This window comes from Streptomyces himalayensis subsp. himalayensis, assembly GCF_013778455.1.
Classification (GTDB): domain Bacteria; phylum Actinomycetota; class Actinomycetes; order Streptomycetales; family Streptomycetaceae; genus Streptomyces; species Streptomyces himalayensis.
Genome location: NZ_JACEHE010000001.1, coordinates 748,124 through 848,126, shown reverse-complemented (window position 1 = coordinate 848,126; position 100,003 = coordinate 748,124). Strand labels below are relative to the sequence as shown.

Annotated in this window: 93 protein-coding genes and 1 pseudogene; 32 read left to right on the top strand and 62 right to left on the bottom strand. The window is 68.5% G+C overall.

All coding sequences use genetic code 11. The features are described 5' to 3' along the window. Positions 1 to 280: 280 nt before the first annotated feature. The 3 genes from H1D24_RS03715 to thyX form a co-directional block, all read right to left on the bottom strand. Positions 281 to 1,966, bottom strand: coding sequence for a ribonuclease J (locus tag H1D24_RS03715; RefSeq protein ID WP_181655850.1), 1,686 nt, complete (start codon positions 1,964 to 1,966; stop codon positions 281 to 283). 132 nt (positions 1,967 to 2,098) lie between these two features. Next, positions 2,099 to 2,998, bottom strand: a complete 900-nt coding sequence (gene dapA / locus H1D24_RS03710; protein ID WP_181655849.1) for a 4-hydroxy-tetrahydrodipicolinate synthase — start codon at positions 2,996 to 2,998, stop codon at positions 2,099 to 2,101. Positions 2,999 to 3,223: 225 nt separating this feature from the next. Next, on the bottom strand, positions 3,224 to 3,964 hold the full coding sequence (gene thyX, locus H1D24_RS03705) for an FAD-dependent thymidylate synthase (protein ID WP_181655848.1): 741 nt from the start codon (positions 3,962 to 3,964) through the stop codon (positions 3,224 to 3,226). A gap of 202 nt (positions 3,965 to 4,166) precedes the next feature. On the opposite strand from thyX, the gene H1D24_RS03700 reads away from it, so the two are divergent. Both H1D24_RS03700 and H1D24_RS03695 read left to right on the top strand, forming a co-directional pair. Further along, a complete protein-coding gene (locus H1D24_RS03700; protein ID WP_181655847.1) occupies positions 4,167 to 4,406 on the top strand; it encodes a hypothetical protein in 240 nt (79 codons plus the stop codon). A 121-nt stretch (positions 4,407 to 4,527) separates the two neighbouring features. Continuing rightward, positions 4,528 to 5,082, top strand: coding sequence for an SCO5741 family PH domain-containing membrane protein (locus H1D24_RS03695; RefSeq protein WP_181655846.1), 555 nt, complete (start codon positions 4,528 to 4,530; stop codon positions 5,080 to 5,082). Positions 5,083 to 5,280: 198 nt separating this feature from the next. Here H1D24_RS03695 and H1D24_RS03690 read toward each other — a convergent pair whose 3' ends face one another. The 7 genes from H1D24_RS03690 to eccD all read right to left on the bottom strand — a co-directional run bounded on the left by H1D24_RS03690 (position 5,281) and on the right by eccD (position 13,200). Next, positions 5,281 to 5,733, bottom strand: a complete 453-nt coding sequence (locus tag H1D24_RS03690; RefSeq protein ID WP_181655845.1) for a tetratricopeptide repeat protein — start codon at positions 5,731 to 5,733, stop codon at positions 5,281 to 5,283. A gap of 33 nt (positions 5,734 to 5,766) precedes the next feature. Then, positions 5,767 to 6,519 carry a 4-hydroxy-tetrahydrodipicolinate reductase gene (gene dapB, locus H1D24_RS03685; protein WP_181655844.1) on the bottom strand — a complete coding sequence of 251 codons (753 nt, stop codon included), beginning with the start codon at positions 6,517 to 6,519 and terminating at the stop codon, positions 5,767 to 5,769. A 129-nt stretch (positions 6,520 to 6,648) separates the two neighbouring features. Continuing rightward, positions 6,649 to 8,028, bottom strand: a complete 1,380-nt coding sequence (locus H1D24_RS03680; RefSeq protein WP_181655843.1) for a M16 family metallopeptidase — start codon at positions 8,026 to 8,028, stop codon at positions 6,649 to 6,651. Further along, positions 8,025 to 10,244, bottom strand: a complete 2,220-nt coding sequence (locus H1D24_RS03675; RefSeq protein WP_181655842.1) for a polyribonucleotide nucleotidyltransferase — start codon at positions 10,242 to 10,244, stop codon at positions 8,025 to 8,027. The genes H1D24_RS03680 and H1D24_RS03675 overlap by 4 nt, the downstream gene beginning before the upstream one ends. A 316-nt stretch (positions 10,245 to 10,560) precedes the next feature. Next, complete coding sequence (gene rpsO, locus H1D24_RS03670; RefSeq protein ID WP_030753863.1) at positions 10,561 to 10,848, bottom strand: 30S ribosomal protein S15; 288 nt, start codon at positions 10,846 to 10,848, stop codon at positions 10,561 to 10,563. 200 nt (positions 10,849 to 11,048) lie between these two features. Continuing rightward, positions 11,049 to 11,402: a hypothetical protein gene (locus H1D24_RS03665; RefSeq protein ID WP_220136245.1), complete on the bottom strand. Its 354-nt coding sequence runs from the start codon at positions 11,400 to 11,402 to the stop codon at positions 11,049 to 11,051. A gap of 331 nt (positions 11,403 to 11,733) precedes the next feature. After that, the gene (gene eccD / locus H1D24_RS03660) at positions 11,734 to 13,200 is read right to left on the bottom strand and encodes a type VII secretion integral membrane protein EccD (RefSeq protein ID WP_181655841.1); all 1,467 of its coding nucleotides are present in this window, start codon (positions 13,198 to 13,200) and stop codon (positions 11,734 to 11,736) included. 258 nt (positions 13,201 to 13,458) lie between these two features. On the opposite strand from eccD, the gene eccCa reads away from it, so the two are divergent. The 3 genes from eccCa to H1D24_RS03645 all read left to right on the top strand — a co-directional run bounded on the left by eccCa (position 13,459) and on the right by H1D24_RS03645 (position 18,429). Then, the gene (eccCa, locus tag H1D24_RS03655) at positions 13,459 to 17,406 is read left to right on the top strand and encodes a type VII secretion protein EccCa (protein WP_181655840.1); all 3,948 of its coding nucleotides are present in this window, start codon (positions 13,459 to 13,461) and stop codon (positions 17,404 to 17,406) included. A gap of 106 nt (positions 17,407 to 17,512) precedes the next feature. Further along, positions 17,513 to 17,803 carry a DUF6317 family protein gene (locus tag H1D24_RS03650; RefSeq protein ID WP_181655839.1) on the top strand — a complete coding sequence of 97 codons (291 nt, stop codon included), beginning with the start codon at positions 17,513 to 17,515 and terminating at the stop codon, positions 17,801 to 17,803. Positions 17,804 to 17,826: 23 nt separating this feature from the next. Beyond that, positions 17,827 to 18,429, top strand: a complete 603-nt coding sequence (locus H1D24_RS03645; protein WP_181655838.1) for a hypothetical protein — start codon at positions 17,827 to 17,829, stop codon at positions 18,427 to 18,429. A 77-nt stretch (positions 18,430 to 18,506) separates the two neighbouring features. On the opposite strand, the gene H1D24_RS03640 is transcribed toward H1D24_RS03645, so the two are convergent. The 9 genes from H1D24_RS03640 to H1D24_RS03600 form a co-directional block, all read right to left on the bottom strand. Next, positions 18,507 to 19,394, bottom strand: a complete 888-nt coding sequence (locus H1D24_RS03640; RefSeq protein ID WP_181655837.1) for a hypothetical protein — start codon at positions 19,392 to 19,394, stop codon at positions 18,507 to 18,509. Between the two features lie 42 nt (positions 19,395 to 19,436). After that, positions 19,437 to 20,558 carry a hypothetical protein gene (locus tag H1D24_RS03635; RefSeq protein ID WP_181655836.1) on the bottom strand — a complete coding sequence of 374 codons (1,122 nt, stop codon included), beginning with the start codon at positions 20,556 to 20,558 and terminating at the stop codon, positions 19,437 to 19,439. A gap of 5 nt (positions 20,559 to 20,563) precedes the next feature. Next, the gene (locus H1D24_RS03630) at positions 20,564 to 21,841 is read right to left on the bottom strand and encodes a putative T7SS-secreted protein (RefSeq protein ID WP_181655835.1); all 1,278 of its coding nucleotides are present in this window, start codon (positions 21,839 to 21,841) and stop codon (positions 20,564 to 20,566) included. A 48-nt stretch (positions 21,842 to 21,889) separates the two neighbouring features. Then, positions 21,890 to 22,177: a WXG100 family type VII secretion target gene (locus H1D24_RS03625; RefSeq protein ID WP_181655834.1), complete on the bottom strand. Its 288-nt coding sequence runs from the start codon at positions 22,175 to 22,177 to the stop codon at positions 21,890 to 21,892. Positions 22,178 to 22,320: 143 nt separating this feature from the next. After that, positions 22,321 to 23,142, bottom strand: coding sequence for a hypothetical protein (locus H1D24_RS03620; RefSeq protein ID WP_258563771.1), 822 nt, complete (start codon positions 23,140 to 23,142; stop codon positions 22,321 to 22,323). Positions 23,143 to 24,128: 986 nt separating this feature from the next. Further along, the gene (locus H1D24_RS03615) at positions 24,129 to 24,731 is read right to left on the bottom strand and encodes a hypothetical protein (protein WP_258563770.1); all 603 of its coding nucleotides are present in this window, start codon (positions 24,729 to 24,731) and stop codon (positions 24,129 to 24,131) included. Between the two features lie 26 nt (positions 24,732 to 24,757). Then, on the bottom strand, positions 24,758 to 25,465 hold the full coding sequence (locus tag H1D24_RS03610) for a hypothetical protein (RefSeq protein ID WP_181655832.1): 708 nt from the start codon (positions 25,463 to 25,465) through the stop codon (positions 24,758 to 24,760). Then, on the bottom strand, positions 25,462 to 26,748 hold the full coding sequence (locus H1D24_RS03605) for a WXG100 family type VII secretion target (protein WP_181655831.1): 1,287 nt from the start codon (positions 26,746 to 26,748) through the stop codon (positions 25,462 to 25,464). Before H1D24_RS03605 ends, H1D24_RS03610 begins: the two co-directional genes overlap by 4 nt. After that, the gene (locus H1D24_RS03600; RefSeq protein ID WP_181655830.1) at positions 26,748 to 27,074 is read right to left on the bottom strand and encodes a DUF6317 family protein; all 327 of its coding nucleotides are present in this window, start codon (positions 27,072 to 27,074) and stop codon (positions 26,748 to 26,750) included. The genes H1D24_RS03605 and H1D24_RS03600 overlap by 1 nt, the downstream gene beginning before the upstream one ends. Positions 27,075 to 27,262: 188 nt before the next feature. On the opposite strand from H1D24_RS03600, the gene H1D24_RS03595 reads away from it, so the two are divergent. After that, positions 27,263 to 27,844: a hypothetical protein gene (locus H1D24_RS03595; protein WP_181655829.1), complete on the top strand. Its 582-nt coding sequence runs from the start codon at positions 27,263 to 27,265 to the stop codon at positions 27,842 to 27,844. Between the two features lie 109 nt (positions 27,845 to 27,953). On the opposite strand, the gene H1D24_RS03590 is transcribed toward H1D24_RS03595, so the two are convergent. Continuing rightward, the gene (locus H1D24_RS03590) at positions 27,954 to 28,343 is read right to left on the bottom strand and encodes a hypothetical protein (protein WP_181655828.1); all 390 of its coding nucleotides are present in this window, start codon (positions 28,341 to 28,343) and stop codon (positions 27,954 to 27,956) included. A 386-nt stretch (positions 28,344 to 28,729) separates the two neighbouring features. Between H1D24_RS03590 and H1D24_RS03585 the strand changes: the two genes are divergently transcribed. Genes H1D24_RS03585 through H1D24_RS03575 form a run of 3 tightly spaced genes read left to right on the top strand, consistent with a single transcriptional unit; the run spans position 28,730 to position 30,917 of the window. Further along, the gene (locus H1D24_RS03585; protein ID WP_181655827.1) at positions 28,730 to 29,032 is read left to right on the top strand and encodes a hypothetical protein; all 303 of its coding nucleotides are present in this window, start codon (positions 28,730 to 28,732) and stop codon (positions 29,030 to 29,032) included. Next, on the top strand, positions 28,978 to 30,279 hold the full coding sequence (locus H1D24_RS03580; protein ID WP_374064127.1) for a putative T7SS-secreted protein: 1,302 nt from the start codon (positions 28,978 to 28,980) through the stop codon (positions 30,277 to 30,279). The genes H1D24_RS03585 and H1D24_RS03580 overlap by 55 nt, the downstream gene beginning before the upstream one ends. A gap of 41 nt (positions 30,280 to 30,320) precedes the next feature. Further along, on the top strand, positions 30,321 to 30,917 hold the full coding sequence (locus tag H1D24_RS03575) for a hypothetical protein (RefSeq protein WP_181655922.1): 597 nt from the start codon (positions 30,321 to 30,323) through the stop codon (positions 30,915 to 30,917). Between the two features lie 159 nt (positions 30,918 to 31,076). Here H1D24_RS03575 and H1D24_RS03570 read toward each other — a convergent pair whose 3' ends face one another. From H1D24_RS03570 to H1D24_RS03560, 3 genes are read right to left on the bottom strand one after another with little or no spacing between them, the layout of a single operon-like run. Continuing rightward, on the bottom strand, positions 31,077 to 31,517 hold the full coding sequence (locus H1D24_RS03570) for a hypothetical protein (RefSeq protein ID WP_181655825.1): 441 nt from the start codon (positions 31,515 to 31,517) through the stop codon (positions 31,077 to 31,079). Then, positions 31,517 to 32,779 carry an amidase domain-containing protein gene (locus tag H1D24_RS03565; RefSeq protein WP_181655824.1) on the bottom strand — a complete coding sequence of 421 codons (1,263 nt, stop codon included), beginning with the start codon at positions 32,777 to 32,779 and terminating at the stop codon, positions 31,517 to 31,519. Before H1D24_RS03565 ends, H1D24_RS03570 begins: the two co-directional genes overlap by 1 nt. A gap of 2 nt (positions 32,780 to 32,781) precedes the next feature. After that, entirely contained in the window at positions 32,782 to 33,105 is a 324-nt protein-coding gene (locus tag H1D24_RS03560; RefSeq protein ID WP_181655823.1) for a type VII secretion target, read from the bottom strand. Between the two features lie 918 nt (positions 33,106 to 34,023). Here H1D24_RS03560 and H1D24_RS03555 point away from each other — a divergent pair. Beyond that, complete coding sequence (locus tag H1D24_RS03555) at positions 34,024 to 35,598, top strand: right-handed parallel beta-helix repeat-containing protein (protein WP_181655822.1); 1,575 nt, start codon at positions 34,024 to 34,026, stop codon at positions 35,596 to 35,598. Positions 35,599 to 35,916: 318 nt separating this feature from the next. Here H1D24_RS03555 and H1D24_RS03550 read toward each other — a convergent pair whose 3' ends face one another. Together H1D24_RS03550 and H1D24_RS03545 are read right to left on the bottom strand one after the other, a co-directional pair. Then, entirely contained in the window at positions 35,917 to 36,819 is a 903-nt protein-coding gene (locus H1D24_RS03550) for an alpha/beta hydrolase family protein (RefSeq protein ID WP_181655821.1), read from the bottom strand. 392 nt (positions 36,820 to 37,211) lie between these two features. Next, positions 37,212 to 37,565, bottom strand: a complete 354-nt coding sequence (locus tag H1D24_RS03545) for a DUF4333 domain-containing protein (protein WP_181655820.1) — start codon at positions 37,563 to 37,565, stop codon at positions 37,212 to 37,214. 241 nt (positions 37,566 to 37,806) lie between these two features. Between H1D24_RS03545 and H1D24_RS03540 the strand changes: the two genes are divergently transcribed. Both H1D24_RS03540 and H1D24_RS03535 read left to right on the top strand, forming a co-directional pair. Further along, positions 37,807 to 38,127: an SUKH-4 family immunity protein gene (locus H1D24_RS03540; protein ID WP_181655819.1), complete on the top strand. Its 321-nt coding sequence runs from the start codon at positions 37,807 to 37,809 to the stop codon at positions 38,125 to 38,127. A 370-nt stretch (positions 38,128 to 38,497) separates the two neighbouring features. After that, positions 38,498 to 39,004, top strand: coding sequence for a hypothetical protein (locus H1D24_RS03535; RefSeq protein ID WP_258563768.1), 507 nt, complete (start codon positions 38,498 to 38,500; stop codon positions 39,002 to 39,004). 138 nt (positions 39,005 to 39,142) lie between these two features. On the opposite strand, the gene H1D24_RS03530 is transcribed toward H1D24_RS03535, so the two are convergent. Continuing rightward, a complete protein-coding gene (locus H1D24_RS03530; protein ID WP_181655817.1) occupies positions 39,143 to 40,129 on the bottom strand; it encodes an NAD-dependent epimerase/dehydratase family protein in 987 nt (328 codons plus the stop codon). Between the two features lie 414 nt (positions 40,130 to 40,543). On the opposite strand from H1D24_RS03530, the pseudogene H1D24_RS03525 reads away from it, so the two are divergent. Further along, positions 40,544 to 41,285 (top strand): annotated as a pseudogene (locus H1D24_RS03525) (class I SAM-dependent methyltransferase). 148 nt (positions 41,286 to 41,433) lie between these two features. Here H1D24_RS03525 and H1D24_RS03520 read toward each other — a convergent pair. The 5 genes from H1D24_RS03520 to H1D24_RS03500 form a co-directional block, all read right to left on the bottom strand. Further along, positions 41,434 to 42,759: a PPC domain-containing protein gene (locus tag H1D24_RS03520; protein WP_181655816.1), complete on the bottom strand. Its 1,326-nt coding sequence runs from the start codon at positions 42,757 to 42,759 to the stop codon at positions 41,434 to 41,436. 17 nt (positions 42,760 to 42,776) lie between these two features. After that, positions 42,777 to 43,073, bottom strand: a complete 297-nt coding sequence (locus H1D24_RS03515; RefSeq protein WP_181655815.1) for a hypothetical protein — start codon at positions 43,071 to 43,073, stop codon at positions 42,777 to 42,779. A gap of 341 nt (positions 43,074 to 43,414) precedes the next feature. Continuing rightward, on the bottom strand, positions 43,415 to 44,860 hold the full coding sequence (locus tag H1D24_RS03510) for a hypothetical protein (protein ID WP_309484186.1): 1,446 nt from the start codon (positions 44,858 to 44,860) through the stop codon (positions 43,415 to 43,417). 897 nt (positions 44,861 to 45,757) lie between these two features. Next, positions 45,758 to 46,435 carry a hypothetical protein gene (locus H1D24_RS03505; RefSeq protein WP_181655814.1) on the bottom strand — a complete coding sequence of 226 codons (678 nt, stop codon included), beginning with the start codon at positions 46,433 to 46,435 and terminating at the stop codon, positions 45,758 to 45,760. Continuing rightward, positions 46,432 to 47,139, bottom strand: coding sequence for a hypothetical protein (locus tag H1D24_RS03500; protein ID WP_258563767.1), 708 nt, complete (start codon positions 47,137 to 47,139; stop codon positions 46,432 to 46,434). The genes H1D24_RS03505 and H1D24_RS03500 overlap by 4 nt, the downstream gene beginning before the upstream one ends. Before the next feature lie 999 nt (positions 47,140 to 48,138). Here H1D24_RS03500 and H1D24_RS03495 point away from each other — a divergent pair. The 4 genes from H1D24_RS03495 (at position 48,139) to H1D24_RS03485 (ending at position 50,488) form a co-directional block, all read left to right on the top strand. After that, entirely contained in the window at positions 48,139 to 48,762 is a 624-nt protein-coding gene (locus H1D24_RS03495) for a hypothetical protein (RefSeq protein WP_181655813.1), read from the top strand. A 53-nt stretch (positions 48,763 to 48,815) separates the two neighbouring features. Then, complete coding sequence (locus H1D24_RS42065) at positions 48,816 to 48,950, top strand: hypothetical protein (RefSeq protein ID WP_258563765.1); 135 nt, start codon at positions 48,816 to 48,818, stop codon at positions 48,948 to 48,950. Between the two features lie 60 nt (positions 48,951 to 49,010). Beyond that, positions 49,011 to 49,523 carry a hypothetical protein gene (locus H1D24_RS03490; protein ID WP_181655812.1) on the top strand — a complete coding sequence of 171 codons (513 nt, stop codon included), beginning with the start codon at positions 49,011 to 49,013 and terminating at the stop codon, positions 49,521 to 49,523. Positions 49,524 to 50,023: 500 nt separating this feature from the next. Continuing rightward, the gene (locus H1D24_RS03485) at positions 50,024 to 50,488 is read left to right on the top strand and encodes a hypothetical protein (RefSeq protein ID WP_181655811.1); all 465 of its coding nucleotides are present in this window, start codon (positions 50,024 to 50,026) and stop codon (positions 50,486 to 50,488) included. Between the two features lie 208 nt (positions 50,489 to 50,696). Here the strand turns inward: H1D24_RS03485 and H1D24_RS03480 are convergent, their stop codons facing one another. The 5 genes from H1D24_RS03480 to H1D24_RS03460 all read right to left on the bottom strand — a co-directional run bounded on the left by H1D24_RS03480 (position 50,697) and on the right by H1D24_RS03460 (position 57,180). Next, positions 50,697 to 51,779, bottom strand: coding sequence for a hypothetical protein (locus H1D24_RS03480; RefSeq protein ID WP_181655810.1), 1,083 nt, complete (start codon positions 51,777 to 51,779; stop codon positions 50,697 to 50,699). 29 nt (positions 51,780 to 51,808) lie between these two features. After that, positions 51,809 to 52,954, bottom strand: a complete 1,146-nt coding sequence (locus H1D24_RS03475) for a hypothetical protein (protein ID WP_181655809.1) — start codon at positions 52,952 to 52,954, stop codon at positions 51,809 to 51,811. Positions 52,955 to 53,285: 331 nt separating this feature from the next. Then, on the bottom strand, positions 53,286 to 54,350 hold the full coding sequence (locus tag H1D24_RS03470) for a hypothetical protein (protein WP_181655808.1): 1,065 nt from the start codon (positions 54,348 to 54,350) through the stop codon (positions 53,286 to 53,288). Between the two features lie 90 nt (positions 54,351 to 54,440). Next, on the bottom strand, positions 54,441 to 56,690 hold the full coding sequence (locus tag H1D24_RS03465) for a hypothetical protein (RefSeq protein ID WP_181655807.1): 2,250 nt from the start codon (positions 56,688 to 56,690) through the stop codon (positions 54,441 to 54,443). A 97-nt stretch (positions 56,691 to 56,787) separates the two neighbouring features. Further along, entirely contained in the window at positions 56,788 to 57,180 is a 393-nt protein-coding gene (locus H1D24_RS03460) for a hypothetical protein (RefSeq protein ID WP_258563764.1), read from the bottom strand. 172 nt (positions 57,181 to 57,352) lie between these two features. On the opposite strand from H1D24_RS03460, the gene H1D24_RS03455 reads away from it, so the two are divergent. Next, a complete protein-coding gene (locus H1D24_RS03455) occupies positions 57,353 to 57,496 on the top strand; it encodes a hypothetical protein (RefSeq protein WP_181655805.1) in 144 nt (47 codons plus the stop codon). Between the two features lie 275 nt (positions 57,497 to 57,771). On the opposite strand, the gene H1D24_RS03450 is transcribed toward H1D24_RS03455, so the two are convergent. Further along, positions 57,772 to 58,167, bottom strand: a complete 396-nt coding sequence (locus H1D24_RS03450; RefSeq protein ID WP_181655921.1) for a hypothetical protein — start codon at positions 58,165 to 58,167, stop codon at positions 57,772 to 57,774. Beyond that, positions 58,167 to 58,517 carry a hypothetical protein gene (locus H1D24_RS03445; RefSeq protein WP_181655804.1) on the bottom strand — a complete coding sequence of 117 codons (351 nt, stop codon included), beginning with the start codon at positions 58,515 to 58,517 and terminating at the stop codon, positions 58,167 to 58,169. The genes H1D24_RS03450 and H1D24_RS03445 overlap by 1 nt, the downstream gene beginning before the upstream one ends. Before the next feature lie 153 nt (positions 58,518 to 58,670). Here H1D24_RS03445 and H1D24_RS03440 point away from each other — a divergent pair, with 153 nt between their 5' ends. Together H1D24_RS03440 and H1D24_RS03435 are read left to right on the top strand one after the other, a co-directional pair. Next, entirely contained in the window at positions 58,671 to 59,009 is a 339-nt protein-coding gene (locus H1D24_RS03440; RefSeq protein WP_181655803.1) for a GntR family transcriptional regulator, read from the top strand. A 1-nt stretch (position 59,010) separates the two neighbouring features. Beyond that, positions 59,011 to 59,286 carry a hypothetical protein gene (locus H1D24_RS03435; protein ID WP_181655802.1) on the top strand — a complete coding sequence of 92 codons (276 nt, stop codon included), beginning with the start codon at positions 59,011 to 59,013 and terminating at the stop codon, positions 59,284 to 59,286. A gap of 54 nt (positions 59,287 to 59,340) precedes the next feature. Here the strand turns inward: H1D24_RS03435 and H1D24_RS42060 are convergent, their stop codons facing one another. The 9 genes from H1D24_RS42060 to eccB all read right to left on the bottom strand — a co-directional run bounded on the left by H1D24_RS42060 (position 59,341) and on the right by eccB (position 68,038). Then, positions 59,341 to 59,634 carry a hypothetical protein gene (locus H1D24_RS42060; RefSeq protein WP_258563763.1) on the bottom strand — a complete coding sequence of 98 codons (294 nt, stop codon included), beginning with the start codon at positions 59,632 to 59,634 and terminating at the stop codon, positions 59,341 to 59,343. A 46-nt stretch (positions 59,635 to 59,680) separates the two neighbouring features. After that, positions 59,681 to 60,661, bottom strand: a complete 981-nt coding sequence (locus H1D24_RS03430) for a S8 family serine peptidase (protein ID WP_258563762.1) — start codon at positions 60,659 to 60,661, stop codon at positions 59,681 to 59,683. 94 nt (positions 60,662 to 60,755) lie between these two features. Continuing rightward, entirely contained in the window at positions 60,756 to 62,075 is a 1,320-nt protein-coding gene (locus H1D24_RS03425) for a S8 family serine peptidase (protein WP_181655801.1), read from the bottom strand. 88 nt (positions 62,076 to 62,163) lie between these two features. Further along, on the bottom strand, positions 62,164 to 63,567 hold the full coding sequence (locus tag H1D24_RS03420) for a hypothetical protein (protein WP_181655800.1): 1,404 nt from the start codon (positions 63,565 to 63,567) through the stop codon (positions 62,164 to 62,166). 38 nt (positions 63,568 to 63,605) lie between these two features. After that, the gene (locus tag H1D24_RS03415) at positions 63,606 to 63,920 is read right to left on the bottom strand and encodes a DUF2563 family protein (RefSeq protein WP_181655799.1); all 315 of its coding nucleotides are present in this window, start codon (positions 63,918 to 63,920) and stop codon (positions 63,606 to 63,608) included. Continuing rightward, positions 63,913 to 65,268, bottom strand: a complete 1,356-nt coding sequence (mycP, locus tag H1D24_RS03410; RefSeq protein ID WP_309484185.1) for a type VII secretion-associated serine protease mycosin — start codon at positions 65,266 to 65,268, stop codon at positions 63,913 to 63,915. The genes H1D24_RS03415 and mycP overlap by 8 nt, the downstream gene beginning before the upstream one ends. Before the next feature lie 185 nt (positions 65,269 to 65,453). After that, positions 65,454 to 65,747, bottom strand: a complete 294-nt coding sequence (locus H1D24_RS03405; protein ID WP_181655798.1) for a WXG100 family type VII secretion target — start codon at positions 65,745 to 65,747, stop codon at positions 65,454 to 65,456. Positions 65,748 to 65,830: 83 nt separating this feature from the next. Next, positions 65,831 to 66,151, bottom strand: coding sequence for a WXG100 family type VII secretion target (locus tag H1D24_RS03400; RefSeq protein ID WP_181655797.1), 321 nt, complete (start codon positions 66,149 to 66,151; stop codon positions 65,831 to 65,833). Positions 66,152 to 66,475: 324 nt separating this feature from the next. Continuing rightward, on the bottom strand, positions 66,476 to 68,038 hold the full coding sequence (eccB, locus tag H1D24_RS03395) for a type VII secretion protein EccB (RefSeq protein ID WP_181655796.1): 1,563 nt from the start codon (positions 68,036 to 68,038) through the stop codon (positions 66,476 to 66,478). A gap of 210 nt (positions 68,039 to 68,248) precedes the next feature. Here eccB and eccE point away from each other — a divergent pair, with 210 nt between their 5' ends. From eccE to H1D24_RS03350, 9 genes are all read left to right on the top strand, one after another. Beyond that, entirely contained in the window at positions 68,249 to 69,577 is a 1,329-nt protein-coding gene (gene eccE, locus H1D24_RS03390; RefSeq protein WP_181655795.1) for a type VII secretion protein EccE, read from the top strand. Then, positions 69,577 to 70,404, top strand: a complete 828-nt coding sequence (locus tag H1D24_RS03385) for a hypothetical protein (protein ID WP_181655794.1) — start codon at positions 69,577 to 69,579, stop codon at positions 70,402 to 70,404. The genes eccE and H1D24_RS03385 overlap by 1 nt, the downstream gene beginning before the upstream one ends. Before the next feature lie 175 nt (positions 70,405 to 70,579). Continuing rightward, a complete protein-coding gene (locus H1D24_RS03380; RefSeq protein WP_181655793.1) occupies positions 70,580 to 70,897 on the top strand; it encodes a DUF397 domain-containing protein in 318 nt (105 codons plus the stop codon). Between the two features lie 433 nt (positions 70,898 to 71,330). Then, positions 71,331 to 74,285: an SCO5717 family growth-regulating ATPase gene (locus tag H1D24_RS03375; RefSeq protein ID WP_309484184.1), complete on the top strand. Its 2,955-nt coding sequence runs from the start codon at positions 71,331 to 71,333 to the stop codon at positions 74,283 to 74,285. Positions 74,286 to 74,670: 385 nt separating this feature from the next. Then, a complete protein-coding gene (locus H1D24_RS03370) occupies positions 74,671 to 76,551 on the top strand; it encodes an ABC transporter substrate-binding protein (RefSeq protein ID WP_181655791.1) in 1,881 nt (626 codons plus the stop codon). Between the two features lie 109 nt (positions 76,552 to 76,660). Continuing rightward, positions 76,661 to 77,740, top strand: coding sequence for an ABC transporter permease (locus tag H1D24_RS03365; protein ID WP_181655790.1), 1,080 nt, complete (start codon positions 76,661 to 76,663; stop codon positions 77,738 to 77,740). Continuing rightward, positions 77,737 to 78,726, top strand: coding sequence for an ABC transporter permease (locus H1D24_RS03360; RefSeq protein ID WP_181655789.1), 990 nt, complete (start codon positions 77,737 to 77,739; stop codon positions 78,724 to 78,726). The genes H1D24_RS03365 and H1D24_RS03360 overlap by 4 nt, the downstream gene beginning before the upstream one ends. Positions 78,727 to 78,794: 68 nt before the next feature. After that, on the top strand, positions 78,795 to 79,832 hold the full coding sequence (locus H1D24_RS03355; RefSeq protein WP_374064126.1) for an ABC transporter ATP-binding protein: 1,038 nt from the start codon (positions 78,795 to 78,797) through the stop codon (positions 79,830 to 79,832). Beyond that, on the top strand, positions 79,829 to 80,884 hold the full coding sequence (locus H1D24_RS03350) for an ABC transporter ATP-binding protein (protein WP_181655787.1): 1,056 nt from the start codon (positions 79,829 to 79,831) through the stop codon (positions 80,882 to 80,884). Before H1D24_RS03355 ends, H1D24_RS03350 begins: the two co-directional genes overlap by 4 nt. 30 nt (positions 80,885 to 80,914) lie before the next feature. On the opposite strand, the gene H1D24_RS03345 is transcribed toward H1D24_RS03350, so the two are convergent. The 8 genes from H1D24_RS03345 to rimP form a co-directional block, all read right to left on the bottom strand. Continuing rightward, a complete protein-coding gene (locus tag H1D24_RS03345) occupies positions 80,915 to 81,883 on the bottom strand; it encodes a bifunctional riboflavin kinase/FAD synthetase (RefSeq protein WP_181655786.1) in 969 nt (322 codons plus the stop codon). 204 nt (positions 81,884 to 82,087) lie between these two features. Beyond that, positions 82,088 to 82,993 (bottom strand): tRNA pseudouridine(55) synthase TruB, encoded by a 906-nt coding sequence (gene truB / locus H1D24_RS03340; protein WP_181655785.1) that lies wholly within the window; start codon positions 82,991 to 82,993, stop codon positions 82,088 to 82,090. Further along, positions 82,990 to 83,442: a 30S ribosome-binding factor RbfA gene (gene rbfA / locus H1D24_RS03335; RefSeq protein WP_181655784.1), complete on the bottom strand. Its 453-nt coding sequence runs from the start codon at positions 83,440 to 83,442 to the stop codon at positions 82,990 to 82,992. Before rbfA ends, truB begins: the two co-directional genes overlap by 4 nt. A 126-nt stretch (positions 83,443 to 83,568) precedes the next feature. After that, positions 83,569 to 83,862, bottom strand: a complete 294-nt coding sequence (locus H1D24_RS03330; RefSeq protein WP_181655783.1) for a DUF503 domain-containing protein — start codon at positions 83,860 to 83,862, stop codon at positions 83,569 to 83,571. Positions 83,863 to 84,039: 177 nt separating this feature from the next. Beyond that, positions 84,040 to 87,090: a translation initiation factor IF-2 gene (gene infB / locus H1D24_RS43470; protein WP_181655782.1), complete on the bottom strand. Its 3,051-nt coding sequence runs from the start codon at positions 87,088 to 87,090 to the stop codon at positions 84,040 to 84,042. Between the two features lie 162 nt (positions 87,091 to 87,252). After that, positions 87,253 to 87,528, bottom strand: a complete 276-nt coding sequence (locus H1D24_RS03320; RefSeq protein ID WP_181655781.1) for a YlxR family protein — start codon at positions 87,526 to 87,528, stop codon at positions 87,253 to 87,255. A gap of 116 nt (positions 87,529 to 87,644) precedes the next feature. Further along, the gene (gene nusA, locus H1D24_RS03315) at positions 87,645 to 88,637 is read right to left on the bottom strand and encodes a transcription termination factor NusA (protein ID WP_181655780.1); all 993 of its coding nucleotides are present in this window, start codon (positions 88,635 to 88,637) and stop codon (positions 87,645 to 87,647) included. Between the two features lie 2 nt (positions 88,638 to 88,639). Next, entirely contained in the window at positions 88,640 to 89,164 is a 525-nt protein-coding gene (rimP, locus tag H1D24_RS03310) for a ribosome maturation factor RimP (RefSeq protein WP_181655779.1), read from the bottom strand. A gap of 302 nt (positions 89,165 to 89,466) precedes the next feature. Between rimP and H1D24_RS03305 the strand changes: the two genes are divergently transcribed. The 3 genes from H1D24_RS03305 to H1D24_RS03295 all read left to right on the top strand — a co-directional run bounded on the left by H1D24_RS03305 (position 89,467) and on the right by H1D24_RS03295 (position 91,682). Beyond that, the gene (locus tag H1D24_RS03305) at positions 89,467 to 90,105 is read left to right on the top strand and encodes a hypothetical protein (protein WP_181655778.1); all 639 of its coding nucleotides are present in this window, start codon (positions 89,467 to 89,469) and stop codon (positions 90,103 to 90,105) included. Next, on the top strand, positions 90,105 to 90,605 hold the full coding sequence (locus H1D24_RS03300; protein ID WP_181655777.1) for a ferritin-like domain-containing protein: 501 nt from the start codon (positions 90,105 to 90,107) through the stop codon (positions 90,603 to 90,605). Before H1D24_RS03305 ends, H1D24_RS03300 begins: the two co-directional genes overlap by 1 nt. A gap of 120 nt (positions 90,606 to 90,725) precedes the next feature. After that, the gene (locus tag H1D24_RS03295; RefSeq protein WP_181655776.1) at positions 90,726 to 91,682 is read left to right on the top strand and encodes an aminoglycoside phosphotransferase family protein; all 957 of its coding nucleotides are present in this window, start codon (positions 90,726 to 90,728) and stop codon (positions 91,680 to 91,682) included. A 43-nt stretch (positions 91,683 to 91,725) separates the two neighbouring features. On the opposite strand, the gene H1D24_RS03290 is transcribed toward H1D24_RS03295, so the two are convergent. The 7 genes from H1D24_RS03290 to dxr all read right to left on the bottom strand — a co-directional run bounded on the left by H1D24_RS03290 (position 91,726) and on the right by dxr (position 99,989). Next, a complete protein-coding gene (locus H1D24_RS03290) occupies positions 91,726 to 92,550 on the bottom strand; it encodes a nucleotidyltransferase domain-containing protein (protein WP_309484183.1) in 825 nt (274 codons plus the stop codon). 137 nt (positions 92,551 to 92,687) lie between these two features. Continuing rightward, positions 92,688 to 94,382 (bottom strand): proline--tRNA ligase, encoded by a 1,695-nt coding sequence (locus tag H1D24_RS03285; protein ID WP_181655775.1) that lies wholly within the window; start codon positions 94,380 to 94,382, stop codon positions 92,688 to 92,690. 72 nt (positions 94,383 to 94,454) lie between these two features. Next, positions 94,455 to 95,021: a GNAT family N-acetyltransferase gene (locus H1D24_RS03280; protein ID WP_181655774.1), complete on the bottom strand. Its 567-nt coding sequence runs from the start codon at positions 95,019 to 95,021 to the stop codon at positions 94,455 to 94,457. 51 nt (positions 95,022 to 95,072) lie between these two features. Beyond that, entirely contained in the window at positions 95,073 to 95,921 is an 849-nt protein-coding gene (locus tag H1D24_RS03275; protein ID WP_181655773.1) for a GNAT family N-acetyltransferase, read from the bottom strand. Positions 95,922 to 96,087: 166 nt separating this feature from the next. Continuing rightward, a complete protein-coding gene (ispG, locus tag H1D24_RS03270) occupies positions 96,088 to 97,245 on the bottom strand; it encodes a flavodoxin-dependent (E)-4-hydroxy-3-methylbut-2-enyl-diphosphate synthase (RefSeq protein ID WP_181655772.1) in 1,158 nt (385 codons plus the stop codon). Between the two features lie 165 nt (positions 97,246 to 97,410). Then, the gene (locus H1D24_RS03265) at positions 97,411 to 98,715 is read right to left on the bottom strand and encodes a M50 family metallopeptidase (RefSeq protein WP_181655771.1); all 1,305 of its coding nucleotides are present in this window, start codon (positions 98,713 to 98,715) and stop codon (positions 97,411 to 97,413) included. Then, the gene (gene dxr / locus H1D24_RS03260; protein ID WP_181655770.1) at positions 98,712 to 99,989 is read right to left on the bottom strand and encodes a 1-deoxy-D-xylulose-5-phosphate reductoisomerase; all 1,278 of its coding nucleotides are present in this window, start codon (positions 99,987 to 99,989) and stop codon (positions 98,712 to 98,714) included. Before dxr ends, H1D24_RS03265 begins: the two co-directional genes overlap by 4 nt. Between the last annotated feature and the right edge of the window lie 14 nt (positions 99,990 to 100,003).

The window sequence follows — 100,003 nt, the reverse complement described above, 5'->3', positions numbered from 1 at the left end:
GTTTCCAACCTTACCAGATCCGTTTTCCGTTCCGTTCCCGGTCGGAATTCATTTCCGGTGGCCGTTGGAGGGCCTTTTGCCCATCGGTTGCCTTGCGGCTTCCCTTTCGGCGGACCCGACTTTATCAGAGGTTCTGAGTCGGTTTTTCCGCCCCGTCCGGGATGCCCCTTGGCTCACAAGTGTGCCGGGTGCCCGTCTGGGCGGAGCCGTAAACGTACTGGAGCGGGGCGCCTCGATGCAAATCGAGGCGCCCCGCCCCTGGACGACGTCCGACGGACCGTCAGACGTCCACAACCACAGGGAGAATCATCGGGCGTCGGCGGTAGTTGTCCGAGACCCACTTGCCCAGCGTGCGGCGGATGAGCTGCTGCAGCTGGTGGGGCTCGACGACGCCGTCCTGAGCCGAACGCTCCAGGGATTCCCGGATCTTCGGGATGACGTCGTCGAAGGCCGAGTCCTCGATGCCGGATCCACGGGCATGGATGTGCGGGCCTCCGGTGACCTTGCCGGCGGTGGAGTCCACCACGACGAAGACCGAGATGATGCCCTCTTCGCCGAGGATGCGGCGATCCTTGAGCGAGGTCTCGGTGACATCGCCGACCGAGAGGCCGTCCACGTACACGTAACCGGCCTGGACCTTGCCGGAGATCTTCGCCTTGCCCTCGACGAGGTCGACGACGACGCCGTCCTCGGCGATGACGATGCGGTCGTGCGGGACGCCTGTGAGGGCGCCGAGCTCGGCGTTGGCGCGCAGATGGCGCCATTCACCATGCACCGGCATCAGGTTCTTGGGCCGGCAGATGTTGTAGAAGTACAGGAGCTCACCTGCCGAGGCATGGCCGGAAACGTGCACCTTGGCATTGCCCTTGTGGACGACGTTGGCGCCCCAACGGGTCAGCCCGTTGATGACGCGGTACACCGCGTTCTCGTTGCCCGGGATGAGCGACGACGCGAGGATCACCGTGTCGCCCTGGACGATGCGGATCTGGTGGTCGCGGTTGGCCATGCGGGAAAGGGCCGCCATCGGCTCGCCCTGGGAGCCCGTGCAGACCAGCACGACCTCTCCGTCCGGGAGGTCGTCGAGCGTCCTGACGTCGACGACGAGGCCCGGTGGGACCCGCAGATAGCCGAGGTCCCGGGCGATGCCCATGTTGCGGACCATCGAGCGGCCGACGAAGGCGACCCTGCGGCCGTACTCGTGGGCGGCGTCCAGGATCTGCTGGATGCGGTGGACGTGGCTGGCGAAGCTCGCGACGATGATGCGCTTGCGGGCTCCGGCGAAGACCTGGCGCAGGACGTTGGAGATGTCGCGCTCGTGCGGCGTGAAGCCCGGGACCTCGGCGTTTGTCGAGTCCGAGAGGAGAAGGTCGATGCCCTCCTCGCTCAGCCGCGCGAAGGCGTGCAGGTCCGTGAGGCGGTTGTCCAGCGGGAGCTGGTCCATCTTGAAGTCGCCCGTGTGGACGACCATGCCCGCGGGCGTGCGGATCGCGACGGCCAGCGCGTCCGGGATGGAGTGGTTGACCGCGACGAACTCGCAGTCGAAGGGTCCGATGCGCTCGCGGTTGCCCTCGGCGACCTCGAGCGTGTAGGGGCGGATGCGGTGCTCCTGGAGCTTGGCCTCGATCAGGGCGAGGGTCAGCTTGGAGCCGATCAGCGGGATGTCCGGCTTCTCGCGGAGCAGGAACGGCACGCCGCCGATGTGGTCCTCGTGGCCGTGCGTGAGGACGATGCCGTCGATGTCGTCGAGGCGGTCCCTGATGGACGTGAAGTCCGGGAGGATCAGGTCGATTCCGGGCTGCTCCTCCTCGGGGAAGAGCACTCCGCAGTCGACGATCAGCAGGCGGCCGCCGTACTCGAAGACGGTCATGTTCCGGCCGATCTCGCCGAGGCCGCCCAGCGGGGTGACGCGAAGGCCCCCTTCCGGCAGCTTCGGCGGGGTGCCGAGTTCAGGATGCGGATGACTCAAAAGACTCTCCTGCCCATGCGCGCGACGTGCCGATCGGGCACGTGGCGCGCATGACGTTCGTGCTGGTGCGTGTATGGATGGTGAGCAGGTCTCTGACCTGCGGTTCTGCGTATTCAGTTGTGAAGTCTGTGGTTAGAGCTCTACCCCGCCGGCCGCGAGATCGATCTTGAGCTGAGCGGTTTCCTCGGGCGACAGTTCGACGAGCGGCAGGCGCAGCGGCCCGGCGGGCAGACCTTGGAGCGCCAGCGCGGCCTTGGTCGTGATGACACCCTGCGTACGGAACATGCCGGTGAAGACCGGGAGCAGCTTCTGGTGGATCTCGGTGGCCTTCTGGACGTCGCCGTTCGTGTGGGCGTCGAGCATGGCGCGCAGATCGGGCGTGACGACGTGGCCGACGACCGAGACGAAGCCGATGGCGCCCACGGACAGCAGCGGCAGGTTGAGCATGTCGTCGCCGGAGTACCAGGCGAGGCCCGAGTGGGCGATGGCCCAGCTGGCTCGGCCGAGGTCTCCCTTGGCGTCCTTGTTGGCGACGATGCGCGGGTGCTCCGCCAGACGCACGATCGTCTCGGTGTTGATCGGCACGCCGCTGCGCCCGGGGATGTCGTAGAGCATCACGGGCAGCTCGGTGGCGTCGGCGATCGCGGTGAAGTGCCGGTAGAGGCCTTCCTGCGGCGGCTTGTTGTAGTACGGCGTGACCGTCAGCAGGCCGTGGGCGCCGGCCTTCTCGGCGGCGCGGGCCAGCTCGATGCTGTGGTGGGTGTCGTTCGTGCCGACGCCGGCCACGACGTGGGCTCGGTCGCCGACGGCCTCCAGCACCGCTCGTACCAGCTCGGTTTTCTCCGCATCGCTGGTGGTCGGGGACTCGCCGGTGGTGCCGTTGACGACCAGGCCGTCGTTGCCTGCGTCCACCAGGTGGGCGGCGAGCCGCTGCGCGCCGTCGAGGTCGAGTGCGCCGTCCGCCGTGAAGGGCGTGACCATGGCGGTGAGGACCCGCCCGAAGGGGGTCTGCGGAGTAGAGGTCAAAGCCATGGGTAACACGCTACTCGCTGCTCAGTGCGGGGTCCCCCCTCGGGGCATGCGACAAGTCGCGACATATGTGGAGCCCGGCACTGCCTGCTCGGGGGTTCAAGCAGTGCCGGGTCCGTTTGATCAGGCTAGATGAACTTCGCCAAATGCCGCAATACGGACATGTCGCTCGGCTGATGCGCACATCTGTACCGCCGTCCCCTGAGCAGCCAGGAGCCCCTGTGGCCGCTAGGGAGCCACGCGTCCGTTGGCATTGAAGGCCGCGTGCGTGAGCGGCATCAGCTCCGCCCACAGCTTCTCCATCTTCTCCCCCACCATCTCGATCTCCCGCTGCGGGAAGGACGGGACCTTCGCCAGCTCGTGCTGGGTACGCAGACCGAGGAAGTGCATCAGCGAGCGCGCATTGCACGTGGCGTACATCGACGAGAACAGGCCGACCGGGAGGACCGCGCGGGCCACCTCGCGCGCCACGCCCGCCGCGAGCATCTCCTGGTACGCCTCGTACGCCTCGCGGTACGAGTCCTCCATGACGCGGCCGACGAGCTCCTGCTGCGCCTGGGTGCCCTCGACGAACACGTACTTGCCGGGGCGGCCCTCCTGGACCAGCTTGCGGGACTCGTCGGGGACGTAGAAGACGGGCTGCAGCTCCCTGTACCGGCCGGATTCCTCGTTGTACGACCAGCCCACGCGGTGGCGCATGAACTCGCGGAAGACGAAGATCGGGGCGCTGATGAAGAACGTCATCGAGTTGTGCTCGAAGGGGCTGCCGTGCCGGTCCCGCATCAGGTAGTTGATCAGGCCCTTGGAGCGCTCCGGGTCCTTCTTCAGCTCGTCCAGGGACTGCTCCCCTGCGGTGGAGACGCGGGCGGCCCACAGCACGTCGGAGTCGCTCGCCGCGTGCTTCACCAGCTCGACGGTGACGTCGCTGCGGAAGCTGGGCTTGGGGTCGTCTGCGGGGGTGTCGGTCACGGCTCGGGGGGTCCTTCCATCACTTCTCTCGGGCGGCGCCCACTCTACGACCCGGCACTGACAGCCGACCCGTTCCGGGCGTGCCACGACATTCGGCGTCGAACGTCGGCGAATTCAGCAAAAAAGGGCACCATGGGAGATCGTCGAGCGTCTGTGTAGGTAGCAGCGTTCCGTTCGATTCATCCGAGGAGAAGCACCACCCATGTTCCGTCGGCGCGAGCCCGTCCCGTTCGCCTTCATCGCCGAAGCCGACAAGTTCCGCAGCAACGTCACTCCCCCTCCCCGTGAGCGCGCCAGCGCCGGCCAGATCGCCGGCCGGACGCTCATCGGGCTCACCGTGGTCGCCGGCCTCGTGGGCTCCCTGCTCTTCGGGGTCCCCGCGCTGTCCGCCGACCAGTCACCTGCGCATACGCAGCAGTCCGAGGCGTCCGACAGCCGCTGACGCTCCTGACTGCCCGAACGGCCTGGTACGTACCCTCTCGGGCCCCCAAGGGTGGTAGGCGGGGGCGCGGCTCGGTAGCCTCCTCGGGCACAGCCCGTGCGTGATCGAGTGAGGAACAGTCGTGCCCCTGCCCTTCCTGACCGCAGACCGCGCGTTCGACGAGGCAGCCGGAGATGTCGCGCTGCCCTTCGACGACCGCGACCGGTGGCGGCGCCCCTACCGGCCCGGGCCGTGGCGCGTGGGTGCCGCCGCGCTTCTGCTGCTGCTCGCGTCGTACGTCCTCGTCGCCGCCGTGATCATCACGTTCGCCGGCAAGCCTTCGGGCGGCGCCGCGTGTGGAGCTCTGGCCGCGCTTGTCATCGTGAGCGCGCTGCGGCTGCTGCGGGTGGGCGCCTGGGTGAGCGCGAAAGGGCTGCGCCACGTGCGCTTCTTCCTGACCCGGACGGTGCCCTGGGCGCAGGTGGCGGCCGCGCGGACGGTTCAGCAGCCGGTGCGCTGGCTGGGCCTGCCGCGGACCGTGCAGGGCCAGGCCCTCGTCCTCGTACGCAAGGACCGGCCGGGCGAGCAGGAGCCGCTGCTCACCACCCACGACGCCGATTTCCTGGCACGCATCGAGGCGTTCGACCGGGCGGCCGACTCCGTCGAGGCCTGGGCGTACGAGTACCAGCGCCGCTAAGCGCTCGGCGGGAAGTGTCGCCACAGCAGCGTCTTCGTCTGCGAGTGCGTCGTGGCTGGTCGCGCAGTTCCCCGCGCCCCTTCAGGGCGCACCCGAACCGCACCGCACTTCCCCGGACCTGCTCAGGCCACCGGAAGAAACCCCCTAGGGCTGGAGCTGTCCGCTGGTGTCGCCGGGTCTGGAGCCGTCTGCAGGCGGTCAGGCCCGGACCTGCTTGCCCTCGCGTAGGGCGATCGCCCGCTGCATCGCCTTGCGGGCGCGCGGGGTGTCGCGGGCGTCGTGGTAGGCGACCGCGAGGCGGAACCAGCAGCGCCAGTCGTCCGGTGAGTCCTCGGTCTCGGCCTTGCGCTTGAGGAACACGGCGTCGGCCGAGTCGCGGTCGATGCGGCCGCCTGGCGTACGGGCCAGCTCGTCCACGGGCAGCCCTCCCTCGGCGTCGAGCTCGGCTGCGAGCCGGTTGGCCCGCTGCACGAACTGCGTGTTCTTCCAGAGGAACCACAGGCCGATGACGGGCAGGATCAGTACCGCGACACCGAAGGTGACGGTGAGCGGGGTGCCTTGCTCTATCAGCAGCAGCCCACGGCTGCCGACCAGGACGAAGTAGACGACCAGGACTGCAGCCGTGACGACGTAAGTGATCTTTGCGCGCATCTCTTCAGCTCTAGCGTCGGATCGGCTCGTGCGTCAGCCGAGGTCCAGGAAGTTTTCCAGACCGAAGGTCAGGCCGGGAGTGGACACCACGCGGCGGACGCCCAGCAGGATGCCCGGCATGAAGCTGCTGTGGTGCAGCGAGTCGTGGCGGATGGTGAGCGTCTCGCCCTCGCCGCCCAGCAGCACCTCCTGGTGGGCGAGGAGGCCGCGCAGCCGGACCGCGTGCACGGGGACGCCGTCGACGTTCGCGCCGCGGGCGCCGTCGAGCGCGGTGACCGTGGCGTCGGGCTGCGGGGCGCTGCCCGCCTGCTCGCGGGCGGCGGCGATGAGCTGTGCGGTGCGCGTGGCGGTGCCGCTCGGGGCGTCGGCCTTGTTGGGGTGGTGCAGCTCGACGACCTCGACGGACTCGAACAGCGGCGCGGCGATCTGCGCGAACTTCATGGTCAGGACGGCGCCGATGGAGAAGTTCGGCGCGATCAGCACACCGGTCCCCGGCGACGCCTCCAGCCAGGTGTTCAGCTGCGCGAGGCGCTCGTCGGTCCAGCCCGTCGTACCGACGACGGCGTGGATGCCGTGGCGTACGCAGAAGTCGAGGTTGTCCATCACCGACGCGGGTGTGGTCAGCTCGACGGCGACCTGGGCGCCGGTCTCGGCCAGCGTCTCGAGCTTGTCGCCGCGGCCCAGGGCCCCGACCAGTTCCATGTCCTCGGCGGCCTCGACGGCCTTGACCGCCTCGGAGCCGATGCGCCCCTTGGCGCCGAGTACCGCCACGCGCAGTTTGCTCATCCCTTGTTCCTTACGTTCCGACGGGAGTGGGGAGACCGCCCGTACGGCGATCAGGCGATCAGGGGACCGCCACCACGGCGGTCCCGGGCCGTCGCACACCGCGCGGCCCGGAAACCGCCCTCAGAGCGGTCAGGAGACCGCTTCCTGCAGACGCGCGGCCTGCTTGTCCTTCAGCGGGCCGATGACCGACAGGGACGGCCGCTGCCCCAGGATGTCGCGGGCCACCTCGCGGACGTCGTCGGGGGTGACCGCCGCTATGTTCGCCAGCATGTCGTCGACCGACATCTGCTCGCCCCAGCACAGCTCGCTCTTGCCGATACGGTTCATGAGCGCGCCGGTGTCCTCGAGACCGAGGACGGTGGAGCCGGAGAGCTGGCCGACGGCGCGGCCGATCTCGTCGTCGGACAGGCCGTGTGCGGCGACGTGCTCGAGCTCGTCGCGGCAGATCTTGAGTACGTCGTGGACCTGGCCCGGCCGGCATCCCGCGTAGACGCCGAAGAGGCCGCAGTCGGCGAAGCCCGAGGTGTACGAGTACACGCTGTAGGCCAGGCCGCGCTTCTCCCGGACCTCCTGGAAGAGGCGGGACGACATGCCGCCGCCGAGCGCCGTGTTCAGCACGCCCATGGCCCAGCGGCGCTCGTCGGTGCGGGCGAGGCCCGGCATGCCGAGGACCACGTGTGCCTGCTCGGTCTTGCGGTCGAGCAGGTCGACGCGGCCGGCGGCGCGGATGGCGCGTCGGCCCTCGCGCGGGCCGAGGGGTTCGGCCGCGGTCCCCGAGAGGGCTCCGGCCTTCTCGAAGGCGTTGCGGACCTGGCGTACGACCTTGGCGTGGTCGACGTTGCCCGCGGCCGTCACGACGAGGTGCGTCGGGTCGTAGTGGCGCTTGTAGAAGCGGCGGATGCGGTCCGCGGTCAGGGCGTTGACCGTGTCGACAGTGCCGAGGACCGGGCGCCCGAGGGGTGAGTCGCCGAGCATGGTGTGCGCGAACAGGTCGTGCACGCAGTCGCCCGGGTCGTCCTCGGTCATCGCGATCTCTTCCAGGATGACGCCGCGCTCGGCGTCGACGTCCTCCTGCTCGATGAGCGAGCCGGTCAGCATGTCGCAGACGACGTCGATGGCGAGGGGCAGGTCGGTGTCGAGCACACGCGCGTAGTAGCACGTGTACTCCTTCGCCGTGAAGGCGTTCATCTCGCCGCCGACCGCGTCGATGGCGGCGGAGATGTCGAGGGCGCTCCTGCGGTGCGTGCCCTTGAAGAGGAGGTGCTCGAGGTAGTGCGTGGCGCCGTTCAGCGTCGGGGTCTCGTCGCGGGAGCCGACGTGCGCCCAGATGCCGAATGTCGCGGAACGTACGGAGGGCAGGGTCTCGGTGACGACGCGGAGGCCGCCCGGCAGGGTCGTACGGCGGACCGTGCCGATGCCGTCCTTGCCCTTGAGGAGGGTTTGGGTACGGGCGACGGCCCGCGCCTCCGAAGAGGTGCGGGCCGTCGCCTTGGAGCTACGGGACGTCACTGGTCGGCGTCGTCCTTCTTGTCCTCGGAACCTTCCTCGCCCTCGATCACGGGGATGAGGGAGAGCTTGCCGCGGGAGTCGATCTCGGCGATCTCGACCTGGACCTTGTGGCCCACGCCCAGGACGTCCTCGACGTTCTCCACGCGCTTGCCGCCGGCGAGCTTGCGGATCTGCGAGATGTGCAGCAGGCCGTCCTTGCCCGGGAGCAGCGACACGAACGCACCGAAGGTCGTCGTCTTCACGACGGTGCCCAGGTAGCGCTCGCCGACCTCCGGCATCGTCGGGTTGGCGATGCTGTTGATCGTGGTGCGGGCGGCCTCGGCGGACGGGCCGTCGACGGCGCCGATGTAGATGGTGCCGTCGTCCTCGATGGTGATGTCCGCGCCGGTGTCCTCCTGGATCTGGTTGATCATCTTGCCCTTGGGGCCGATGACCTCGCCGATCTTGTCCACGGGGATCTTGACGGTGATGATCCGCGGGGCGTTCGGGGACATCTCGTCCGGGCGGTCGATCGCCTCCATCATCACGTCGAGGATGTGGAGACGGGCGTCGCGGGCCTGCTTGAGGGCCGCGGCCAGGACGGAGGCCGGGATGCCGTCCAGCTTGGTGTCGAGCTGGAGGGCGGTCACGAACTGCTTCGTGCCGGCGACCTTGAAGTCCATGTCACCGAAGGCGTCCTCCGCACCGAGGATGTCGGTGAGGGTGACGTAGTGCGTCTCGCCGTCGATCTCCTGGGAGATCAGACCCATGGCGATACCGGCGACCGGGGCCTTCAGGGGGACACCGGCGTTCAGCAGCGACATGGTGGAGGCGCAGACCGAACCCATGGACGTCGAGCCGTTGGAGCCGAGGGCCTCGGACACCTGACGGATCGCGTACGGGAACTCCTCGCGCGTGGGCAGCACCGGCACGAGCGCGCGCTCGGCGAGAGCACCGTGGCCGATCTCGCGGCGCTTCGGCGAGCCGACGCGGCCGGTCTCACCGGTGGAGTACGGCGGGAAGTTGTAGTTGTGCATGTAGCGCTTGCGGGTCACCGGCGACAGCGTGTCGAGCTGCTGCTCCATACGGAGCATGTTCAGCGTGGTGACGCCCAGGATCTGGGTCTCGCCACGCTCGAACAGAGCCGAACCGTGGACCCGCGGGATCGCCTCGACCTCGGCGGCGAGCGTACGGATGTCCGTGACGCCGCGGCCGTCGATGCGCTTCTTCTCCTTGATGACGCGCTCACGGACCAGGGTCTTGGTCAGCGAGCGGTACGCGGCGGAGATCTCCTTCTCGCGGCCCTCGAACTGCGGGAGCAGCTTCTCGGCGGCCAGGCCCTTGACGCGGTCCAGCTCGGACTCGCGCTGCTGCTTGCCCGCGATGGTGAGCGCCTGTGCCAGCTCGTCCTTGACTGCGGCGGTGAGCGCCTCCAGGACGTCGTCCTGGTAGTCGAGGAAGATCGGGAACTCGGCGGTCGGCTTCGCGGCCTTGGCGGCCAGGTCGGCCTGGGCCTTGCACAGGACCTTGATGAACGGCTTCGCGGCGTCCAGACCGGCGGCGACGACCTCCTCGGTCGGAGCCTCGGCGCCACCCTCGACGAGCTTGATCGTCTTCTCGGTCGCCTCGGCCTCGACCATCATGATCGCGACGTCGCCGTCCTCCAGGGCGCGGCCCGCGACGACCATGTCGAAGACGGCGTCCTCGAGCTCGGTGTGCGTCGGGAAGGCCACCCACTGACCACGGATCAGCGCGACGCGGACGCCGCCGATCGGGCCGGAGAAGGGCAGACCGGCCAGCTGCGTGGACGCGGACGCGGCGTTGATCGCGACGACGTCGTACAGGTGGTCGGGGTTGAGCGCCATGATCGTCGCGACGACCTGGATCTCGTTGCGCAGGCCCTTCTTGAAGGACGGGCGCAGCGGGCGGTCGATCAGACGACAGGTGAGGATGGCGTCCTCGGAGGGACGGCCCTCACGGCGGAAGAAGCTGCCGGGGATCTTGCCGGCGGCGTACATCCGCTCCTCGACGTCCACCGTCAGGGGGAAGAAGTCGAGCTGGTCCTTGGGGTTCTTGGAAGCTGTGGTGGCCGACAGCACCATGGTGTCGTCGTCCAGGTACGCCACGGCGGAGCCGGCGGCCTGCTTGGCCAGGCGGCCCGTCTCGAAGCGGATGGTACGGGTGCCGAAAGTGCCGTTGTCGATGACGGCTTCGGCGTAGTGGGTCTCGTTCTCCACCAGCGGAATCTCCTCGTTTTCGTCCCCGAGCCCGTGTGGCGGGGGACGGCGGCGGAGAAGCGCCTTGTGTGCTGGCCGGTCTTCGATCGAAGCACCCGGGGTTGCTGTGTCCCGGGGGCCACTACCGAGGACCGGCGGCGGCGAGGGGCGCTCCTCCTCGTTCTGTGTTGCGTGCACGTACGCACTGCGTCGCGTACGTCCTGTGTGCGGATGCGTATTGCCCTGTGCCAGCCAGCCTACAAAGTCACAGTGACACTCCGCACGTACAGCAAAAGGAGCGGCCCCCTGTAGCGGGAACCGCTCCCTTCACGGCGTCTTACTTGGCGCCCGCCGCACCGCGGCGGATGCCGAGGCGGTCGACCAGCGCACGGAAGCGCTGGATGTCCTTCTTGGCCAGGTACTGCAGCAGGCGGCGGCGCTGGCCGACCAGGATCAGCAGACCACGACGGGAGTGGTGGTCGTGCTTGTGGGTCTTCAGGTGCTCGGTCAGGTCGGAGATCCGGCGCGACAGAAGCGCGACCTGGACCTCGGGGGAGCCGGTGTCACCCTCTTTGGTGCCGAACTCGGTCATGATCTGCTTCTTCGTAGCGGCGTCGAGCGACACGCGTACTCCTCGTAGTCTTTTCGTGGCCACCGAGTGCCCCTGGTCCACATCTCAGGGGAGCTTCCGTTACTCGGGAGGCGGGGTCCGCTGGGCGCTGCCTCCAGACATTCCGGAGGCGCGTACACAAACGGCCGTCACCCACAGTACCAGCCCGGCAGCATCGCTCCGGACCAGGTGCGTCAGGGAGGTGCGGTCCGGCCTCAGAGGCTGCCCAGGAGCTGGTCCGCGGCGGCGACGGCGACGAGCCCGACCGCCAGCAGCCATGTGCCGAGGCGGGTCCGGCCGCGGCGGCTGAGCTCGATGACCACGCCGCACAGGACGAGGCCCGCGCCATAGACGCCGACGGTCAGGAGCGAGGGGTGTGCGCTGAGCCGTAAGACGAGGACGACGGCGACCACGGCCATGATCGTCCCGGCCGCGGCCATGCGTATGCGGCGCGCCTCCCGGGGGCTCCATGGCCGGCGCTGCTCATCGGGTTCCTCGGACTCTTCGGTCCGCCCCTTGAGGCCGATCATCTGCTCGCCGCCGACTTCGTCTGGATCGGTTGAGGTCATGGACGGAGCCTAGAGGTGGGGCCGTCAGCCTAGAGGTGGGGCCGTCGGGCGCGCCTACAGCGGGCCATGCATCCGGGACATCGCCGACACCGACACGGCTGTGCGCCTGCACGCCGTGGCCGACGTGGCCCTCCGAGGCAGGGCAAGGCGTCGCCCGCCGCGGACGCCTGGCCGAGAAGGCGGGGCCAGCCGTGGGCGGCAGGCGTGGAGCCTCTGACCGCGGCAGACCCCTACCCCGACGACTCCGGCCTACGGCACAGCGGCCTGCGCATGACACAGCGGCTGCCACCCGGGCGGGTGGCAGCCGCTGTGTGCTGCTGGTGCCGAACGGCTATCCGCTGGTCATGCCACGGGCGGCCGCGTACAGGTCGAGCACCGCCAGGCAGAGCGGGACGAGCGACAGCAGGGCCGCGCCTTCGGCGAGGTCGAGCATGCGGCCCCAGAACGGGGTCACACCCTTCCTCGGCACGATCAGGGCGATGGCCACGAGGAGTGTGGCGCCCAGGGCGACGGCGGCGGACAGCCAGATGGTGCGGATGTCCAGCGGGGCGCCGTTTCCGTTGTAGGTGAGCTCCTTGATGATGTCGGCCGGCGGGTTGAGGGCGAGGCCGAGCACGAGCAGGGAGATCGTGGCGATGCCCGAGATGATCAGGGTCACGACCTGGGCGGTGTAGAGGAAGAGCCGGGCCCGCATCAGCGTGGCGAGGCCGGCCGCCAGCGACAGCAGCTGGGCCCAGCCGCTGGTGGAGAAGCCGAGCACCACACCGGCGGAGGCGACACCGCCGGCCGCGCAGCCGCCGACGAGGCCGAGCAGCAGTTCGTGCCCGCGGCGCGCCTGGTCGGTGATGAGCCGGAAGTCGACCGGCTCCTGCTCCTGCTGGTCGTCGCCGCGGCCACGCTTGGAGACCTGGTCGGGCGAGCGGAATCCGATGGGGAGCTTGGCGAAGCGGGCGGACCAGCCGGGGAGGAAGCCGATGAAGGCGACCATGACCACGGCGGTGACAGCGGCCGCGTGGCGCGGCTCGGCCTCGGTGACGATCGCGGCGAAGGTGGCGAGTACGCCGACGCCGGCGGTGAACGAGGCGGCGACGAAGGGCGCGTCGTTCCGCGGCAGCATCATGACGAGCAGCACGGAGGCGACGAGGACGACGGCGCAGCCCGTGAGGAACTGCAGCCGTCCGGGGCCTTCGCCCGCGGGGACGCCCACGATGCCCGAGCCGCCCACCAGCAGGTGCGGCAGCGACGCCAGGCCCAGGCCCACCGCCGCGTGGTCGTCGTCGTAGACCCGGGCGCGTATGGCGGCCAGCGCCGCGAGGATGATGCCGGTGGCACCGGCGATGACGCCCGGCAGGCCGTGCATGTCGTGGGCGATCGGCTCCGAGAACCACAGCACCAGCGCCATCATCGTCAGCAGCAGCGCGCCGGCGCCCAGGCCGACGCTGCGCATCATGCCGTCGTTCCAGCTGCGGCGGTCGGTCTCGACGGCGGCGGCCACGGCGTCCACGACGTCGTCGAAGACGGCGGGCGGCAGCGAGTCCGCGAACGGCCGCATGAGCAGCAGTTCGCCGTCGCGAATCTGCTGTTCGACGAGCGAGCGACCGTCGTCGAGGACGGTGCCGTCCCTGCGCACCAGGTTGTACCCGGTGGGCGCTGCTTCCTCCGGGGTCTGTCCCGACAGCCGCAGGATCTCCGGGTACACGTCAGAGAGAGGCACATCCTCCGGGAGTGCCACATCGATCCGGCTGTTCGGTGCCGCCACCGTGACTCTGCAGAATCCGGTTGCTGAAACCGTGCTCACCTGACGGTTCCCCCTCGTCCAGTACTGAGTTGTCGGACGCGGCACGCAGGGCGATCCCCGTTCCGCGCTTCGTGTGGAGCGTCACCCTACCGTCCCACCCCTTGTCTCCACGTCCCCACCCACCCCAGTGCTCCCGTAGAACAGTAGGATCAACGCCCGACTCATGGGCCGTGCAGGCCCGGCGAGTTGACGTGCGTACGGGGGCCGTCGCCACGGGCGCGGTTCGAGATTGCGATTGCGTGAAGGACTGGTGCATCGGTGAGCGTCGTCATCGTCAAGCGCCCGCCGCGGGTGTTCCCGCCGGAGGTGCCGAGTGAGGAGGTCAAGCTCGAGTCCCCTCCCGAACTGCCTCGCAACGAGGACGACAGCCTGCTGTTGAACCTGCTGCCCATGCTCGGCATGGGTTCGTCGGCGGCGTTCTTCTTCATGCCGGGTGCCCAGGGGGCCGGCGGCTTCATGAAGATCATGGGTGTGCTCATGCTGGCGTCCACGCTGGCCATGGTGGTCGCCCAGATCGTGCGGGCCCGGAGGGGGCCGTCCGGCCAGATGGCCGAATCCCGTCGCGACTACCTCAAGTACCTGGCGCAGAAGCGGCGTGAGGTCCGTCGCACCGCGCACAAGCAGCGCGACGCCCAGCACTACCTCCACCCGGCGCCGGAGCAGCTGTGGGCGCTGGTCGCCGAGGGTTCGCGGCTGTGGGAACGGCGGTCCACGGACGTGGACTTCGTCCAGGTGCGGATCGGTCTGGGGCCGCAGCAGCTGGCGACCCCGCTGGTCGCGCCGGAGACCGCGCCGGTGGACGAGTTGGAGCCGCTGACCGCGCACGCGATGCAGCAGTTCATCGCCGGCCACGGCACGCTGAACGCTCTTCCGCTGGCGATCGGGCTGCGCTCCTTCTACCACGTGACGGTCTCCGGTGACGCGGAGACGGTCTACGGCCAGACCCGTGCGATGCTCGGTCAGCTGACCTCGCTGCACTCGCCCGAGGACCTGCTGGTCGCGGTCGTGGCCGCGCCCGGTGCGGCGGTGGAGTGGGAGTGGACCAAGTGGCTGCCGCACACGCAGCACAAGGAGTTCGACGGTGCCGGTACGCGCCGGCTGATGTGCTCCGACCTCGGCGAGCTCGAGGAGATGATCGCCCATCAGCTCGAGGGCCGGTCACGGTGGAGCCGGGAGGGCCAGCCGGTGCTGGACCAGCCGCACGTGGTCATCGTGCTGGACGGCGGTGGCGTGCCGGCGGACTCGGTCCTCGCCTCGGCGGAGGGCCTGCAGGGCGTGACCATCCTCGAGGTGGTGCCCGGTGAGCTCGACGAGCTGCGCGGCTCGCTGTCGGTGCGGGTGTGGCCCGACGCCATGGAGCTGGAGGCGGGCACGGGTGTGTTCACCGGCCTCCCCGATGTGCTGTCGCAGGCGCAGGCGGAGTCGCTGGCGCGCCAGTTGGCGCCGCTGCGGCTGGGTGCGGCGGACGCGGACGAGCCGCTGCTGGCGAACCTGGACTTCACCGACCTGATGCAGATCGGTGACGCGGCGAGCGTGGACGTCTCGCGTACCTGGCGGCCGCGCACGCTGCACGAGCGGCTGCGCGTCCCGATCGGTCTCGGCGAGAACGGCGAGCCGGTCATGCTGGACATCAAGGAGGCCTCACAGGAGGGCATGGGCCCGCACGGTCTGTGCGTCGGCGCCACCGGTTCCGGTAAGTCGGAGCTGCTGCGCACCCTGGTGCTGGGCCTGGCGGTGACCCACTCGTCCGAGACGCTCAACTTCGTCCTCGCGGACTTCAAGGGTGGTGCGACCTTCACCGGCATGAGCACCATGCCGCATGTCTCGGCCGTGATCACCAACCTGGCCGACGAGCTCACCCTCGTGGACCGCATGCGCGACTCCATCACCGGTGAGCTGACGCGCCGCCAGGAGCTGCTGCGGCAGGCCGGCAACTACGCCAACATCACCGACTACGAGAAGGCGCGTGCGGCGGGCGCCCCGCTCGACCCGCTGCCGTCGCTCGTCCTGATCATCGACGAGTTCAGCGAGCTGCTGGCCGCGAAGCCCGACTTCATCGAGATGTTCATCCAGATCGGCCGTATCGGCCGTTCGCTGGGTGTGCACATGCTGCTCGCCTCCCAGCGACTGGAAGAGGGCAAGCTGCGCGGCCTGGACACCTTCCTGTCGTACCGGATCGGTCTGCGGACCTTCTCGGCGGCGGAGTCCCGTACGGCGATCGGTGTGCCCGACGCCTACCATCTGCCGAACGTTCCCGGCGCGGGCATCCTGAAGTACGGCACCGACACGATGGTGCAGTTCAAGGCCGCGTACGTGTCGGGCACCTACCGGCCGAACGGGCCGGTGGCCGAGGGCGGCGGCCGGATCGACCGCTCGCCGGTGCTGTTCACCGCATCGCCGGTGCCGGTGCGGATCCTCTCCGAGCCGGAGCCGGAGACCCGTCCCGACCAGATCGACGACGCGCTCGCCGACACCGTGCTTGACGTCATCGTCAGCCGCCTGGACGGCCAGGGTCCGCCGGCCCACCAGGTGTGGCTGCCGCCACTGGACGAGCCGTTCAGCCTCGACCAGCTGCTGCCCGCGCTCAACATCACCGCGGACCGCGGTCTGCACGCCGAGGGCTACCACGCCCAGAGCAAGCTCGCCGTTCCGGTCGGCCTGGTCGACAAGCCCTTCGAGCAGCGCCGCGACGTGATGTACGCGGATCTGTCCGGTTCGGCCGGTCACGCGCTGATCGTGGGCGGCCCGCAGTCCGGCAAGTCGACGCTCGTACGCACGATGGTCGCGTCCTTCGCGCTCACGCACACGCCTGCGGAAGTGCAGTTCTACGCCCTCGACTTCGGCGGCGGCGGCATGCTCGCCATGGAGGGTCTGGCCCATGTGGGCGGTGTGGCCTCCCGGCTGGACCAGGAGAAGATCCGCCGTACGGTGGCGGAGGTGCACGGCATCCTGGGCGCCCGCGAGGAGTTCTTCCGCGCCAAGAGCCTCGACTCGATGGCCACGTTCCGCAACCGCCGGGCGCAGGGGCACTACCCCGACCAGCAGTGGGGCGACGTCTTCCTGATCATCGACGGCTGGGGGACGTTCAAGAACGACTACGAGATGCTCGACCAGGTCATCGCGGACATCGCGACCCGTGGTCTCGGTTTCGGCGTCCACCTGATCATCACGGCGACCCGGTACACCGAGATGCGGCCGGCGCTGCGCGACCAGATCCTCAACCGTCTCGAGCTGCGTCTCGGTGACGCGATGGAGTCCGAGTTCGACCGCAAGCGGGCCGAGAACGTGCCGATGGGCAAGCCCGGCCGCGGTCTGTCCCCGGACAAGCTGGACTACCTGGCCGCCACTCCCCGTATCGACGGGGCCTCGACGGTGGAGGATCTGGCCGACGGCATGGCGAACTTCGTCAATGCCGTCAACAACGCCTGGCAGGGGCCGGCGGCGCCCAAGGTGCGGATGCTGCCGACGATGCTGTCCGCGTCCGAACTGCCGGCGGGCGGCGACTTCACCAACCGCGGCATCGCGATCGGTGTCGACGAGCTCACGCTGTCGCCGGTCTTCGTGGACTTCGAGACGGACCCGCTGTTCGTCATCTACGGCGAGACCGAGTCCGGTAAGTCCTCGCTGCTGCGGCTCATCGCCAAGCAGGTCTCCGAGCGGTACCAGTCCAACAAGGCGCTGTTCGTCGTATCCGACTTCCGGCGCGCACTGCTCGGCCAGGTGCCCGAGAGCCACATGTACAAGTACTGCGCCTCGGGTCCGCAGCTGCAGGAGGTCATGGAGTCGCTGGCCGGCTCGATGAGCCGGCGTATGCCCGGCCCGGACGTGACTCCGGAGCAGCTGCGCAACCGCAACTGGTACACCGAGCCCGACGCGTTCATCTTCATCGACGACTACGACCTTGTGGCCACGTCGATGGGCAACCCGTTGTCGGTGCTCATGGAGTACCTGCCGTTCGCCCGTGACCTGGGTCTGCGCATCATCCTGGCCCGCACCACCTCGGGTGCGTCGCGCTCGTCCTTCGAGCCGGTGCTCACCCGGATCAAGGAGCTGGGCGCGCAGGGCATCGTGCTCTCCGGCGACCCGTCGGAGGGCCCGGTGTTCAACAACATCAAGGCCGCTCCGATGCCGCCGGGACGCGGCCAGTTCATCTCGCGCCGGACCAGCGGGCAGCTGGTGCAGACGGGATACCTGCCGGAGAGCTGAGTTTTCTCCGGACGTGGGGGGTGGGCCGGACTGCCGGCCCACCCCCCACGTTCGAAGGCGGGACGATGTGCCCGCCCGCACAGGCAACACCTGAACGGGAGGATGCGTGGGCGACCGATTCAGTGTCGACACGGGCGAATTGGGGCGGTTCAACAAGACGCTGAACGAGGCCAAGGCGGCGCTCGACGAAGTACGCAAATCGATGCAGGACGTATCCGCTGGGGGCATCGGCACCAAGGACCTGGACGCCGCCTGCAACGACTTCCAGGAGCACTGGAAGTACGGCTCGGAGCAGATCGCCGGGCAGACGGGCAAACTCGCGGAAGCCGTGGGGAAGAGCAAGGCCAATTACGAAGAGACCGAAGTCGCCGCGTCAGTCCGCGCCGTCTTCGGTTGACCGTGGTAATGGAGTCGATAGACATGGTCATTCCCTTGGCAAAGACCGCCTACGAGGATCCGGCAACGCGGTGGGCGTGGCGCCGCACTGCCATCTTTCGAGTGTGCTCCTCCCTCCTCTCGCTGGCGTCCTTCGTCGCCTGGCTGTACGCAGTGGTCATGACGCCGGTATGGACTCTCTGGATCCTCTTCCCGGCGCTGATCGTGCTGATCGGGATCGCCCTGCGGACACTCGTGAACGTACTGGGTCTTGCCAGCCTGCGCCGCATTCTGAAGGTCTACCCCTGGCAGGCATACCCTGACGCGGCCACCATCGCCAAGAACGGCACGACACGCTTCACCATTCCGGACCCCGACAGGCCGGAGAAGCAGATCAGCCTCAAATGGGGCGACTGGCTGGGAAGCGGCGTTACTTTCTGGGTTCGCGAGGGGAAGAAGGGGAATGTCGGCGAGATCTGGTTCGCCGGAGATCCCCGTTTCCTCGGTGTCATCGCCGTTTCAGGGCCACGCCGTCTGATTTCGGTGGCTCAGCCGGAGGCGGTCAACGACCAGATGTCGGCCCGCAAGCGCGGGGTCAGCCCCGAGGCGCGGGAGCGGGCCAAGGCGGCGGGGGCGCGGGTCGGCTGAGTGCCTGAGCAGCGGATACGGCGGTGGCGGTACCCGGTCGGGTACCGCCACCGCCGTCGTCGTCTTCGTAGTGCCCGTCAGAGACGTAAGTCGAGAAGCTTGCGGAGCTGCGGGGAGAGCTCCGGGACGGCCGCGCCGGCGGCCTGGGCCTCGGTCAGCTGGTCGACGTAGCGTCGGGCCTCGGCGGACAGGGCCATCTGCCGCTTGCCGAGCCGGTGCCCGGCCACCCACGTCCAGATGCCGAGGACGACGAGCAGCGCGGCTGCGTACGCCACGGGCATGTCCTTGACCACGGCGTAGAAGACACCGATGGCTCCGGCGAGGATGAGGGCCCCGCCCGCCTCGTCGTGCCAGCCGCCCCGATCGGCGATCCGCTCGTACTCCGCGACCGCCGCAGGCTTGGCGGGCAGCGGCGGTGCGGTCCCGGCACCGTCGGCGGACCACGGCTGTCTGGGGGCGGTGCGACCGGGCGGTGCGGTGTACGTCGGCAGGGGGGCTGCCTCCACTCCTCCACCGCCCCGGCCGGTCAGCCAGCCGGGGACGAAGGTCACGGGCACGCCGTGTGCGAGAGCCGCCGCAAGGACGTGCCGGTAGCCCTTGAGGAAGGGGTGGTTGAGCTTCTGCTTGCCCTTGCGGTGAAGCCGTACGAAGGCGGCGACCGCCAGGACGAGCAGGACGGCCGGAGGCACGAAGCCGAGCGCGATGTTCTCGGGCCTGCTGGACGCGGCCCAAACGAGCCAGGAGAGACCGACGGCGCTCGTGAGGGACGCGGCCCAGGCCAGTTCCCCGCGCGAGGTCCGGCGCAGGGACGCCTCGTGTTCGGCCAGCGTCCGCCTGACCGCCTCGTCGTCGAAGTAGTCGTAGCCGTAGGTTCTGCCGAACTCCCGTACGGCGCCGACGAGTCGAGGGTCCGCCGAGAGCGCGTGTGCGCCGACCGGAAGGAGATCACTGGGGTTGTTGTCCATGATGCGGCCGCCTCCTCTGGTCGGCCTGTCCTCTGGTCGGCCCTATCCGAAGACGGAGTCGCCCGTTCCGCGCACGGTCCGCGTACAGGGTGCGATGACCTCGACGACGAGCCGCTGCCGGCTGGCGATCAGCGTGACGTTGACGCGGTGTCCGGAGCCGCCGTCCGCGGCCAGGGACACGCTCTGGCCCGGCGTCCCCGACAGCTTGAGCCAGCCTTGGCCCTGGAAGGTCTCGTCGAGCCGCCCGACGGCGATGGCCAGCAGCGCGCCCTCGACGTCGTCGATCTGCCAGTGGTGGCGTGCCGTGCACACCGACCGCAGGCCCTTGGACCAGCAGTCGGCACAGGTGACCGCGGACACCGCGTTACCCTCGTCCATCCGGCCGCGAACGGCGAGGCTGTCCAGGACCCGACTGGAGTGCACATAGAGCTCTTGGACCAGGGCCGGGTCTGGCACCACCTCCGGGACCGGCTGTGCCTGGGACAGCGCGGCGGCCATCTGGGCCTCCTCCTCCGTGGCCCAGTCCAGCGTCCGGACGATCGTCGCGAAGAGCTCCGAGTAGAAGTCCCAGTCCTCCATACAGGGCGTGGAGAGTTCGAACACCAGCATGTCGGCGTCGTTCGGCAGCGGGACGTACACCTGGATCTGACCACGCGGCACCTCCAGGGGCTGCCCGGTGGGGGACGCCTCGGGAGCGAGAGTGAAGGGGGCATCGCCGATCCGTACGACGGCCCTGGCCTCGCCCTTGCCGCAGGGCAGGGCGCTGATCCGGACGTCGTCGTCGGGGTAGGCCCGCTGCAGGCCGGTGAACGCCTCCGACAGTACGTCCTCGGCGGTGATGTTCTGCAGCGGCGTGCGGTAGACCGCGACACTGGCAGTGCTGGGGCGTCCGTCCATGTCCATGGCGCAGAAGCCGGCGTACACGGCGCCGGCGTCCCGCAACTCCCCGACGATGGCGGCGTAGGTGACGAACATTCGCACTCGCTCGTCGTCCGTGCCGCTCGCCAGGACCTTCTTGACCGTTTCGTAGAGCTGCTCGGCCGCCTCGTCGGCGTCGTCCGTGTCCACGGGCAGTTCGTGGAAGAACGGCGGTATGACCCACCCGACGTGGAGCCGGGACTTCTCCATCTCGGAGTCGGGGGTGGCGGTGGTGGGTTCGGTCATCTCGCTCAGGCCGCCAGGGTGTGGTGGAACTTGTCACCCGTGGCCGCCGGGTACGGCATTGTCTGGACGGGCGGCTCGCTGCTGTCCATGAGCCTGTCCTCAGGGCTGCCGGGAGCGACCGGCGCCGGCTGGGTCTGAACCGGCGGCTCGCCGTTGCCGCCGTCGTTCCCGCCCCAGATGAGGTTGCCGACGCCGAAGCCGGTGGAGAAGCCCTTGACGCCGGTGGTGATGAGCGCAGGGTCAACCGACTTGCCGAACATCCCCAGCCCCTTGTTGATCATCTTCGTGCTGAAGGGATTCGTGATCTGGTTGACCATGGTCTTGGCACCCGGAGCGATTCCGGCTGCGAACTTCCCTCCGGCACGGACCGCCTTGACTCCGGAGATCAGCCCCTTGGCAACACCACCGACGCCGGGAATGACACCGAGCGCATCGAGGCCGACCTTCCACGGCGGAGCCCCGCCCATCCAGTGGCCCGCCATGGCCGCACCGGCGAAGACCACGGAGCCCGCGCCCAGAATCGCCGAGGCGACCTGACCACCGACCGGGATGACGTTGACCACGATCGCGGCAGCGGCCAGCGCGCTGGAGATGGTGGAGAACAGGTCCGCGTTGTCGATCAGGAAGTTCTTGAAGCCGTCCCAGGCACCCTTCAGCCCGTCCGTGATCTTGTCCCAGATACCGAGGTCCGGCGGCCGGTTCTTGGCGGCCTCGCGGATGGCATTCTCGGCTCTTTCGGCCTGCTCTTCCCAGTACTTGCGGAGCGCCTCGCCGTTCTCGATGAGCCTCTCGAGTTCCCCTGCGGCTTCCTTGGCCGCCGTCTCGGCAGAGTTGGCCTCCTCTGTCAGGGCCTTGGCCTCCTGCTCGGTGAGCTCACGGACCATCGCCTGGTTGATCTTGGAGTTGACCCGGTCGACCGCGTCGTTCTTCTGGTCGAGCCGCTTGCGGGCTTCGACCGCCAGCTCCTCGAGAGTCTTGGCCTGTCGCTGCATGGTCTCGAGCTCGCTGTGCCAGGTCCTGAGCGCCTTCGAGCAGGCGGTCATCGACTCGTGGCCCTGCTGCAGATACTTGGGCAGCTCGCCGATCTTGTCGTGGAACTTCTGGGCGGCCTCGCCCTCCCACGCTCCGTCCGTCTTGCCGATGCTCAGCAGCATCTCGCGCAGCTCGTCGAGCTCGTCGCCGACCGTCTTGACGTCGTACGCCAGTGACTCGACCGTGTGCAGGTCACCCTTGGCCGGATTGAACGTCAGACCAGGCCAGTTGGGATCGTCGAACATGCCCATCGTCTTCTCCCCGTAGTACTCGGATTGTCGGAGCGGCGGTAGCCAGGGCTACTTCTGGCTGAAGCCCTTCTGCAGGTCCTGCTCGGTCGACTGGTACGACTCGAGTGTCTTCTTGAGCCCCTCGTGCAGCTGCTTGGAGGCGTCGGCGATCCGCTTGATGCCATCTCCCCAGTCGTCCTGGAAGCCGTCGCAGGCGTTGTCGAGCCCGTCCGTGCCCAGACCCTTGGGGCCCACCTTGTTCAGCCGCTCCTGGGCGCCGCGCATGCGGTCGTCCACCTGATCCAGCCTGTTGAGCATGGTCTTCATGCGATCGACATCGATCCTGAAGTCCGCCATCCCCGTGCGCCTCCCCGTAGCCGTGATCGAATCACCGCCGTTCAGGCTATATGAGCCCCAACTGACCAGCTACGCGGCATGGTTCGCTGTCACAAACTTGTGGCATGGACACGCACAAAGCGCCATGGGCGCGCTCAGCAGGCTCAACCGCGGTCCCACACGTGCAGCACGGCCTGAGCGTAGGCCAGCCGTTGGTCCAGCCGCGGTGATGCGAGGCGGTAGACGCCGCCGATCCGGTAATCGATGGCGACCTCCGGATCACCGGCAGCGCGCCACTGCGTACGGGACGGGGGCTCCAGCTCCCAGGCCGCTTCCTTCTTCGCCTCGTCCTTCTCGCCGATCAACAGCAGAACCAGCCCCTGGGCAGCCATGATCGCCCATGCCACGAAATACAGCGGGGAAAGCAGAACCATCGCCGTCCAGCCCTTGCCGGTCCCCACAGTCCCGGTCAGCGACTGCCCCACAGGGGCGCCGCCCGCCTGCACGGTCCAGCGGACGCGGCGCGGCCACGGCAGCAGCCGTCCCCTGCTCCGCGTGATCCGGCCCAACGCGGCGCCGTCGCCTCCGTACACGTCGTACACGCCGCCGCCGGCAGGCTGGACTGAGCACAGCAGCTCGCCGTTCGGGCCGGTCACGGTGAACGGCGGCCGTGCTGTCCGCCCGCGCTTCGGCGCGTCATGCGGCACGTGGACGTACGCGAGCCGGTTGCCATCCGCGCCCGGGTCCGCCTGCCAGATGGCGGTCTGCTTTCCGGCCGGCATCCGGTCATACTTGTGCAGCGCTCTGTTATTGATCTTGATGGTGGAAGCCGGCGCCTGGGCGGGAGCGTCCCCGTGCGCCGGGGCGGTGGCGTCCCCGTGGCGCCCGGGGGCCGGAGACTGCGCCTGGTGCTGCACCTGCCACGCCTGCTGAGACTGCTGCGACTGCTGATCCTGCGAGGCCCATTCCCGGCCGTTGTTGTGCATGACCGCCCAAACTGTCGATGGCGTTGACAATGACGATCGACAGGATCTCAGAGGTCGGTTTACGTCGTCGCGGGGTTCTTGAACCTGCACGTCCACGCCAGTCGGGCTCATGGTGGGTGAACAGGTCGCGCAGGGTCGTGAGGGGATTGATGCCGTGCTTGCGTACGGCGGTGGCCAGCCGGGGCTGCTGGCGGCAACAGAGCCCAGGAAAGTTCAGCTCACACCCTCGGACGCAGATGAGTCACGAGACGTCCCCCTGACCGGACCCGGGAGTCGGTCGAACGGGCGCGGACGGTGGTACCCGCCGGAGAGGTGCTTCGGGGCGAGCACCGGGTCGCACTGGCGGCGCGGGCGCCGAAGCCCGGTTACTGCCGTCGCCCGCGCGGCCTGCGATCGGAGAGCCGAACACTGTGGAGCTGGTGCATGCTCCCGGCGTACGGGGCCGCAAACCTGTTTTCCATCACCTGGAACCCGTTCGAGGCCTTCTTCGAGCCCGTCTTCTGGCGTGAGGACAAGAAGCCGGGCAAGCCGTTCCACGGCGGCTGGAACAGCATGGCCGGCCACCCAGGCGCGCGCCATCATGTCCCGGACGAGGAAAGGCGCCGACGTGGTGATGCAGGTCACCGGCCACCGCCTACAGCTCGCGTACGCGTCCTGCGCGGGCTCTCTCACGGCGCGCGGCCTGGTCGAGGTCGGGTGGGGCACGGACCTTCGTAACGGGGTGTGGATCCGTGACCGAAGCGACGTGGTGGGCGGCAACCACGAGATCGGCTTCGTCGATGGTTCGTGGTGCTCGGTGCAGTTCATGGGTCAGGCTGGCGCCGGATGCCGGAGGCGTTCCCGGTCCGACTTAGCCGCCGCGTCCCGGATCCGTCCCCGCGATGAGTCGAGATACGACACAGCGGGCCTCTCACGAGACCGGTCTGGGCCCGCGCGGCATTCTTCCAGAGCGACGAGGGCCACGCGGCGTGCCCAGGCCCGTCCAACTATCGATAACTGACAGGCCGCTTGATGCCGGCACGCTTGGCCTGCTTGATGCGAACCCCTCCGGCGTTGTCGCGCGCCTCGGCAGCCAGCGCCCATTCACTGGGCTGCATGAAGAGCAGCTCACCGGTGCCCGGCACGATGGCCGCACCTCCGAACGGATCGTCACCGGCGAACCAGACACCGTCGACCATGCCCTTGGGCCACCCTGCGCGCCCGAGAGGATCCTTCGCGAGCATCGTCACTGACTGGTCAGCCTGCTTACCGAAGCGCAGGTACAGCCTCCGGCTCTCCAGCTTCACCTTCTCAAGCGACCCACGAAATTCCAACGGGTACGTACGGAAGACCCGCGAGCAGTTCCAGATCACGGACGTGCGCGCGTAGAAGAGGACCGAAGTGAACACGAATCCGAGGAGTCCCACGATGGCAATCGGCAGCAGGTATCCGCGATATTCCATCGGCCACATGTACATCTGAAGAAACATGGCCGCACAGGGAAGGCCGTATTTCGCGAATCGCTTCAGCGCGATGCCGTAGTGATACTTCAGCGCTCCCCTGAAGTCAGTGCCGTCCGTCGCATAAAGCACCGGAGTGATGTCTGACATGGCGTTTCCTCCGTGCTCACTCGTTTTCATCCGAATGGACTCCTTTCCTCCGGTCCTGAGCCGGGCGCCGTGAACGGCCCGCGTCTGCTGGTCGCTTCGGTCGGAGCCTCCGGGTCAGTGAAAGTGACTGTGTGGGCGATGCCCACCAGCACTCCACGGTAGTCGTCAGCGAGCTCCACCGACGGTGTCACCAACTGCACAGTGATGACCGACGAAGAGCGCGTGTCCGGGATAGCCACTGTTCCCTGCCAGACAGTTCCCTCCAGGGGCTCCTCCTGACCCTCGGGGGGAGCGCTCGGCGCCACCGTGCGCCGTTCCGACTCGATCAGGAACCCCGTGCCAACGGGTAGTTTCACCGGCACAACGCCGTTATCAGGGCCCGTCCCGGCGCCCGCTAGCATCTGGGTGAGTGCAGCCTTGGGGTTTCCCTCCGGCGTGGAAAGCGTGGAAACCGTAAGGACGGACAGCGAAGGGCTCCCGTTGTCGTCGGGGTGCATTCCGAGTGCGCAACCCTGAACCTGCTGCTTCTGCAGCATGGTCACGACGATGGCGTACAGACGGAACACCTGCTCGGCGCGGTCGCGGAGTTCACGGGGAAGTTCATTGATTTGCCGCGCGACCTCCTGGAGTCCCTCAGCTGACGGCTGGAGGTCCAACTTCAGGTAACCGTACGGGAGTCCGTACCAGAACTTCGGCTTGAGCTCGGGCGGCCCGTTGTCCAGAAAGCCGTTCACAGTCGAATCCCCGTTACCATGTCACCCAGATCATCCATGATTTGGATGACGCCACTCTTCAGCCCCGTCGAGGCAGCGCCTATCTTCGTCGCTTCGGCGGCATCATGCCCGGGGCCATCCTTCGGAAGGACGCCGAGGGTCTCCAGTGACGATGCCATGTTCCCGACTATGTTGACACCTTGGATGGAGTACTGAAGCATCCCGACCCTGGGATCCGTCGCCGCATCAAGCGCCTTGAATTGGAAGGCGGGCACGATTTCACTGCCGAACTTGGCGAACTTCGACCCAAGCGACATCGCCTCTCCGCCTTCTCGGGCAAGCGCCGCCGCCATCCCCATTTCGCTTCCCGCTTTGGCGAGGGCGCCGACCCCAGGCACCATGCCCAGACCGTCACCGACCATGGAACCCACGGCGAATGCCTGTTCCTTCAACCCGTACTCACCCGTCAGGGCGTCCCTGAAGTCCTCGCTCGAGAGGTTCTTGGCCATGGCGAGCGCGCTGGCGCCGACAGCGATCGCCGCAAAGATCGGCGCGGCCGGCGTTGGCAGGAGCGCCAGCAGACCGGCGATCGCCCCAATGGTGCCGGCGTGCTCCCATATCTGCTTGCCGACCCATGCAATGACGTCACCGATGGCCTGAACGGTCTTGCTGAGCCAGCCGGGCTCCTTCGGAGCCAGCTTGTCGTCGGCCTCGTCCAGCTTGCCGGCGATGAACTCGGACCGCTGGGTGTGCTCCCCCTCCAGCTCACGCGCCTTTTGGATGACGTCGTTGTAGGCGGTGGTGGCGTTGTTGAGGCTGGTAGTGGCTTCGTTCAGGGCGCCCTCGGCGGCTCGCAGACGCGCCGTCGCGGCGTCGGCCTCCTCCTGGCTGGGATACTGCTTCCCGCCAAGCTTGAGGTCCGGATTCTTACTCGCCTCGTCATGACGCTGCTGGGCCTTGTCGGCCGCAGCTTTCTTCTCTCGCGCGGCGTCGTCGTACTTCTTGGCCAGGTCACGGTGCGACGCCAGATCGCCGTCCCATTGACCGAGCCACGTGGCGGCCTTCCCCAGCGACCTCCCAGCGTTCCTCATGTACTCCTTGAGGTCGCCATCGAGAGATTCCCGGAAAGCGGACGCCGCGTCCCCCTCCCAGCTGGAGCTGGCAGCGAGCAGACTCTCGATCTGACGGTGGCAGTTGTCCAGCGTCTCCGCCGCCGACTTCACCTTCTGATGCAGCGCGGAAACCTCTTCGGGTACGCCGGGTACGGGATTCCAGCCGAGGCTGGGATACGGATTAGCAGCCATCAACGGTTCCCCCCTGCATTCGTGGCCGCGGTCTCCTCCATTTTTTTGAGGGCCTGCGACAGCTCGGCTTCAAACTTCTTGTAGCTCAGCATGGTTGTTTCCACGCCCTCGCCGACCGCTTTGATCAGCTCCTTCAACTCCTCGGTCCCGTGCCGCCATCTGTCCTGAAACGTGTCACAGGCCTCGTCCAGGCACGCCGTTCCGATCTGGTCGGCACGGACATGCGAGAGCGCTTTGCGCGCGCCCTCCAGCTCCTCTACCGATCGCTTCAACGTGTCACCAAATGACTTCAAATGATCAAGATCGACCTTGAATTCCTGCCCCACAAACGACCCCCTTCTCAATTGCGGCGAAGCGATCAAAAGGCATCCAGGGGGACAGAACAGACACCCCCGTGGCGCTGACGCAGCGACAGACTAGGGTATGAGAAAGGCCAGATCGAAAATCGCGCCTGGGTGGGCAATCCCGGCTGTGCGCTACGAAATGTGGACGTGTTGTGAATCCGGAGGGCGGCATGCGGGGAGCACCAGCGGAAGGGCGGGAGAGCCGAGTCCCCCTGAGCAAGGTGGCCTTCGACCATCCAGGGACTCGGGCTGCCTGGGTCAACGCCCGCCGCAGGGTGATCGCGCGCCTGACGCTCTGGACCATCCTCTGGGTGACGTCGTCCCTCGCGCCCAGTCTGCTCCAGGAGTTCGATGTCATCTCCATGTCCGACACCGGGGAAGGCGTTCTCGGCTTGATCGTGAGCCTGACGTTTTTCGCCTACCTCGTCATCCTTTACCTCGACGTCAGCGCGCTGCGCTCCATCAAGCGCATCCGGCGCATTCTCGAGGCGGCCCCGTGGCACCCGATCCCGGCTGCGCGCAAGCACCCCCTCCTCAAGGACGCGAGCGGCGTGCCCGTTCAGCTGCAGCTCGGCCCTGCGGGCGAGGCCGACGAGTTGAGGGGCGTTATGTCGGCCCGCGGTTCGGTCCACCGGCGCCGCTGGCCGGAAGCCATGGAGCAGGGCGCCTGGTACGCCGGGGACGTCGAAGGACACGGAGTCCTCGCCCTCCCGGGCGGCACCCGGCTCATGGAGGTGCGGCCCCGCCCGTAACGCGGTGCGTCGGCGTTCACGCGAGCAGGAAGCATTGACGAAGAGCGCCGCACCCCGACCGACCGTCGTGCGGCGAGCGCCGCCCGGGCGCGCAACCGAGGAGTGGCCGTCAGCCGGCCTGCCGGCGGCGTTCCTCCACCTTGATCCAGGCGAACAAGACGGCGAAGATGACACCGACCAGCAGGAAGACGCCGAGGACGAGCATCACAACCCACACGCCTTTGACGTTGTGCGAGTTTCCGTCCGTATCTCCGTAGCTGCCGCCCTTACGGGGGCCTTTGCCGGCCTCCAGCCTGCTGAGGCCACCGCCGCTGAAGTCACTGTGACCGCTGCTGTAACCGCCGTGGCCGCTGCCGTAACCGCCGTGGCTGCTGCTGTGCCCGCCACGCCCTGCTGAGACGTGCGACGCGGAGCCGCCCGACGGCGCCGCGTACGCAGCAGTGGTCGGCGCCACTCCGAGTAGGGCACCAAGCAGCAGAATTACGGTTGCCAAACGCATGAAGTAGGCCCCTTTGATTGACGGCACGACGATATCCGCGCCCTGAGAACGGCATCGCAGGTTGGGGAATACAGCGGGCAAGTGCCACGTCTCCGACCAATTCCCGAGCTGTGCGGCGAAGTCGAAAGTCGCATTGATTCGAACTCGAGTGCACTCGTTTGCCCGTTCGACACCGTCGGTCCACCTACCCTGTTCGGCCACATGGCGAACGGGCGGTGCCGTGCTGTCGACCTGGGCAACTCGCGAACCTACAGGGCGAGTTATGGACGTCACAACTCGAGACACTCACCCCGCCTGACTGATCGTCAGTGGTGATACTGTCCGCCGACGGCAGGACCAACTTGCCTGACTTTTCGTGCAGTTGTTCAGGGGGCGGTGATCCGAGCATGGATGGCTTTCGCGCCGATCCGGAAGTTCTCAATAGTGGCGCTTCGAGCATTCTCAAATGTTTGAACCCGGCAGCAGATATAGACCTCGAAGCGCTGAGCAAGGATTCGGGAGCCGTCGGCCACTCGGGCCTCTCCGAGGAATTCGCCCGGTTCTCCACGACGTGGCAGATCGCCTATCTCATCCTCCGCAGTCGTGCGAACTCCGCGGTGGAGATGCTCAACGCCATGGCCGACAACTACGCACGATCGGATACCGATACGGGGCAACTGCTGAGTCCGCATCGCGTGGGCCTGATGTAAAGGACGGGGGGACAGACATGGCGGCACAGCTGGGCACGACCACAGACCCCAAGGAGCTCATCCCTGGCGCAGCGGAGTCCCTGGAGGAGATATCCCGGTCGCTCAGGAAACAGTCCGGCACATTCGAGGACGTCGGGACGGGACTGGGCCGCGTACGCGTACCCGGCTGGACCGGAAAGGCCAGCGACGCCTTTTGGGACAAGTTCTCCGGTGAGAAGCGCAACTGGTTGCGCGCCTCTGATGCGATGTCGGGCGCGGCCTCGGTGATCAGCGGCTACGCCGGGGCGCTGAGCAACGCGCAGCAGCAGGCAAGGGAGGCGATCGCCCTGTGGGACAGCGGCGATCGCAGCCAGGCCGAGGAGATTCTGACGGCCGCCCGGCAGCAGGTGCAGCACGAGGGCGAAGCGGCGAAGAAGAGGCTGGCCGAGCTGGCCGGCTCGGGTTCCGATGCACCGGATTGGCTGGCAAAGGCAAGCGATCTGGCCGAGCAGAAATCCGCATCGGGGCAGACCGCCCTCAGCCGCACTCACCATGCATCCGATCCTCTGAGCGATCAGAGGAAGTGGAACGTGGGTCAGAGATCCGAGGAGCCCGCTTCCACGCCCAGGAGCCAAGCCTGGACCATGAAGCTGGCCGAGGCGACCGACGAAGCGAAGCTGTGGGAGGCCGGGGCCAAGGGCAGGACCATGGTGGGGAGTGCCCTCCTCTCCGGGAGCGCCGAGATCAAAGCGCTCGGCTTGGAAGGCACAGTGGGGACGTCCCTCAGCAACGGCACATTCGAGGCCAAAGCGAGCGGTTCTGCCTACCTTGCAAAGGGGTCCGCACAGGGCAGTCTCGAGTACGGCATCATCGGCGCCAAGGGGCAGGCCTCGGGATTCGTCGGTGCTGAAGGGTCGGCAAAGGCCTCCGTGGGCAAGGACGGCTTACACATCGGCGGTGAGGCGTTTGCGGGCGCCAAAGCGACCGTGAGCGCCGGCGTCGACGTCGGCGGTATCGGGGCCGGTGTCACCGCCGAGGGGTGGGCGGGGGCCGGTGCCGCAGCCGCCGTGGATGCCGGTATGAAGGACGGCAAGTTCGTCGTCGGCGGAGAACTTGGCCTCGGACTCGGCCTCGGAGCCAAGGTCTCCACGCAGATCGAGATCGATCCGGACAAGGTAGTCGATACGGCCGGCGATGCGGCGGACGCTGTCGGTGACGGCCTCGACGCGATCGGCGACGGGGTGAAATCGCTCAACCCCTTCGGCTGACACCAGCCTCGAATTCCGCACACTGAGGGAGTTGATCCACCATGGCGACCACACTGCCGGTGAAAGTCGAGTTTTCACTGCCCGAGGGATGGCAGTCGGCGCCCCCCGATGAGGTGGGAGCCCCAGGAGTGGCTTTCGTTGCGCTCCACCCCGATTCGCGGGACGGGTTCACCGCGAATATCACGATCGCCGGCAAGCTCCGCGGCGAAGGCGACACGGCCACGGGCGAAGGCGACACGGCCACGGGCGAAGGTGACCTGGCCACGGGCGAAGGGGACTTGGCCACGGGCGAAGGTGACCTGGCCACGTATGCAGGTGACTTGGTTGCGATCGCCGACGAGTCGGTCCAGCGGCTGAGTGAGGCGGCGACGGTGCGCGTCGCCAAGCGGACTCACGTAGGGACACTGGAGGCGCCGGGATTCACCCAGACCCTCCGTATCTCCACCACGCTGCGCGGGTGGCCCTTGGATCTGGTGCAGAGCCAGGTGTATTTGGTCATGCAGGATGTGCACGATCCGGCCAAGCGCGCAGTGATCGAGCTCGCACTGACGGCCAGACCGAGCCAGCTTGACGCGGTCGCGGACGACTTCAAGGAGTTCGTCCGGTCTTTTCGCCCGGCGGAGCCTGCTGCAGCGTAGGTTGCTGCGCCACGGTGCCTCGGCGCTCGTAAATGAGCCCCTCGCGAACGTGACTCCGCGAGGGGCTCAACCACGAACACATGCACATGCATATGGCACTCAGGCCGCGCGCCAGGCCTGCGCCGGTGCCCGGCGTGCCGGCACATCCCCTCCTGGCGCTCAGTGATCTGCAGCAGCCCGGTCGTGGACCAGTGTCAGGCCGGAGCAGTCGTGGCCCCCCGAGGGGTCCGGTTCGTAGACCCAGTAGAGGGCAGCGAGCTGCACCAGGAGCAGTACGGGGACGAGGCACACGGCGGCCATGGCCACGCGCCCCTGCCACACCGCCCCCGGCCGCTGCCCCCGCCGGTGCGCGCCGCGGCGCAGGGCCAGCAGGAGCAGCAGGGCTGCCAGGCCGCACACCGGGCCGGCCCAGGCGGTGACGTACATCCGCGTGGACGGGCCCAGGTACCGGCAGTCCTGGAAGGTGTCGCCCTCGAAGGCGAAGTGGGCCGCCAGCAGCCCCGCCGAGGCGACCACCAGCGCCGGCACCAGCAGGGACCAGCGGCGCCACGAGGAGGCGGGGGCAGCGGCGGCCGTCGTGGGGTGCGTGTGTGTGCTCATCAGTACCAGTCCGGGTTGGGGCGGACGATCCGTACGTTCTGCTGTCCTTCGTGCTTCTCGGTCGCGGGGAGCCGGCCTTCCAGGCTCACGTTCTGGTACGAGTCGCTGTGCTGGGTGTACTTGATCTCGCCGTCCGGCATCACCGCGGTGACGATCGCCGCGTGGTGCGTGTTGCCCTTCTCGATCGAGTCGTTGGGCCCTGCCTGCTCGTAGTAGATGATGTCGCCCGGCTTCACGTCGGAGCGCGGGACCTCGGTGCCGCCGTGCCTGAGCATGAAGTTCTGCTGGTTCTCGGCGGCGGCCCAGGTGTCGGAATAGGCGAGCCGTTTGTCGACCGAGTCGACACCGGTGCGGTTTCCGATCATCCAGGTGTCGTCGCCGGCGGTGCCCTCCCAGAAGCTGGTCTTCTCCTTCATTCCCGCGTGCAGCAGGGCGTTGGAGACGAAGTTGGTGCAGTTGTTGCCGAAGTCGGTCGGGTCGTCCTTGTTCCAGTTGGCGAGGGCGTACTCGACCATCTTCACCCGGTCGTACTTGCCGTTGCCGCGCAGTTCCTGCCGCACATCGGCCGGTATGCCGTCCAGGTTGGCGATCGTGACCGGCTGGGCCAGCATCATGTCCTTGCGCTGCTGGGGAGTCAGGCCGTTCCACCACTGGCGGACCGTGGTCGGGTCCTCGCCCACCGGGATGTCGCCGGCGAGCATCTTCATCTGGACATGCGAGGCGTGCGTCTGGAGATCGCCCAGCGCCTTGCTGGGATCGGTGACGCCCGTCTGGCCGGCGAGCTTGGCGAACTCGGCCGCGGCCAGCTTGTCGGCGGTCGTGACCTGTTCCACGGCCTGGTCGATGAGGTCCTGCACCTCGGCGCGGTACGGGCCCATCTCCTCGGCCTCCATGCGGTTGCGCGGGGGCGGGCCGGTGATCGTCCCGTCGACTCCGATCTCCAGGCCGTAGCGGCCCGCGAGGTCCACCGCCGCCCGCATGGTGCTGTGCGCGGTCTCGATGGTCGTCGTCATGCCGTCGGCGACCATGTTGACGGCGAGGAGGATGTCGTACGCCGCCTCCAGCTGGTTGGCGAGCAGCTCGAACTCGGCGGCCGCGGTGGCACCGACCTCGTCGGTCCAGTTGTCGGCCAGCGGCTTGGCGCCGTACTCGCGCAGGTCCTTCGCAGCGTCCAGGGAGTACTTGGCGAGTGCGTGCCATTCGTCGGCGGCATCCGCCCACTTCTTCGGCAGGGCGTTGTTGATCCCCTGGTACGAGACCATGGTCAGGCCCTCCCCAGGTCGTTGAGCCCGGCGCGCAGCCGCGACTCGGCCTCGGCGTCCGCGCGGTCGTACCCGTCGGCGGACTCCCGCAGTTTCTCGCTGAGCTCGCCCATCTTCTTGGCGAGGGAGACCATGTGCTCCTCCCACTTCAGGGCACAGACCTTGAGCTGGACCGGGCTCTCCCAGCCGTTCCCGTAGTGAGAGCCGTACACCTCGTCGCTGGTGTCGAGGGAATGGCCGAGGCGCTTCATGACCGTCTGGGACAGGGACTCGGTGTCATCAGCCGCGGCGCGTACCCGCGCGGCGTTGATATCGATGTCTCCCATGGGCAACTCCCCCGATGTGCTTGGCCGTTGATGGAATCGGCGAACTCGTTCGAGTACCTCGCGCATCCTACGGACCCTCCGGCGAATCCGATCTCCTGGGCCCACGCGGGCCCTTGGCCGTCGATCACACGATGCACGGTCATGCAATGCCCCGGCAGCATCACCAGGAGCGCCCGCCGGACAGGGAGACGCAGAGGCCGGCGGTCCAGGTCTCACCGCCGTCAACTTTCCACAGTTCTCCTCTGAACCTGCACACTCACGCGCCACTTCCGTGCGGGGTGGCTGCTCCGGCCCGGCCTGCTCCGGTACGGGCGCCTTGGACAGAACGTCGCCACCGAGAACGTCGCCACCGCGACCTTCAGTCGTTCATGTTCGTGAATAGGAATCAAGTACACGTCTATTGACGCGTTCACGGCAAGGCCCTTAGCGTCCGAAGAAAGCGCTTTCCCCACCCGGATGCGGACTCCGGCCATCCCCCGTTCATGCCGTCGAACGAGCCGCATGGGTCACAGCCGGAACCGCCACAGAAAGGGGTCAGCTCCATGCGTCTGCACTCTTGGCTCCGGGCCCGATCACCCCCGCGCTCTCACCGCTGGAGGAACGCGCGGGAAGAGCGGCCCGACGCGGAACCCGCTCGCCGCGCCGACGACAGTGCTGCGTGCGGAACCCGCTCGCCGCGCCGACGACAGTCCCGTGAGCACCGCGCTGCCCGGTGCGGTGTGTGCTGCCCCGTCCGGCACGGCATCACGGGCCGCGCGGGTGGACCCGAACGTCAGGAACCGGCGCCGGCCGCGCGGGTGAACCCGAACATCACGAACCGGCGCCGGCCGCCAACCCACCGCGCAGTTACCCGACCGCCCCTTGCACCGAACCCCTGAAACCCCTGGTCAGGCAAGCCAACCAACCTGGAGACAAACGATGCAACCGAGACCCGTCACCGCGTGCGTCGGCCTGCTGGCCGGCGCGCTCGTCGCGCTGTCCGGCACCACGGCACAGGCCGCGTCCACCCGTTACGAGGCCGAGAACTCCCCTGCGGTCTGCACCGGCACCATCGACTCCGACTGGGCCGGCTACTCCGGAAGCGGATTCTGCAACGGAACCAACGCGGTCGGCGCCTACGCACAGTTAACAGTGAACGCCGCCACCTCGGGCACGGCGACCCTGAGCGTCCGCTTCGCCAACGGAACCACCACCGCGCGCCCTGCCGGCCTGATCGTCAACGGGTCCACGGTGCAGACGCCGTCCTTCGAGGCCACGGGCACCTGGTCGACCTGGACCACCAAGACCCTGACCGTGTCACTGAACGCGGGCAGCAACACCATCCGGCTCGACCCGACCACCTCCGCCGGCCTGCCCAATATCGACTACCTGGACGTCGAGACGGGCGACACCACCCCGCCGCCGTCGAGCACCGCGCTGTACGTGGCGCCGAACGGCACGGACAGCGCGGCCGGAACGCAGTCGGCCCCGACGACGCTCACCTCGGCGATCAGCCGCATCACGCCCGGCGGGACGATCTACATGCGCGGTGGAACCTACAACCACTCGCAGACGGTCACCATCCCGGCGGGCAACAACGGCACCTCGAGCGACCGCACGGAACTGGCCGCCTACCCGGGTGAGACCCCGGTGCTGAACTTCTCGGCCCAGAGCGAGTCCTCGTCGAACCGCGGGCTTGCCGTCAACGGTTCGTACTGGCACGTCAAGGGCATCGTCGTCGAACGTGCCGGGGACAACGGGATCTTCGTCGGCGGCAGCAACAACGTCTTCGAGCGCACGGTGACGCGCTTCAACCGTGACACGGGGCTGCAGTTGTCGCGGATGGCCTCCACCACCCCCAGCGACCAGTGGCCGTCCAACAACCTCATCCTGAGCGCGGTATCGCACGACAACGCCGACTCCGACGGCGAGGACGCCGACGGCTTCGCCGCGAAGCTCACCTCCGGACCCGGGAACGTCTTCCGCTACGCCGTCTCCCACAACAACATCGACGACGGCTGGGACCTCTACACCTACGCCGACGAGGACCCCATCGGCGCGGTGACCATCGAGGACTCCCTCGCCTACGAGAACGGCACCCTCAGCGACGGCTCCCAGGCCGGAAACGGCGACCGCAACGGCTACAAGCTCGGCGGCGAGGACGTCCCGATCAACCATGTCGTCCGGCGCAGCATCGCCTACGACAACGGCAAGCACGGGTTCACCTACAACAGCAACCCCGGCACGATGACGATCTCGAACAACGTCAGCATCGACAACACCGAACGCAACTTCAACTTCGACGCGGGCACCTCGGTGTTCCGCAACAACACCTCGTGCCGCAGCGGCAGCGGCACGAACGACAGGATCATCGGCGACGCCGACAGTACGAACCAGTTCTGGTCCGGCACGAACGGCTCCCGGTGCTCCTCGTATGCCGGTGCCCTCGGCTGGTCCTTCGCCGCGGACGGCCGCCTGGTAGTGACCTTCGGCGGCAGTCAGGTGACGCCGTAACCGACCCCGTCGCCCGGCGTGTCGCCCTGGCCGGCACTCCAGCACCCGACCTTGCCGCCGAGCCTGCCGGGCGGCGAGATCGGCGAGATCGGCGAGGTCAACGATGACCCTGGTCGCCCATCCGGTTCGTCCGGATGGCCGACCAGGCCGGCCAGGCCGCAGCGGCGCCCATCAAACGGCAGCTTTCGGGCTCACGGAGACCGCAGATTATGGGCGCCGGCCGTGCCCTCCGACCGTCAGGTCACCCCGGGGCACCCGTAGTGCTCAGCGACGGCGTAGCCGGGAGGTCGGTCACTGGAGCATCGGACTCTGATTCCGTCAGCCGAGGAGTTCCGGGCGGTTCAACCAGTCGAGCAGTGCCTTTTCGTAGTTGGGGCTGATGCCGGTCGTGTCTCCTGTGCGGATGGTGGGAACGTGGTCGCAACCGGGCAGTCGTATGACCTCTGGCGCGAGCCTGCCGGACTTCGCGCTGGCTTCGCGCCAGATCCCGATGCTCTCGTCGATCGACAGCCACTGGTCGGTCTCGCCGTGGAAGGTGAGCACCGGACAGCGAACTGCTTCGTATGAAGAGGTGAGGTCGGCGTCCATGTCGACCCACAGCTCGCCTGGAGGGGCGTTGAACACGTCGTCGCTGAAGTCGTAGCCGAGGAGCGGCCACCACGGTTGGCTCGCGGCCTTGGCGAACTCCTCACGCATGGTTTCCGCATCGCTCTGCCCGCGCAGGTAGGCCGCCATGGCGTCCTGGAACCGGCTGAGTTCGTCGAGGCAGTCGGCAAAGCCGTTGATCCGCAGCTGCTGCGCCAGGCCGTAGCGCATCTGCGCTCCGGGGCTGACCCCGGAGGGCGAAACCAGCGTCAGGAATGCCACCTCGTCGGGCCAGGTCGCGGCGGCCAGTGGCGCGACCCAACCGCCCTGGCTGAAGCCCCAAAGGCCGATCGCCGCATCGCCGATATGCCGGCGCAGCACGGAGATGGCGGCCCGCGCATCAGCGGCCTGATCGACGAACGGAACATCGACACCTAGGGGGGACGGACGCCGGTCGTATCGCAGCACCGCGATCCCGTGTGCGGGCAGGACCTCCGCAAGATGCTCGTACAGGACGAAGTCACGGTTGCCGCAGTGCGACCCGTGCAGCGGAATGAGTCCGCCTCGCGCAGGGCCGTCCGGCAGCGTCAAGGTGGCGGGAAGTTCTGCTCCATGGGCATCGATCACTAATTCCATCGCGGAATAGTGACATCGAAGCGCCACAGCAACCAGTGGCACGGAACCACGACTGCTCTCGCCAGCCGGCTGCCCTCAACGGGGCCGGTCAGCTGACCCCTACGTAACCCCTGCGGCCGCGGACGGCAATTCATCTGCAGGGAACGCCGTCGAGTCGCGCCTTCGGCCATGCCGCTTGAATCACCAGACAGGTCCGTGCGGCGATCCGCCGGCCCCTGGGGCCCCGCGCGGCGTCCGACCTTTGCGCACCGAGGGCACACATACCGCGATGACGAACGCAAGGAGCACGCTCAGCGCGGTGAGGCCAGTCGTGCCGTACAGGTCGGGTCTGTAGCACTGCCCCACCCCGCAGCCGGTCAGCGCCAGGACCATGCCCGCGCCGCCGACGGTGATCAGTTCGGGGCCGGGGAAGCCGTGTCGTCGGCCTTGATGTCGAAGTTGATCTGGTCTCCCTCGACAGAGGACACAGTGACCGTCACACCCAAGGTGCTGCCGTCGTCCGCGGTGAGCGTGCAACGGGTGGTGGTGCCGGCCTTGCCGACGAGGTCCTCGGGACAGGTGATGTCCGGCGTCGGCTGACCCGTTGTGGCGGCGAGCTTTTCGGCGACCGTGGTGGCCAACTTGTCAGCAGACATTTTTGGCTCGGACCTTCCCACTTCGACTGTGGCCGAGCAGCCGACGAGCAGCACGCCGGCGGCTACGGCCGAGAGGATCGAGGTTGCTGCGGACAACCGAGTCATGGTCATGGTGAGCTCCGGCCCGAGTGATCAAGGTAAGAAGACCCGGGGAGCTTACTGGGCAGGGCTGCTCCAGGCAGATGGACTTGACTCCCTGGCATGATCCGGAGTAAGCAGCGGAACCGCCGGTGAGCCCTTCGGCCACGGCCCCGAGGGGATCTGCAAGACATCGAACTGCCTGTGGTCGTGAGGGTTGTTGATGGAGTCCAGAGGCTGATCTTGACGACACCGAATCAAGGAGGCTGATCTCATGGCCCCAGACAGCCTCACGCCACCCACGACACCTGAGCAGGCGCTGGCCATCGTCCGCAGCCGCTACGCACAGCCCAACCTGCCGGACGGCACACCTGCCCCCATGCACGTCCACGAATTCGATATCGGCTACCTGGTGTACGCGGCTTCCCCGCCCACCACCGATGCGTCAGGTCGGCCCCGACCCGCAGCGCCGGGCGGCAGCAAGGTCATAGTCGCCAAGGACACCGGCGAGACCGTCACAGTCCCCAACCATCCGGTGGAGACGGCCATCGCCCTCTATCGCAGACAGCACCAGTCACGTCGCCCCACCCCGTAGACCAACGCGGCAGGGGAAGCAGGGCATGGGCCCGGTCACGGCGGTGGCGGCGCTGGAGGAGCAGCCGGCCGCTATCGACACCTCTGTGCTGGGGAACCAAGTGGCCCTGGGACAACCAACTGGCCCTGGGACAGCAGATACTGGATCGACCACCATCGCCCGATCACCCGCTCCGGGCCGATCAGTTCGCGCTGACCTCGCTGATAACTTTGCTCCGCCTGCCAGTTCGCTCCGTGGGGGATCAATGAGCCAGCCTCCGCCGCAGCCGCCACAGCACAACCCCTACAACCCGTACAGCCAGCCAGCCCCGCCCCAGCAGCAACCGGGGTTCGGCCCACCGCCTGTACCTGGTCAGCCCCCGATCCAACCGATGCAGGCCGGACCACCGTACGAGGCACCCTCCTTCAGGCAACAGACGAATGCGGGCAACCCGGTCGGTGCGGTCCTCCTCGGGTTGTTCGCCTCGGTTGTCGTCTCGCTGATCTACAGCGGTCTCATCCTGGCCACGTACAAGGACCAGTCGCAGACCACCGCCCACACCCTCTACGTGGCCCACGCTCTCCTCAACGGAGTGGTCGTCGGTGCCTTGGTCGGCCTGGTGGGTCGCCGCAGCAACGGCGCACGGATCGGCGCGGCCGTCATCGCCGCGCTCGGCGCCTTCTTCGGCTACACCAACGCCATTCCGCTCATCATCGCCGAGAGCGAAACGCCCCGTGCCGTTGCGGACATGGTGCAGTGGGACACCTTCCTCCCTGCCGAGCTCTGGTGGGGCAGCCAGAGCGGCACCACGTGGATCTCCCTGCTCGGCCTGGTGGTCGCCGCAGCCTCTGCCTGGGGCCTCGCCTACGCCGTCGGCAACAGGGGCCGGGGAGCCTGACTCCTCCTCGGGCGCTGGGCTACCCGGTGGCCGGGCCGCGAGGACCGCCCGGAGGGGGGCGTCGCGGAGCAGGGCGAAGAGTACGCCCGATGTGCCACGGCGCGCCGGACAGGCGCGAACAAGAGGAGTCCCAAGCCGTCATCCGAGAGCCTCGAGCAACTCGCGCTCGCGCCGGACGCTGAGGCCGGCGCGTCTTGCCCGCTCCAGGCCCTGCTGGCGTTCCCAGAGCAGCGTGTCGGCCAGCAGCTCCGCCGTGGGCCGATGACGCAGCCCTGCGGCGCGCGCCGCAGACCCGTTCCGGGCCGACCACCCTTCCCAGCCCGTCTCGACCAGCCACATCGGCAGCGACTCGGGCCCCATGTACTCGGCCACGCCGTTCGCGAGCAGCCATGCCGAGTCGGCGGTGACCACCGGGCCGATGTGCCCGCCGATGGCGCGGGACAGCTCGATCCACTCTCCGAACGGAACGACCGGGCCGACAGCGTCGTAGGTGCCGGTGCTCCCGCTCTCCGCGGCGTCGAGCAGCCAGACGGTGAGGTCCCGCACGTCGACTGCCTGTGTCGGCATGGCCGGTGCGTCGGGAACCAGCATGGGCCCTAGCGGATCGCGTGCGGCACGAGCCACCCAGTAGCCGGAGCGGCCGCTGTGATCGCCCGGTCCTCCGATGAGACCGGCGCGCGCGATGAGGAGGCGCTCGCCCACGGCGGCCGTCGACGCCTGCTCGCAGGCGACCTTCGCCTCGCCGTACAACGCGCGGTCGACCTCGCTACGGTCGGTCGGAGCAAGGAGGGCCGCGGACTCGTCCGCGTCCGGCACGGCATGGGAGGCGTAGGCGCTGACGGAGGAGACATAGGCCCAGTGCCTGGCCCTGCCGCCCAGTGCGTCGAGCGCCTCACGAACGAAGCCGGGCTGCCATGACACCTCGACGACCGCATCCCATGCGCGGTCGAGCAGCGGTTCGTACGCCGAAGGATCGCGCCGGTCGGCGGCCACCAGCGTCGCTCCGTCCGCGACTTCTCCGCTTTCGCCGCGAGCGAGGCATGTCACCCGATGGCCACGCTCGATCGCCTGCCGCGACAGTTCCCGGCCCACCCACGCTGTTCCGCCCAGAACCAAGATCTCCATCCCGACACCCAAGCACCGCGAACACCGAATGCCCGGGCGGGTTCGCCGACAGCGGACCCGATGTCGTCACCTGATCGCCGCGGCCGGCACCCACAGCAAATCCCGGAGATGCCAAGCCGGTTGCCGCCGGCTGTCCGCGTCGTTCCTTCGACAAGCCAACGTCTCATCAGGCGTGTTCGGTGTCCCACCGCCCTGCTGCCGCACCCGCTGCTGCGGAATCAGCGGCCCGGCAAGCTCCCACAAGCCATCCGGAACAATCCAACTCCACGTACCCCGCCCCCATGAACAGCCCACCGAGCGATCACCACGGAGGACACCGGCTTAGACGATCCCTTACAGCGTGGATGCCGGCATCGATGGCGGGCGGCAAAACGGGGCAGCGGCTGAGCGTCGGCTCCATATAGCTTCGCCTGCATGGCTGACGAGTGCTTCGGACATCCACGGCTCGCCGCGATCTATGACCCGCTCGATGCTGACCGCAGCGATCTCGATGCGTACGTCCGCATGACGGAGGAGTTCGGGGCGCGTCAGGTGCTGGATATCGGCTGCGGGACAGGTGTGTTCGCGCTCCTGCTGGCTGATCGCGGGATCGAGGTCGTCGGTGCCGATCCCGCCCAGGCGTCCATCGACGTGGCCCGAGGCAAGCCGGGCAGCGCGCGGGTGCGCTGGATATGCGGTGATGCGGCAGCACTTCCGCCGCTGCGGGTCGACCTTGCGACCATGACGGCGAATGTAGCCCAGGCCATCGTCGACCCGCAGGCCTGGCAGAGGACCCTGCAGGGGGCCTACGAAGCACTGCGGCCCGGGGGACATCTGGTGTTCGAGACCCGGGATCCGGCCAGGCGCGCTTGGGAGGCGTGGAACCGCGAGGCTTCGTACGTCGTGACGGAGATCCCGGGCGTCGGCGGAGTCGAGAGCTGGGTCCAGTTGATCGAGGTGAGTGGGCCGCTGGTGACGTTCCGCTGGACCTACGTGTTCGCCGCGGACGGGCAGGTGCTGACGTCGGATTCGACGTTGCGTTTCCGCGAGCGGGAGGAAAGTCGAGACGCAGCTGGTCGCGCAAGGGTATGTGGTGGAAAACGTACGCGATGCGCCCGATCGGCCAGGGCGGGAGTTCGTCTTCGTCGCACGGCGCCCTGAGGTCAGCCGGGTTTGAGGTCGGGTGCGGCGCCGGCGACGCACCCGCCGAGGAGAGGGACGCCGCCTGGGCTGGAGGCCCAGACCACATCGTGCGGCTGTACGAGCCGGCCCGGGCCGTCCGGTACCAACACGCAGTTCAGGCACCGCCGCGGCTCCCCGCACACTCAGCCAGACGGTTTGCGATGCGGAGACAACACATAGGAACCGGCGTCGTCTCCGTCGCCGGAGATGGTCAAGGTGTACTCGCCTTTGGTATCGAACGTGAATGGGCCGATCGTCGGCCCGAAAAGCACCCCGTCATCGACAACCGTCTCCTTCGGCCCGCGCAGGCTCCACCTCAGGCCCAGTCCGCTCTCGGGTTCCACATCGAAGCGGATCTCCTCCCCCTCGTCCACGTGGAAGGCGTACGAGTCCTGGCTGCGCGGCGCTTCGATGTCCCCCTCGATCGGGCTTTGCATCGGCGTTGTGTGGCGCTCGATCGGCGACGCCCACAGCTTGAAACCGTACGTTCCAGGCGAGCCGCCGACGGGCCCGCCACCGATCCGCAAGGTGTACTGACCCGTCTCCGGCAGAGTCACGGCGTTGCTGCCGGAGAAACAGCTGTACACGTACCCGTCGAAGTTGGGCACCGGCTTACCGCCAGGGCGCAACAACTGCAGTTGCACGCTGTAGGAGTTGTCGCAGTCCAGTCGCTGGATGTAGATGCGCTGATCCGTCTTCGCGGAGAAGGTGTAGGTGTCGACCGCACCCGATTCCTCGATCGTGCCCGCCCCTTTCCCGGGAGTGTCCTGCCCGATGGTGTCGCCCAGCGCTACAGAGAACTTCTGGTGCGGTGGTTCCGGGTTGCGTTTCTCATCCGGGAACAGGGACGTCGTCAACCAGATGACGGTGACCAGAATGGCGAGCAGCAGCACCCCCAACAGGATCCCGTAGGGGGAAAGGGAGATCCGGGCGCGGTCGGGTGCTTCGCGACCGCTCAGTTCCTCGATCGATCTGACGTCGGCCAGATGCCCCACGACGCGTACCCCGGTGAAGACGCCGTCCAGCAGCACCTGCAGCTCGACGAAATCGCCGGGATTGAGCAGCAGAGGAGAGACCTTGAGCTCGCCACCCTCTGACAAGGTGACGGAGGGCGGGTTGGCGCCCTGCCCCGGACCGATGGTGGCTCCCACCACGGACACGACGTGGGCGCCACCTTCCAGGGAGACGCGCAGGTCGTTCTGGAAGTCCCCCGGCTGGACCGCCGCACTGCCAGGATTGCTGATCTGAAGAACGACAAGCCGGGCGTCGTCCAGGCGGCGATCACCGTAGCGAATGGTCAGCAGCTCCAGAGAGCCGGCACCCTGCGAGACCAGGGGGGTATGGGCCACCACGCGATAGCCGAGGCGCTTGGTCGTCTCCCGTCGGTGGATGACGAACGCGACGCGGGCGCCGACGGCGATACCGATTGCGGAGAGGACGACACCGAGCCAACCGAAGAACAACTCCACGGACGCGCAGCCCCCCTTCAGTCGCGGTCGCTGCTCTGGGACTGCTTGAGCACCCATCCGAGCAGGCCGGCAATGAGGAGCGCCTGTCCGAGCATGGGCAGCAGGGTCGAGACGCCCATGATCCGGGTCCAGGTGTCGGTCTGCTCCTGCAGTTGACTGAAGTCGATGTTCAGCGGGTCCTCGAAGCTGGACATGGGCACGCTGGTGTCGAGCTGGGCGAAGACCACCCCATGCAGCAGCAGGCACAGGGAGCCGAGAGCGATGAGGAGCAGGCTCCTGCGATTACGGCGTACGGCTGCGGCGATCCAGTCCATGAGTGCTCCCCGTGGTCAAAGGTCATCAGAGATGCGTGGCGTGTACCGGCCGACCATGATTACGGAAAGACAGCGAGGTGTCCCGGGTTTTCACCCCCCAACTTCCTCTTTTGTCGGGCTAGTTATGCGTGTGGAACTCGGATGGTTCCCCGTCGGCCGCGCTGTGGCGCCGCCTCCTGTCAACGCCGGCTCCCGGTAGGTCGGGGACGCGGGCGGCCTTGATCTGCGCTTGTCGGCGTGAACCGAGCGAGATCAAGCACTGGGCTGGGGCCGCTTGTTACGGGAACGAGCGAGCGGGCCTCTGACCGGTAGCCCGGTGAGAGGCCCGCTCGCGGGCGTGTTCACCCCGCCTGATCGCCGCCGCCGCCGCTCGCCATCCCCCGCATGATGTGGCCGACGATCGGGGCCAGCAGACCGACCGCGACCGTCCACGGCCGCCAGGCACCGCCATCCGGAACGAACAGCAGGGCGGCCAGGCAGCCCAGCGCCACCGCCCACCCCGCGACCACCGGCACGGATGCCGTCACGAGCCAGCCCGCCCCAAGATCCAGCGTCCGGACCCGCCGCTCGGGGTCCGGATGCGCGGGAACGGTGAGCCCGGCCTCCGCGACCTGCTCAGCCACCTGTACCGGGACCGCGCCGGGCAGCTGCCAGCCGTCATCACCCACCAGCTCGGCGAGGACGTCCCGGCCCCGGCGCTGCCGGGGAGACCACAGCAGCCAGCCGTGCGCACCGGACAGTGCGTCCCCGGCGGGTTCACTGGCCATCTGGGAGTGGAAGGGGATCTCCCGGCCGCGGCCGTCCAGCACAAGGCCCTTCAGCCTCCTGGTGTTCTCCTTGCGCTTGCGCTCATCGGCAGCCGCCGCACTGCCGGGAGGCGGCGCGTCGGTGTGCTCCCCGGCTCCGGTGACGGTGACCCGCAGCGCCTCCCAGTCGGGGCCGACGGTGCGGGCGGGACGCCGCATGCTGTTGATCTTCCACCAGCCAGCGAGCAGGGCGAGGGTCACCAAGGCCCACAGCCCGCCGATTCCCCACGCGTCGCCGACCTCCACGGCCCGGCCGGCGAGTTGGCGCTCCACATCCTGGCGCCGATCGTCTCCGATGGCCCCCAGCTCGGGTCGCTCCGGGACATACGCCACGTACAGCTCACTGCCGACCCCCTGGCGCCGATTGGTGTACGCCTCGAACGTCGCTGGAACGCCGTCCCGCCCGGTGGGCGAGGGAAGCAGGACGGTGTAGTCGGCCGTGGCGGCGGCGCGGGGGCTGCTGCCCTCCGCGACCTCGTTCTCGATCTTCACGATCGGACGCTCCACGATCACGGCACCCGCCTCGGCCAGCACGGCACTCGTGCCCGAACCCCGCCCGTCGGCGGCGCCGAGGGTCGCCCAGAGGGCCAACAGCGTGGGAACGGCGACCAGCACGCCCGCGTAGCGGGCCGACAGCCAGCGCGTGCCGCCCAGCCGCAACGGCACCGTGCCCTCGCCACGGCCCGAGGTAACCGAAGCGACCTCCACGGCCCGCCGGTAGGTCTCCCGGCGGGACCGACCGCCCCCGCCCACCACCGCCACGCCCAAGATCACCACGCAGGCGGCGAGCAGGACCAGCGAGCACCACAGGACCGCGGCACGCACCGGCGTGGCCCCCAGCAAGAGCCACGCGGCAGTCAGCGCCACGAGGGCGAGCGGGGCGGCCACGGTGACGAACCTCCCAGAGCGTGGGAGGTGACGGATACCGGTCACCGCGCCGGCGACGTTCCTGTCCTTGTCCATGGTCCACTCACTGCTCACCCGAACGCTCCATACCTCTGTGGGTCGGGCCGATCCCGCAGGGCCTTGGCATCCTCACTCGCATCCTTCCGTGCATCGGCGGCCGCGCCGGGCCTGTCCTCTTCCTTCTCCGCATTGGGGTCGCCGTTGACCGCCGCGTCGATGTCCTTGGAGATGTTGCCACCCGTGCCAAGCCCGAAGCTGATAGGGCGTTGGTGGCCACATAGCCCACGAGCCTGTGCGCCTCAGAGAAGACCCGCCCGTCCGTGGCTCGGTGGACGGCCGCGCTTCCGGCACCGCCGGTGACCCCTCCGGCCACGGCTCGGAGTGCCATCTGAGAGGCATCGAACTGGTCCCGTTTGTGAAGGTTATTGAGCAGCCAGCGAGCGCCGGCGAAAAGCGGACCGACGAGGATGAGCAACAAGGCACGATCTGTTCCGCCGCGTGGTGATGGAATACGCGTCGCGGACAACAGGCTGGCGGCCGACGCGGGTTGGTTGGGCGACGCCCTCGCCGCGGCGAGGGCGTCGCGGTAAAGCGGTTGTCCGCAGACGGACACCTGACGATCACCACCGATGTCTGGTGGTGCACTGCATAGTTCGGGCATCGCCGCGGCCCGCACACTCAGCCAGACGGCTTGCGAGGCGGAGACAGCACATAGGAACCGGCGTCGTCTCCGTCGCCGGAGAACGGTCAAGGTGGACTCGCCTTTGGAAGTACACCAGCGGCCGATTCACCGGCGGCAAGGGACTGATCAGGATCCGTGAGTCCTCGCGTCCAACAACGGGGGCATCTCGACCTCTCCGGTGGTCTCCCTCCGGCAGGGCGGTGACGGAGAAGCATACTTCGCCCTTGATGATAGGACAGGCAAGGTGCGATGGCTGTTCTCGATCACGATGACGGCTCAGCGATCGCCACTCATGAGACCGGGCCGGAGCCGCCAGGGCTGTTGGCAAGTGCTTCTGCCAGCGTCCCCCAGCCGCTAACCGGGAAAAGGATTCGCACCCATGATCCGTCATCGAATCCGATCTCATGAGTGCCGTGTTTTACGTCCTTTCGGTTCCGGCACCAGGAAATACGCCCACGAGGAACCCCCCATCCGTATTGGACCGCTGGCCCCGTCTTTCGCCCGTCCGGAGATTTCTGGACGTGCACCACGTGCAGACCGTGGTCCCCCAGAACGAGGACCGACACGACACCGCTTCCTTCGCGAGGTTGCAGCGAACAGGCCATCTGCCCCGCGACACTCCCCCAGTCACCGGACATCGCCTGCCCCTTGCCGCTGCCCCGGTCGTCAAACGCATCCACCGCCGCATTCACCGGGTTCAGGCGATCCAGAACCCGCTCGGCATTGTCCGCATGGGACAGCCAACGATCAGTCGTCGACCTGGCCCCTGGGAACACGTCCGGCCTGAGGCGGCTCGGGGGCGCCGGCACGCCCTCACCGATCACCACGACATGCGAATCCTCGAGTCGTTCCCCGGCAGGAAGAGCCGACCCGGCCCGTTCCCGGGCCTCACGAGCGACGGCATGATGGTCGGGACCTGAGACCCAGGTCTTGAAGCCCGACCAGGAAAGCACCTCCGAGAACTTCACCCAAATACTTCTTTCACTGTCTTCCCCGCGAAGTCTCCGCTTTTCATTCTCTCGTCGAAACTTTGAGGCTTTGGGCGCTCCGCGTATTCGGACTTCTCTTCAGCCAAGGCTGGCGAACCCTCTAGAACCGAACCTGTGACAGCACCTGCGGGATCGACTCCGAGCACGCCCTTGGCGATAGCCTTCCCTTGGCGCCACGCCATGTACTGAGCAAGGTCGGCGGCCTCAGGCATCTCGCCGCGGCGAACACTGCCCAGGATCCGCCATTTCGCCCCCTTCCACTCCTTGATCTTCGCGCGATCGAGGCTGCGAAGATAACGGCGGAGTCTGGACAGCCTTGCCAGAGCCCTGGTCTGCCTGGCGAGATCGGCCAACTTGTCGGCCAGCTTGGCGGCAATCCTCGTGGCCTTTGCGGCTCGGTACGCCACATTCGCTGCTCCTGCCAGAGGACCGATGGCAGCCGCGGCTCCGGCGGTGAGCAGGGACAAAATCGCAGTTGTCGCGGCAGTCACCATGAGCGCTTCCACAATCTCTACGAGAAGATCGGTCATGGCCTGCTCGGCTATTTCGCACGCCGACGCCGCCACTTCCAGCAACTCCGCGATTGTGACCATGTCGTCGGCTTCGCCCAGGAGAGCCTGCTCGAACTCTGTCATTGTCTGGCTGAAGCCCTCGGCAGCGTCGCTTTCCCAAGCGCGCTCCACAGCCGCTGTCGGATCTGACGAATACGATCGGCCGCATCTTCGGCAGCGTCGGCGTAGCGTCGCAACGCTTCGGTCTGGACGTTCGTTCCTTGTCCCATGAATCCCCCGAAACCGGACGAATATCGACTGAGTACAGGTGCCGATGACGGCCGGGCTACCGCCCACCGGAGAGTCGCGTTCCTCTCACACCGCCCGTCGAAAGTGATCGACAACCGAACTCCGCTCGCACGCGCAGTACGACCGTAGCAAACACTTGGCAATTGCATCAGCGTCGTCCCAACCGGGTAGGCGTGACGACACTTCAGCTCGGCAGCAACTCGTGGGGCAAGCAGGCAAGATCGACGACTGCCGCCAGTCCCAGTCGGCGGGGTCGCGATCAGCAGGCTCTTTGCGCAGTTGCATGCGCTCGCGCCCGCGAAGTCCAACTCGAACGCTCATCGTGTGATTGCCTCACTCACAAGTTCGGGAACGTGGCGGATGCGCCCGGCCGTGCCCCGTGTTGCGGCTCGGACATGACGGAGGTCCAGTGGCGGGCCGGCGCTGGGGAGTGACGGGCGGGATCAGTGGAACCCTGGGGCTCTCGGTCCGTCCCGGACCGTGCTGCCACTTGGACCGAAGGGCCGGGGCTGCGTAATGAACTCCAGGTTCGCGGAGTCCATTACGCTCACCTGGCATTCACCTGTGCCGGTGCACTCAATGCCGACACGGTAGGTGCGCAGGACCATGCACGAGAAGCCCCCAGCGTGTTGGCTCCCAGTGGCGCCGGTGTCTTCACCCCGCGTCCTCCTCACCGCGGCCGGGGAAGAGATCGAGCACGTCCGGCATGGACGGGAAGTGGGGAGCGCAGTCGGGGCAGGCGTACACAGGCGCCGTCGGGCCTGACTCCTCGGCGGGCGCTGGGCTACCCGTTGGCCCAGTCCGCGAGGGCCGCCCGGAGGGCGTCGTCATTCGGGTGACCTGCAGCAGGATCGACGGAACAGGACAAACGGGAGGGGGCGTATGACAAAGGCCAGGACCGACGCCGTACTCCGGGAGGTGGCGATGACAGCGCTCGAGGGAGACCGCGTAGTCCACCTACAGCCCGTGGTGCGCCACTCCCGGGTGCCCAAGCCGCCGAAACGGCGACGGCCGCGCTCCCGCATCCTCCCGCACGGCGGGCGCCGCCCCCAACCCTCCGCCGGAGTACGGATGCGGGCGTGGCTGACCGGCTTCCTCGCGTGGCTCACCGCCCCACTGGATTTCCTCGGCGACCTGCTCCTGATGCCCTTCCGGGGGCTCTTGTGGCTCTGCCGGAGCAAGGAGAAGCGCCGGCGGGAGAAGAGACTGGGCGGCGGATGGGACAGTGCGGCCGGGGGCCTCGGGATCGCTGTGTACGTCTGGGGGGACCGCGTGCTGGCCGTCGGAGAGCGGCGGGTCAGCCTCCTGTACGTCGGTGAGCACGAGGCGGAGATTGCCTGGTCCGCCCCCCGGGAGCAGTTGGCCGGTGTGGAGCTGGCCGTCTGGGACACCCACAACGAGCAGCAGGCCACGCTGAGGTGGCACTTCAGGGACGGGTCCTGGTGCGACGTGATGGCACAGGGCGCCGGGTGGAAGTCCCTGGTCGACGCCTTGCCCGTACGCTGAGTTGGGCGGCGGCCGACCTCCGTAAGAAGCCGCATCCTGGTTGCCCCACCCATATGCTCGCCGATCCGCGCAAGCGGGCGGTGATCCGCCTGGTCCTGAGTGCCAGCGCGTCCCAACATGCCTATGTCCTGGGCGACTTCCAGGACTTCGTACGCACGGCCCGCCCGGACACCGGCGCGGCTTCGTAGCGCGTCCCGCCGAAGCGGCCGATCTTGCACCGTCAATCCGACCCCTCATAGGTTGATTTCATGGGCTTCTTCGACAAGCTGACCGGAACCAAGCACCCCGCCGACGGTGTCGCGCCGCGCCCGGTCGAGGAGGTGCGGGCAGCCCTGCTCGGCGTCAACCGGCCCGAGGTGCCGTACGTCATCCGCGACGCCGCCGCGGAGGACGCCGACCTGGTGGCGGAGTGGCGGATGGCGGAGCCCGCGTGGCAGGCCATCTTCGTCGAGTCGCAGCTGACCCGGGCGGTCCGGATCCGGATGCGCCTGGTCCCGGAGAACCATGAGGTACGCGCCCTCGAGGAATCGTGGGAGGTCACCCGGGTCGGGAATCCGCCGGAGCTCAAGATCTCAGGGGCGTACTCGCGCGGGCCCGACAGGACCGTCTCCCGTCACTACACGGTCAGACGCGAGGAAAGCGGCAGCCTCGAAGCGACGGAGACTTTCCGCTTCAACGGCGCGGACCTGCGCAACCCCCTGCAGAACGCCGTCCTCAAGTTGGGCTGGACCTGGCGCGGAGTGGTCTCCGGCAATCTGTGAGGCCGGCGGGGACCACACCCGCTTGCCTGCGCGAGGTTCATTGGCCGAGGGTGGAGAACCCGGAGCTTCGCGGCATGGGGCTGCTTCTATTGATTCGGTCAAGGAAGAAGTCGACGACCAACTGGCGGGAAACCGCAACCCAGCACGTCCGCTCGTGAGGGGCTGGGCATCGCCAATCCGTCAAGCATCGACACACTGGAAGACGGGCCCCGGGTGCCGGAGGAGCGTTACGAGTATCATCAGCGCCCCGATCCACAGCGTCTCGACGAGCGCACGGACACGCAGCCTTCGCACGCAGGCAAGACAGTGAGGGAAGTTTTCGGGTGAGCGGCACGGACCGGAACCGGGAGTCCGTCGAACGGGCGAGGGCGGTGGTACCCGCCGGAGAGGTACTGCGAGGTGAGCACCGGGTCGCACTGGCGGCTCGCGCACCGAAGCCCGGCTATTTCCGCCGCCCACGCGGCCTCCGATCAGAACGCCGAACGCTCTGGAGCTGGTGCATGCTCCCAGTGCACGGGGTCGCGAACCTCATTTCCATCACCTGGAACCCGTTCGAGGCGTTCTTCGAGGCCGTCTTCTGGCGTGAGACCAAGAAGCCGGGCAAGCCGTTCCACGGCGGCTGGAACAGCATGGCCGGCCACTTGGCGCGCGCCATCACGCCCCGGACCGAGAACGGCGCGTATGTGGTCATGCAGGTCACCAGCCACCACCTCCAGCTCGCGTACGTGTCCTGCGCGGGTTCCCTCACAGGCGGGCGCGGTGCGGTCGAGGCCGGGTGGGCCACGGACCTTCGCAACGTGACCTGGATCCGTGACCGAAGCGACGTGGTGGGCGGCAACCACGAGATCGGCTTCGTCGATGGTTCGTGGTGCTCGGTCCGGTTCATGGGTCAAGGCTGGCGTCGTATGCCGGAGGCGTTCCCGGTCCGGCTGAGCCACCTCGACGCGGTTCCCTACCCGGGATGAGGACGAGATGTTGAGTCGGCCCGGGGCACGGGCTTGGCGTTTCCGCCGGCCCGTTTCCCCCCAGGCCGTGCTCCGAGTGACGTAGGCCGCCGGTCCGACTCGGTCCAGGTGAACGTAGAGCGGAAGTCTGTTCGGCAAGTCAGCAGCTGCACGAGTTCTGGTTCGCTTCCCGCGCGGCCAGAACCACAGCGGCGCCGGGAAAGCATCGTCAAGGCGTCACCGGAGCAGAACAGCCGTGGGCTTTTGCCGAGCGCTCGGCGAAAGCCCTGAGTGCGGCGCGTTCGTAAGCGAGACCCGGATCGCTCACGGTGTTCTTGCGACCGCCGTCCTGCCCGGCGGCGACCTGCAGTGTGAACAGGGCACGGCCGTCGGAGCACTTGGCCGTCGTCCAGCTGACCCGGCCGCCGCCATCGCGATGGTGGGCGGGGATGTCAGGCGACGGCAGGTCCTCCGCTCCGTAATCGTGCTCCTGGTAGTCGACAAACGCCTCTTCCGCGTAAGGACCGAACTCGGCTTCCAGTACGTAGCGCGTACTGAGGTCTGCGTCAGCCAGCCGGCAGATCTCGTACGGCGCTCCCCCGCGGTCGGTCTCGGTGGCGATGGACACACCCGGTGCGGTGGGAATGCCGGAGCACGTCCCGCCCGCCGTGCCGAGCGGTTCGTACTCGTCCTCGTTCACCGGCAGGCCGAGACTGCGTACGGGCCTTCCGAGCTCGGCTCCGCAGTGCCGGGTCTTCGACACCTTCGCCGCGGTGGAAGTGGCGATCCTGGCGAACTCCGGCCTGTTCGCCGGGTTGTCGATCGTCTTGTCGAGCGTGGTCTCGACGGTGACGGACAGGCCCTTCACGCTGCTGGCCTCGGCGCACTCGAGGACCAGACTCACGGTCACGTCCTCGTCCGCACTGAAGGAGTCGCTCAAGTCGCTCGAGTACTTCGGTTTCGCCCCGAAGAGCCCCGCCCATCCATGGCCAACCGGTACGGAGAGCTCCGCTCCGGGCGGACCCGTGTAGAGGGAGTCCAGGCTCTGACCGGCGTAGGAGGTGTCGAGGATACGGACTTCAGCGGTGCCGCCACCGTCGACGTGCACCTCGCAGCCCACCAGGCCCCTGTCAGCGCGCTCTTCGTTCTCGTCGTTCTCGACCTCGACCGATCCCGGACCGAGGACGTCGCGCACCACGTTCCGGTCGAGGAGGCCGTTGCAGGCGCTGTCGAGCGCCGACTCGTCCCTCCAGCGCTGGAAGTCTCCGTGCAGTTCCAGATATCCGACGACGGCAACGGCCGTAGCCGTCAAGGCGGTTACCGCCCAAAGAATGATCCGCCTCACCGCCATCCCTCCACCTCTCCGAGGATCTCGGTGTCATGGCACCGCTGCTGCCGGGGCCAGCCGCCGGGGTGGGTGAGGTAGCTGTCCATGAGCTTGCGGGCGTTACGGGAGTACCGGGTCCGCTCCGCTTCGGTGAGCGTGCGCTCGTAGTCATCCTGCTCGTCGTAGTCATAGAAGTCGATGTTCATGCCCACGGTGACACGGTGGTAGGTGCTGCCTGCGGTACATGTCGACCTGGCCCACAGGGCGAGCTCGACCCGATGATCGCCGTCCGGGATGTTCGTCGTACGCCGTTCTGCCGAGAAGTCGAAGACGTCGCCTGTGGTGTCGTACTGGTCGACGGCGGACCGGCTGAGCGGTCCGGCCCAACTCGCCGCGGAGACATCGGCGACCGCGCCGTCCTCCAGCACCGGATCGATCTCCGTCGGGCTTTCGGGGTCTACGGCCATGGCGGTGCACACACTGAGCAGCCGGGAGTCCTGCAGGTCACCGCTGGCGGCCCAACTCCCGGGCAAGCCCGCGCGTTCGGCGAGCCCACGGCACTTCCTCATGCCCAGGCCCGGCTCGTCCACTCGCACGGTCTCGCCGTCGATGCTGTCCGGGTCCGCGACTGTGTACTCCTCGTAGGTGTCGATGACCCGCGTGGGCCTGGCCAGCGGGGTGCCACCGCAGTCCTGCTTCGCAGTGATCCCGTTGGCGACCTGGACGGCGGTGCGGAAGTCCGCGAGGTACTCGGCTCGCTTCCCCTTGCCGGGAACGGGCAGATCGACATCCGCGGTGACATACATCGCGGACACCTCGCGTACCTGGCCGTCGAGCCCGCCGGCACATTCGGCGACGATCCACGGCCGCCCGTCCTCATCGACCCTGCCGGTGAGCCCGGGCGCCTCGTACCCGTCGGTGTAACCGCCGGGCATGATGTCCTCGGCCTTCACCGTCATCGGCATCGGGGAGACAAGAGGAACGGCACGCACCCGCACCGACCCGTGCCCCGGCCACGTCACGGCACAGTTCACCAGGGAACGGCTCTCCTCGTCGGGCTCCAGCACGGTGCCGTACTGGCTCACTTCGCCCTCGACGTCGTCGGGTACGAGGCTGCTGAGTTCCTCGTACGGCAGCAACCCGGTGCAGGCACGCTTCAACTGCGCCCGATTCGCTGCCGCATGGCCGCCGCCCGAATCGCCAGTGCCGCGGAAGACAACAACTGCCCCGCTGAGGAGCAACACGAGCGGCAGGCCTATGACCAGCGGTTTGCGCGACCGCCGTGGCATTCGGCACACGAAGCAATCCCCCAGTAATGCCGGTGGTTTCAAGTCACCAACGGTTTCGAAAGGTAGGACTCATGAGCGCCGAAGCTGCCACGAGCACCCTGCCGCCGAAAAGCAGATCAGCGGGCCCCAGTCCATGCGGTCGATGGCTGTCGGGATACGCACCGGCACCCGCCCCCGCGATTTCCCTACGACTCCTGGCTCGCTAGGGAAGTGCGGCCGGGCTGTCGCATCCGTGGCGGGCGGCCGACTGCTCGGCGAAGCGCTGTAGATCCGCCCGCTCGCTCTTGGTGAGGGGGCGCGATGTGAACTCGCGGTCACTCGTCTCGACTGGCGAAGCATGGTAGTAGCCGATACCCAGGGCACCCTGACATGTGGCTGACGTCCAGGCCGTGGAGCTGTCGACACCCGCGGGGGTGTCGTGACCGCCATATTTGCCGTTGACGATCGCGTCAGAAGCATCGCTGAAGGGGCCGTATTTGGCGGTCAGTTGCAGACTGCCGGTTAGTAGACATTCTTCCACCGGTGAAGCCTCGGCAGCGGTTTCCCGCACCGTCGACGCGGAGGTCATCCCCTTGCAGGTCCCCGTGGCATCGTCGGCCGCCACGGTCCTGGCGTCGGCATCTGGAGCGGTGAGCTTGCTCGCGTCTCCCGGTTCCGTAACGCAGCCGGTCTTTTCTGCCGCGCGCTGTGCTGTCCCGGTGACCACACGGGCAAGCTTCAGGCGTACGTCCTCCGTGACCTCGGCGTCGTAGGGCGAACCGGCCGTTACGAATATTCCACTGCCGTCTTTCGATTCCCAGTTCTTACAACTGAGAAGCACCGACGCGGTGGCTTGGTCAAGCTTTTCGGTGACTATGAAACCCTGCCAACCCGCGTTCAAAGGTACGGGAAAGGACTCCTGGTCGCGCTGGAAGGTATAGGAAGCGTATGGATTGTGGACGCCGACCGTGGTTTCGATGGATATCTCAACGCCGTCGACGATACACCTTGTCGCCAGACCGGGCGGCTCCGTCACATCGTCCGAAACATCAAATTGCCAACTGGAGACGTCAAACCCTAGACCGAGCAGGTAGAGTCGCGACTTTCCTGCAAGGTCAAGCACCGAGTCGACCGGAAGCATTCCACTGCACGCCCGTCCGGTGTTTGCGGCAGGGTACTGCAGCTGAAATCCGTAAGCCCCGGCCCCCAGCACGGCGAGCGTCACGGCGGATCCGATCAGCCGGCGCTTCACGTTCCCTCGGAGCAGAGCCCGATAGTCCCACTTCATTATCCGCAATCCCTGTCTGCGTTACGAAAAGACCGAACCTGGATGCACCGCCGCCTGAAAGTCGGGCCGCCCCAGACTCCGTGATCAGCCCTACCTTGCCCTCTTGTCCTGGCCGTAGCCGTCCAAGTTGCTCTCGGCAGAATGGAAACCCAGCTCGACCTCGTTGGCCAAGATATTCTGGTAGTCGGCAACACCGCCCAGCCCCTGCGCTTCCGCAGAATTTCGGTAGGCATCCTGCAGGACCGCCGCAGTGGAGTACTTTGCGTCCTCCCAATCCGCGCCACTTGAATACACTGCGTTGCCCATAGTGTCCCGCTCAGAGCCCTTGACGATCTGGTTGATGAGATCCCCCGTGACCGTGGTGGCAAGGCCGCCGACTCCGGCACCGACAGCCGGCGTGGCGATGAAGGAAGTGCCGACGCCAATGCCAGTTCCCACGATCCCTGACGCATAGCTGCCAGCACGTCCCATGGCGTCGTTGTACGCCTTGTCGGCTTCCACAGCATCGCCGATCTCCGACTCCCGCCTGCCGATCGCGATGCTTCCCTGGACCTCCCCGGAAGTCCTGGCAATTTCTCGCAGCGCGGTGTCCGTGGAACCTTTGAAGGCATCAGGGTTCTGAAGGTGATAGTCGATGAGGTTGGATGTGTAGGCGCTTTCGCCGAGGTTGATCGCCGCATAGCCATCCGGGTCCTGCCCGACGGTCATGAGGAAGCGAGAAACGTCCTGCTCCCCAAAGAGCGCCGCAGTGCCCGCGATCGGATAGATCCGATCCTTATTTCCTTGCCCGTCGCCGTTGTCGGATTGGTCCATCGTCAGAGACTGGTGAATGTCCGGCATGTACTCGCCGGCCATCCGCCCGAGGCTGTCCTGCATCCCGTCACGGGCCAGCTCCTCGTCCAGCGAAACGGCCTTGACGATCTCCTCCATGAGACCGGCCTGCTTCGCGTTGTGGGCCGGGGTGTCCGCCGAGGGGCTGGTGTCGTACGCGTGGCCGGTAGTGGCGGATTCCAGGGCGTGGCCGAGGTTGTTGTAGCCACTGGGGTTCTTGGAGTCGCCCGTGTAGGCGCCTCCTTCGGGCCAGTGCCGGTCCTTCATCAGGTAGTCGAGGTGGTCGACCTTTTCGCCGTTGACCGTGGACTCTGAGGTGAAGAACTCGGTGGAGGCTGCCGGGTTGTGGCCCAGGGCGTCCATGAAGCCCGTCATGGGGTCGAGCGCGCCGATGTTGGTCGACCCCAGAGTGCGCCCGCCGCCCCAGTAGGCGTCGGGGTTCTGGCCCGCGTTGGCACCGTTCTTCTCGGCGGTGATGAGAGCGCCGCCGTAGTCCTGGAGGAATTCCTTGTCCCATTTACCCTCGCTCATCAGGCTGCTGGTGAGCTGGTAGCCGTTGAGGCCATAGGGGGTCTCGGTGGGATTGGCGTTGAACTCGCGCTGGCCCGCCGCGAGCAGCTCGTTCTGGAACTTGGTGATCTCCCGGTCGGATTTTCCACCCTTAAGGTGGTCGTCCGACGTGGTCGCCGTGCCGATGGTGGTGCCCAGGTTCGCCTTGAGTTCCTTGAGCTGGGCCAGTTGCTCCTTGGAAAGCGTGGTCCCGGCCGGCGGGGTCATGAGCTCGTTGTACTTGCTCAGCACATTCTCCGCACCGGTCTTGACCGCGAAGTCGCGGGAGAACTCCGGGTCGCCCTTGTTGGCGGAGAGGAGCAGGTTGAGCTTGGTGATCTCTGCGTCGGTGAGACGCCCCTTCTTCCTCATCAGGTCGGATGCCTGGTCGGCTTCGACGGCGTCGAGACTGGTGTAGACGCTGGTGTTGAAGGACTGGCTGTCGCCGTTGGCGTCGCGTTCCAGGGCGGCGCTGGCGGCTTCGTCGGCGGCGGTGGCCAGTTCGAGGATCCGCTCCAGACGGGATACCAGCGAGTCCAGCTTCTCCTTGCGCTCGGTGGCGAAGCCCGGCGTTCCGGAGGCAGTTGGGCTGTCCTGCCGCGGGTCGACGTCCTCGACCCTGCCGTTCTCGGATACGTGGAACTTGTCGTTGCGGGCCTCGTCGAGGAGGGCGCGGAGCTGCTTCTGGCAGGTGCCGAACTCGCTGTGGGCATCCTGCAGCAGCTTGCCTATACGGCCTGCCTCGGTGGCGGCGTTCTCGTACTCCGTGCGGGCCTTGGCCATGGTGGCAAAGGCCGCTTCGGCCGCGTCACCCTCCCAGTGGCCCTTGAGGTGGTTGATGACACGCTGCTCGAACTCGCGCTGCAGCGCCTCGTACTTGCCCGGCAGCGCCTTCCAGGAAGCGGCGGCATCAGCCAGCGGGCCGAGGTCGGCCTTGTCGAGGTAGGGGATGGACACCACGTGCGACAGCTCCTATCCGTCCCGTGGACGGGGATGAGGTTGGTTCTGGCCCGGCCTTGCGGTCTGTCCCGGGCAGTGTTCCGGCCCAGGGCCCGGCTTATCCGAAGGGAGAGTTGATCGCGCGCTGACGCGCCTGCTCCTCCTGCTCGGTGCGGGTGTAGTGGCCGGTGGTTGTGTGGAGCTTGTCGCTGATGTCCTGCAGCATGCGCTTGAGATTCATGACCTGGGAGCCCCAACGGACGTCCATGGTCATCAGGGAGCCGGCGGTGGCCCAGGAGCCCGCCTCGGGAAGGCCCGGAGCGGTGTGCTTGTTCAGGCCCATGACGGCGCTCATGGTGTCCTCGTCGGCGGCGTTGTCGACGTTCTCGGTGTCACCGCGCAGTTCGACCAGAGCATTGGCGGCCTCGTCCAGCCGCTGGGTGTCGACTTTGGCCGTCCCGCCGGCGCCCCCACCGCCGCCGCCTTCCGCGGGTAGGGAGTTCAACCGCATCTGAGCGGTTCCGCTGTGCTGTGGCGCATCGAAGGGAGTGCTCATCCCTTTGTCCCATCCCCGTTGACAACAGTGGCTGGCATGCCCGCCTCGCGCACTTGCCTACGGGGGTGTTCGTCTCATCCGTACGGCGTGACGGTGCTCCCGCCGACCGAGCGCCGCGCTCGGCCACGTGAGCAAGGACATGCCAATCACGGCAGAAGATACCGGATCTTCCCCCGGGTGGCCCACCACTCAGCGGCTGCTCGACGAGCTGATGCGCCCGGTGGTGGTACCGCTGGCCGAGCAACTCGAATTCGCACCTGTCGCTGCCTGACCGTGCCATGGCTATCGCGGCATCAGACGGATGGGCAGCGGAGTTGAAGAGTGACGGACGGAATCAGTGGAACCCCGGGGCTCGCCGTCTCTCCCAGATGGCGCGGCCCCACTCGGGCCGAAGGCCCCAGGCCACGTCATGAACTCCAGGTCCGCGGAGTCCATGACGCTCACCTGGCGTTCGCCGGTGCCGGTGCCCTCAACGCCGACGCGGTAGATGCGCAGGGCCATGCACGGGACGCCCCCAGCGTGTTGGCTTCCGTTGGGTCCCGGCCTTCACCGCTCGCCCTCCTCGCTGCGGGATGGGAAGAGGTCGAGTACGTCCGGCAGAGGCGGGAAGTGGGGAGCGCAGCCGGGGCAGGCGTACACGTTCCAGCCGGGGCCGCTCGCCTGGTGCACCTCGGAGACGAGGACCGGAGCGTCCGTGAGCACGTCGCAGCGCACACACATCCGCAGAGGCCGACGTGCGGCAGGTCGACTGCTGCGGGCGCACTGCTGGCAGAGCTGTTGGTGCCGGCCGGTGGCGGCGTCGGTGACGGTCGCGTGGGGGCCGTGGGGTGAGCCGCACCCGTCGCACGGGCCGCCTAGGTCGTACGTGTCCCTCGGGTCGCACTTGTCGCCGGGGGCTGCCCATTCGCGGTCGGTGATGCTGCGGTGCGGGACGTCGTGCATCAGGCGGCCACTCCCACCCCGACGCGCACCCCGTGGATCACGTCCGGGCCGACGTCGAACCCATCGAGCGCCAGCAGCAGCGCCAGCCGCCTCTCCCGCAGCTGCTCCCGCTCCTCGTGGGCGACGAGATAGGGACGGACCAGGGCCGTTTCGTGGCCGTTCAGCGGCTCGTCGATCCCGTACGGGCTCCTCGGCCTCGGCGACCTGGGCCAGGCCGGAGGCGCCGGAGGGATCGGAGGGGCGAGCAACGGCGGCACGGCGGTCGCCCGGTCGGCGCGGTGACGGCCCTGCGGACGTGGGCCGAACACCACCTTCCATAGGTCGGTGAGGGCACGGATAAGGTCTGTCATGTCATCGCTCCCTATAAGCGGTGGCCACGCCCCCGGGCCGTTGCAGCGGTCGCGGGGGTCCTTGTTGTGGGCGACGATACAGGCACCTGGTCATGCCATGCCATGGCATGACACGGATTAATCAGGCTTCCCCTGCCCTCGTAGGTTCCGACCATGACTGAGATCCCCGAGGGGTACGGTCCCGATGACGAGCTGGACCGGGACGCACCGGACCCCGTCTATCTGCAACTTGCGGCTGTCCTGGTGGCCCGCATCAAGCGCGGCGACTACCCCCCACGGCGTGCCGTGCCGGGCGTGGACCGCCTAGTCCAGGAATTCGGAGTTGCCCGCGGCACCGCCCGGAAGACCCTGGTCCTCCTGGCGGAACTGGGCATTGTGCGGACCGTTGTAGGGAAGGGCTCATTCGTCATCGAGCAGAAGCCGTCCGAGGCGGAGCCGCCGAACGCGTCCGGCGAGGACCAGGCCGACGAGGATGGGCTGGACAGGGTATGACGTGTCCAGCCGCGTGGTGACGGACCATGCGGGGTCTTCAAAGTTGATCGGTGAAGCCGCCGCAGGATTGGCAGATCTGGGCCACTGCGATCTCGGTAAGGCTTGGCCGCAGCCGCCGGAGCTGGCCCAGATCTGCCAATCGCTGTCCCGAGCAACAACCAAGACCGCGCTGCCGCTGGTGCATGCACCACTCAAGTTCGAAGACCCACCATGCGCCCTTGCCGGTGCCGGTGCCAGCGCCCCCGTCCTGGACAGCCAGCGCCTCCTGCGGCTGTAGCCTGCCGCCGCAGTCGGAGGTGCTTTACACCGCCGGGCTCAGGATGCGCTTTGCCTACTGCTGGGGCGACCACTGGCTGTGAGGCGGGGTGGGCTGCTGCTGGTACGGATTCTGCTGCGGCGGCAAGGGCTGCTGCTGGTACGGATTCTGCTGCGGCGGGAAGGGCTGCTGGCCGTACTGGGGGTAGACGACGGGACCACCGGGGCCGCCACTGTTGCCCCCCTTGCGCTTGGCTTTCTTGACGATCAAGAGAACGATCAAGCCGATGACGGCAAGTCCCACGAGACCGATCACGGACCAGATGATCAGAGCCTTCTGGTCCGCCTTCTCCTGCTCGGCATCGGACATGCCGAGCTCGATTTCCGGCTGCTTATTCGGCTGCTCATCCGATACCTTAAACGGTCCGTTCGTACTTGGTTCCTGCAGGGATGTCCTCTGTCAGCGCAGCCAGCGGCCTGATGGCTCCGTAGCCATACTTCTCATCAGGAAGAGAAATTCCCCTGGCGGAATCGGGCAGTACTGCGGTCTTAACGAGGCGATTTGTGATCTGACCTGCTGTCAGGTCAGGAAACTTCGCACGGAGCAACGCCGCCGCTGCAGACGTGTATGCAGCAGAGTCTGAAGTTCCGTCTCCAATACGGAGTTCATTACCAGGCCATCCTGCACTCACAACGCGAGTAGCGGGAGCCGTCAGCAGAACTTCGGGACCATAGTTGGAGTTTTCCCAAATGGTCCCTCTGCTGTCCACACCACCCACCGTCAGAACGCCGGGATACTCTCCAGGGAATTCGATACTGTTAGCTCTGCCCTCGTTTCCAGACGCCACCACGATCAAGACGTCGTGCTTGAGCGCGTAGGCCACGGCATCACGGTCTTCCGGGAAGTCCTGGTCGACAGAGACAGACATGTTGATGATTGAAGCACCCTGGTCCACGGCATAGCGGATCTCATCCGCATACCCAGCGTTGCCCTCCCGAATAGGCAGGATCTTGGCTTCTGGCGCAAGCCCCATGACGCCATCCACAGAGCCTGGACCATGCCCGTGCCCAGCAATCAACGAGGCCATCCCCGTGCCGTGGGTGGGCTTGGAATCCCCCGCCGACGGAGTAGAGTCATCATCGCCGTCCTCGAAGTCTTTACCCTTGAGCACATTGTTCTTCAGATCCACATGCTCGGCATTCACTCCGCTATCAATGACAGCAACCGTGACGCCCTTGCCCTTCGAGAACTTCCAGACGGACTCGGCCTGCAGTGCTTGCAGCACCCACTGGTCACGTCTGGTCTGATCGGCAGAAGCAGCAGGAGCTGCCACAAGGATCAGCGCGCCAGTCAGTGCCGTGGCGCCCAGGGCACGCACCGTTCGCGTGAAGGCCATTCCGTCTTCCCGTCCCGTACTGAACGTGGGCGTGGCCGGAAAGCCACGCCCACACAGCCTGCAAATCAATATCCGCGCCGGACCGTGCCTGCGACTACTGCTGAGGCGGCCACTGGCCTTGAGGCGGGGTGGGCTGCTGCTGGTACGGGTTCTGCTGCGGCGGGAAGGGCTGCTGCTGGTACGGGTTTTGCTGCGGCGCGTTGGGCTGCTGGCCGTATTGCGGGTAGCCGACAGGACCGTCGGGGCCACCGTTGTTGTTCTTGTTACGCCGTGACAGCTTCACGATAAGGAACACGATGAGGCCGATCACGGCCAGGGCTACGAGAGCGAGGACGCCCAGGAAGATCATCTGCTTTTGGTCCGCCTTCTCGTTCTCTGCCGCGTAGTCCGCATCCGACTTACCGCTGTCCGAAGGGTTCAGGGACTCGGGAACCTTCAGCGGACCGTACTTCGGGCCTGCGGGGATGTCTTCCGTCAGCGCAGCCAGCGGCCGGATGGCCCCGTAGCCGTACTTCTCGTCAGGGAGGGAAATACCCTTGGCAGATTCAGGGAGTTCAGCAGTCTTGACGAGGCGGTTAACGATTTGCCCCGCCGTAAGGTCTGGGAACTTCGACCGGAGCAACGCAGCAGCGGCAGACACGAAGGCAGTAGAGTCCGAAGTGCCGTCCGCGATGTGGAGTTTCTTGCTACCTGGCCACCCCGCACTCACGATACGCGTGGCAGGAGCAATTAGAAGAACCTCAGGCCCATAGTTGGAATTTTCCCAAACCTCTCCGCTGCGGTCCACGCCCCCGACCGTCAGAACCCCTGGGTATTTCGCGGGAAACCGGATGTCGTCATTTCCCCCGTTCCCTGAACCCGACACGATCAAGACATCACGCTTGAGAGCGTAGGCCACGGCCTCACGGTCTTCGGCGAGATCCAGAGTTTGCGTTTCGGAAATGTTGATGACCGAGGCGCCCTGCTCTACGGCATAGCGGATCTCATCCGCATATCCCGTACCGCCCGACCGAATGGGGAGAATCTTGGCATCCGGCGCGAGCCCCTTGACGCCGTCAACTCCCCCTGGCCCATGGCCATGAGCAGCAATATCCGCAGCCATTGCCGTGCCGTGATCTGGCTGCAGGCCCCCTGCCTCAGGACTGGGATCATCGTCGCCGTCCTCGAAGTCTCGCCCCTTGAGCAGGTTGTTTTTCAGATCTACATGTTCGAGATTCACGCCACTGTTTTCAATGACGGCAACCGTAACGCCCTTGCCCGTTGAGACCTTCCAGACGGATTCGGCCTGTAGTGCCTCGAGCGCCCACTGGTCACGTCTGGTCTGGTCGGCAGAGGCAGCGGGAGCCGCCGCCAGAATCAGCGCACCAGTCAGTGCTGCGGCGCTGAGTGCACGCACCGTTCGCTTGAAGGCCATTCCGTCTTCCCTCTCCCGTTACCAAACGTGGGCGTGGCCCGGAGGCCACGCCCACGCATCCTGTCATGTGCCGCTGAGCATCCGGCGACTACTCGATGACTCGAGGGGCCGCGTTAGTCTGTGGGGTCCAGGTCTCCTCGTCTTCGACGAGGTAGTCGGGACGCTCGCCCTCGCGGCCCTCCTGGTCCTTCGGCTTACCGGTTCGTGCACCAGGGACGCCAACCATGCCGCCCTTGCGACTGGCACCGGCTCCACCTGCGGCGCCGCGGCTACGGTGTAGACCCGAACCGCCGGCAGTGCCCCGGCCCGCGCTAGCACCGGACTTGGGCGTGCCACCAACAACGCCACCAGACTGGCGAGCCAAGCCTCCGGCGCGTGCCGCACCGCCCTTGGCTGCACCCGCACCTGTGCCCCCACGGCCCGCCGTGCCGCCCGCGCCCGCACGGCCGGCCATGCCGCCTGCGCCGGGACGGCCAGCCATGGCTCCGCGAGCAGCACCAGCTCCAGCCGCGCCGCCGACGAAGCCAGCGCCACCACCGACGCCACCGCTGCCAGCCGATCCACCGCCGACCGTGCCAGCGCCGCCAACCGTCGGTGCCCCGGTGCGACCACCAGAGACGCCGTCGATCGCAGTGCTGACCTGAGGCTGCGGTGCGGTCGGCTTGTGCGCGCCGCCGGTGATGCCCGATGGCGGGGCCACAGGCTTGGACTGGCTGATCGTGCTGGCTTGGCCACCGCGGGCTGTGCCCGACGTTGCAGCCTTCGGGCTTCGAGGGGCGACCGCCGTCGGCACAACCACGGCAGCGGGCGGAATCCCGCCGGGCTCACCCGGATAATCGTCCGGGGGAGGTTGTTCAACCGGCTTGCGCCACGACCCCATCTCCTTGGCACGGCTGTTGTAAGCCGCCCCCAGGATCTCCATCTGCGCAGCCATCTTGAGCTGCGCTTCTCGGCCTGCTGACAGGCTGCCCTCGTTGTTGTCAAGGGCAGCCTGCGAACCGGCCCCGTCCTTCAGGTTGTTGTCCGCGCCCGAAGCGTCCCGGTCACCGAGATCGCCTACAAAGTCGGTCGCACTGGAGAGCCCGCTCGGCTTCTCCATCGCCAAGACCTTGGGCTTGATGTCCGCGAGAACCGCAGCGGCACCTTTGAGGGACTGCGAGGTGTTGTCGGCGTACTTGGCGCTGTCGGTGATCTTCTGACCGATGACCTGCGCACGCTCCGCGAACAGGTCCGCGCTCTTGCCCTCCCAATGGGCGAGGACGTGCTTGACGGCGGCCTCAAAGGTTTCCTTGATCCCGCCGCTTCCGACGAGGTCCTTGCTGAGGTCTGCCCAGCCCTCGGCCACCTTCTCCACAGCGCCCGGGTCTGCGTTTTGGACCATGGCTTTCATCTGGTCCATGTTCTTTTCGAGCCCGAATGGTGTGGTGTGCTTTTCCGCGAAGCACTGATTCGCTTCGACGTACTGGAAGTCGTCGATGCTCTCTTCGCCCATGGCTACAACCCCCTCATCTCCATGTAGCAGAACATCTGTCACTTCCCATTGAAAGCGGCGTAGTTCTGCGCCTCAGCGTCGTGGAACGCGTCATGCGTCCTCTTCGTCTTCTGCCCGAAGTCGTCCAGCACGTCTTCCAGGTGCGCGACGATCTCGTAGAGGCGTTCCTTCATCTGCTCGTGGGCGCCAAACAGCGCCTCGGCCTCCCCGAAACCCGTTCCGAGCGCGCCCTGCGGCAGGTACGTCTTGCCCTGGCAACTCGTAGCCGACGTCGACATGTCCTTGATGACGCGGTTCAGCTTCGTGATGGTGCCTTCGATCTCGCTCAGGTCGACCTTGTACTGCTCAGCCATGCTGCAGCTCCCCGTTCACTCCAATGTCGTTACCAATACCCCGCTTGCGGCGCCAGTCGCTCAGTACCCTGCCCCCGCCGAACACGAGAAGCACCACGGCGAAGCCTCCCGCCAGCACATACAGCGCGTACCGCTCCGTCCGTTCCTGGCGGGATTCGCCGAGGATGAGGGTCGCGGCCTCGACGTCGGCCGCGTCGCCGGCAGGGCCCACCGGGTCAGGTGTGGGGGACTCGGCGGGGGTGACCGTGTCCTCGTTGACCGCGGCGACCGGGTCGACTACTCCCCAGCCGACGAAGTCGTCGCGGCCCGCCTTCGTCCGGTCCGCCGTCTGCTCGATCTGCGTGATGACCTGCTGGTAGGTCCACTTGGGGTGCTTGGCGCGGATCAGCGCCGCGACGCCCGAGACGTACGGGGCGGCGAAGCTGGTCCCCTGGTCGACGCAGTGGCCGCCCTTGGGGACCGTCGAGACCATGTCGATGCCGGGTGCGGCCACGCCCACGAACGTTCCCGACTGGGAGAAGGGGGCGCGGAGGTTGGTGCGGTCGGAGGCCGCGACGGCGAGGACGCCCGGGTACGCCGCCGGGTACGTCTTCGCCTTCTTGCCGTCCGCGCCGTTGTTGCCGGCCGCTGCGACGATCAGGGCGTCTTTCTCCTGGGCGTACTGGATGACCGCGCGGAAGGCGGCGTGGACCGTGGGGTCCATCTTCGACGCCGTGTCCTGCGAGATGTTGATGACCTGAGCCCCGGCATCGGCCGCGTATTTGATGGCCGAGATCATCGTGCCGACGTTGCCGCTGCCCTGGTCGTCGTTCTGACGGATCGGGATGATCGTGGCTTCGGGGGCGATGCCGATGAAGCCGCTCTCGTCGGACTTACGGGCGGCGATGATGCCGGCCACCTTCGTGCCGTGGCCGACCTCGTCGACCTTGCCGGTGCCGCTCTTTGCCAACAGGTCCTTGCCGTTTACGACGGCCGACCTCAGCTGATCGTTGACGGCGTCGACGCCCGTGTCGATGACGGCGACCTTGACGCCCTTGCCCTTGGTGTCCTGCCACAGCTGGTCGAGGACGATGCGCTGCAGGGACCAGGGTGTTCCCTTGATGGGGTCGGACGGGAACGAGCAGCTGGTGTCGTCGATCTGGAACCGCACGTCGTCATCGGCCAAGGTGGTCCGCACGTCGTCGTCCGCCCAGGTGGTCCGCACGTCGTCGTCCGCCAAGGTGGTCCGCACGCCCTCCGCGGCGGCGGCCGGCGCGGCACCGGCGAAGGGCAGCCCGCAGGCGACGACCGCCAGGGCGGCGGTGGCTGCGGCGCTCCGACGCGCGGCGCGCGATGCCCCGGATCCCACTGTCTTACGTCCTCCCGTTAGCCGTACCTGGACTTCAGTTCCGGTACGTCCGTTCCCGTACGGGGCGTGCGGACCGGCGACCGGCCGCGGCCCGAAGAAGCCGCAGCAGTCCGATCCGCACGTTCCGTCAACCGCCGATGAGGGCGAGCGCGCCGTCGCGCACCCGCCCCCATCGTGTGGTCACGTCAGCCGCCCCAGATCTGGGCGTTCTTCGACTCGGTGGCCTGGTAGTTCTGAGCGGCGCTGTCGAGGGCCCTGGCGATGGCCTCCAGCGTCTGCTGCATGGAGTTCGCGCGCTGGTCCCACTCGGCCTGCTTGGCGCGGTAGGCCTCCTGCGCCGAGCCTTCCCAAGTAGTGGCGATCTTCTTCACACCGGCCTCGAGTTCGTCCAGCTGACGGCGGATGTTGTTCGCCGTCGAGCGGACGTCCTGCGAGGCCTGGGAGATCGTGGCGAAATTGACGAGGATCTGCCCGGACATGTCTTGTGTCTCCTCAGATGTGTCGATGGTCGGTCACAGACGTGCGGCGCGCGGCGGACATGCGGCGCGGCGCACGGGGCCGATCACCCGAACGGGGACTGGGCGGCGATGTTCTGGATGGACGAGCGCTGCTCCTCTTCCGAGGCCGCGTAGCTCTTGGTGCTCTGGTCGACGGCTTCCTTGATGTCGTTCAGGATCTGGTTGATCTTGTTCGCATCTTGGTTGACCTGCGTCTGCAGATTGTTGTACGCGGTGGCCGCCGAGCCCTTCCAGCCGCCCGTGATCGTGTCGATCACGGTCTGCAGCCGACGGATCTCGCCCTGGATCGAGGAGTTGACCGAGGAGATACGACCGCTGAACGCGATCATCTCCTCCTCGGTCATGGTGAACTGCTGTCCAGCCATGCTCTGTGTCCCCCATGAGACGTAGGAGTTGTGGGTCGATCCACGTACCGGACGCTGCCGTGGCGACGGAGCGATGTCCAGTCGTGTCGTCTCAACTCTAGTCGCATTCACCGACAGAACGAACATCAGATGGGTTCTGTAGCAGGATCACAATGAACCCAACTCACCTTTTTCACAGGCGACTTGGTTGACGGCTTGACGAGTCGACCGAGGTGACGAGGTGATGGCTTTGTCTACGAGCCATTCGAGCCATTCGAGCCATTCCAGCCATACGGGCCTTACAGAGCCTTACGGGCCATACGCGCCGACGCGTCCGTACGGGCCTTACGAGCCCTGCGCCTGCTCCGCGTTGCCGCTGCTGAGTTCCGGGCCCGCGGCGAGCAGGTCCGCCCAGGACTCCGGCACCGTGACCGGGCGGATCTTGTCGTACCCGAGCCTGACCTGCGCGCTGTTGGTCTGCTGGCCGTCGGCCTTCTCACCGCCGGTCACCTGGCTGTCGTTCCGCGCCGGGACCGAGTAGCGCAGGCCGGTGTCGGTCACCAGGTAGACGTTGCCGCCACCGGCGCTGGTCCCCGTCACCTTCGTGAACAGCAGGCCGCTGCCGGGCGAGACGTACGTGCTGGAGCCGCTCTGGGAGACGTCCTTCGGGTATTCCTGGGAGGTCCAGACGGTCATCTTCGGCATCTTGCTGTACTGGTCGTCCTTGCCGTGCCAGATGCTGCAGGAGACCTTGTTGCCGCCGGTCTCCCAGTGCGTGTTGGCCTGTTCGACCGGGGACGTGGGCCAGTTCATCTCGGACATGTACTGGCCGTCCGCCGGCTGGATGTCGTTGAAGCCGACCCTCACCGGCTTCGGGATCCCGTTTTCGTACAGGCTCTCCGCCCCCACTTTTGCGAGCAGCAGCTGGGCCGTGAAGTCGGACACCGGCTGCACCCGGTCCTTCAGGACGACGTACTTCTGCATCCGGTTGCCCGAAGGAGCCTGGAGAACGAGACCCACCTTGGCCAGCTTGGGGTCGAGTCCGTCGACGAACGCCGTCGCTCCCCCAAGGCCGTCCAGGGTGGGGAAGTCGACAGTTCCCGCCACGTTCAGCGTCTTGATGAAATCCGCACTGACCTTCTGCGGCTCCGCGCCGTCGCCGAACACGGCGCGCTCGAGCGTGTTCAGCGCCGACTCGGACCGGAGCCTCCAGTCCTTGCCGCCCATCAGGTAGGCCCGTCCGTCCGCGGTGACCATGTACCGCGGCCCGGCCACCCCGGCTGCGCCCGGCCCCTCGATGTACAGGGCCTCGCGCTGGTTCAGCTCCTTGTTGCCCTTGTGCAGCAGGTCGTTGTAGTCGGCCTGGTCCAGCACGTACGTGGCCCGGCGCAGCTGGTTGTCCGATCCCTGGCCCGGGGCCTCGCACAGTGCCCAGACCTTGACCGTCTCCGCGTCCTCCGAAGAGGGCAGCCGGTCCGGAGCGAAGGGGATTCCGACGGTGGCGCCCATCGGGTACTTGCTCTCGTCGAGCACCGATTCCTTGATCTTGATGACTTTCGGATTCTCGCCCTTCAACAGAAGCTTGGCGGACGCCAGGTTGAGGACCGGGTGAAGGCTGGGCTTCTTCTCACCCTTGGTGCGCACCAGGACGTAGCGCGTCGTGGATTCGCTGCCGACGAGGATGTTCGCGCCCTCCTTGTCCCACCCCTTCGGCGCGGTCGGGCTGAGCATTCCCCATGCCCCGAATCCGGCGAGCACCAGCATCGCCACGCCGAGGCTCGGCAGGACGGTCTTGAGGGGGCGCGGCGCGGCCTCTTCCGAGCCGTGTGGAGACGGCTGCAGAAACGCCGCCACCGTGCGCCTGCGCGCGAAGGAGTAGGCGTTCAGCTCGTCCCGACGTGTCGCCATGGATGGGTCAACTCCCCGTTTTTGTCGCTTTGTTGCTGTGTCGCGGAACTCCCCAGGGCCGCCCGGTGCTGTGTGACGGCTGCGCCTGCAGGGACCCCTACTATGCCGTGTGACGATCGCACCGTACGGTACGGGGTAGCGTGGTGCGCCGCCAGCTCAAGTCGCGGCAGGACAAAGCAGCCAGATAATGCAAAGGGGTTGTACCGGGGGATGAGCACTGCGACCAGGTCCCGGCGCCGGAACGGCAGCCGTCGCGCGCAAGGAAACCAAGGGACGGAACCCGCACAGCAGCCCGCAACCCCCGGTCGCGTGAGCCCGGCCGCGCCGTCGCTCTCGAGGCGCCCCGGCAGCATCGGCCCGATCCGCGTCCAGTCGCTGGTCGGCCTGGAGTTGGCCGCGGCAGCGCTCCTGGTCGGCTGGCTGCTGCGCCCCATCGGCATCGTGGTCGGTATCGTGCTGGCCGTACCGCTGGTCCTGTCCGGGTTGCTGCGCCGGCGCGGCCGTCCGCTGCCCGAGTGGTTCACCATCGCCCGTGCCTTTCGGGACCGCCAGAAGCGAAACGCCGAGCCCGTACCGCCCGGCACGGACCCCGGCTTCGCTCCGGCCGTCGAGTGCGACCCCGCCCTGCGCACCTACTCCTTCCGCGACCGCGAGCAGCGCGAGATCGGCATGGTCGGTGACGGCACGTTCGTCACCGCTCTGGTGCAGGTGCAGGCCGTGGACACGCCCCTGCGTCCGGCCCGCGGCACCCGGGAGATCCCCCTCGATCTGCTGCAGGGCCTGCTCGAAGTGGACGACATCCGGCTCGCCTCCGTGCAGGTCGTCCAGCACACCCAGCCGGCGCCTGCACCGCACCTGCCTTCGCAGGCCATGGCGGCCCGCTCCTACGCGCAGCTGCAGGCGCAGAGCATGACGCCGGGTCTGCGGCTCACCTGGGTCGCGCTGAAGCTCGACCCGGAGCTGTGCCCGGAGGCCGTGGAGGCCCGCGGCGGCGGGATGCAGGGTGCCCGGCGGGCGCTGCTGCGGGTCGCCGACCAGCTGGCCAGCCGCCTCATGGGAGCAGGTCTGAAGGCCAAGGTGCTGAGCGAGTCGGAGATCGTCTCGGCCATCTCCACCTCCAGCTGCGTCAACCCCATGGCCACCACGAGCGGTGCCGCCCTCGACGGCAGCCGCTCCAACCGCCGTACCGCCGAGAGCACCCGTGCCTGGCGCTGCGACGGCCGCTGGCACACCACGTACTGGATCTCCCGCTGGCCGCAGCTCGGCGACGGCGCGCTGGGGCTGCCCTGGCTGGTCGGCGCGCTGACCTCCTCCCCCGCGCTCGCGAGCACCTTCTCGCTCAGCATCAGCAAGGCGAGCGGCAAGGCCCTGGCCCTGTCCGGGCACGTGCGTCTCACCGGCCGCAGTGAGAATGAACTGACCGAGGCCCGCCGTCATTTGGAGGGGGCCGCATCCCAATTCAAGGTCGGCCTGGTGCGGCTCGACCGTGAGCAGCTGCCCGGAGTTCTGGCCACCCTGCCGCTGGGAGGTACTCGCTGATGTCCGCCCCCACCGCTCCCGCCACCGGCCGCGCCGGCTTCGGATCCGCGGCACCCGGCTTCCCCGGCCAGCGCCCCGGCCACCTGCCCCGCAACCCCGAACCGGCCCCGGTGGAACCGCAGCGACGCCTGCGGGCGGCCTTCGGTCTGCTCGGCCCCCGGCGTGAGCGCCACCTCGTGGACGCCGAGGCACTGTCGCGGCTGACGCTGCCCGTCGGCGACGACGGCCTGATCCTCGGTATCGACGGCGGCAACCAGACGGCGGTGCTGGGGCTGTGCCGGCCCACGCGGCTGGACGTCGTGCTGGTCGGCGGCACCTGGATGGCCCAGGTGATCGCTCTGCGCGCTGCGGCCACCGGCGCGCGCGTGGCCGTGGAGACCGCGCGCCCCCAGCTGTGGTCGCCGATGGCGCAGGCGGCCGGCGGCGGCCAGCAGTGTGTGACGGTGCACCCGGTGGGGCGGATGGCCCCGCAGGGCCCGTCCTCGTCCAGCCCGGTTCTCATCATCCGCGACCTCGGCGCCCGCCCGCCGCGCGGCCGCATCACCGCGGCGCCGTGGCAGTCGGTGCTGACCCTGGTTCCCTACCTCGGCCCCACGGCACCGCGCCTGCTGTCCAACGCCGACATCGTCGGGGTGCAGCGGATCTCCCCGCAGGAGGCCGCAGTGCTCGGCAAGATGATGCGGCTGGGCCGGGACGACGTGGCGAACCTGCCGTCCCTCTCCGACAACGTGGCCCTGTGGTGCACCCGCAAGGACCGCCAGTACGTGATGACCCAGCCCACCGACGCGGAGAGCCACCTCCTCGGGCCCGCACGCCGTATGGACTGAGAAGCCATCCGCTGCTCCGGATGCGATGAGTTGCCGCCTGCGAGGCTTTCACGGGTGAACGAACGTGAAAGCCTCGCAGAGGTTTGGTGACCAGGCGGAATCACCGAGTGGGACCCCCGAGGCCAAGTAGGGTGATCGGGCACGCGGTTCGCTCATCGGAAAGGGCCCCTTCACCATGGCTGAGGCACACGACAGCGCCACGGGGACGCAGGACGAGGACGTCAGGGCACGGAAGGAACGGGAGCGGGACGAGCTGTACGCCCTGGACATCTCGGATGTCGAGTGGCAGAGCGCGCCTGGCGCCGAAGAGCACGAGGAGCGGGTGGAGATCGCCTATCTGCCGGGCGGAGCGGTGGCCATGCGGTCCTCCCTGGATCCGGACACCGTACTGCGTTACACGGAGGCGGAGTGGCGGGCTTTCGTGCTCGGCGCGCGGGACGGCGAGTTCGACCTCGAGCCCGCTCCTCACAACGGAGGGCTCGCGGGCGAGTAGCCCCGCCATCGAGCCGTCCGGCCGGCATCACCCGACGTCAAGCCGTCCCGCCGACGTCACCCGACGTCAAGCCGTCCCACCCGACTTCACCCGAGTCAAGCCGTCCAGCCCGACGTCACCCGCCAGCAAGTTGACCGGCCCGATACCAAAAGCAGACGCATTGGCCAAGACAGGGCGAACAGGAAGAGGCAGCGACCCGGGGGCACCTCCCAGGCCCTTGAGGCACTGAGGAACGGTCGATACGGAGGCGGGCGGCCCCGCCATGTGGCGTCCCCGACGATTAGGCTTGGTACGGGTGCGGCGTCAGAACCCACGGGTGAGTTGTTCGCGTCCAGGGGAAGCCAGGCGGATCGGACAACAGGAACGGTCGCCCCCAGCCCGGCACATGAGTGCTCATACGGCACGAGGGTGCTCGACCACACCAGGAGGATTTGTGCAGAGCGATCGGGACGGGATGCCCGGGGGCTGGGCCACGCCCGGCGATGACCAGTCCGACGCGGAGTCCGCCGTCGAGACGACGGGCGAGTTCATCATCGACTATGCCGCGCCTGCCTGGTACACGGGGAATGCCTCGGCCGACGTGGAGGAGGTGCCCTCCGCTCCCGCCCCAGCGCACTCCCCCGCTTCCGCACAGCCCTCCGGTCCTCAGCCGGCGGCTCCCGCCGCACCGGCTCCTGGGCCGGGTCCCGTTCCGACGTACTCGTACGGGGGGGCGGCCGGTGTGACGCCGCCTCCGCCGGTCGGCAGTCCCATCGCGGCGCCCAGCCTGTCCGAGGCCAACGCTTTCCATTCCCCGTCCTCCGAGCCTCCGGCAGCGTCCGGGCCCTCAGCGACCACTGATTCGGCGGGATCCACGGGCTTCTCCGGCTCCGACGGGCCGGCCGCGTCGTCCGGCTCGACCGTGCCGTCCGGGCCGACCGTGTCGTCCGGCTTCGATGAGCAGGCGGCCACGGCGGGCGGCGCGGCGGCGGACGGCACCGCCGGAGCGGACAGGGTCGAGGCAGCCGAGGACGGGGATGCCGGTGCGGCCGACTCCCCGAACGCGCCGCGCGCTGCGGAGGACATAGCCTCGGACGGCGCAGAGGGCACCGGGACTCCGGTCTCTCTCCCGGACGGGAGCGAGGAGGCCGGTCGTCCCGAGCCGGGGGGTGCCCCCTCGGTAGATGACCCGGCCAGGCCGGACGCCACGCCCGACGCCTCGTCGGGCGCCACGCAGCACCCGGCTGAGAACGCGGCGCAGGGGGCGCCTGCCGCCCAGACGCCGACCCCGGTGCCCCCGGGAGGACTTCCGCCACTGCCGCCCTCGTTCCAGCCGGCGGCACCTGCCGCTGCGCCCCCGGCCGCGGCCCAGTGGCCCGCGGCCGCCGGGCAGCCGCCGGGGGCCGCCACCCCGCACACACCGGCACAACCGTCGCCTGCTCCGGGCGCGGCTCCTGCCCCGGCTCCACACGCCGGTCACAGCGGCTACGCGCAGCCGGCAGCCCAGGACCCCCAGGGCGGTTACGGCTTCCCGCAACCCGCGGCCCAGAACCCGCAAGGCGCTTACGGCTACCCCCAGCCCGCGGCTCAGGACCCGCAAGGCGCTTACGGCTACCCGCAACCCGCGGCCCAGAACCCGCAAGGCGCTTACGGCTACCCCCAGCCCGGGGCCCAGAACCCGCAAGGCGCCTACGGCTACCCCCAGCCGCCCGGCGCCGCTCCGGCTGCGCCGGCTCCGCAGGAGGGCCAGGGGGCCTACGGATTCCCTCCGGCTCCCGCCCAGCCCTCGACCGCGGCAACGCCCACGGCACCCGCTGCGGCTCCCGAGACGCCCAACGCCGGACCCCAGCAGGACGGTTACGGTTTCCCGCAGCCCGGCACACCGGGAGCGGCCGTACCGTCGCCCCAGCCGGGCGGTTACGGCTACCCGCAGCCGCCCGCCTCCGGACAGCCCCAGCAGCCGTCCCAGGCCCAGCCGGGTCAGCCGATGCCGCCTCAGGCCCCGGCCCAGCCCGGACAGCCGACGCCGCCTCAGGCCCAGGCCCAGCCGCAGCCCCAGCCCCAGCCGGGGCAGTTGCCCTTCCCGGGGCAGCAGCCGGGGACCCAGCAGCCGTATGCCCAGGCGCCCGGTCAGCCCCAGGTCGACCCCCTTACCGGTGGTGCCTGGCCGCAGCCCGTGCAGCACGACCAGCGGGAGCGCACCGCGCCGGGTGCGCCGCTCGGCTACAACGCCGCCGTCGAGCTGTCCGCCGACCGGCTGGTGAACAACAAGAGGCAGAAGGCGAAGAGCGGGCGTCCCGCAGCGGCCGCGTCCCGGTTCAAGATCGGCGGCAAGAAGGAGGAGCTCGAGCGACAGCGGAAGCTCGACCTCATCCGGACGCCTGTGCTGTCGTGCTACCGGATCGCCGTCATCAGCCTCAAGGGCGGCGTCGGCAAGACGACCACGACCACCGCGCTCGGTGCGACACTCGCCAGCGAGCGGCAGGACAAGATCCTCGCCATCGACGCCAACCCGGACGCGGGCACGCTCGGCCGCCGCGTGCGGCGTGAGACCGGGGCAACCATTCGTGACCTGGTCCAGGCGATCCCGTACCTCAACTCGTACATGGACATCCGCCGGTTCACGTCCCAGGCGCCCTCCGGGCTCGAGATCATCGCCAACGACGTCGACCCGGCCGTGTCCACGACCTTCAACGACGAGGACTACCGGCGCGCGATCGAGGTCCTGGGCAAGCAGTACCCGATCATCCTCACCGACTCGGGTACGGGACTGCTCTACAGCGCCATGCGCGGAGTGCTCGATCTCGCGCACCAGTTGATCATCATCTCCACGCCGTCGGTGGACGGTGCGAGCAGCGCGTCCACGACGCTCGACTGGCTGTCCGCGCACGGGTACGCCGATCTGGTCTCGCGGTCCATCACCGTGATCTCGGGGGTGCGCGAGACAGGCAAGATGATCAAGGTCGAGGACATCGTCAGCCACTTCGAGCAGCGGTGCCGCGGGGTGGTCGTCGTGCCGTTCGACGAGCATCTGGCGGCGGGCGCCGAGGTCGACCTCGACATGATGCGGCCGAAGGTGCGCGAGGCGTACTTCAATCTGTCGGCGATGGTGGCCGAGGACTTCATACGGGCGCAGCAGCAGCAAGGGCTGTGGACGTCCGACGGGAATCCGCCGCCCACCATGGCTCCGCCGCTGCCGGGGCAGGGGGTGCCTGGGCAGCAGCCGTACCCGGGGCAGCCCGCTCCTGGTCAGCCGTACCCGGGGCAGCCGTTCCCGGGGCAGCCCGGACCCGGACAGGCCGCTCCCGGGCAGCCATTCACGGGGCAGCCCGGGCAGCCGTATCCGCAGCAGGGGCAGCAGCCCGCGCCGCCCTTCCAGCAGGGGCAGGCCCCGCCGCCTCAGCAGTAGCCTGCCGGTTCGCACCGCACGGCCCGTACCGTTTCCCGGTACGGGCCGTGCCCGTTATCTGAAGCGCACCCGCCGTCGTGGGTTGTGCCCACCCTCCCCCATTGCCTAAAGGGCATGGGAGGTACCCCCATCGCCCTGCGGAACGATTGCCCACAACAGTAGGCGTCAGGCGCTGGCCTGGGCGTCGTCACCGGTCTCTACCAATGGGCGTGACATTGCCGTCAACTCGTTATTTCCGCAGGCCACATGGGTTTCTTGTGCCGTTGACTGGTGCAGACGAGCGCTGATAGACACTCAGATCTACCAGCTGGCGACCCTTGATCGACACGATCGGCAACGATCGGCAAGCCACCCCTGCACGAGCGATGACGCGAGGTCACCGACCATGGACACACCAGCTCAGCAAGACCGGCACGGCAGAGGGCGTACCCATCACCGCCGTCCCCTGCGTCTCCTCCTGGCCGCCGGTGCCGCGGCGTTCACTCTGACGGCCGGTCTTGCGACACCGCTCAACCCTGCGCCCGAGCGGGCCAAGGCGGCCGACGACGGCAAGAAGGTCCTGACGGTCGCGGTGGCGCAGAGCGTCGACTCGCTGAGCCCGTTCCTCGCCCAGCGTCTGCTCAGTACGAGCATCCACCGGCTCATGTACGAGTACCTGACCAACTACGACCCCAAGGACAACCACACCATCCCGGGCTTCGCCACCGAGTGGGAGCCGTCCGCGGACAAGCTGACCTGGACCTACACCATCCGCTCCGACTCCACGTGGTCGGACGGTGAGAAGGCCACCGCGGCCGACGCGGCCTTCACCTTCAACAAGATGATGACCGACGAGGGCGCCGCCACCGCGAACGGCAGCTTCGTCGGCAACTTCAAGAAGGTGACCGCGCCCAGCCCCACCAAGCTGGTCATAGAACTGAAGAAGCCGCAGGCGACCATGGCGGCCCTCGACGTCCCGATCGTACCCGAGCACATCTGGAAGGACGTCGACGACTACGCGAAGTTCAACAACGACGAGACGTTCCCGGTCGTCGGCAACGGCCCCTTCGTCCTGACCGACTACAAGGTCGACCAGTACGTGCGGCTCAAGGCCAACAAGACCTTCTGGCGCGGCGCGCCCAAGTTCGACGAGCTGGTCTTCAAGACGTACAAGGACCAGGACGCCGCCGTCGCCGCCCTGCGCAAGGGCGAGGTGTCGTTCGTCGCCGGCGCTCCCGCGCTGACGCCCGCTCAGGCCGCCTCGCTCAAGGGCGAGAAGAACATCAAGGTCAACGAGGGTCCGGGCCGCCGCTTCTTCGCGCTGGCCACCAACCCGGGTGCGCAGACCAAGGACGGCGAGAAGTTCGGCGACGGCAACAAGGCCCTCCTCGACCAGAGAGTCCGGCAGGCGCTCTTCCTGTCCGTCGACCGCAAGACGATCATCGACAAGGTCTTCCAGGGCCACGCCGTCGAGGGCGAGGGCTACATCCCGCCGCGGTTCTCGACGTACTTCTGGAAGCCGTCCGACAGCCAGAAGCTCGCGTACGACCCGGAGAAGGCGGCCGAGCTCCTCGACGAGGCGGGCTACAAGCTCAAGGGCGACCAGCGCGTCGGCAAGGACGGCAAGCCGCTCAACCTGCGCATCCTGTGCCACGCCACGGACCCGAACGACAAGGCGGTCGGCAAGTACCTGAAGGAGTGGTGGGGCGAGCTCGGCATCGGCCTGACGGTCAACTGCCTCGACGACGTCTCCGTGCCCTGGTACGCCGGTGAGTACGACCTCGCGTTCGACGGCTGGTCCGTCAACCCGGACCCCGACTTCGTCCTCGGCATCCACACCTGCGCCGCCCTCCCCGCAAAGGCCAAGGAGAGCGCCGCGACCGACAACTTCATCTGCGACAAGACGTACGACGAGCTGTACCAGAAGCAGCTTGCCGAGTACGACCCGGCCAAGCGTGCGGACATCGTCAAGCAGATGCAGTCGTGGCTGTACGACTCCGGGTACATGAACATCCTCGGGTACCCGAACGCGGTCGAGGCCTACCGCACCGACCAGATCAAGTCGATCCAGACGATGCCCACCGCGGCCGGCAACATCTACGGCCAGGACGGGTACTGGAGCTGGTGGTCGGCTGTTCCGGCCGGTGACACGAGCGAGGCGAGCGCCGGCGGGGACAGCGGATCGACGGGCGCCGTCATCGGCATCGTCGTCGCCGTGGTGGTCCTTGCCGCCGGCGGGATCCTGATCGCGATGCGCCGCCGCACCACGGCCGACGACCGCGAATAGCGGCACGGCGCCACCGTTTCAACGGCACACGCAACACGTTCAACGGCACACGCAACACGCGAAGGACGACCTCAGCACAACACTCGGCACGAGTAGCGAGAGTTCCCCCATGACAGCAGAGAGCACTCCGGCGCTCGTGCAGAGTGCGGACACCGACGGCGGCCCGGCACAGCCCGGGCCGCCGGCCGCCCGCGGTCCACGGGCACGCAACACCAGGGCCTATCTCCGGTACACGGCGGGGAAGATCGCCGGCGCGGTCGTCTCGCTCTTCGCCGTCCTGGTCACCAGCTTCTTCCTCTTCCGGCTGATCCCCAGCGACCCGGTGAAGCAGATGACGGGCGGACGCCCCGTCTCCGCCGAGCAACTCGAGTCGCTCAGACGCCAGTTCGGCCTTGATCTGCCGCTCTGGCAGCAGTTCACTGACTACGTCGGTGACGCGCTCACCGGTGACTTCGGGATGTCGTACCAGTTCCACTCCCCCGTCATCGGCAAGATCGCAGAGGCGGTCCCGGCGACGCTGCTGCTCACCGGCACGGCGTACGCCCTCTACACCGCGCTGGGCATCTGGCTGGGCACCCGCACCGCCTGGCGCAACGGCTCCAGGAGCGACCGCTTCCACACCGCGTTCGCGCTGACGCTCTACTCGGTGCCGTCGTTCTGGCTCGGTCTGCTGCTCATCATCGTGTTCTCGGTGGGGCTCGGGCCGATCCCGGGCCTGTTCCCGACGGGTGGTCTCGAGTCGGGCGGCGAGACCGGCTTCGCGTATGTCATCGATGTCGCGCACCACCTGGTCCTGCCGGTGATCACGCTGGTCGCGGTCGGCTATGCGCAGACACTCCTCGTCATGCGTTCCTCGCTCCTCGACGAGATGGGCAGCGATTACCTGACGACGGCCCGCGCGAAGGGGCTGCGGGACGATCTCGTACGGCGTCGGCATGCCGTCCCGAACGCGATGCTGCCGACGTTCACGCTGATGTTCGTGAACCTGGGGCATGTGGTGGCGGGACAGATCCTGGTCGAGACGGTGTTCTCCTGGCCGGGCCTGGGCGGACTGTTCTACCAGGCGCTCAGCGTGCCCGATCTCCCGCTCGTCCAGGGCCTGTTCTTCGTCTTCGCCACCGCGGTGATCCTGGCGAACACCCTTGCCGACCTGCTGTATCCGCTGCTCGATCCCAGGGTGGGCCGATGACGACGGAATCGACGGCCGCGGAACCGGCGGCCTCCTCGGAGCCCACGGACGTGGACTCCACGGCTGCGGAGAACTCCGCTTCGACCGGGACCCCCAAGAGCCCCCGCGCTCTGGCTCGCGCCCGCAAGCGCCAGTCCCTGGCCCGCTTCTGGCGCGCGTACCGCTCCCACAGGAGCGGCCTGTGGGGCCTGGCCGCGCTGGTCCTGATCGCGCTGATCGCCCTTGCCGCGCCGCTGCTGGCCGGTGCGGACGCGCAGAGCGTCACCGACACGCCGGGCGGTCCCCTCGAGTTGCCGAGCGGTGAATTCCCCCTCGGCACCGACCAGTTCGGCCGGAGCGTACTGGCGCTGCTGGTGTGGGGCGCACGTGTCTCGCTCACGGTGGGCCTGCTCGCGGCGGTGCTGTGCGTGGCGATCGGCACGGTCGTGGGCATCGTCGCGGGTCATTTCCGCGGCTGGTACTCGACCGTCCTGATGCGTGTCACCGACTGGTTCCTGGTGATGCCGACCCTCGTCCTCGCCATCGCGCTCGCCACGGTCATGGACCGCTCCATCTGGACCGTCATCCTGGCGATCGGCGTCACGACGTGGCCGACCACGGCCCGTCTGGTCCGCGCCCAGACGCTGGCCGTGGAGTCCCGCCCGTACATCGAGCGCTCCCGCGCCCTCGGCGGCGGACACGGGCACATCATGCTCCGCCATGTCCTGCCGAACGTCATGCCGCTCGTGCTCGCGCAGACCACGCTCGTGATCTCCAGCGCGATCCTCACCGAGGCCACGCTCGCCTTCCTCGGCCTCGGCGATCCGACGATCACCTCCTGGGGTGGCATGCTGCAGGACGCGCGGGAGGCGGGGGCGGTGAGCGCGGGCGACTGGTGGTATCTGGCGCCTCCCGGCATCGCCGTCGCCGTGGTGGCACTGGCGTTCACGCTGTGCGGCCGCGCCATCGAGTCCGTCCTCAACCCCAGGCTGGGGGTGTCCCGTTGAGCATCCAGGAGACGTCGAAGACGACGAAGGCTGCGAGTACGAAGGCTGCGAGTACAGGGCAGGCGCCCCTGTTGGACGTACGCGACCTGGAGGTCACGTACGCGGGCGGGGCCGCCGCCGTGCGCGGCGTGAACCTCACCGTGGAGGCCGGGCAGAAGCTCGGCATCGCGGGCGAGTCGGGCTGTGGCAAGTCGACGCTGGCGCTCGCGCTGCTGAGGCTGCTCCCCGCCGGGACGAAGGTGTCGGGGGAGATCCTGCTGGACGGCGAGGACGTGCTCACCATGAAGTGGGGGCGGGTCCGGGCGGTGCGCTGGGCGGGCGCCTCGATCGTCTTCCAGGGCGCGATGCACTCGTTGAACGCCGTGCACCGCGTAGGGGACCAGATCGCCGAGCCGATCCTCCTGCACAGGAAGGAGACCCCGGCAGGCGCGAGGCGGAAGACGGGCGAGCTCCTCGAACACGTGGGGCTTCCCGCGTCGCGCGCGGACGCGTATCCGCACGAGCTGTCGGGGGGTCAGCGGCAGCGCGTGATGATCGCGATGGCGCTGGCCTGCGATCCGCGCCTGATCATCGCCGACGAGCCGACGACGGCGCTCGACGTGATGATCCAGGCGCAGATCCTCCGCCTCATCGAGCAGCTCGTGGCCGAGCAGGACCTCGGTCTGATCATGATCAGCCACGATCTGGCGGTACTGGCCGACACGTGCGACAGGCTCGCGGTGATGTACGCGGGGCGTGTGGTCGAGGAGGGGCCCGCACTGCAGGTGTACGAAGATGCCCGGCACCCGTACGGCAAGGCCCTGTCGGCGGCGTTCCCGCGCATCGGCGACCCGGCGTCCCGCTTCGCCCCGCGCGGCCTGCCCGGCGACCCGCCGGACCCGTCAGTCCTGCCCTCGGGCTGTACGTTCCATCCGCGCTGCGCGGTGGCGCTGGACTCCTGCGCGAGCGAGGACCAGGCGCTGCGGGAAGCGGGGCCGGCGCGGAGGGCCGCGTGTGTGCACGTGGCCGACGCGGAGGGGTCACCTCCCAGGCCCTCAAGGCACTGGGGGAGGCCCGAGGCCGAGGCCGCAGGAGACGCAGGAGAAGCGAGGAGCAGCACGTCATGACCACCTCCCCGTCCACGTCACCGTCGCCCTCAGAGAGTCCGACGTCCTCAGAACCCCTCCTCAGCGCCGTCGACCTGCGGGTCACGTTCCCGGGCCGACACGGGGCGCCCGACGCCAGGGCCGTCGACGGCGTGGACCTCGACATCAGGCCCGGAGAGATCGTCGCGCTGGTCGGTGAGTCGGGGTGCGGCAAGACGACGCTGGCCCGCTCGTTGCTGGGGCTGGTGCGGCCGACGTCCGGCCGGGTCACGTTCGGCGGCGGACCACTCGACTACGGGTCGCGCGCGCTGAAGGCGTACCGCAAGCGCGTCCAGCTGGTGCTGCAGGACCCCAGCGGGTCGCTCAACCCGCGGCACACGGTGTACGACGCGGTGGCGGAGGGCCTGCGTATCCACGGCTACGCCGGGGACGAGCGGGCGGCGGTGGCGGAGGCCCTTTCGCGGGCCGGCCTTAGGCCCCCTGAGCGCTTCTTCCTCCGTTATCCGCACGAGCTGTCGGGCGGCCAGCGGCAGCGCGTCGTCATCGCGGGCGCGCTGGTGCTGGAGCCCGAACTGATCGTCGCGGACGAGCCGGTGGCCTCGCTGGACGCCTCGGTGCGCGGCGAGATCCTGGCACTGCTGCTGCGCCTGCGGACCGACCTGGGTCTGTCCGCGCTCGTCGTGACCCACGATCTGGGTCTGGCCTGGAACATCGCCGACCGGGTCGCGGTGATGTACCTGGGGAGGATCGTCGAGACGGGCGACGTCGAACAGGTCCTTACGGCACCTCGTCATCCGTACACGCAGGCGCTGCTGTCCGTACTGCCCGAGGCGGGAGGCGACCCGGTGGTGCTCACCGGCGAGCCCCCGGACCCGTCCCGCATTCCGTCCGGCTGCCGCTTCCACGCCCGCTGCCAGATCCTCGCGAGCGGCGAGGCGGCGGAGGCAGGGGTCGCGGATGCCTGCCGGACGCAGGACCTGCCGGTGCTCGACGGTGCTGGTGGGGCCCAGGTGGCCTGCCATTGGGCGGCGGCCCGTACAAGCGACAGTGGCGCGCTGACGCAGGCAGGCTGAGGGAAGAGGACCGAAGCGGCCCCCCGTGGGCTACTTCGGCCGCCCCGAAACCGCCTCATACGCCTCGATGAGCTCCCGCGACCGCTTCACGTCGTCCGAGATGGCCTCGAGGAGGGCCTCGATCGAGTCGAACTTCGCCTGCCCGCGGACGAAGGCGAGGAAGTCCACGGCGACGTGCAGACCGTAGAGGTCGAGGCCGACGCGGTCGATGGCGTACGCCTCGACAGTGCGTTCCGTGCCGTCGAACTGCGGGTTCGTGCCGACGGAGATCGCGGCGGGCATCGCCTCGCCCTGGGCGTGCAGCCAGCCCGCGTAGACGCCGTCCGCCGGGATGGCGGTGTGCGGCAGCGTCTCGACGTTGGCGGTCGGGAAACCGAGATCGCGGCCTCGCTGGGCGCCGCGGACGACGACGCCCTCGACGCGGTGCGGGCGGCCGAGGATCTCGGCGGCACCCTCGACGTCCCCCTCGGCGACGAGCCGGCGGGTCAGGGTGGAGGAGAAGGGCTCGCCTCCGCCGGCCTCACCGCTCACGAACAGGTCGACGACCTCGACCTCGTAGTCGTATGTGGTGCCGAGCTCGGCGAGGAACTCGACGTTGCCTGCGGCCTTGTGCCCGAAGCGGAAGTTGGGGCCCTCGACGACAACCTTCGCGTGCAGCTTGTCGACGAGGACCTTCACGACGAAGTCCGCGGGCGACAGCTTCGAGAACTCGGTGGTGAACGGGAGGATGAGCAGCGCGTCCACGCCGAGCTCGGCCATCAGTTCGGCACGCCGGTGGTGCGGGGCGAGCAGCGGGGGGTGGCTGCCGGGGCGTACGACCTCGCTGGGGTGCGGGTCGAACGTCACCACGACGGAGGGGACACCGAGCTCCCTCGCACGGTCCACCGCGCGCCCGATGATCAGCTGGTGCCCACGGTGCACACCGTCGTAGGAGCCGATGGTGACGACGCTGCGCCCCCAGTCCTGGGGGATGTCCTCCAAGCCACGCCAGCGCTGCACTGTGACCGCTCCTCGAACGTGTGTCCGTGATTCCGTGTTTCCGTAATTGCCTGATACGCAGATACGCAGGTCTAAGACTGCCATGCCGCTTCCCCGCGAGTCGCAGCGGTATGGGGAGCAGCCCCGGGCATGGCGTCCGACCACGGCATCAGGCACCGGCGAAGGCTCGGCTGAGGCCCAGCTGAGGCCCGCCGGGGCCCGGCCTCAGCCGAAGACCGCCAGGCTCTTCGCCTTGCCCTTCGACTCCTCCACCAGGGCCAGGAAGCGCCCCTCGGGATCGAAGACGGCGACCGTGCCGGAGCCCGCGTACTCGTCGGGCATCTCCAGTCGTACACCGTTCGTCAGCAGCCGTGCCCGCTTGGCGTCCACGTCCCAGCGCGGGAAAGCGGCCGCTGCGGCCTCCGCGATCGGCATGACGGTCAGCTCCTGCTGGAGCTGGTCGAGGGTCCTGGCCGCATCCAGCTTGTACGGGCCCACGCGGGTGCGGCGCAGCGCCGTCAGATGGCCGCCGACACCCAGGTCGGCGCCCAGGTCCCGGGCGAGGGCGCGGATGTACGTGCCCGAGGAGCACACCACCGAGACGACCAGGTCCAGGACCGGCGTACCGTCATCGGCGACCACGTCCCGGACGTCGTAGACCGCGAAGGACGACACGGTCACCGGGCGGGCCGGGATCTCGAAGTCCTCGCCCTCGCGGGCCCGCTTGTAGGACCGCTTGCCGTCGATCTTGATGGCGCTGACCTTCGACGGCACCTGCATGATGTCGCCGGTGAGCTTGGCGATCCCGGCGTCGATGGCGTCACGGGTCACTCCGGAGGCGTCGGTGGACGAGGTGATCTCGCCCTCGGCGTCGTCGGTGACCGTGTTCTGGCCGAGCCGGATCGTGCCGAGGTACTCCTTCTCGGTCAGCGCCAGATGACCGAGGAGCTTTGTCGCCTTCTCGACACCCAGGACGAGCACACCGGTCGCCATGGGGTCGAGCGTGCCCGCGTGGCCGACGCGGCGGGTCCTGGCGATCCCGCGCATCTTGGCCACGACGTCGTGCGAAGTGAAGCCCGACGGCTTGTCGACGATGACAAGGCCGTCGGGCGGGGTGTTCTTCTGGGTCATTCCGCGGCGTCGCCGTCCGTCTCGTCCTCGCCCGGCTTGCGGTACGGGTCCGCCTCACCGGCGTAGGCGGCTCCGGCCGAGGCCTCGCGCACCGCGGCGTCCGAGGCTCGTGCCTTGTCGAGCAGGTCGTCGATGGTCTTGGCGGTTTCCGGCAGGGCGTCCGCCACGAAGGTCAGGGTGGGCGTGAACTTCACGCCCGCCGCCCGGCCCACCTCGGAGCGGAGAACGCCCTTGGCGCTCTCCAGGCCCGCCGCGGCCGCCGCGCGCTCCTCGTCGTCCCCGTACACGGTGTAGAAGACGGTCGCCTCCCGCAGATCACCGGTGACCCGGGTGTCCGTGATGGTCACATGCGAACCGAGCCGCGGGTCCTTGATCCCGCGCTGCAGCTTCTGGGCCACCACCTCTCGGATGAGGTCCGCCAGCCTTTTCGCCCGCGCGTTGTCGGCCACTGGTCCGTCTCCCCTTTTTCCCTGGGATTGTCTTGCCATGTTCGGTCGGTCGTAGTCGACCATGTTTCGGTGGCCCACGACCGCTGTCCGCCGTCGTCGTCGGCCGTGTCAGGCCGTCGGCCGCGTTCAGTCGTCGTCGCCGTGGAGCCTGCGCCGCACCGAGAGCAGCTCCACCTCGGGCCGGCCCGCGACGAGACGCTCGCAGCGGTCCAGGACGTCGCTCAGGTGGCCCGCGTCCCCGGACACCATCGCCAGGCCGATTCCGGCCCTGCGATACAGGTCCAGGTGCTCGACCTCCGCCGCGCTCACCGGGTACTTCCGCTGGAGGTCGGCGACGATCGGGCGGACGATGGAGCGCTTCTCCTTGAGCGACCGTACGTCGCCGAGGAGCAGGTCGAAGGACAGAGTCCCCACATACATGTGTATCCGGATGTCCCGCCGGTACGGGTTCGACGGTCCCGCCAACCGCTTGGCGGGACGATCAGAACGGTACACGCAACGGCCGGGGCCGATCGACGGGAATTCCACCCGCCGACCGGCCCCGGCCTCCCCACAGCCTCAGAGGCGTGGGAGGTGCCGTCGGCCGAGCAACAGTGCTCAGCCGCGCGGCTTCTCGCGCATCTCGTACGTCGCGATGACGTCGTCGACCTTGATGTCGTTGAAGTTTCCGAGGTTGATACCACCCTCGAAGCCTTCGCGGATCTCGGTGACGTCGTCCTTGAAGCGACGCAGGCCCTCGATGGTGAGGTTCTCCGCGATGACCTTGCCATCGCGCAGCAGCCGGGCCTTGGTGTTCCGCTTGACCTCGCCGGAGCGGATGAGCACACCCGCGATGTTGCCCAGCTTGGACGAGCGGAAGACCTCGCGGATCTCCGCCGTACCGAGCTCGACCTCTTCGTACTCCGGCTTGAGCATGCCCTTGAGGGCCGCCTCGATCTCCTCGATCGCCTGGTAGATGACCGAGTAGTAGCGGACGTCCACGCCCTCGCGCTCGGCCATCTGCTGTGCACGCCCGGCGGCGCGCACGTTGAAGCCGATCACGATGGCGTCCGAGCCCATCGCCAGGTCGATGTCCGACTCCGTGACCGCACCGACGCCGCGGTGCAGGACGCGGATGTCGACCTCTTCGCCGACGTCGAGCTGGAGCAGCGAGGACTCGAGAGCCTCCACCGAACCGGACGCGTCGCCCTTGATGATGAGGTTGAGCTGCTGGATCTCGCCGGCCTTGAGCACCTTGTCCAGGTCCTCGAGGGAGACGCGGCGCACCCGCTTGGCGAACGCGGCGTTGCGCTCGCGGGCGGCACGCTTCTCGGCGATCTGGCGGGCCGTGCGGTCCTCGTCGACGACGATGAAGTTGTCGCCGGCGCCCGGGACGTTGGTCAGACCCAGGACCTGGACCGGGGTGGACGGACCGGCCTCGTCGAGCGTGTTGCCCTGGTCGTCGTACATGGCACGCACGCGGCCGTACGCGTCCCCGACCACCATCGTCTCGCCGACCCGCAGGGTGCCTCGCTGGACGAGGACCGTCGCGGTGGCGCCGCGGCCGCGGTCGAGGCGGGCCTCGATCGCGATGCCCTGTGCGTCCTGCTCGGGGTTGGCCCGCAGGTCGAGCGAGGCGTCCGCGGTGAGGACGACGGCCTCCAAGAGGCTGTCGATGTGCAGACCCTGCTTGGCGGAGATGTCGACGAACATGGTGTCGCCGCCGTACTCCTCGGCCACCAGGCCGAACTCGGTCAGCTGACCGCGCACCTTGGTTGGGTCCGCGCCCTCGACGTCGATCTTGTTGACCGCGACCACGATCGGCACGTCGGCCGCCTTGGCGTGGTTCAGCGCCTCGATCGTCTGGGGCATCACACCGTCGTTGGCCGCCACCACGAGGATCGCGATGTCGGTCGACTTGGCACCACGGGCACGCATGGCGGTGAACGCCTCGTGACCCGGGGTGTCGATGAAGGTGATCTTCCGCTCTTCGCCGTTGACGTCGGTCGCGACCTGGTAGGCACCGATGTGCTGCGTGATGCCGCCGGCCTCGCCCGCGATGACGTTCGTCTTGCGGATGGCGTCGAGCAGTCGGGTCTTACCGTGGTCGACGTGACCCATGACGGTCACCACCGGCGGACGCGAGACGAGGTTCTCCTCGCCGCCCTCGTCCTCGCCGAACTCCAGGTCGAAGGACTCGAGCAGCTCGCGGTCCTCCTCCTCGGGGCTGACGATCTGGACGGTGTAGTTCATCTCGTCGGCGAGCAGCTGCAGCGTGTCGTCCGAGACCGACTGGGTCGCGGTGACCATCTCGCCGAGGTTCATCATGACCGCGACGAGCGACGCCGGGTTGGCGTTGATCTTCTCGGCGAAGTCGGTGAGGGACGCACCGCGCGACAGGCGAACGGTCTCGCCGTTGCCGCGAGGCAGCATCACGCCGCCGACCGACGGGGCCTGCATGGCCTCGTACTCCTGGCGCCTCTGCCGCTTCGACTTACGGCCACGACGCGCCGGACCGCCGGGACGGCCGAACGCACCCTGCGTGCCACCACGGCCACCCGGACCGCCGGGACGACCGCCGAATCCGGGACGGCCACCGCCGCCACCGAAGCCGCCACCGCCGCCGGGGGCACCGCCGCCGGGACGACCGGCGAAACCGCCGCCGCCACCGGGACGACCGCCGCCGCCGGGACCCGCGGGACGACCCGCGAAGCCGCCGCCGGGACGACCGGCACCGCCACCAGGACGACCGGCGCCACCGGGACCACGGCCGCCGCCACCAGGGCCGCCGCCGGGACGCGGGCCCGCAGCGGGACGCTGCGGCATCATGCCGGGGTTCGGACGGTTACCACCGGGACCGCCGGGACCGCCGCCGGGGCGGGGCGCCTGCGGACGCGGCATGCCGCCCGGAGTCGGGCGGGAACCGCCCTGGCCCTGCGGACGGGGACCGCCCTGACCTGCGCCCTGCGGACGCGGGCCACCGGGCGCACCGGCACCGCCGGGACGCGGAGCGCCGCCGGGACGGGGCGTCTGCGGGCGCGCCATGCCGGTGGAGCCACCAGAGGTGAAGGGGTTGTTACCCGGACGCGGACCGGCCGGACGGGCGCCGGGACGCGGCGCCTGACCACCCGGACGCGGCGCGCCGGGGCGCTCACCACGGTCGCCACGGCCCTGACCCGGAGCGGCCGGACGGCCACCCGGCTTCGGGGCACCGGGACGGGCGCCGGGACGCGGACCCGCCGACGGGGCGGCAGGAGCGGACGGCGGCGCGGTGAACTCCGGCGTGGCCGGGGCCGCGGGTGCGGGCTTGGGGGCCGGCTTGGGACCCGGCACCGGACGGGGGCCCGGGGCCGGCGCGGGCGCCGCGGGCTTCTCGGCCGCGGCGGGCTTGGGCGCCGGCGGCTTGGGGGCAGCCGGACGAGCCGCCTGCGCCGGAGAGGGCGCGGCGGGCCTGGCGGGCGCCTGCTTACGGGGGGCACCGGGCTTCGCGGCGGACTTGCCGGAGCCGTTGCCCTGCTGGAAAGCGTCAGTCAGTTTGCGTACTACGGGCGCCTCGATCGTCGAGGACGCCGAACGGACGAATTCACCGAGTTCCTGGAGCTTGGCCATGACGACCTTGCTCTCAACCCCGAACTCCTTGGCGAGCTCGTATACCCGGACCTTAGCCACTTCGCTCCTTTTAGGTCCGGGTTACGCCGGACCGTCGCTACTTCATGGGCGTACTCATCGCGTGCTCATCGAGTGCTCATCGCAATCTCGACCTACTTCCAACTCGCGGGGTACCTGGGCCGCACGGGGGTTCCGTACGGCGCTTCTTACGGTGTTGCCTGCTCAGCAACTGTCTTCGACGGCCTGGCGCAAGCCCGCCGTGTCGAGCGGTCCCCGGGCACGGAAGGCCCGGACGAACGCCCGGCGGCGGACCGCCAGATCGAGACAGACCAGGGCGGGGTGCACGTACGCACCCCGGCCGGGCAGCGTACCGCGAAGATCGGGGACGCACTCGCCCTCGATCACCACGATGCGCAGCAGATCGCTCTTGGCCGCTCGCTCCCGGCACCCCACACAGGTGCGCTCAGGGCATGCGCGGGCTTGCGTCCGGCCAGACACGGTTAAGTCTACCTCCCCGTACCGACCTCACCCCTTTGGGGCAGAAATCGAACGGCTGTCGTCTTGATCTCAGCGGCCTTCGGCGTGATCCCGTCGAAGGCCGCTGTCGGTTCCTGTCAGTCCTGCTGGGGGGCCTGTTCGGTGTCCGGACGGATGTCGATCCGCCACCCGGTCAGCCGCGCCGCGAGACGGGCATTCTGCCCCTCCTTGCCGATCGCCAGCGACAGCTGGTAGTCCGGAACGGTGACGCGCGCGGAGCGGGCCGCGAGGTCGACGACCTCGACCTTGGAGACCCGGGCCGGGGAGAGCGCGTTGGCGACCATCTCCGCCGGGTCGTCCGACCAGTCGACGATGTCGATCTTCTCGCCGTTCAGCTCGGCCATGACACTGCGCACGCGGCCACCCATAGGGCCGATGCAGGCGCCCTTGGCGTTCAGCCCCGAGCGGGTGGACCGCACGGCGATCTTGGTGCGGTGGCCGGCCTCGCGGGCGATCGCGGCGATCTCGACGGAGCCGTCGGCGATCTCCGGTACCTCCAGCGCGAAGAGCTTCTTCACCAGGTTCGGGTGCGTACGCGAGAGGGTCACCGAGGGGCCGCGGACGCCCTTGGCCACCCGTACGACGTACGAGCGCAGGCGCGTGCCGTGCTGGTACTCCTCGCCCGGCACCTGCTCCTGCACGGGCAGGATCGCCTCGAGCTTGCCGATGTCCACCAGGACGTTCTTCGGGTCGCGGCCCTGCTGGACCACACCGGTGACGATGTCGCCCTCGCGGCCCGCGTACTCGCCGAGCGTCGCGTCGTCCTGGGCGTCGCGCAGCCGCTGCAGGATCACCTGCTTGGCCGTCGTCGCGGCGATCCGGCCGAAGCCGGACGGGGTGTCGTCGAACTCGCGGGGCTCCTGGCCCTCCTCGAGGTCCTCGGGGTCTTCCTTCGCCCACACCGTCACATGGCCGGTCTCCCGGTTGAGCTCCACGCGCGCGTGGCGGCGGCTTCCCTCGGTGCGGTGGTAGGCGATGAGGAGGGCCGCCTCGATCGCCTCGACCAGCAGGGAGAAGGAGATCTCCTTCTCCCTCACCAGACCCCGCAGGGCACTCATGTCGATGTCCACGGCTACGCCTCCTCTGCGTTCTCGATGTCCTCGGCGGACTTGCTCTTGCGGCTGAACTCGATCTCCACGCGCGCCTTGGCGATGTCCGTGAAGGCGAGCCTGCGCGAGGTGGCCTTGCGGCCCTTCACTCCGGGTACCTCGAGGTCCAGGCCCTCGTCGTCCACCTTCAGGATCCGGGCGACCAGTTCGCCGCCGCCGGCGTCCGGCGTCAGCCAGAACCTCGCCAGGCGGTCGGTGGCACGGACGAAGTGGCGGTGCTCCTTCAGCGGGCGCTCGGCGCCCGGGGAACCGACCTCGAGGGTGTACTCGCCCTCGCCCATCGCGTCCGTCTCGTCGAGCTTCTCCGAGAGCGCCCGGCTCACCTCGGCGATCTCGTCCAGATCGACACCCTCGTCGGAGTCGATGACGACCCTCAGCACCCGCTTGCGCCCGACCGAGGCCACTTCGATCTCTTCGAGATCCAGGTCCTTGGAGCTGACGAGCGGTTCCAGTAGTTCTCGCAGCCTCTCGCTCTGGGTGGTGCTCATCCGGGTGACTCCTCGGCCGCGTGTGCTGTTGTGGGTGGGTCGTGTGACAGGTCAAAGGGTATCCGGTCCCGGAGGGTGTTGCCGTCCACCGGTCCGGCCGTCCGTGCGCCACCCGAAGGGACGCCCCCGGAGGCGAACCGGCCCACAGGTGACGGGCCGCTGGCGCGGGCCGGGGCGGTCCGACGGTACGGTGATCAAGGCCTCTCGGCCGCTTGTTCCCCTAAGCGGCGCCGGGGAAGTACCTGCACTTCCCTGGGGTCGCTCAGCTGTCCGCTCGTACGAAACCCGCGAGGACGTCTGTCGTGTCGTTCCCCCTGCCGTCGCGTGCGCGGCGTACCCCTGACGGGCCGTCGAGGCCTCGTCGAAGGAGCGTTCTCGCCGGTGCGGCCGTCGCCGGTGCCGGGCTGCTCGCGGGCTGCTCCGGCGGTGGTTCGGGCAGCGGATCCGTCGGCACCCCCGCGAGGCGGCCGTCCGCCGTGGAGCTGGCACGCGCGCGTGCGGCGAGCGACAGCGCCGGGCTTGTCGCGCGGTACGACGCCGTGATCGCGGCGCATCCCGCGCTGGCGGAGCGGGTGGGCGCGTTGCGGGAGGAGGTGGTGCGGCATGTGGAGGCGTTCGGGGGCGAGGTGGCGGCTGCCGGGGCTTCGGGTGCCGCTTCGGGATCCGGGGCGGCGGCGTCGGCTGCGCCGTCTGCCGCCCCTTCGGCCCCGGCTGCCCCTTCGGCATCGGGTTCTGCCTCTGCTTCGGCCGGTGGGAGTGGTGGGTTCGACGTGCCATCGGACAAGAAGGGCGCGCTTGCCTTTCTCGCCTCCGCCGAGCGTTCCCTGGCGGACCGGCGCGGCGCAGCACTGCTCGAAGTGCCCGGCGAGCTGGCCCGGCTGCTCGCCTCTGTCGCGGCGGCGGGTGCCGCGCACGCGTATCTGCTGACGGAGGGTGACTGATGAGCGGGTCCGACGACGGCGAGGGCCGGAAGTCGAAGAGTGACGGCGACAGCGCCGTGCTGAAGGCCGTGCAGGCGGCGCTCGGCGCGGAGCATGCCGCCGTGTACGCCTACGGGGTCGTCGGCGGCAGAATCGGCGAGGGCCGACAGGACGAGGCCCGGGCGGCGTACGACGCCCATCGCGCCCGACGCGACGAACTCGCCCGCACTGTACGGGACTTGGGCGGAGAACCGGAGCCCGCGGCCGCGGCCTACGCGCTGCCCTTCGCGGTGCGGGACGCGGCGGCGGCCGCGCGGCTCGCGGCCGAACTGGAGGATCGGGTCGCCGGGGTGTATTCCGATCTCGTACGGGCAGCCGAGGGCAGTCGGCGGCGGATGGCCGCGGACGCACTGCGGGAAGCGGCGGTGCGGGCGGTGCGGTGGCGGGGCGGCAGCGTAGCCTTCCCTGGTCTCGCCGAGCGGTCCGGTACGCCTTCCGCTTCGGCGACGCCGAGCCCGTAAGGCGTCGCCGGCCGAGTGCGTCCGACGCGCCGTACGCGTACGGCGGCACAACCGCAGAAGCGCCACGTCACCGCAGACGTACCGGCCCGAACGGCCCGACTGGGAAGGAATCATCCGCGCATGGCTTTCGAACCGCCCCAGCGCCTCGTGAGAGCACTCGGCGAGACGCTGCACGACGGGGACGACGGAGCCCGCGCCTGGCTGGAGAAGCTGCCGGAGCTGGCCGAGGCGGCCGTGTCCCGGCGGAAGTTGACCGTCGAGCGGGTGCTCGTGCCCGGTGGGCGCAGCAGCCTCGTCGTCCTGGTGCGTCTGCCGGACGGCCTGCCCGCCGTACTCAAGCTGGCGCCGCGGCGTGCGCGGCCCGGGAGTGAGCGCGCCGCGCTGGCCTGCTGGGGCGGGCGGGGCGCCGTGCAGTTGCTGGACGCGCCGGGCGAGGGCGTGGGGACCGGCGGCGGGGAGAACGGCGGGGGCAGCGGCGGTGACGGGGTGCTGCTGCTGGAGCGGCTGCACCCCGATGTGTCGCTGCGGTCCCTGCCCGAGGCGAAGTCGCTGCTGGAGGCCGCAGGGACGTTGCGGCGGCTGTGGGTGGAGCCGCCCCCGGGTCACCGCTTCGAGACGGTGGCCGAGCGGACCGGTCGGCAGGCCGTGGCGATGCGGGCCGGCGCGGACGCCGATCCCGACGTGGCGCCCCTGGTCGACGCGGCCCTGGCGGCGCGCGACGATCTGCTGGCAACGGCGCCCGAACACAAGCTGCTGCACGGGACGTTCCGGCAGAGCAAGGTACTGGCGGGCGACCGCATGCCGTGGCTCGCCGTCGGACCGGATCCGGTGGTGGGCGAGTGCGCCTTCGATCTGGCGCGGCTTGTGCGGGACCGGGTCGAGGACCTCATCGCGTCACCGTCGGGCGCGGCGACGACCCGCCGCCGCGTAAAGCGCCTGGCCGACTCGCTGGACGTGGACATGGAGCGGCTGCGCGGCTGGACGCTCTTCCGCGCGGTGGAGTCGGGCGTACGGGCCCGGCGCGTCGGCCGCGTGCAGGACTCGGAGCTGCTGCTGGAGTTCGCGGGCTGGCTCTAGCCGCCATGACACAGCCCCGGCGCCGACTGGTGTCCCACACGGCTCAGCGATGACCGGCCGCGAGCCGTGCGCATACCTCGGTGGCCAGCTTGTCGGCGTCGTCGAGCGCGGCGGCGAGCGTGTCCGGCGTGGTGCCGAGCGCGGAGAACAGTGCATGGGCCCGCTGGGCGAACCCAGCCGGGGCGACGGCGAGTTGTCCCGCGGCCTGCACCGCCCCCTTCTCGTTGAGCACCCAACACCTGTCGTGAGCATGGAGGGCCTGCACGAGGACCCCGACCGCACGGAACAGGCAGCCGGCGACATAGAAGGCGTCGCCGCGAGCCGCACCCTTGCGGGCGCCGGCCAGGATGAACGGCGCCTCCCATCGCGCGTTGGCGATGAGCGCTTCGCGCAGGGGCTGCGGATAGCTGCGCGTCTGCCGGTGCAGGGCCTCCAGCTCACCGCTGGGATCGGCGAGGATGCGTCCCAGGGCCACCTCACCGACGTAGGCGTGGGAATACACGCCCAACGGATGGCCGGGCTGGACGCCTATCTCGAACTGCCCGGCCTGGCACTGCTGCCAGATCCGGTGCACCCGGTCCAGATCGCGGTAGATCCAGTCGACGTGGTGGCCGTCGACGGTCAGCCAAGCCCCGCCGTCCACCCACGGTCCCCAGCCGCCCGGCTCGGTCACGTCGACCGACTCGCCGGTCAGCTCGGCCGCGATCACGCGCAGGGCATCGGTGTCCAGCGGCGGCCGGTAGTACAGGCCCAGGTCGTAGTCCGAGTCAGGACGATGCGCGCCCCTCGCCCGGCTGCCTCCCAGACACACCCCGACAACGCCGCTGACGTCGGTCAAACGATCCGTGATCTCCACCAGGCGGTCCACAGCCCGGATTCTGCAGTGCCAGGCCACCTTGGCGCGACCGGATTTACCCGAGGACGCCGTGCGCCGCGCCGGCCCCCGGGATGAACACGCTGTGGCTCATCCGCTCATCCGCTCATCCCGGGAGGGCGGCAGGACGGCTACGCCGTCAGCCGGGCGATCGCCTCTTCGACGGTCATCTCCTCGCGCTCACCCGTACGCCGGTCCTTGAGCTCTAGGACGCCCTCGGCCGAGCGCCGTCCGGCCACCAGGATGTGCGGTACGCCGATGAGCTCCGCGTCGGTGAACTTCACGCCGGGCGAGACGCCGGCCCGGTCGTCCACCAGCACGCGGACGCCCGCGGCGCCCAGCTTCTCGGAGACGTCGAGAGCCAGCTCCGTCTGGAGCGCCTTGCCCGCGGCCACCACATGGACGTCGGCGGGCGCGACCTCGCGCGACCAGCACAGGCCCTGATCGTCCGCGGTCTGCTCGGCGAGCGCCGCCACGGCACGGGAGACGCCGATGCCGTACGAGCCCATGGTGACGCGGACCGGCTTGCCGTTCTGGCCGAGCACGTCGAGCTGGAAGGTGTCCGCGTACTTGCGGCCGAGCTGGAAGATATGGCCGATCTCGATCGCGCGGTCCAGCTTCAGGCCGGTGCCGCACTTCGGGCAGGGGTCGCCCTCCTCGACGACGACCACGTCCAGGTAGTCGTCCACCTCGAAGTCGCGGCCGCAGACGACGTTCTTCGCGTGCTTGTCCTGCTTGTTGGCACCGGTGATCCACGACGTGCCGGGGGCGACGCGGGGGTCGGCGATGTAGCGGACCTTGCCGAGGCCCTGCGGGCCGACGTAGCCGCGTACGAGGTCGTCGCGGCCCTCGAAGTCCTCCGCCGTGACCAGCTCGACGACCGCCGGGGCCAGGTGCTCGCCGAGCTTGCCGAGGTCGACTTCGCGGTCACCGGGCACGCCGACCGCCACGATCTCGCCGTCCACCTTGACCAGCAGGTTCTTGAGGGTCGCGGATGCCGGGACACCCAGGTGCTCGGCGAGCGTCTCGATGGTCGGGGTGTCGGGGGTGTCCAGCTCCTCGATCGCCGGGTGCTCGCCGCCCTCGACCGGCGTGAGCGCGAAGGTCACGGCCTCCGTGTTCGCCGCGTAGTCGCAGGCCGGGCAGTCCACGAAGGTGTCCTCGCCCGCGGCCGCCGGGGCCAGGAACTCCTCCGACGCCGAGCCGCCCATGGCGCCGGAGACCGCGGACACGATGCGGTAGTCCAGGCCCAGACGCTCGAAGATGCGCTGGTAGGCCTCGCGGTGCAGGCGGTACGACTCCGCCAGACCCTCGTCCGTGGTGTCGAAGGAGTACGAGTCCTTCATCTGGAACTCGCGGCCGCGCAGGATGCCCGACCGCGGACGGGCCTCGTCGCGGTACTTCGTCTGGATCTGGTACAGCATCACCGGCAGGTCCTTGTACGACGCCACCTGGTCCTTCACGACGAGCGTGAAGATCTCCTCGTGGGTCGGCCCGAGCAGGTACTCACCGCCCTTGCGGTCCTTCAGCCGGAACAGCAGGTCGCCGTACTCCTCCCAGCGGGCCGACGCCTCGTACGGCTCCTTGGGCAGCAGAGCGGGGAGCAGGACCTCCTGGGCGCCGATCGCGTCCATCTCCTCGCGCACGACGCGCGAGATGTTGTCCAGGACCTTCTTACCGAGCGGGAGCCAGGTCCAGATGCCCGCCGAGTTGCGGCGCACGTACCCGGCGCGGACCAGCAGCTTGTGGCTGAGCGTCTCGGCGTCCGCCGGGTCGTCGCGCAGTGTCTTGACCATCAACCGGGACATGCGCTGGACCTGGGCCATGATTCTTAACTCCTGCTACGTAAGGGTGATGGCTAGGAGGTTAGCCCTGCGGTCGGTGCCGGTGGAAATCCGTTACCGCCTCAGTGGGAGAGGCGCCCCCATCACCGCGTACGGTTTCGGTGCGCTGGGGAAGAGGACCTGCCTGGCCAGGTCCTCGTATCCGAGCGAGAAGTACAGGCCGCGGGCCGGGCTGTCGACGTCGATCGCCGAGAGGATGGAGCGGGGCTGGTCGGCCTCGTCGGTGATCCGCGTGATCAGCGCACGGCCGATGCCGCGGTTCTGGTACGCGGGCAGGACGTGCAGCTCGGTGATGACGAAGGAGTCGTCGAGCCAGTCGTCGTGGCCCCTGGCGCGCAGATACGGCTGGACGACGGTGGACCACCAGTGGGTGCGGTCGTTCGGCATGCCGTAGACGAATCCGACGAGCCGGTCGTCGCGCGTGAAGGCGCCGAGCGCGCGTGCCCCGGGGTAGGCGATGTGCCGGAGCACGATCTGCCGGCGCACCGTGACCTCGTCGGCGCTGAGCCCGAAGGCCGCCGCCTGCACGGCCAGCGCTTCGTCCACCCGCGCGGCCAGATCCAGCGGGCCGATCACGACGTCGTCGGGGGTACGGGAGCCGGGCCCGGGAATGCGCAGCATGTCGGCGAGACTACCTCGGGGTCACAGCCCTGGGCCCCCGGGGCCAGAGGATCAGAACAGCACGCTCATGAAGGCGCCGACCTCCTGGAAGCCGACCCTCCGATATGCGGCACGTGCCGCCGTGTTGAAGTCGTTGACGTAGAGGCTGGCGACCGGCGCGACATCCGTGAGCGCGTAGCGCAGGACCGCCGCCATGCCAGGCGCCGCGAGACCTTGCCCCCGGTACTCGGGCGCCACCCAGACGCCCTGGATCTGGCAGGCCCCCGGTGTCGCGGCACCGATCTCCGCCTTGAAGACGACCTTGCCGTACTCGTCGAGGCGGGCGAACGAGCGCCCGGATCCGACGAGTTCCGCGATCCGTGCCTGGTAGAGCAGTCCGCCGTCGCCCGCGAGCGGGGAGATGCCGACCTCCTCGGTGAACATCGCCACGCACGCCGGCATGATCGTCTCCATCTCGTCCTTGCGGATGCGGCGGACGTGGGGATCGGGCGCGATGTTCCCGGGGAGCCGGTCGGTGACCATCAGCGGCTGGTGGGCGCGGACCTCGCGGGCCGGGCCCCAGCTGGGTTCGAGCAGCCGCCACAGCTGGGCGGTGGGTCCTGCGGGGCCGACGATCGAGGAGCAGCGGCGGCCGGCCCGGCGGGCACGGTCGGCGAAGGCGCGTACGGCCTGGGGGGTGGCGCAGATCGGCACCAGATTGGCGCCCGCGTAGCACAGGGACTGCAGCATGCCGTCCGCGTACCAGCCCCACATCTCGCCGCCGAGCCGCCACGGGTCCAGGCCCGCGGTGTACACCCGCGACGCCACGAACGCGTTGGCGACCGGCTCGCGGTCGAGCACGGCCAGCGCGGCGTCGAGGTCGCTCGGTTCGAGGACCCGCGTGGTGGTCTGCGTCAACAAAATTCGAGGGCCTCACCATACGGTCTGCTGATTTCCGCACTGTACCTGGCGAGGTTGTGTGGCGCCGCCCCATGGGAAAGGCCCATGGAGACGCCCCACCACCGGAGACGGCGGTGGGGCGTGCGAGAACGCGGGAGAGCGGTGGGACCTGCGGGAATGCCGGAGATCAGCCGGCGACCGAGACCTCGGGCTCGCCCGACATGACCCCGTCCTTCTCCATCTGCTCGGCCAGCTTCATGGCCTCCTCGATGAGGGTCTCCACGATCTTCGACTCGGGCACCGTCTTGATGACCTCGCCCTTCACGAAGATCTGACCCTTGCCGTTGCCGGAGGCGACGCCGAGGTCGGCCTCACGGGCCTCACCGGGACCGTTGACGACGCACCCCATGACGGCCACGCGCAGCGGAACCTCCATGCCGGTCAGGCCTGCGGTGACCTCCTCGGCGAGCGTGTAGACGTCGACCTGGGCGCGGCCGCAGGACGGGCAGGAGACGATCTCCAGGCCGCGCTGGCGCAGGTTCAGCGACTCCAGGATCTGGATACCGACCTTGACCTCCTCCACGGGAGGAGCCGACAGCGAGACGCGGATGGTGTCGCCGATGCCATGCGACAGCAGCGCACCGAAGGCCACGGCCGACTTGATCGTGCCCTGGAACGCCGGACCGGCCTCCGTCACACCCAGGTGCAGCGGGTAGTCGCACTGCGCGGCGAGCTGCCGGTACGCCTCGATCATCACGACCGGGTCGTTGTGCTTCACCGAGATCTTGATGTCCCGGAAGTCGTGCTCCTCGAAGAGGGACGCCTCCCACAGCGCGGACTCGACGAGGGCCTCAGGGGTGGCCTTGCCGTACTTCTGCAGCAGCCGCCTGTCGAGGGAGCCGGCGTTCACGCCGATACGGATCGGCGTACCCGCGTCCTTGGCCGCCCTGGCGATCTCCTTGACCTTGTCATCGAACTGCTTGATGTTGCCGGGGTTGACGCGTACGGCCGCGCAGCCAGCCTCGATCGCCGCGAAGACGTACTTCGGCTGGAAGTGGATGTCCGCGATGACCGGGATCTGAGACTTGCGCGCGATGGTGGCGAGCGCATCGGCGTCGTCCTGCGTGGGACACGCGACCCGCACGATCTGGCAGCCCGACGCCGTCAGCTCCGCGATCTGCTGCAGCGTCGCACCGATGTCCGAGGTCCGCGTCGTCGTCATCGACTGCACCGACACGGGCGCGTCCCCACCCACGGCCACCGACCCCACCTGGATCTGCCGGCTCTTCCGGCGCTCGGCGAGCTTGGTCGGAACGGACGGCATGCCGAGAGAAATCGCAGTCATCTGCTGTGCAACCCCAAGGTATGGATCAAGGTCCCGTCATCGGCGGGCTCCGGGCCTTCGAGGTTACGGCACACCCTCAGGCCGGAGCACATCACGTCCTTATGTCCCCCCCAACGGCAGGCGGCCGGGCAGAGAGCCTGCCCGGCCGCCGTGAATGCCCCGTGATCAGGAGATTCTGACCGGGTTAACGACGTCCGCGATCAGTACGAGGATCGTGAAGCAGACGAAGATCCCGGCCACCACATACGCGACGGGCATCAGCTTTGCGACGTCGAACGGGCCCGGGTCGGGCCGCCGCAGCAGCTTCGCCGTGTTGCGGCGCAGGGACTCCCACAGGGCGCCCGCGATGTGACCGCCGTCGAGCGGCAGCAGCGGCAGCATGTTGAACAGGAACAACGACAGGTTGAACCCCGCGACGAGGAACAGCATCATCGCGATCTGGTTCTCCGGCGGGATGTCCAGCGTGAACACCTCGCCGCCGACCCGTGCCGCGCCGACGACCCCCATCGGGGAGTCCGGCTCCCGCGGGCCGTCGCCGAACGCCGCGTCCCACAGGGCGGGGATCTTGGAGGGCAGCGAGATCAGCGACTCGACGCCGTTCTCCATCATGTCGCCCATGCGGTCCACGGACTGGCCGAAGGACTGCTGGACGATGCCGGACGCGGGCGTGAAGCCGAGGAAACCGGCGTAGACGTACTTGCCCTCGACGTAGCCTCCCTCGCCGTCGGTCTTGCTGACCTGGTTCTTGATCAGGTGCGTCTCGAGGTCCTGCCGCTTGCCGTCGCGCTCGACGGTGATGGTGACGTCCTTGCCGGGGTTGGCGCGGATGTCGGCCTGCAGCGCGGACCAGTCCTCCACGGGCCTGCCGTCGAAGGCGACGATCTTGTCGCCCGCCTTGAGGCCCGCCGCCTTCGCGGGCGCCGCCTTGTCGCCCTTCTCACAGGTCGTGCGGTTCTCGCTCTGCTCGATGACGCAGTCGGAGACCTTGCCGACCGTGGTGGTCTGGGTCTGGACGCCGAAGGTCATCATCACGCCGAGGAAGATCGCCACGGCCAGGACGAGGTTCATGAAGGGGCCCGCGAACATGACGATGACCCTCTTCCACGGCTTGCGCGAGTAGAAGAGGCGGGTCTCGTCGCCGGGCCTGAGCTCCTCGAACGCCGCCGACCTGGCGTCCTCGATCATGCCGCGCCAGGGCGAGGTCGAGCGTGCCTCGAGGCGGCCGTCCTTGCCGGGCGGGAACATCCCGATCATGCGGATGTAGCCGCCGAGCGGGATGGCCTTGATGCCGTACTCGGTCTCGCCCTTCTTGCGGGACCAGATGGTCGGGCCGAAGCCCACCATGTACTGCGGCACACGGATCCCGAAGAGCTTCGCGGTCGACAGATGTCCCAGCTCGTGCCAGGCGATCGAGATCAGCAGCCCGATCGCGAAGACGACTATGCCGAGGATCATCATCAGGGTCGTCATGCACGAGCCTCCGCGGTCGTCCGTGTCGCTTGGGTAGCCTTCGCCGTCAGTTCACGGGCCCGGGCGCGCGCCCAGGTCTCCGCATCGAGGACGTCCGCGACGGTGAGCGAAGTTCCCGTACGCGGCGTGGCGTGCTCGGCGACCACCTGCGTGACGGTCTCCATGATCCCGAGATACGGCAGGGCGCCGTTCAGGAACGCGTCCACGCACTCCTCGTTTGCCGCATTGAACACCGCCGGAGCCGTGCCCGCGAGCTCGCCGACATGCCGGGCGAGCCCCACCGCGGGGAACGCCTCCTCGTCCAGGGGGAAGAACTCCCAGCTCGACGCCTTCGTCCAGTCGAACGCCGGTGCGGCGTCCGGCACCCGCTCGGGCCAGCCGAGCCCGATCGCGATGGGCCCGCGCATGTCGGGCGGGGTGGCCTGGGCCAGCGTCGATCCGTCCGTGAACTCCACCATCGAGTGGACATACGACTGCGGGTGCACGACCACCTCAATGCGATCAAAGGGAATGTCGTACAGCAGGTGCGCCTCGATGACCTCGAGCCCCTTGTTGACCAGGGTCGAGGAGTTGATGGTGATCACCGGGCCCATGGCCCAGGTGGGGTGCGCCAGGGCATCCTCAGGCGTGACCTTCGCGAGCTCCGCCTTCGTACGCCCCCGGAAGGGGCCGCCCGACGCGGTCACGACGAGCTTGCGCACGTCCGCGCGCGTGCCGGCCGCCAGCGCCTGGAAGAGCGCGGCGTGCTCGGAGTCGACGGGGATGATCTGCCCCGGCTTGGCGAGCGCTTTGACCAGCGGGCCGCCGACGATCAGCGACTCCTTGTTGGCGAGCGCGAGGGTGCGGCCGGCTTCGAGAGCGGCGAGGGTCGGGGCCAGCCCGATGGATCCGGTGATCCCGTTCAGCACGGTGTGGCAGTCGGACGCGGCGAGCTGGGTGGCCGCGTCGGGTCCGGCCAGGATCTCCGGGAGCGGCTCCCCTGCCCCGTACTGGGCGCTCAGGGCCTCCCACAGCGCGGGGACGACGTCCTCGCGCGCGACCGCGACCGTGCGCACCCGCAGCTGCCTGGCCTGCTCGGCCAGCAGCCCGACCCGTCCGCCTGCGGCGGAGAGTCCGGTGACCCGGAAGCGGTCGGGATTGCGCAGCACGAGGTCGATGGCCTGGGTGCCGATCGAACCCGTGGAGCCGAGGATGACGATGTCCCGGGGGCCGTCTGCGACGACGGGGTCGAAGACGAGATGCGGGTCGGCAAGGGGGGCTGGGCTGTCGCTCATGCCCCCATTGTGTC

Excerpts from the sequence above, each read along its gene's own strand:
- dapA (WP_181655849.1), bottom strand. The coding sequence starts at position 2,998 with ATGGCTTTGACCTCTACTCCGCAGACCCCCTTCGGGCGGGTCCTCACC.
- H1D24_RS03700 (WP_181655847.1), top strand. The coding sequence starts at position 4,167 with ATGTTCCGTCGGCGCGAGCCCGTCCCGTTCGCCTTCATCGCCGAAGCC.
- H1D24_RS03690 (WP_181655845.1), bottom strand. The coding sequence starts at position 5,733 with ATGCGCGCAAAGATCACTTACGTCGTCACGGCTGCAGTCCTGGTCGTC.
- dapB (WP_181655844.1), bottom strand. The coding sequence starts at position 6,519 with ATGAGCAAACTGCGCGTGGCGGTACTCGGCGCCAAGGGGCGCATCGGC.
- H1D24_RS03665 (WP_220136245.1), bottom strand. The coding sequence starts at position 11,402 with ATGACCTCAACCGATCCAGACGAAGTCGGCGGCGAGCAGATGATCGGC.
- H1D24_RS03645 (WP_181655838.1), top strand. The coding sequence starts at position 17,827 with ATGGTCATTCCCTTGGCAAAGACCGCCTACGAGGATCCGGCAACGCGG.
- H1D24_RS03640 (WP_181655837.1), bottom strand. The coding sequence starts at position 19,394 with ATGGACAACAACCCCAGTGATCTCCTTCCGGTCGGCGCACACGCGCTC.
- H1D24_RS03635 (WP_181655836.1), bottom strand. The coding sequence starts at position 20,558 with ATGACCGAACCCACCACCGCCACCCCCGACTCCGAGATGGAGAAGTCC.
- H1D24_RS03630 (WP_181655835.1), bottom strand. The coding sequence starts at position 21,841 with ATGGGCATGTTCGACGATCCCAACTGGCCTGGTCTGACGTTCAATCCG.
- H1D24_RS03625 (WP_181655834.1), bottom strand. The coding sequence starts at position 22,177 with ATGGCGGACTTCAGGATCGATGTCGATCGCATGAAGACCATGCTCAAC.
- H1D24_RS03620 (WP_258563771.1), bottom strand. The coding sequence starts at position 23,142 with ATGCACAACAACGGCCGGGAATGGGCCTCGCAGGATCAGCAGTCGCAG.
- H1D24_RS03615 (WP_258563770.1), bottom strand. The coding sequence starts at position 24,731 with ATGTCAGACATCACTCCGGTGCTTTATGCGACGGACGGCACTGACTTC.
- H1D24_RS03605 (WP_181655831.1), bottom strand. The coding sequence starts at position 26,748 with ATGGCTGCTAATCCGTATCCCAGCCTCGGCTGGAATCCCGTACCCGGC.
- H1D24_RS03595 (WP_181655829.1), top strand. The coding sequence starts at position 27,263 with ATGCGGGGAGCACCAGCGGAAGGGCGGGAGAGCCGAGTCCCCCTGAGC.
- H1D24_RS03590 (WP_181655828.1), bottom strand. The coding sequence starts at position 28,343 with ATGCGTTTGGCAACCGTAATTCTGCTGCTTGGTGCCCTACTCGGAGTG.
- H1D24_RS03585 (WP_181655827.1), top strand. The coding sequence starts at position 28,730 with ATGGATGGCTTTCGCGCCGATCCGGAAGTTCTCAATAGTGGCGCTTCG.
- H1D24_RS03575 (WP_181655922.1), top strand. The coding sequence starts at position 30,321 with ATGGCGACCACACTGCCGGTGAAAGTCGAGTTTTCACTGCCCGAGGGA.
- H1D24_RS03570 (WP_181655825.1), bottom strand. The coding sequence starts at position 31,517 with ATGAGCACACACACGCACCCCACGACGGCCGCCGCTGCCCCCGCCTCC.
- H1D24_RS03565 (WP_181655824.1), bottom strand. The coding sequence starts at position 32,779 with ATGGTCTCGTACCAGGGGATCAACAACGCCCTGCCGAAGAAGTGGGCG.
- H1D24_RS03560 (WP_181655823.1), bottom strand. The coding sequence starts at position 33,105 with ATGGGAGACATCGATATCAACGCCGCGCGGGTACGCGCCGCGGCTGAT.
- H1D24_RS03555 (WP_181655822.1), top strand. The coding sequence starts at position 34,024 with ATGCAACCGAGACCCGTCACCGCGTGCGTCGGCCTGCTGGCCGGCGCG.
- H1D24_RS03550 (WP_181655821.1), bottom strand. The coding sequence starts at position 36,819 with ATGGAATTAGTGATCGATGCCCATGGAGCAGAACTTCCCGCCACCTTG.
- H1D24_RS03545 (WP_181655820.1), bottom strand. The coding sequence starts at position 37,565 with ATGACCATGACTCGGTTGTCCGCAGCAACCTCGATCCTCTCGGCCGTA.
- H1D24_RS03540 (WP_181655819.1), top strand. The coding sequence starts at position 37,807 with ATGGCCCCAGACAGCCTCACGCCACCCACGACACCTGAGCAGGCGCTG.
- H1D24_RS03535 (WP_258563768.1), top strand. The coding sequence starts at position 38,498 with ATGCAGGCCGGACCACCGTACGAGGCACCCTCCTTCAGGCAACAGACG.
- H1D24_RS03530 (WP_181655817.1), bottom strand. The coding sequence starts at position 40,129 with ATGGAGATCTTGGTTCTGGGCGGAACAGCGTGGGTGGGCCGGGAACTG.
- H1D24_RS03515 (WP_181655815.1), bottom strand. The coding sequence starts at position 43,073 with ATGGACTGGATCGCCGCAGCCGTACGCCGTAATCGCAGGAGCCTGCTC.
- H1D24_RS03495 (WP_181655813.1), top strand. The coding sequence starts at position 48,139 with ATGACAAAGGCCAGGACCGACGCCGTACTCCGGGAGGTGGCGATGACA.
- H1D24_RS42065 (WP_258563765.1), top strand. The coding sequence starts at position 48,816 with ATGCTCGCCGATCCGCGCAAGCGGGCGGTGATCCGCCTGGTCCTGAGT.
- H1D24_RS03490 (WP_181655812.1), top strand. The coding sequence starts at position 49,011 with ATGGGCTTCTTCGACAAGCTGACCGGAACCAAGCACCCCGCCGACGGT.
- H1D24_RS03485 (WP_181655811.1), top strand. The coding sequence starts at position 50,024 with ATGCTCCCAGTGCACGGGGTCGCGAACCTCATTTCCATCACCTGGAAC.
- H1D24_RS03470 (WP_181655808.1), bottom strand. The coding sequence starts at position 54,350 with ATGAAGTGGGACTATCGGGCTCTGCTCCGAGGGAACGTGAAGCGCCGG.
- H1D24_RS03460 (WP_258563764.1), bottom strand. The coding sequence starts at position 57,180 with ATGCGGTTGAACTCCCTACCCGCGGAAGGCGGCGGCGGTGGGGGCGCC.
- H1D24_RS03450 (WP_181655921.1), bottom strand. The coding sequence starts at position 58,167 with ATGCACGACGTCCCGCACCGCAGCATCACCGACCGCGAATGGGCAGCC.
- H1D24_RS03445 (WP_181655804.1), bottom strand. The coding sequence starts at position 58,517 with ATGACAGACCTTATCCGTGCCCTCACCGACCTATGGAAGGTGGTGTTC.
- H1D24_RS03440 (WP_181655803.1), top strand. The coding sequence starts at position 58,671 with ATGACTGAGATCCCCGAGGGGTACGGTCCCGATGACGAGCTGGACCGG.
- H1D24_RS42060 (WP_258563763.1), bottom strand. The coding sequence starts at position 59,634 with ATGTCCGATGCCGAGCAGGAGAAGGCGGACCAGAAGGCTCTGATCATC.
- H1D24_RS03430 (WP_258563762.1), bottom strand. The coding sequence starts at position 60,661 with ATGGCCTTCACGCGAACGGTGCGTGCCCTGGGCGCCACGGCACTGACT.
- H1D24_RS03425 (WP_181655801.1), bottom strand. The coding sequence starts at position 62,075 with ATGGCCTTCAAGCGAACGGTGCGTGCACTCAGCGCCGCAGCACTGACT.
- H1D24_RS03420 (WP_181655800.1), bottom strand. The coding sequence starts at position 63,567 with ATGGGCGAAGAGAGCATCGACGACTTCCAGTACGTCGAAGCGAATCAG.
- H1D24_RS03415 (WP_181655799.1), bottom strand. The coding sequence starts at position 63,920 with ATGGCTGAGCAGTACAAGGTCGACCTGAGCGAGATCGAAGGCACCATC.
- H1D24_RS03405 (WP_181655798.1), bottom strand. The coding sequence starts at position 65,747 with ATGTCCGGGCAGATCCTCGTCAATTTCGCCACGATCTCCCAGGCCTCG.
- H1D24_RS03400 (WP_181655797.1), bottom strand. The coding sequence starts at position 66,151 with ATGGCTGGACAGCAGTTCACCATGACCGAGGAGGAGATGATCGCGTTC.
- eccB (WP_181655796.1), bottom strand. The coding sequence starts at position 68,038 with ATGGCGACACGTCGGGACGAGCTGAACGCCTACTCCTTCGCGCGCAGG.
- eccE (WP_181655795.1), top strand. The coding sequence starts at position 68,249 with ATGAGCACTGCGACCAGGTCCCGGCGCCGGAACGGCAGCCGTCGCGCG.
- H1D24_RS03385 (WP_181655794.1), top strand. The coding sequence starts at position 69,577 with ATGTCCGCCCCCACCGCTCCCGCCACCGGCCGCGCCGGCTTCGGATCC.
- H1D24_RS03380 (WP_181655793.1), top strand. The coding sequence starts at position 70,580 with ATGGCTGAGGCACACGACAGCGCCACGGGGACGCAGGACGAGGACGTC.
- H1D24_RS03370 (WP_181655791.1), top strand. The coding sequence starts at position 74,671 with ATGGACACACCAGCTCAGCAAGACCGGCACGGCAGAGGGCGTACCCAT.
- H1D24_RS03365 (WP_181655790.1), top strand. The coding sequence starts at position 76,661 with ATGACAGCAGAGAGCACTCCGGCGCTCGTGCAGAGTGCGGACACCGAC.
- H1D24_RS03360 (WP_181655789.1), top strand. The coding sequence starts at position 77,737 with ATGACGACGGAATCGACGGCCGCGGAACCGGCGGCCTCCTCGGAGCCC.
- H1D24_RS03350 (WP_181655787.1), top strand. The coding sequence starts at position 79,829 with ATGACCACCTCCCCGTCCACGTCACCGTCGCCCTCAGAGAGTCCGACG.
- truB (WP_181655785.1), bottom strand. The coding sequence starts at position 82,993 with ATGACCCAGAAGAACACCCCGCCCGACGGCCTTGTCATCGTCGACAAG.
- H1D24_RS03330 (WP_181655783.1), bottom strand. The coding sequence starts at position 83,862 with ATGTATGTGGGGACTCTGTCCTTCGACCTGCTCCTCGGCGACGTACGG.
- rimP (WP_181655779.1), bottom strand. The coding sequence starts at position 89,164 with ATGAGCACCACCCAGAGCGAGAGGCTGCGAGAACTACTGGAACCGCTC.
- H1D24_RS03300 (WP_181655777.1), top strand. The coding sequence starts at position 90,105 with ATGAGCGGGTCCGACGACGGCGAGGGCCGGAAGTCGAAGAGTGACGGC.
- H1D24_RS03295 (WP_181655776.1), top strand. The coding sequence starts at position 90,726 with ATGGCTTTCGAACCGCCCCAGCGCCTCGTGAGAGCACTCGGCGAGACG.
- H1D24_RS03285 (WP_181655775.1), bottom strand. The coding sequence starts at position 94,382 with ATGGCCCAGGTCCAGCGCATGTCCCGGTTGATGGTCAAGACACTGCGC.
- H1D24_RS03280 (WP_181655774.1), bottom strand. The coding sequence starts at position 95,021 with ATGCTGCGCATTCCCGGGCCCGGCTCCCGTACCCCCGACGACGTCGTG.
- ispG (WP_181655772.1), bottom strand. The coding sequence starts at position 97,245 with ATGACTGCGATTTCTCTCGGCATGCCGTCCGTTCCGACCAAGCTCGCC.
- H1D24_RS03265 (WP_181655771.1), bottom strand. The coding sequence starts at position 98,715 with ATGACGACCCTGATGATGATCCTCGGCATAGTCGTCTTCGCGATCGGG.
- dxr (WP_181655770.1), bottom strand. The coding sequence starts at position 99,989 with ATGAGCGACAGCCCAGCCCCCCTTGCCGACCCGCATCTCGTCTTCGAC.